The sequence below is a fragment of the Pseudomonas migulae genome (assembly GCF_024169315.1).
Lineage (GTDB): Bacteria > Pseudomonadota > Gammaproteobacteria > Pseudomonadales > Pseudomonadaceae > Aquipseudomonas > Aquipseudomonas migulae_B.
The window spans coordinates 6,446,208-6,535,528 of the sequence record NZ_JALJWR010000001.1 but is presented as its reverse complement, the minus strand read 5'-3'; the positions used below and the strand labels follow the sequence as shown (position 1 = coordinate 6,535,528).

79 protein-coding genes and 1 pseudogene (1 of these 80 only partly in view) are annotated in these 89,321 nt (G+C 58.5%); 32 read left to right on the top strand and 48 right to left on the bottom strand.

Annotation, left to right across the window (positions count from 1 at the left end; genetic code table 11):
- Positions 1-62: 62 nt before the first annotated feature.
- Both J2Y86_RS30135 and J2Y86_RS30130 read right to left on the bottom strand, forming a co-directional pair.
- The gene (locus tag J2Y86_RS30135; protein ID WP_253440034.1) at positions 63-1,028 is read right to left on the bottom strand and encodes an ABC transporter substrate-binding protein; all 966 of its coding nucleotides are present in this window, start codon (positions 1,026-1,028) and stop codon (positions 63-65) included.
- A 79-nt stretch (positions 1,029-1,107) separates the two neighbouring features.
- Positions 1,108-2,541 (bottom strand): amino acid permease, encoded by a 1,434-nt coding sequence (locus tag J2Y86_RS30130; RefSeq protein ID WP_253440031.1) that lies wholly within the window; start codon positions 2,539-2,541, stop codon positions 1,108-1,110.
- A 348-nt stretch (positions 2,542-2,889) separates the two neighbouring features.
- On the opposite strand from J2Y86_RS30130, the gene J2Y86_RS30125 reads away from it, so the two are divergent.
- From J2Y86_RS30125 to J2Y86_RS30110, 4 genes are all read left to right on the top strand, one after another.
- Complete coding sequence (locus J2Y86_RS30125; RefSeq protein ID WP_253440028.1) at positions 2,890-4,308, top strand: PLP-dependent aminotransferase family protein; 1,419 nt, start codon at positions 2,890-2,892, stop codon at positions 4,306-4,308.
- Between the two features lie 4 nt (positions 4,309-4,312).
- On the top strand, positions 4,313-5,557 hold the full coding sequence (locus J2Y86_RS30120) for an NAD(P)/FAD-dependent oxidoreductase (protein WP_253440025.1): 1,245 nt from the start codon (positions 4,313-4,315) through the stop codon (positions 5,555-5,557).
- Positions 5,558-5,585: 28 nt separating this feature from the next.
- Positions 5,586-5,939 carry a RidA family protein gene (locus J2Y86_RS30115; RefSeq protein WP_253440022.1) on the top strand — a complete coding sequence of 118 codons (354 nt, stop codon included), beginning with the start codon at positions 5,586-5,588 and terminating at the stop codon, positions 5,937-5,939.
- 66 nt (positions 5,940-6,005) lie between these two features.
- Positions 6,006-6,323 carry a DUF2388 domain-containing protein gene (locus J2Y86_RS30110; RefSeq protein ID WP_253440019.1) on the top strand — a complete coding sequence of 106 codons (318 nt, stop codon included), beginning with the start codon at positions 6,006-6,008 and terminating at the stop codon, positions 6,321-6,323.
- A 69-nt stretch (positions 6,324-6,392) separates the two neighbouring features.
- Here the strand turns inward: J2Y86_RS30110 and J2Y86_RS30105 are convergent, their stop codons facing one another.
- Both J2Y86_RS30105 and J2Y86_RS30100 read right to left on the bottom strand, forming a co-directional pair.
- The gene (locus J2Y86_RS30105) at positions 6,393-7,322 is read right to left on the bottom strand and encodes a pyridoxal-phosphate dependent enzyme (protein ID WP_253440016.1); all 930 of its coding nucleotides are present in this window, start codon (positions 7,320-7,322) and stop codon (positions 6,393-6,395) included.
- 102 nt (positions 7,323-7,424) lie between these two features.
- Entirely contained in the window at positions 7,425-8,216 is a 792-nt protein-coding gene (locus tag J2Y86_RS30100) for an SDR family NAD(P)-dependent oxidoreductase (RefSeq protein WP_253440013.1), read from the bottom strand.
- Between the two features lie 123 nt (positions 8,217-8,339).
- On the opposite strand from J2Y86_RS30100, the gene J2Y86_RS30095 reads away from it, so the two are divergent.
- Together J2Y86_RS30095 and J2Y86_RS30090 are read left to right on the top strand one after the other, a co-directional pair.
- Positions 8,340-9,278 (top strand): GlxA family transcriptional regulator, encoded by a 939-nt coding sequence (locus J2Y86_RS30095; RefSeq protein ID WP_253440010.1) that lies wholly within the window; start codon positions 8,340-8,342, stop codon positions 9,276-9,278.
- A 49-nt stretch (positions 9,279-9,327) separates the two neighbouring features.
- Positions 9,328-9,987, top strand: coding sequence for a methyltransferase family protein (locus tag J2Y86_RS30090; RefSeq protein ID WP_253440007.1), 660 nt, complete (start codon positions 9,328-9,330; stop codon positions 9,985-9,987).
- A gap of 179 nt (positions 9,988-10,166) precedes the next feature.
- Here J2Y86_RS30090 and J2Y86_RS30085 read toward each other — a convergent pair whose 3' ends face one another.
- The 5 genes from J2Y86_RS30085 to J2Y86_RS30065 form a co-directional block, all read right to left on the bottom strand.
- Entirely contained in the window at positions 10,167-10,835 is a 669-nt protein-coding gene (locus J2Y86_RS30085; RefSeq protein WP_253440003.1) for an HAD-IA family hydrolase, read from the bottom strand.
- Positions 10,836-10,965: 130 nt separating this feature from the next.
- Positions 10,966-11,373, bottom strand: a complete 408-nt coding sequence (locus J2Y86_RS30080) for a response regulator (RefSeq protein ID WP_253439999.1) — start codon at positions 11,371-11,373, stop codon at positions 10,966-10,968.
- Between the two features lie 255 nt (positions 11,374-11,628).
- A complete protein-coding gene (locus tag J2Y86_RS30075) occupies positions 11,629-11,889 on the bottom strand; it encodes a pentapeptide MXKDX repeat protein (RefSeq protein WP_253439996.1) in 261 nt (86 codons plus the stop codon).
- A gap of 52 nt (positions 11,890-11,941) precedes the next feature.
- The gene (locus J2Y86_RS30070; RefSeq protein WP_253439994.1) at positions 11,942-12,721 is read right to left on the bottom strand and encodes a molybdopterin-dependent oxidoreductase; all 780 of its coding nucleotides are present in this window, start codon (positions 12,719-12,721) and stop codon (positions 11,942-11,944) included.
- Positions 12,718-13,326: a cytochrome b/b6 domain-containing protein gene (locus J2Y86_RS30065; protein ID WP_253439991.1), complete on the bottom strand. Its 609-nt coding sequence runs from the start codon at positions 13,324-13,326 to the stop codon at positions 12,718-12,720. Before J2Y86_RS30065 ends, J2Y86_RS30070 begins: the two co-directional genes overlap by 4 nt.
- Positions 13,327-13,520: 194 nt before the next feature.
- Here J2Y86_RS30065 and J2Y86_RS30060 point away from each other — a divergent pair, with 194 nt between their 5' ends.
- Positions 13,521-14,462 (top strand): class I SAM-dependent methyltransferase, encoded by a 942-nt coding sequence (locus J2Y86_RS30060; RefSeq protein WP_253439988.1) that lies wholly within the window; start codon positions 13,521-13,523, stop codon positions 14,460-14,462.
- Positions 14,463-14,678: 216 nt separating this feature from the next.
- On the opposite strand, the gene J2Y86_RS30055 is transcribed toward J2Y86_RS30060, so the two are convergent.
- A complete protein-coding gene (locus tag J2Y86_RS30055) occupies positions 14,679-15,452 on the bottom strand; it encodes a helix-turn-helix transcriptional regulator (protein WP_253439985.1) in 774 nt (257 codons plus the stop codon).
- A 111-nt stretch (positions 15,453-15,563) separates the two neighbouring features.
- On the opposite strand from J2Y86_RS30055, the gene J2Y86_RS30050 reads away from it, so the two are divergent.
- Together J2Y86_RS30050 and J2Y86_RS30045 are read left to right on the top strand one after the other, a co-directional pair.
- A complete protein-coding gene (locus J2Y86_RS30050; protein ID WP_253439983.1) occupies positions 15,564-16,667 on the top strand; it encodes a polyamine ABC transporter substrate-binding protein in 1,104 nt (367 codons plus the stop codon).
- A gap of 164 nt (positions 16,668-16,831) precedes the next feature.
- A complete protein-coding gene (locus tag J2Y86_RS30045; protein WP_253439981.1) occupies positions 16,832-17,950 on the top strand; it encodes a DmpA family aminopeptidase in 1,119 nt (372 codons plus the stop codon).
- On the opposite strand, the gene J2Y86_RS30040 is transcribed toward J2Y86_RS30045, so the two are convergent.
- Positions 17,907-18,554: an NAD(P)H-dependent oxidoreductase gene (locus J2Y86_RS30040; protein WP_253439978.1), complete on the bottom strand. Its 648-nt coding sequence runs from the start codon at positions 18,552-18,554 to the stop codon at positions 17,907-17,909. The two genes, J2Y86_RS30045 and J2Y86_RS30040, sit on opposite strands and share 44 nt — an antisense overlap.
- An 86-nt stretch (positions 18,555-18,640) precedes the next feature.
- Between J2Y86_RS30040 and J2Y86_RS30035 the strand changes: the two genes are divergently transcribed.
- Positions 18,641-19,282, top strand: coding sequence for a TetR/AcrR family transcriptional regulator (locus tag J2Y86_RS30035; RefSeq protein WP_253439975.1), 642 nt, complete (start codon positions 18,641-18,643; stop codon positions 19,280-19,282).
- Between the two features lie 232 nt (positions 19,283-19,514).
- Here the strand turns inward: J2Y86_RS30035 and J2Y86_RS30030 are convergent, their stop codons facing one another.
- The gene (locus tag J2Y86_RS30030; RefSeq protein ID WP_253439972.1) at positions 19,515-20,132 is read right to left on the bottom strand and encodes a TetR/AcrR family transcriptional regulator; all 618 of its coding nucleotides are present in this window, start codon (positions 20,130-20,132) and stop codon (positions 19,515-19,517) included.
- A 164-nt stretch (positions 20,133-20,296) separates the two neighbouring features.
- On the opposite strand from J2Y86_RS30030, the gene J2Y86_RS30025 reads away from it, so the two are divergent.
- Positions 20,297-20,737, top strand: coding sequence for a hotdog fold domain-containing protein (locus J2Y86_RS30025; RefSeq protein WP_253439969.1), 441 nt, complete (start codon positions 20,297-20,299; stop codon positions 20,735-20,737).
- 134 nt (positions 20,738-20,871) lie between these two features.
- Here the strand turns inward: J2Y86_RS30025 and J2Y86_RS30020 are convergent, their stop codons facing one another.
- Positions 20,872-21,555 carry a GNAT family N-acetyltransferase gene (locus tag J2Y86_RS30020; RefSeq protein ID WP_253439967.1) on the bottom strand — a complete coding sequence of 228 codons (684 nt, stop codon included), beginning with the start codon at positions 21,553-21,555 and terminating at the stop codon, positions 20,872-20,874.
- Between the two features lie 440 nt (positions 21,556-21,995).
- Here J2Y86_RS30020 and paoA point away from each other — a divergent pair, with 440 nt between their 5' ends.
- The 4 genes from paoA to J2Y86_RS30000 all read left to right on the top strand — a co-directional run bounded on the left by paoA (position 21,996) and on the right by J2Y86_RS30000 (position 26,882).
- Positions 21,996-22,637, top strand: coding sequence for an aldehyde dehydrogenase iron-sulfur subunit PaoA (paoA, locus tag J2Y86_RS30015; protein WP_253439964.1), 642 nt, complete (start codon positions 21,996-21,998; stop codon positions 22,635-22,637).
- The gene (locus J2Y86_RS30010) at positions 22,634-23,590 is read left to right on the top strand and encodes an FAD binding domain-containing protein (RefSeq protein ID WP_253439961.1); all 957 of its coding nucleotides are present in this window, start codon (positions 22,634-22,636) and stop codon (positions 23,588-23,590) included. The genes paoA and J2Y86_RS30010 overlap by 4 nt, the downstream gene beginning before the upstream one ends.
- Entirely contained in the window at positions 23,587-25,785 is a 2,199-nt protein-coding gene (gene paoC / locus J2Y86_RS30005) for an aldehyde oxidoreductase molybdenum-binding subunit PaoC (RefSeq protein WP_253439958.1), read from the top strand. The genes J2Y86_RS30010 and paoC overlap by 4 nt, the downstream gene beginning before the upstream one ends.
- 203 nt (positions 25,786-25,988) lie before the next feature.
- Entirely contained in the window at positions 25,989-26,882 is an 894-nt protein-coding gene (locus J2Y86_RS30000) for a LysR family transcriptional regulator (RefSeq protein WP_253439955.1), read from the top strand.
- Positions 26,883-27,038: 156 nt separating this feature from the next.
- On the opposite strand, the gene J2Y86_RS29995 is transcribed toward J2Y86_RS30000, so the two are convergent.
- From J2Y86_RS29995 to J2Y86_RS29955, 9 genes are all read right to left on the bottom strand, one after another.
- Positions 27,039-29,525 (bottom strand): TonB-dependent siderophore receptor, encoded by a 2,487-nt coding sequence (locus J2Y86_RS29995; RefSeq protein ID WP_253439952.1) that lies wholly within the window; start codon positions 29,523-29,525, stop codon positions 27,039-27,041.
- A 116-nt stretch (positions 29,526-29,641) separates the two neighbouring features.
- Positions 29,642-30,595 carry a FecR domain-containing protein gene (locus tag J2Y86_RS29990; RefSeq protein WP_253439950.1) on the bottom strand — a complete coding sequence of 318 codons (954 nt, stop codon included), beginning with the start codon at positions 30,593-30,595 and terminating at the stop codon, positions 29,642-29,644.
- 4 nt (positions 30,596-30,599) lie between these two features.
- Complete coding sequence (locus J2Y86_RS29985) at positions 30,600-31,109, bottom strand: sigma-70 family RNA polymerase sigma factor (protein ID WP_253439947.1); 510 nt, start codon at positions 31,107-31,109, stop codon at positions 30,600-30,602.
- A 146-nt stretch (positions 31,110-31,255) separates the two neighbouring features.
- Positions 31,256-33,751 (bottom strand): TonB-dependent siderophore receptor, encoded by a 2,496-nt coding sequence (locus J2Y86_RS29980; RefSeq protein ID WP_253439944.1) that lies wholly within the window; start codon positions 33,749-33,751, stop codon positions 31,256-31,258.
- 218 nt (positions 33,752-33,969) lie between these two features.
- Positions 33,970-34,929, bottom strand: a complete 960-nt coding sequence (locus tag J2Y86_RS29975; protein WP_437180673.1) for a FecR family protein — start codon at positions 34,927-34,929, stop codon at positions 33,970-33,972.
- The gene (locus J2Y86_RS29970; protein ID WP_253439941.1) at positions 34,926-35,471 is read right to left on the bottom strand and encodes a sigma-70 family RNA polymerase sigma factor; all 546 of its coding nucleotides are present in this window, start codon (positions 35,469-35,471) and stop codon (positions 34,926-34,928) included. Before J2Y86_RS29970 ends, J2Y86_RS29975 begins: the two co-directional genes overlap by 4 nt.
- 119 nt (positions 35,472-35,590) lie before the next feature.
- Entirely contained in the window at positions 35,591-36,160 is a 570-nt protein-coding gene (locus J2Y86_RS29965) for a YceI family protein (RefSeq protein ID WP_253439938.1), read from the bottom strand.
- Positions 36,161-36,283: 123 nt separating this feature from the next.
- A complete protein-coding gene (locus J2Y86_RS29960) occupies positions 36,284-36,736 on the bottom strand; it encodes an Ohr family peroxiredoxin (RefSeq protein ID WP_253439935.1) in 453 nt (150 codons plus the stop codon).
- A gap of 71 nt (positions 36,737-36,807) precedes the next feature.
- Entirely contained in the window at positions 36,808-37,260 is a 453-nt protein-coding gene (locus J2Y86_RS29955; protein WP_253439932.1) for an Ohr family peroxiredoxin, read from the bottom strand.
- 299 nt (positions 37,261-37,559) lie between these two features.
- Here J2Y86_RS29955 and J2Y86_RS29950 point away from each other — a divergent pair, with 299 nt between their 5' ends.
- Genes J2Y86_RS29950 through phnE form a run of 4 tightly spaced genes read left to right on the top strand, consistent with a single transcriptional unit; the run spans position 37,560 to position 40,790 of the window.
- Complete coding sequence (locus tag J2Y86_RS29950) at positions 37,560-38,411, top strand: putative selenate ABC transporter substrate-binding protein (RefSeq protein ID WP_253439930.1); 852 nt, start codon at positions 37,560-37,562, stop codon at positions 38,409-38,411.
- Positions 38,408-39,205, top strand: coding sequence for a phosphonate ABC transporter ATP-binding protein (locus J2Y86_RS29945; RefSeq protein WP_253439928.1), 798 nt, complete (start codon positions 38,408-38,410; stop codon positions 39,203-39,205). The genes J2Y86_RS29950 and J2Y86_RS29945 overlap by 4 nt, the downstream gene beginning before the upstream one ends.
- Positions 39,199-40,026 carry a PhnE/PtxC family ABC transporter permease gene (locus J2Y86_RS29940; RefSeq protein WP_253439925.1) on the top strand — a complete coding sequence of 276 codons (828 nt, stop codon included), beginning with the start codon at positions 39,199-39,201 and terminating at the stop codon, positions 40,024-40,026. The genes J2Y86_RS29945 and J2Y86_RS29940 overlap by 7 nt, the downstream gene beginning before the upstream one ends.
- Entirely contained in the window at positions 40,023-40,790 is a 768-nt protein-coding gene (gene phnE, locus J2Y86_RS29935; RefSeq protein WP_253439922.1) for a phosphonate ABC transporter, permease protein PhnE, read from the top strand. The genes J2Y86_RS29940 and phnE overlap by 4 nt, the downstream gene beginning before the upstream one ends.
- A 3-nt stretch (positions 40,791-40,793) precedes the next feature.
- Here phnE and cydB read toward each other — a convergent pair whose 3' ends face one another.
- The 5 genes from cydB to J2Y86_RS29910 form a co-directional block, all read right to left on the bottom strand.
- The gene (gene cydB, locus J2Y86_RS29930; RefSeq protein ID WP_253439919.1) at positions 40,794-41,792 is read right to left on the bottom strand and encodes a cytochrome d ubiquinol oxidase subunit II; all 999 of its coding nucleotides are present in this window, start codon (positions 41,790-41,792) and stop codon (positions 40,794-40,796) included.
- Entirely contained in the window at positions 41,792-43,168 is a 1,377-nt protein-coding gene (locus tag J2Y86_RS29925) for a cytochrome ubiquinol oxidase subunit I (RefSeq protein ID WP_253439916.1), read from the bottom strand. Before J2Y86_RS29925 ends, cydB begins: the two co-directional genes overlap by 1 nt.
- 121 nt (positions 43,169-43,289) lie before the next feature.
- The gene (locus tag J2Y86_RS29920; protein WP_253439913.1) at positions 43,290-43,985 is read right to left on the bottom strand and encodes a phosphoribosyltransferase; all 696 of its coding nucleotides are present in this window, start codon (positions 43,983-43,985) and stop codon (positions 43,290-43,292) included.
- A 199-nt stretch (positions 43,986-44,184) separates the two neighbouring features.
- Positions 44,185-44,832 carry a hypothetical protein gene (locus J2Y86_RS29915; RefSeq protein WP_253439910.1) on the bottom strand — a complete coding sequence of 216 codons (648 nt, stop codon included), beginning with the start codon at positions 44,830-44,832 and terminating at the stop codon, positions 44,185-44,187.
- 693 nt (positions 44,833-45,525) lie between these two features.
- On the bottom strand, positions 45,526-46,884 hold the full coding sequence (locus J2Y86_RS29910; protein WP_253439907.1) for an MATE family efflux transporter: 1,359 nt from the start codon (positions 46,882-46,884) through the stop codon (positions 45,526-45,528).
- Between the two features lie 447 nt (positions 46,885-47,331).
- Between J2Y86_RS29910 and J2Y86_RS29905 the strand changes: the two genes are divergently transcribed.
- From J2Y86_RS29905 to J2Y86_RS29895, 3 genes are all read left to right on the top strand, one after another.
- Entirely contained in the window at positions 47,332-48,096 is a 765-nt protein-coding gene (locus J2Y86_RS29905) for a hypothetical protein (RefSeq protein WP_253439904.1), read from the top strand.
- A 32-nt stretch (positions 48,097-48,128) separates the two neighbouring features.
- Entirely contained in the window at positions 48,129-49,100 is a 972-nt protein-coding gene (locus tag J2Y86_RS29900; RefSeq protein WP_253439901.1) for a hypothetical protein, read from the top strand.
- 529 nt (positions 49,101-49,629) lie between these two features.
- Positions 49,630-49,902 (top strand): hypothetical protein, encoded by a 273-nt coding sequence (locus tag J2Y86_RS29895; RefSeq protein ID WP_253439898.1) that lies wholly within the window; start codon positions 49,630-49,632, stop codon positions 49,900-49,902.
- Between the two features lie 477 nt (positions 49,903-50,379).
- On the opposite strand, the gene J2Y86_RS29890 is transcribed toward J2Y86_RS29895, so the two are convergent.
- From J2Y86_RS29890 to J2Y86_RS29880, 3 genes are all read right to left on the bottom strand, one after another.
- Positions 50,380-53,874 (bottom strand): NACHT domain-containing protein, encoded by a 3,495-nt coding sequence (locus J2Y86_RS29890; RefSeq protein ID WP_253439895.1) that lies wholly within the window; start codon positions 53,872-53,874, stop codon positions 50,380-50,382.
- 415 nt (positions 53,875-54,289) lie between these two features.
- Positions 54,290-54,976: a hypothetical protein gene (locus tag J2Y86_RS29885; protein ID WP_253439892.1), complete on the bottom strand. Its 687-nt coding sequence runs from the start codon at positions 54,974-54,976 to the stop codon at positions 54,290-54,292.
- Positions 54,977-56,429: 1,453 nt separating this feature from the next.
- The gene (locus tag J2Y86_RS29880; protein ID WP_253439889.1) at positions 56,430-57,023 is read right to left on the bottom strand and encodes an Sbal_3080 family lipoprotein; all 594 of its coding nucleotides are present in this window, start codon (positions 57,021-57,023) and stop codon (positions 56,430-56,432) included.
- Positions 57,024-58,060: 1,037 nt separating this feature from the next.
- Here J2Y86_RS29880 and J2Y86_RS29875 point away from each other — a divergent pair.
- Complete coding sequence (locus tag J2Y86_RS29875; protein ID WP_253439885.1) at positions 58,061-59,314, top strand: reverse transcriptase domain-containing protein; 1,254 nt, start codon at positions 58,061-58,063, stop codon at positions 59,312-59,314.
- A gap of 93 nt (positions 59,315-59,407) precedes the next feature.
- Here the strand turns inward: J2Y86_RS29875 and J2Y86_RS29870 are convergent, their stop codons facing one another.
- On the bottom strand, positions 59,408-59,821 hold the full coding sequence (locus tag J2Y86_RS29870; protein ID WP_253440507.1) for a winged helix-turn-helix transcriptional regulator: 414 nt from the start codon (positions 59,819-59,821) through the stop codon (positions 59,408-59,410).
- Between the two features lie 99 nt (positions 59,822-59,920).
- On the opposite strand from J2Y86_RS29870, the gene J2Y86_RS29865 reads away from it, so the two are divergent.
- The gene (locus J2Y86_RS29865) at positions 59,921-60,841 is read left to right on the top strand and encodes an aromatic alcohol reductase (protein ID WP_253439882.1); all 921 of its coding nucleotides are present in this window, start codon (positions 59,921-59,923) and stop codon (positions 60,839-60,841) included.
- Positions 60,842-61,223: 382 nt separating this feature from the next.
- Here the strand turns inward: J2Y86_RS29865 and J2Y86_RS29860 are convergent, their stop codons facing one another.
- A complete protein-coding gene (locus J2Y86_RS29860; protein WP_253439879.1) occupies positions 61,224-61,718 on the bottom strand; it encodes a cupin domain-containing protein in 495 nt (164 codons plus the stop codon).
- 330 nt (positions 61,719-62,048) lie between these two features.
- Between J2Y86_RS29860 and J2Y86_RS29855 the strand changes: the two genes are divergently transcribed.
- Positions 62,049-62,411: a hypothetical protein gene (locus J2Y86_RS29855; protein WP_253439876.1), complete on the top strand. Its 363-nt coding sequence runs from the start codon at positions 62,049-62,051 to the stop codon at positions 62,409-62,411.
- Positions 62,412-62,497: 86 nt separating this feature from the next.
- Here the strand turns inward: J2Y86_RS29855 and J2Y86_RS29850 are convergent, their stop codons facing one another.
- Entirely contained in the window at positions 62,498-62,842 is a 345-nt protein-coding gene (locus J2Y86_RS29850) for a cupin domain-containing protein (protein ID WP_253439874.1), read from the bottom strand.
- Between the two features lie 231 nt (positions 62,843-63,073).
- Here J2Y86_RS29850 and J2Y86_RS29845 point away from each other — a divergent pair, with 231 nt between their 5' ends.
- Entirely contained in the window at positions 63,074-63,436 is a 363-nt protein-coding gene (locus tag J2Y86_RS29845; RefSeq protein WP_253439872.1) for a DUF6463 family protein, read from the top strand.
- Here the strand turns inward: J2Y86_RS29845 and J2Y86_RS29840 are convergent, their stop codons facing one another.
- On the bottom strand, positions 63,437-64,507 hold the full coding sequence (locus J2Y86_RS29840) for an alpha/beta hydrolase family protein (protein WP_253439869.1): 1,071 nt from the start codon (positions 64,505-64,507) through the stop codon (positions 63,437-63,439).
- A 279-nt stretch (positions 64,508-64,786) separates the two neighbouring features.
- On the opposite strand from J2Y86_RS29840, the pseudogene J2Y86_RS29835 reads away from it, so the two are divergent.
- A pseudogene (locus J2Y86_RS29835) lies at positions 64,787-65,037 on the top strand (hypothetical protein); the annotation flags it as partial.
- A 403-nt stretch (positions 65,038-65,440) separates the two neighbouring features.
- The gene (locus J2Y86_RS29830) at positions 65,441-66,277 is read left to right on the top strand and encodes a nucleoside 2-deoxyribosyltransferase (RefSeq protein ID WP_253439866.1); all 837 of its coding nucleotides are present in this window, start codon (positions 65,441-65,443) and stop codon (positions 66,275-66,277) included.
- Between the two features lie 205 nt (positions 66,278-66,482).
- Here the strand turns inward: J2Y86_RS29830 and J2Y86_RS29825 are convergent, their stop codons facing one another.
- The 5 genes from J2Y86_RS29825 to J2Y86_RS29800 form a co-directional block, all read right to left on the bottom strand.
- Complete coding sequence (locus J2Y86_RS29825; protein ID WP_253439863.1) at positions 66,483-67,436, bottom strand: DUF2971 domain-containing protein; 954 nt, start codon at positions 67,434-67,436, stop codon at positions 66,483-66,485.
- A 65-nt stretch (positions 67,437-67,501) separates the two neighbouring features.
- A complete protein-coding gene (locus tag J2Y86_RS29820; RefSeq protein ID WP_253439859.1) occupies positions 67,502-68,521 on the bottom strand; it encodes a DUF86 domain-containing protein in 1,020 nt (339 codons plus the stop codon).
- Positions 68,522-68,606: 85 nt separating this feature from the next.
- A complete protein-coding gene (locus J2Y86_RS29815) occupies positions 68,607-69,020 on the bottom strand; it encodes a hypothetical protein (RefSeq protein ID WP_253439856.1) in 414 nt (137 codons plus the stop codon).
- Positions 69,021-69,387: 367 nt separating this feature from the next.
- Entirely contained in the window at positions 69,388-69,714 is a 327-nt protein-coding gene (locus tag J2Y86_RS29805; protein ID WP_253439853.1) for a low molecular weight protein tyrosine phosphatase family protein, read from the bottom strand.
- A 44-nt stretch (positions 69,715-69,758) separates the two neighbouring features.
- Positions 69,759-70,448, bottom strand: coding sequence for a winged helix-turn-helix transcriptional regulator (locus J2Y86_RS29800; RefSeq protein ID WP_253439850.1), 690 nt, complete (start codon positions 70,446-70,448; stop codon positions 69,759-69,761).
- Positions 70,449-70,777: 329 nt separating this feature from the next.
- Here J2Y86_RS29800 and J2Y86_RS29795 point away from each other — a divergent pair, with 329 nt between their 5' ends.
- Complete coding sequence (locus tag J2Y86_RS29795; RefSeq protein ID WP_253439847.1) at positions 70,778-71,719, top strand: carbon-nitrogen hydrolase family protein; 942 nt, start codon at positions 70,778-70,780, stop codon at positions 71,717-71,719.
- 29 nt (positions 71,720-71,748) lie between these two features.
- Positions 71,749-72,183 (top strand): GFA family protein, encoded by a 435-nt coding sequence (locus J2Y86_RS29790; protein WP_253439844.1) that lies wholly within the window; start codon positions 71,749-71,751, stop codon positions 72,181-72,183.
- Between the two features lie 234 nt (positions 72,184-72,417).
- Here the strand turns inward: J2Y86_RS29790 and J2Y86_RS29785 are convergent, their stop codons facing one another.
- From J2Y86_RS29785 to ppk2, 5 genes are all read right to left on the bottom strand, one after another.
- Positions 72,418-72,915 (bottom strand): hypothetical protein, encoded by a 498-nt coding sequence (locus tag J2Y86_RS29785; protein ID WP_253439841.1) that lies wholly within the window; start codon positions 72,913-72,915, stop codon positions 72,418-72,420.
- Between the two features lie 127 nt (positions 72,916-73,042).
- Positions 73,043-73,507, bottom strand: a complete 465-nt coding sequence (locus tag J2Y86_RS29780; protein WP_253439837.1) for an anti-virulence regulator CigR family protein — start codon at positions 73,505-73,507, stop codon at positions 73,043-73,045.
- A 143-nt stretch (positions 73,508-73,650) separates the two neighbouring features.
- Complete coding sequence (locus tag J2Y86_RS29775; protein WP_253439834.1) at positions 73,651-75,552, bottom strand: potassium transporter Kup; 1,902 nt, start codon at positions 75,550-75,552, stop codon at positions 73,651-73,653.
- Positions 75,553-75,798: 246 nt separating this feature from the next.
- Positions 75,799-77,583: a SulP family inorganic anion transporter gene (locus J2Y86_RS29770; RefSeq protein ID WP_253439831.1), complete on the bottom strand. Its 1,785-nt coding sequence runs from the start codon at positions 77,581-77,583 to the stop codon at positions 75,799-75,801.
- Positions 77,584-77,632: 49 nt separating this feature from the next.
- Positions 77,633-78,454 carry a polyphosphate kinase 2 gene (gene ppk2, locus J2Y86_RS29765; protein ID WP_253439829.1) on the bottom strand — a complete coding sequence of 274 codons (822 nt, stop codon included), beginning with the start codon at positions 78,452-78,454 and terminating at the stop codon, positions 77,633-77,635.
- Positions 78,455-78,638: 184 nt separating this feature from the next.
- On the opposite strand from ppk2, the gene J2Y86_RS29760 reads away from it, so the two are divergent.
- Both J2Y86_RS29760 and J2Y86_RS29755 read left to right on the top strand, forming a co-directional pair.
- Positions 78,639-79,913 carry a flavohemoglobin expression-modulating QEGLA motif protein gene (locus J2Y86_RS29760; RefSeq protein ID WP_253439826.1) on the top strand — a complete coding sequence of 425 codons (1,275 nt, stop codon included), beginning with the start codon at positions 78,639-78,641 and terminating at the stop codon, positions 79,911-79,913.
- A gap of 80 nt (positions 79,914-79,993) precedes the next feature.
- Positions 79,994-80,449, top strand: a complete 456-nt coding sequence (locus J2Y86_RS29755) for a VOC family protein (RefSeq protein WP_253439822.1) — start codon at positions 79,994-79,996, stop codon at positions 80,447-80,449.
- 97 nt (positions 80,450-80,546) lie between these two features.
- Here J2Y86_RS29755 and J2Y86_RS29750 read toward each other — a convergent pair whose 3' ends face one another.
- The 4 genes from J2Y86_RS29750 to J2Y86_RS29735 all read right to left on the bottom strand — a co-directional run.
- A complete protein-coding gene (locus tag J2Y86_RS29750; RefSeq protein WP_253439819.1) occupies positions 80,547-80,912 on the bottom strand; it encodes a hypothetical protein in 366 nt (121 codons plus the stop codon).
- 55 nt (positions 80,913-80,967) lie between these two features.
- Positions 80,968-81,441: a GNAT family N-acetyltransferase gene (locus J2Y86_RS29745; RefSeq protein WP_253440504.1), complete on the bottom strand. Its 474-nt coding sequence runs from the start codon at positions 81,439-81,441 to the stop codon at positions 80,968-80,970.
- 559 nt (positions 81,442-82,000) lie between these two features.
- Positions 82,001-82,150, bottom strand: coding sequence for a hypothetical protein (locus J2Y86_RS29740; RefSeq protein WP_253439816.1), 150 nt, complete (start codon positions 82,148-82,150; stop codon positions 82,001-82,003).
- A 155-nt stretch (positions 82,151-82,305) separates the two neighbouring features.
- Positions 82,306-89,321, bottom strand: the 3' portion of a protein-coding gene (locus tag J2Y86_RS29735; RefSeq protein ID WP_253439813.1) for a peroxidase family protein. 3,817 nt of this gene lie beyond the right edge of the window; 7,016 of the gene's 10,833 nt are visible here — the last part of the coding sequence; its start codon lies beyond the right edge, outside the window; its stop codon occupies positions 82,306-82,308.

The window sequence follows — 89,321 nt, the reverse complement described above, 5'->3', positions numbered from 1 at the left end:
ACTTGTACAGTCCTTCGATCCGCACCAGTGGAGTCGATTCAGCCATGAGTCAGGTCCTCGTTTCAGGCAAAGGCCTGACTGAAATCACGGGCTGGATGTTCGAACGGCCCGATGAGGTTGCCCTTTTCGTCGCGGTCCACACCGATGCGCGGGTCCTTGGACGGCGGCACCAGGTAGTCGGGGTTCTTGATCCCGTACTTGGCGAGGACCGGTTTGATCTGGTCGGTGGATTTCAACCAGCGCAGGCCCTGATTGATGCCATCGAACAAGTCCTGATGCTGCGGATGAACGCCCCAGATCGCCTCGAACTTGGCGGTCAGGCTGGGGAATTTTTCATCGTAGGCCATGGGGATCTGTTTGAGCTTGAGGCTCGGGTCCTGAAGGATCATGTAGTCGATGGTCGGCGCATCCAGGACGGCAAAATCCAGGCGTCCGGCGCGCACGTCGCGCAGGCAGGAGTCGGTGTTGTCGTAGAGCTTGACCTCCTTGACGCCCTGGATTTTCTTCATGTCCGGGATAGTGAAATAACCGGTGATGGCGCCGATGGTGCGGCCCTTCACGTCGTTCACGGTGATGGAGTCGGTGAACGGCTCACTTTCACGCATGATCACGTAGGCACCGGTGTAGAACACCGGGTCGGTCAACAGCAGGATCTTCGAGCGCATCGGGTTCCAGGCGAAGTTGCCGCCGAACCAGTCGGCGCGGCCCGACCTCACCGCTTCGACCACCGCCGGGAAACCCATGGTCAGCACATCGAGCTTGAGTTCGAGGCGGTCGGCGATGAGCTTCAGCAATTCCAGATCGGTGCCGATGGGCACACCGTCACGCATTGCGCCCAGGGGCATGTCGCCCAGGCACGCAGCGGTCAGATAGCCGGGGCGCACGGTCTTGATCGGTTCTCCGGCCGCGAAGGCGAAGGACATCGGCCCCATCGCGCTACCCACCAAAGCGGCCAACGAACCGTAGCCAGTGGCTTTGAGCAGGCCACGTCGAGAGAAACCCTGGGTATCAAACTTGAAATCGGACATAGATCACCTATTGGGCAAATTATTGTTGTTGACCGGTACAAGCCTTGCCGCCGTCCGTGGCCCGAGTTCCCTGAACGTTTCACGACCGCGTCGGCAAGCCCGCCAGGATGTCGCTGGCATTGACGTGGGGTTTGTGGGCTGACTGGCGACGGCGCTTGAGCAACAGGTAAGCGGCGGACACCACACCAAGGCTGACGAGGCTGGCCAGGAACTGTGTGCGCAAGGATTCCTGGAAGGCCATGGCGACCAAAACACCCGCAATCACGGCTACCACAGCATAGGACAGCCACGGAAACAGCCACATCTTGAGGGTCAGTCGGGACGGTGCCGTGGCTTCGACCTGACGGCGAACCTTGATCTGCGCCAGCGCCACGGCGAGGTACACAAACAGCATGACCGCACCGGAAGCGTTGACCAGAAACAGGAACACGCCTTCGGGAGAAATGATCGCGGCCATGATCGCGATGTAGCCGATCACGCTGCTGAGCAGCACGGCGGCCCGCGGCACTTTGCGCCCGGTGAGGGTCGACAGTTTCGCTGGTGCGTCGCCGCGTTGACTGAGGCCGAACAGAATTCGCGAGGACACGTACAGCCCGGAATTCAGCGCCGACAGCACGGCCACCAGCACCACCGCCTGCATGATCATCGCCGCGCCGGGAATGCGCATGACCTCCAGCGCCGCCACGAACGGCGAATGCCCGGCCACGATCTGACCCCACGGCACCACGCAGACAATCAGGAAAATCGTGCCGACATAAAAGGTGATGACGCGGAAGATCACCGAACGGGTCATGTTCGCCACGTTCTTCGAAGGATCGTCGGATTCAGCGGCCGCGATGGTCGCGATCTCGGCACCACCCACGGCGAAAATCACCGTCGGCACACCGGCCAGAATCGCGCTGACGCCGTAAGGCATGAAGCCGCGGTCGTTCACCAGATTACCCAGCAGATCGTTGGTACTCGGTGCGAAACCGAAGAGGTAGGCGCCGACCACAAAGATGAAGACGATGATCGCGAACACTTTCAATGAAGCGAACCAGTACTCGAATTCGCCATAGGACTTCACCGACAGGCAATTGATGGCGGTCATGATTGCCAACAGGCTCAGGCCGATCATCCACGCCGGCAACGGAATCCATTGCTCAAGAATGTTGGCGCCGACCACCGCTTCCACCGCCACCACGATCACCCAGAAATACCAGTACAACCAGCCGCTGGTGAAACCGACCCAATTGCCCAGGCCGATCCGGGCGTACTCGGTAAAAGAGCCGACGCCGGGCAATGCCACGGCCATTTCGCCGAGCATGCGCATGACCAGCATTACCACGATGCCGGCCGCGAGATAACTGAGGAAGGCTGCAGGGCCAATCGCCTGAATCGTTGCGCTACTGCCGACAAACAGGCCGGCGCCAATGATCCCGCCGAGGGAAATCATGGTGATGTGGCGCTGACGCAAAGCGCCGCTCAGGCGTTGCTGGCCGGGTTTTGTCTCGGTTGGGTGGGCATTGCTCATTGGATGACCTCCGCGTGCTGGGGTGGGGTCGCTCGACCGGATAATTTCATCGAAGAATGTGTGCGAGGGGGACAACACACCGGATATCCTGTGCCGCCCGCTGGCAGGCAGAAATGTCGGTGGTGTCGGTGCGCCAAGGGCGAACCCGGCTGGAAGGTGTTGATAGTCATGTGCGTACCCGTTGGGCTGAGCATGGCAGCCATTTTCTTATTGTGTTGCATGACAAGCATTACAACTCACACACTAATCACGGTTTTTTAGCTTGTCAATGGGCCTTGTATCGGATAAAAAGCAATACAAATTTGCTTATTGTCTTGCCGCAAGCATGACAAGCAGGGATAAAGCACCATGAGTCAATTCGAACAACTGCTGGACGAGCTCAAGGCCAGTGCGGCCTTGCAGCGTGATAAAGCGGAAACCCTTTACGCCCAATTGGCGGATTCACTGGCCGAGGCGATCGGCAACGGCAAGCTGAAACCGGGCGAGCGTTTGCCGCCCCACCGTGAGTTCGCCAGCGCATTGGGGGTGAACATCACCACCGTGACCAAAGCCATGGCCGTGCTGCAACAGAAAGGCCTGGTGGAAAGCCGCCCCGGGCGCGGCACTCAAGTCGCGCAGCTTCGACATCCGGCGGCGCAGTTCCAGTCGGCACCGAGCAACGACCCGGGCACGGTCGACCTGAGCGTCAACCGCCCCGCCACCGATGGTTTCAATCGGGTGCTGGCGCAGTTGCTGCCGCGTCTTTCCAGTGATCCGCGTTTTGGCGACATGAAGGACTATCACCCGTCCGAAGGCCCGCTGTGGGCCCGCGAAGCCGCCGCGCAATGGTTGCGCCACACCGGCGTGCAGGCCGAAGCCTCGCAGATGCTGATCGTCGAAGGCGCCCAGCACGGCATCGCCAGCACGTTGCGCAGCCTGACCAACAGTGGCGACACCGTGCTGGCCGACAGCGTCACCTATCAAGGCATCAATGCCCTCTGCCGCTCGCTGGGCCTGATCCTGGTCGGCGTCGATGCGGATGCCCGTGGCATGTCGCCCGAAGCGTTACGCCAGGCCTGCGCTGAACATCAGCCACGGCTGCTGTTCCTGGTGCCGTCGATTCACAACCCGACCGCCCTCACCCTGGACACCGAACGCCGCGAAGCGCTGGCGGCGGTGATCCGGGAGACCAACCTGCTGGTGATCGAAGACGATGTGTATCGACCGCTGCTCGATCAATCGCCTCCACCCTTCGCGGCATTGATGCCGGAGCGGACGATCTACATTTCCGCCCTGTCCAAATGCATCGCGCCGGGGTTGCGCATGGGGTTTGTCATGGCACCGCAGCCGTTGGTGCAAGACATCGCCGCCATGCAGCGCATCGATTGCTGGAGCACCTCGCCGCTGACCGCGCTGATTGCCACCCGGCTGATCGAGGACGGTCACGCCGATCAACTGGTGGCGGAACAGCGCGAAGAATTGCGCATCCGCCAGGCATTGCTCGCCACTCACCTTGAAGGCCTGGAATTCCAGCACAGCGCCACCGGCACCCACGCCTGGCTGATGCTGCCGGAACCCTGGACCGGGTCGCGTTTTGCCCGTCTGTGCCAGGACCGTGGCGTGGTGTTGCTGGCCGGTGGTGCCTTCACCTTGCGCCCGGAACTCTCGCCGCAAGCGGTGCGCATCAACATCTCGGCTGCTCTGTCACGCGAGCATCTGATCAAAGCCCTGGGCGTTATCAGCCAACTGGCACGCCAGGGTCACCTCTACATGCACAACCGGATCTGAGGACATGACACAACCCGTTCATTGCGAAATTGCCGTTATCGGCGCCGGCGTTGTCGGCGTTGCCACTGCCCTGTGGCTGCGTCGCCAGGGTTACCAGGTGTTGTTGCTGGAGCGCGAGGCGATTGCCGCCGGTGCGTCCTATGGCAATGCCGGCACGCTCGCGCCTTATGGCGTGATGCCGATTGCCCAGCCATCGTTGCTGGGGGCGATTCCGTCGCTGCTGTTTTCGAAAGAGTCGCCCTTCGTCATCAACTGGGCGCGCCTGCCCCGGTTGATGCCCTGGCTGTTGCGGTTTCTCAATGAATGCCGGGCCTCGCGTTGCGAAGCCAACACCCTGGCGCTGAGCAACATCCTCCAGCACACCTACAGCGGTTATGCGCCGTTGCTGGCGGACTGTCCGCAGGCCGATCAGCATTTGCGCCACAACGGTTGCATCTACGCCTACGGAACGGAGCAAGGGTTTGCTGGCGCCCAGGCATCCATCGAGTTGCGCCGTTCCCTGGGCATTGCGCAGCAAGTGTTGAACGCCGCGGATGTCGAACAGCTTGAGCCCGCGCTGGCCGGCAAAGCCGTGGCCGGGATTCTGTTTCCCGAGTCGTCGCACATGGATGACCCGCGAGCCTTCATCGAGGCGTTGGCGGCACCACTGATTGCCGAAGGCGCCTTGCATCAGGCTACGATCACCGGCGTGCAACGCCAGCCCGACGGCCTGCAGCTGCTGAGCGCCGAAGGCCAGATCTATCGCGCGGATCGCGTCGTGTTGTGTGGCGGCGCCTGGTCGGCGGCGCTGGCGCGGCAGGTCGGGGATCACATTCCACTGGATACCGAGCGCGGCTACCACATCGAATTCGACCTGCAAGACACCCTGCTCAACCGCCCCTGCTGCCCGGTGGAAAGCGCGTTCTACATGACGCCCATGGCCGGACGCCTGAGGGTGGCGGGCACGGTGGAACTGGGCTCGATCAACGACCCGGCCAATCCGCAGCGTTTTGATTATCTGGAGCGCCACGTGCGCCGGGTCATGGGCCTGACCGCTCCGGTCGCGCGCAAGTGGCTCGGGTTCCGTCCGTCATTGCCTGACTCATTGCCGGTCATCGGCCCGTCGCCGAACGAGCCGCGAATGATCTACGCCTTCGGCCATCAGCACCTGGGCCTGACGCTGGCCGGGGCCACCGGCCAGTTGGTCGCCGACTGCATCGCCGGCAAGGCACCGTCATGGCTGGACAGTTTTTCCGTGCAACGCTTCTGAGCGACGTCATTCCACAGGAGAACCCTTGATGCAAACCATCGCGCGCAAACACACCAATCAACGCATGAGCCAGATTGTCATCCACGGCGACACGGTGTACCTCGCCGGCCAGGTGGGCGACCCCCGCCATTCGGTCGCCGACCAGACCCGCGACGCGCTGGCGCGGGTGGATGCCTTGCTGGTCGAGGCCGGTTCGAGCCGGGAACACCTGCTGCAAACCACCATCTGGCTGGCCGACATGGCGGATTTCGAAGCGATGAACGCCGTGTGGGATGCCTGGATTCCGGCTGGGCACGCACCGGCCCGCGCGTGTGGCGAGGCACGACTGGCGGATCCGCGGCTGCTGGTCGAAGTGATAGTTTGTGCCGCAAGGAACTCCTGACGGTCGCCGCATATCCTAAACTGTGTGGTACTTCCTTTACGCTTCATGCTTTCGGAGGACACCGTCATGCGCCGCCTGATCATTATCTCTTCCCTTGTGTTGTGCTTACCCTTCGGCTCGGCTTTCGCGAAAGTGGATGCGGGCGATGTGGCCACGTCGGCCGGGGTTTCCGCTTCGCTGTACTCGACCTTCAAGGACGACAAACTCATGATTCCCGCCCGGGATGACGCCTCCAGCTTCGTGGCCAGTGGCGGTGCGATTCGTGGCGTGTACCTGGAGTCGGTCATGAAGCAGATCCGCCAGGACAATCCCGGACTGAACGCCAGCGACGAAGACCTGGCCAGAGCCATTCTCGTCCAGGAAGGCGCCGCTGCCGGACAATGACGGCGGAAACAGTCGCGGTGGGGCTTGTGACACCTGGACAGGCGTTCGCAGCCCTGCTTCGCTTTTCGTCTACTTCGCGCCTGGCGCGGATGCACGCGCCCATCCGGCAACGAGTTGTGCACTGATGCTGACGCCACCGCACACCACGATCACCACGTCATGGGCCTCGGCAATCGCCGGGTGGTCCAGATAACCGACGGCCAACGAAACACCGCACGCCGGTTCAACCAGCTGCCGCAAATCGCTGGCGTAACGCACCACGCCCATGATCGCTTCGTCATCGCCGAGCACCACGCACTCGTGAGGAAAATCGAGGATGTGCGCGACTGGCCAGGCGGCCACTTGAGCTGCGCCAAGCGAGGTGGCCACGGTGTCGATGCGCGGAAGCCTGACGGGATGCCCGGCCTTGATCGCGGCCGCAAATGACGCCGCGCCTTCGGTTTCGCAGGCGACGATGCGGCAATCCATGCGGCCATGCCGGATCAATCCGGTGAGAAGGCCTGCCAGCAAACCACCGCCCCCCACCGACGTCACGAGCGTATCGACTTGAGGACAGTCCTCGAGAATCTCATCGATCATCGTGCTGTGGCCCTCCCACAACACCGGATGGTCGAAGGCCGGCACGTATTCGGTGTCCGCCCCTTGTGAAAGCTCCTTCGCCCGCTGATTGGCGTCGTCCCAGACCTTGCCGTGAACGATCACGTCGGCGCCGGTTTTGCGAATCCTCGCGCGCGTGCTTTCCGGGGTGGTGTGCGGCACCACGATGCAGGCTTGCAACCCCAGGCTGGCCGCCGCGACAGCGGTGGCAAAACCGGCGTTGCCCCCCGAAGGACAGACCACCTTGCGCTTGCCCTCGGCCTTTGCCTGGGTGCACAACAATCCCATGCCACGCAGTTTGAACGAGCCGCTGGGTTGCAGGTTTTCCAGCTTGAGCCAGATCCGCCGCGTGGCGGTCGACAAGCCCGGGTGCAGGATCAGGGGGGTTCTGATGTGAAGCATGGTGGACTCCTCGGACGCACACCGACCTGTTGGGTTCTTCAACAAGTCGGTGTTGAACGGTCCTTATCCAAGCTTAGATCACCCAGGCCCGAGCTTGCCGTTTCAGCGATAACGCGGTGCCGCCGCCGAGTTGCCGAACAAGCCTGACAGGGTCTTGCGCTGCGCTTCGTAACGGTCCCACTGCGAGCCGTCGTGCAGGCCCGGAATCGTCACCACTTCTCCATTCGCCAGCCCGGCCAGTGCGGCATCGACCATGTCCTCGGCGCTCATGACGATTTCCTGCGGCAGGTTTTCCACCGGGTTGCCGGCCTCACTCCAGAAATCGGTGGCGGTGGCGCCCGGCAATACGGCCTGAATGCGAAGGCCTTTGTCGGCCAGTTCATGGTGCATGGATTGGCTCAGCCCCAGAACGAACGCCTTGGTCCCGCCGTACACGCCATTGAGGATTTCCGGGGCGATCGCCACGATCGAGGAGATGTTGATCACGGTGCCGTTACCCCGGGCGACGAAGCCGGGCGCCACCGCATAGGCCAAACGCGTGAGTGCGGTGACGTTGAGGGTGATCATGTCTTCCATGTCATCCACCGGGCTGCCCAGCAGCGGCATGACCGCACCGACCCCGGCGTTGTTGACCAGCAAGGTGATGCTGGCGTCGGTGCGCAGAATCCCTTCGACCCGGCGCAGATCGGCCTTGTCTTTCAGATCGGCAGCGACGACTTCCACGGCACGACCGGTCTCGTTGCTCAGGTGATTGGCCAGGGCGTTCAGTTTGGCCTGGCTGCGGGCGACCAGAATCAGGTCGTAACCCTGACGCGCGAGACGATCGGCATAGACCGCGCCGATGCCGGATGAGGCGCCCGTGATCAGGGCGGTGCCTTTGGATGAGAGAGCCATGTTCAGTGTCCTTCACAGTGAGGCGAGGTGTTCGCCGGGTGTGACTGTTATAAATGGACTGACGCTCGTCTCAAATGACGTTTAAAGTACGCTTTTAGGACATGTCCTTTTGAGGGCCTTTCGATGACTTCCGTGGCGTTTGTGGTGTTTGAGGGTTTCCAGTCCATGGCGCTGGCGGCCATGCCGGTGTTCGAGTACGCCAACTTCAGCGCCGGCGAAGCGCTTTACGACGTCAGCGTACTGTCCGAGGACGGCCGCACCTTGCGTGCTTCCGGGGGGTTGAGTGTCGGCACCCAGGCGTTCGATGAGCGGGTGTTCGATACGGTGATCGTGGTCGGCGGCGATGCCATTCTCGAACAGGCGCCCGAGGGTGTGCTGGATTACGTGCGCGCCAGCGTTAAAACCGCGCGGCGCACGGCGTCGATTTGCTCCGGGGCGTTCGTCCTGGCCCAGGCCGGTTTGCTCGAGGGACGGCGGGCGACCACACACTGGGCTTATGCACGGGAACTGCAAGCGCGGTTTCCTGCGATCAAGGTGGAAGAGGACCGCATTTACGTGATTGACGGATCGATCTGGACTTCCGCCGGGATGACCGCTGGTATCGACCTGGCGCTGGCGATGGTCGAAAAGGATCACGGCCCCGAACTCGCCCGCTCCGTGGCGCAAAAACTGGTGATGTATCACCGGCGTGCGGGCGGCCAGTCCCAGCATTCGGCACTGCTGGAACTGGAGCCGAAATCCGACCGCATCCAGACCGTGCTCGGCTATGCCCGGGAGCATCTCGCCGAGGCGTTGTCGGTGGAACAACTGGCGGGAGTGGCGCGCCTCAGCCCGCGTCAGTTCAGCCGGGCGTTTAGAGCCGAAACCGGCCAGTCGCCGGCCAAGGCCGTTGAAAACCTGCGCCTGGAAGCGGCACGACAGATGCTGGAACGCGGACGATTGAACCTCGATCAGATCGCCACCGAAGCCGGCTTCAGTGATCGCCGGCGTATGCGTGAAGCGTTTCTTCGGGCGTTCGGGCAGCCGCCGCAGGTGATTCGGCGCAATGCGCGTTCTGCCTGACGCGCAGCTCCTACAATGAGGGGTGTCAGATTCACGTTTGGAGTTATGGATGAAAATCTCGGCCAGACTGGCGTTTTTCGCCATCGTGAGCACCCTCGCCTACCTTGGGCTCGCTGTGTGGGGGTTAGGCGGGTTTGCCGCGTTTTTCTCCCATGCCGCGCTGGTGGTCGTTGCCCTGGCGACCCTGGTGATGGCGATCGCGTCGCTGTTCACCGAAGTCAATCTCAGCTCGGGCGAACGGGAAGACCGGGCCAATCGCTGGGTGCTGCCGGCCTTCGGGGTGATCGGGACAGTGAGCGGTTTTTTACCGGCCTACACCGACCGGATCGATGTCTGGACCTTCGGTGGCGAAGGCGTGCGCTGGCTCGGGGCGTTGCTGTTCATCGTCGGCGGCGTATTGCGCCTGTGGCCGGTGTTTGTGCTGGGCAAGCGTTTCAGCGGTCTGGTGGCCATTCAACCGGGGCACCGACTGGTCACCGACGGGATTTATCGAACGTTGCGCAACCCCAGTTATCTGGGGATGTTGGTCATTGCCCTGGGTTGGGCGCTGGCTTTTCGTTCCGGCGTCGGCCTGTTGCTGGCAGCACTGACGGTGATCCCGCTGATCGCCCGCATTCACGCCGAAGAAGCGCTGCTGCGTGCGCAGTTTGGTGGTGAATATGAGGCGTATTGCAGCCGCAGCTGGCGGTTGATTCCCGGTGTGTACTGAAGAAACCCATTCCAAATGTGGGAGCGAACCTTTGTGGCGAGGGGATTTATCCCCGTTGGGCTGCGAAGCGGCCCCAAACCAACAGTCATATTGAATCAGGCACACCGCAGCAACTCTTTTACGACTGCTTCGCAGCCGAACGGGGATAAATCCCCTCGCCACAAAGGCTCGCTCCTACATTAGATCGTGACCAAGCGGATTTGGCCGGTGGAGTCCACTTGGACGGCAACCGAGTCATAACTAACCATCGTCGCATGCGGTGTTTCGATCGGATGTTCATGGGTCGAGGTGATGATCACAAGGTCAGCCCCCGCCGCCTCCGCCGCGAGAATGCCCACCGTGGCATCTTCGAAAATCAGGCAATCGGTCACTTCGACGCCTAACCGTCTGGCCGCCAATCGATAACCCGCCGGATCAGGTTTCCCGGCGCTGACATCTTCCGCCGTGACCATCACCGCCGGTTCGGGAATCCCCGCCGCCACCATCCGTCGCAGCGCCAGCGCCCTGGGCGCAGACGTCACGATGGCCCACTGACTGGCCGGCAGCGACGCCAGGAAGTCCGCCGCCCTGCCTACCTCGACAATCCCCTCGACGTCCTCGATTTCCGCTTGGGTAATCCATGCCGCTTCAGCCTCGGCATCGACACCCGGCAAGCCCTGGCGGTTAACAGTGTCGATGGCCCGGGCGCCATGAATGGTTGGCAGGAAGGACTCGACATCCACCCCGTGACGCAACGCCCAGGTGGTCCAGATGCGCTCGGCGGCGGCGATGGAATTGAGGACGGTGCCGTCCATATCAAACAGAAAGGCGCGATAAGGTTTGTTGAAAACCGAATGTTGAGCTGACAAGGATGAGCTTCCTCTCGCAAGAGCCGGGCAGATTTGTCAGCAATGTACACGACCCGCGCAGGAGCTGCCGCAGGCTGCGATCTTTTGATCTTCGCTTTGAAGGTCAAAAGATCGCAGCCTGCGGCAGCGCCTACAAGGTGCGGCGCGACTTCAGTGCACCTTCCACGCAATCGAGCAATTGCCCCAGCGCCCAGGGTTTCTTGATGAAGGACACTTCATGCCTCACCCCGGAACTCTCCGGCGTTTCGAAGCCGGACATGATCATGATCGGCTTGTCCGGCCAGCGGTCGCCGAACAGATTGGCCAGGTCTGCGCCATTGAGTTTGCCGGGCATGGTGATGTCCGTGAGCAGTAGCCGTACCTCATTGGCGTGCTGCTCCAGGTAATCTGCCGCCGCATCCGCGCTGACCTGCGGTTCAACGACAAAACCCTCCTCCTGAAGAATTTCGCAGAGAAACTCCAGGATCAGCGGGTCATCCTCAACCACAAGAATCAACCCGCCAGGAAGGTGCTCGCCCGCCATCGATTCTGGACACATGACTTTGCCACTCCCTGATTGCCTAATGATTTCGCGGGCTCAAATCCGCTGCTTACAGGTATGAGCAGCGGGCTCGGCGGAAATTCATTTTTGATACACGGCGTCGACGAAATCAGGTGGCTCATACCCTGGAATGCCCCCCCTGCAGGAGCAGAGCTTGCTCGCGAAAGCGGAGTGTCAGGCAACAAAAATGTCGGCTGGCACACCGCTTTCGCGAGCAAGCTCTGCTCCTGCAGGGGAACGCGCTCTATTGGATTACTGCGACATGTTGTCCTTTTTCATGGCGTCCTTCTTCATCTCGTCCTTCTTCATCGAATCCTTGGACATGGCATCTTTCTTCATCGTGTCCTTGCTCATGGTGTCCTTTTTCATCGTGTCTTTTTTCATGGCGTCCTTGGACATTGAGTCTTTGCTCATGCTGTCATTGCTCATGCCGTTGGTTGCTTCGGCGGCGAACACACTGGCAGCGCCCATGGCGAGGCACATGGACAGAACGACGGTGGTCAACTTTTTCATGATGAAACTCCTTGAAGCACAGGTTGTGGGTGGGTGAATTTGTCGGGTGCCGTCAGCTGCCACCGAACCAGTTGTAGCCCTGGTCTTCCCAGTAGCCGCCGCTGTAGGTGTTGCTGACGAAAATCGCCTGGATATGTTTGGGATTTTTGTAGCCGAGCTTGGTAGGCATGCGCAGCTTCATCGGGAAGCCGTATTCACGCGGCAGCACCGCGCCGTCATAAGTCAGCGCCAGCAGGGTTTGTGAGTGCAGCGCAGTGGCCATGTCGATGCTGGTGTAGTAGTCGTCGGCGCATTTGAAGCCAACATACTTCGCGTCGGTATCAGCACCGACCCGTTTCAGGAAATCGCTGAACCGCACACCGCCCCAACGGCCGATCGCGCTCCAGCCTTCGACGCAGATATGCCGGGTGATCTGCTCTTTCTGTGCCATCGCGCGCAACTCTTCGAGACGCCAGCTGCGCTTGTCGGCGACCAGTCCGGTGACTTCCAGTCGATAGCTTTCTTCCTCTACGGTAGGTGCCTCGTCGATGCCGTAAAAGGCATTGAACGGAAACGGCCGGGTGATCATCGACGCCGGATAGGTCGGCGCCAGTGCATTGGGGTTAAACAGCCAGCCCTGCACCCGATCGTTGAACCGCGACATCGACGACAACGCAGTCTCGACGCTGTCGTTGTCGGTGATGTTGCAACCGGACAACATGGCCACGCCGCCGAGGGTCAACCCACGCATCAGGAATGAGCGGCGTGAACGGTCCTCGATCTGTGGCGCAATGATTTTCCGGGCGTCTTTCAGGATGGACGACTCGTCCAGTCCCTCGGTGCGCTTTTTCATACGGACTCCTTGCGACCGACAATCATGGCCAACAGCGTTTTGGGAACGAGCGCGACCATCACCAGATGCACCGCCACAAAGGCCACCAACAGCGCCATCGCGATGAAATGCACATGCCGCGCCGCTTCGTAGCCGCCGAGCAATTCACGCAACAGCGGAAACTGGACGGACTTCCACAACACCAGCCCGGAGATCACCAGCAGCGTGATATCGACCATCACGAACAGGTACGCCAGCCGTTGCACCTGGTTGTAATGATTCAAGTCGGCATGCCCCAGGCGTCCGCGCAACGCGGCCCACAGGTCATGCAAGACACCTTTGGGCGACACCGGGAAAAAGCGCCGTGACAGTCGGCCGCTGGCGAGGTTGATGACCAGGTAGACGAGGCCGTTGATGGCGAGGAACCACATCGCCGCGAAATGCCATTGCAACGCACCGCCGAGCCAGCCGCCCAGCGTGATGCCCTTGGGAAAACTGAAGTCGTAAAGCGGGGAAGCGTTATAGATGCGCCAACCGCTGGTGACCATGACCAGCACGGCGAGTGCGTTCAGCCAATGGGTGAGCCGGAGCCAACGCGGATGGGATGAAGCAGGTATCGGCGACATGATGGGCTCCCGGCGTTTGTTGTTATTCGTTGGAGCCGAGTATGGAAGCCGACAGATCGCCAAATCCTCACGTAAAGTTAAATTAACCGTGATAACTAACCCCCCAATAACCACAGGCTCGCTCCCACAGGGTTTCCGCGTCGCTTGCCAATTGTGGTTAAAATGCCGCCCCCTCAAATCGCCGACCCGACCCGATGAATTCAGAAGCGCTGACCACCCTCCACGACCATCTGCTGACCGCCCTGGCAACGGCCCCCGCAGAAACCCGTCGACTGTTCCACGGTCGCGGTCGCTGCTGGCCGGGGCTGGAGCAACTGACCGTCGACTGGCTGCAGGGCGTGGTGCTGGTGTCGCTGTTCAAGGAGCCTGAAGCGGCGCAACTCGATGAGTTGAAACAGCGGCTGATGGAGATCACCCGTTCACCCGAGTGGACGCAATCCGGCGCGCATACCCTGGCGCTGCAGCATCGTTATCTGCTGCAAAGCACCACCGAATGGCTGGTCGGGGAAGTGATCGAGGACATGACCATCACCGAGGGCGGCCTGCGCTATCGTGTGGACCTGGGTCGCAAGCAGAACACCGGGCTGTTCCTCGACATGCGCTACGGCCGCGATTGGGTGCGCGCCAATGCCCAGGGCAAGCGCGTGTTGAACCTGTTCGCCTACACCTGCGGTTTTTCGGTAGCGGCCATCGAGGGTGGCGCCGAACACGTGGTCAACCTGGACATGTCGAGCCCGGCCCTGAGCCGTGGCCGCGACAATCACCGGCTCAACGGGCATGACCTCGGCAAGGTGACTTTTCTCGGCCACGACCTGTTCAAGTCCTGGGGCAAGGTGATCGGCAAAGGCCCGTATGACTTGGTGATCATCGACCCGCCGTCCTTTCAGAAAGGCAGCTTTTTGCTGACCAAGGATTACCAGCGCGTGCTGCGGCGGTTGCCGGAATTGCTCACGGCGCAGGGCACGGTATTGGCATGCATGAATGACCCGGCGTTCGGTGCGGATTTCCTTATCGAGGGCGTCATGCGTGAAGCGCCGAGCCTGCGGTTTGAGCAGCGGCTGGAGAATCCGCCGGAGTTTCCGGATGCGGATGTCGAGTGCGGGTTGAAGGCGTTGGTGTTCCAGCTCGGGGATTGAGCCCCGTTTTCTGTGAGAGCAAGCTTCTGTGGCGAGGGGATTTGGCGAGACGTCGCACCGCCCCGTTGGGTTGCGAAGCGGCCTTAAACCAGTGACTACGGTGTCTCAGATAAACCGCATTCACCTAATTTGCGACTGCTGCGCAGTCGAACGGGGATAAATCCCCTCGCCACAAAAGCTCGCTCCTACCGGGATCTATAGTTGATCACCCTCGGTTCAACGCGGCTGCAACACCAACGCAAACAACTCCCCATGTCCGTTCACATTGAGCTTGTGATAGACATTGCGCCGATGCACCTTCACCGTTTCCGGCGAGATGCCCAGTTGCTGGGCAATCGCCTTGCTTGAGAAACCCTGAAGAATCAGGCGCGCCGTTTCGATTTCCCTCACCGTCAGACGCGCATCAAAGCGATCCAGCAGGGTCGCCAGATCCCCGGTCACGGCTTCGGCGGCCGGGCCTTCCGGCGGCATCAGTTGCAGGTGACGGCGCATCGCGGCCAACACCCAGTCACGCATACACAGCAGACGACCCTGCTCTTCTAGGGTAAAGCGCGTCGAGCGACCCAGGGACAATCCCAGCACGGCACCGTCGGCATTGATCATGAACTGCAACTCGTCGCCGCCCACCACCGAGCGGAAGTAGCTCAGGTAGTACTCGCTCTGCTGGAACTGGTCGGGGGCCACCGATTCGAGGCTGTGCAAACCGTCGGCGATGCCGGCGCAGGCCGCCTGATAAAACGGATCGAGCAAGTACATGCCGGCGCTGTAACTCGCCAGTTCTTCAGGTTCGTCACCGCTACCCTTGGTGTCGAAATCAATCAGCAGGCGCGGCACTCGCCCAGGCTGCATCACCGCGACCAAGGCGTTGTCCAGCGACACCAGCAGTCGCAGCGTATCGACCAGCGCCCGCCAGAAACCGTCCTGCCCCAACGCGCCAAATACCCGCGCCAGGCTCTGGTGCACCGGCAACTCTTTCAGCAACGCGTCCACGCTCTACCCCTTTCGAGTAACCCATGATGGGAATGGGTGAGTCCCCGGCCCGCCGATACGCTGCAAGCACCTGTTCATCACCGGCCTGCAGCAGGCCAGGAGTGCCGCATCATGAGTCGTCCCCGTCAACAGATCAATCTTGGGCTGAGCGCCTGCCTGTGCGTTTCGCTGTCGGCGGTGGCTGCCGAGGGCCCGACGGTTCACGTCTACAACTGGTATGACTACATCGGCCCCACCACCCTGCACGACTTCAAGCGCGACACCGGAATCGAGCCGGTCTACGACACGTTCGACAGCGCCGAAGTGCTGGAAGGAAAACTGCTCACCAGCCGCAGCGGCTATGACGTGGTGGTGGCCAGCAACTTCAGCCTGCCGACCCTGATCAAGGCGGGCGCCCTCGCGCCCCTGCCCCACGCGCAGATGCCGGATTTCAAAAACATGGACGCTGATCTGTTGGCGAAACTGGCCCACAACGATCCGGGTAATCAGTACGCCGTGCCGTACCTGTGGGGCACCAACGGCATCGGCTACAACATCGACAAAGTTCGCGCCGCGCTGGGCGACAAGGCGCCGGTGGATTCCTGGGAGCTGGTGTTCGACGAAGCCAACCTGGCCAAGCTCGGCCAGTGCGGCGTGGCCATGCTCGACTCGCCGTCCGAGATGCTGCCGGTCGCCCTGCACTACCTTGGCCTGCCACCCAACAGCACCAACCCCGAGGACTACAAGAAGGCTGAAGCGCTGCTGCTGAAACTGCGTCCGCACATCGCCTACTTCAACTCGTCGAAGTTCATCAGCGACCTGGCCAACGGCAACATTTGCGTCGCGGTGGGCTGGTCGGGCGCGATGCTCGAAGCCAAGACCAACGCCGAGCAAGCCAACAACGGCGTGAAGATCGCCTACAGCTTGCCGAAGGAAGGCGCGCCGGTGTGGTTCGACACGCTCGTGTTGCTCAAGGATGCACCGCACCCGCAGCAGGGGCTGGCGTTCATCGATTACTTGATGCGCGCTGATGTGATTGCCCCGGTCAGCGATCACCTCAACTACCCCAACGGCAACCGCAGTGCGACGCCGCTGGTGGCCGAAGCGACCCGCAACAATCCGGCGGTGTACCCGTCCGCGCAAGCCTTGGCCACGTTGTTCACCCTTCAGCCGCTACCGCCGGCCACCGAGCGGGTGCGGACGCGGATCTGGAGCAAAGTCAAAAACGGTCAGTGAACCCACCGCAATACCTGTGGGAGCGGGCTTGCCCGCGAAAGCGGTGTATCAGGCAAAGAGGATGTCGACTGACACGCCGCCTTCGCGAGCAAGCCCGCTCCCACCAGGGTCCGCGTCTAGCCCTGCGATTTTTTTTCTGCCACGAATTGAAGATGAGAGAACCGATGAAACCACGTGCCCGTGACCTGAACCTCCAGTTCGGCCAACTGCAACCTGGCCCGCTCAATGCCATCACCGATGTACCCGGCGTCCGGGTCGGCCACAGCAATGTGCGCGGCCGCAGCGCGAAGGGTCGCGACATCCTGACCGGCATCACCGTGATCGAGCCGCGCGCCGGTTCCACCAGTCAGCACCCGTGCTTCGCCGGCGTGCATGTCCTCAACGGCAACGGTGATGCGACCGGCCTTGAGTGGATTCGCGAAGCCGGCCTGTTGACCAGCCCGATCGCCTTCACCAACACCCACAGCCTGGGCGTAGTGCGCGATGCGTTGATTGTCCTGGACCGTGAACAGCAACCCGACGACGGACGCCTTTACTGGAACATGCCGGTGGTGCTGGAAACCTTCGACGGTTTGCTCAACGACATCAACGGCTTTCACGTGAAGCCCGACCATGTGGCCGAAGCGCTGCGTACGGCAACGGACGGACCGGTGACCGAAGGATCGGTCGGTGGCGGCAGCGGCATGATCTGTCACGAATTCAAGGGCGGCATCGGCACCGCGTCACGCCGTCTGAGCGCTGTTCAGGGCGGCTGGACCGTTGGCGCCATCGTCCAGGCCAACCACGGTATCCGCAACGAATTGCGCGTCGACGGTTATCCGGTCGGGCGCTACATGGAACAGGCTGACTCGCCGTTTCTCAAGGCCTCGTTGCCGCATCCCGGCATGGGTTCGATTGTCGTGTGCCTGGCCACCGATGCGCCGCTGTTGCCGCATCAATGCACCCGCCTCGCCCAGCGCGCCAGCCTCGGCCTCGCGCGCACCGGCGGCGGTAACGAAGACCACAGCGGCGACATCTTCATCGCGTTCGCCACCGGCAACGACGTTCCGCCCGCAGCTTATGAAACCAAGAAAGCGCCGACAACAGACAACCTGAGCATGGTCAACAACGACCACATCAGCGAGTTGTTCCTGGCCGCCACCGAAGCGGTGGAAGAAGCCATCATCAACGCCCTGCTGGCCTCCGACACCGCCGAAAGCAATGGTCATGCGGTGCCGGGACTGGACGCCGAAACGCTGCTCAAAGCCTTGCGTCGGGCCGGTTGGCCGGGCGAACAGGCGTAACGGGATCGGGGTGTCCGGACGCCGTCAGGAGCTTGAGACCCAAGGCTCGTGCGGCGTCCAGATGCACCGCCGGGTCCTGGCTTTCCGACTCGAGGAACAGCTCGGACGTCAGCACCTGAGCACCGCAGTAATCGAAAATGCCGTGGTCGATCTGCGTTCTCATCGCCTCAGTAAAACCGTGTCGATCAAACGTGCCCGCATCGGCACCACCGACACCGATCAGATGCACCCGCATATGCCCGAGTTTTTTCTCCAGGCTGTCCGCCGTGAAATCGAACGCCCAGCCGTTGGTGAACACCCGATCGATCCAGCCTTTGAGAATCGCCGGCATCGACCACCAGTAGACCGGATAGACCAGCACCAAATGGTCGGCGCGGTCGATTCGTGCCTGTTCGGCGATCACATCGGCGGGCGGTGACGCTTCCCGGTGATGCACCGCAAAATCCGCAGCGCCGAACCTCGGTTCGAATCCTTCCGCGAACAGATCGGCAAATTCCACGGTGTTGGCGGGATCGCTGGCGGTCAGGCCTTCAGTGATCCGGCCCGCGAGGCTGTGGGTCAGCGAATCGGGACTGTGATGAGCAACAACGATGAGGGTATGCATGATGGAAACTCCTGATTGAGAGCACAAGGCGAACCTTATATACTCTTGGTAAGTTACAATCAGTAAGTTACTTTTGGTACATAGCCATGTCAACCACCAAAACAATCGCGCCAGATTCCGCCCCACCACCACGTCGACGCCTGTCCCGGGAGGACCGTCTGCGCCAGTTGCTGGACGTCGCCTGGCAACTCGTTCGGGAAGAAGGCACCGACGCGCTGACCCTGGGGCGGCTCGCCGAACAGGCCGGGATCACCAAACCCGTTGTCTACGACCATTTCGCGACACGCCCCGGATTGTTGGCGGCGCTCTATCAAGACTTCGATGCGCGGCAGACTGCGGTCATGGATGCGGCCCTGGAGCGCAGCGAACCGACGCTGGTCGGCACCGCGAAGGTGATCGCCTCGTCATACGTGGACTGCGTTTTGCTGCAAGGCAACGAAATCCCGGGCGTGATCGCTGCGTTAGCCAGTTCGCCCGAACTGGAGAAGATCAAGCGCGAGTATGAAGCGATCTTCCTCGATAAATGCCGATCCGCCCTCGCCCCCTTCGCGGGCTCGGGCGAGATCACGGCAGCGGGTTTGCGGGCGATGCTCGGTGCGGCGGAAGCCTTGTCCCACGCTGCCGCGACGGGCGAAATCAGCGCCGGGCAGGCGCAGGACGAGCTGTTCGAAACCATCGTCGCCATGGTTGAAAGAAGCGCGCGTGGCAAGGCGACTAGCGGTACTTGAGCGCCAAACCCCATCTTCCTACGATGATTATGCGCAGCTGTTTGTTTGCTCAACTCAAGCGGCTGCGCAGTGGTGAGTGATCTGAACCCCTACCAAGCTCACCGCTTGTTTCACGTGCATCTTGAGCCTCAAGGGCTCTACTTCCTCCCCATCAAAGAGCGTTGAGGCTCTTTTTTAGGTGCACGAATGACAGACAACAAAAAGCCCGGCATCTGACCGGGCTTTGTGCTGTTCAGTCGTCGGAAATCGATCGCCACGCCGCTTGTGCAAGCTTGTCCCTGTACACCTTCGGACTGGCTTTTACCCGGCCCGATAACCAGGTCCTGCAATAGTTGTCTGCCTGGCCAATGATCAGCGACAGCATCAATTCCGCGGGAGCACCTTTCAATTCATCGCCTCTGGCCGACGCCGACAGCCATTCCAGCAGTTGCTTGTTGCGCACCTTGTTGCGGGTCGCCAGTTCGTCCTTGAAAGGCCCTTTGGTGACGGCAAATCGCGCGTGGTACTGGAAGCGCGCCCATTCGGGTTGGCTGTCGACCCAATCCACATAACTGTGCACCAGCGCATACACCCCTTCTTGCGTGGTTGTCGCGTCGCTCAAATAGCGGTCGCGCAACCTGGCCTGATCGTCCAGGGCGGTGAAAAACAGCGCGGCCACCAAACCTTCCTTGTTCCCGAAGTGGTGATAAATCGCGCCCACGCTGGTGTCGCATTCGGCGCGAATCATTTCAATGGTCGTGGCCTCGATCCCCTGCTCGTTGAACAGTGCGAGGGCCTTTCGAAAAATATCGCGCTTGAGTTCGGCGCGTCTTCCCGGGTAGCAGCGCTCGAGTAAATCTGACGTTTCCATGCTCAATACAGTCCCAAAAAATCAATGGTGAAGGCAGGTGACGGCCATCGGACAAGTGGGACTAGGTTGACAGATTTCCCGTCGACAGAATACTGTTCCGTTACAGAACATTATTCTGTAACGGAACAATATTCTGCCAACCCGATCATCAGTGAGGTTTCAAAATGAGTCAGTTCCTCAGCATGTTTAACAGCGCGGGTCCGCAAGCCTTCAGCAAAATGGCCTGCCAGGTGGCGCCCTACTTCAGCACCATCAACCCGCTGGTCACGGAGTTGCGTAAAGGCTCGGCGACCGTGCAGGTGCCGTTTGCCAAGGAAATCACCAACCACCTGGGCACCGTGCATGCCATTGCGATGTGCAATGCGGCTGAACTGGCGGCGGGGATGATGACCGACGTGTCGATTCCCGAAGGGGCACGCTGGATTCCAAAAGGCATGACGGTCGAGTACCTGGCGAAGGCAAAAACCGACGTCACGGCAGTGGCCGATGGCGGCGACGTAGACTGGACCACGGAAGGCGACAAGCTCGTGCCGGTGGACATTCTCGACGTTGAAGGCAGGAAGGTGTTCACGGCGCGGATCACCATGAATGTGAAGCTTTCCTAACGCAGACCGGGTCCAATGTGGGAGCGGGCTTGCTCGCGAAGGCGGTGCTTCAGTCAACATAAATGCTGAATGTAATACCGCCTTCGCGAGCAAGCCCGCTCCCACAGTTGATCGAGTTGGTTGGGCGAGCGCGGTTACTCGCCCAACCGCTCGCGCACAAACTCACCGGCCTTGTACGTCAGCTGATCCAGATGTCGGTCACGCTGTTTTTCCGCATCGAGCATCGCCCGCTTGCCGTGTTTTTGCAGCAGGTAAGTATGAATCTGCCGCACCTCCAGCGAGCTGTAGATCGACGCCACATCCAGCAATCCCATCAAGCCGTCAGAGCGATGATCGCGGGTGTTCATCAGCACCTGAGTACCGCGCGCACCCACCACCTGAAAGCCCATCGACTCAAACCACGGCACCTTGGCCACCGCGCAGGTCAGCTCGGCATGCGGGTAGCGACCGACCATTTCCCGCAGCATCTTGCGCGCCACGCCCTGACGCCGATGACCGGCCTGCACCGCCATGTACGCCACGCCGCACGCCTCGGGATCGTCCTGGACCGGCAGGTACAGCAAGAAACCGATCACCGTTTCCGGATCGTCCACGTCCGTGGCGACGATCAACTCCACCGCAATCCCTTTCGCCCCGTTCAACGCCTCCAGATAAAGGTGAACCTCATAGCCGATCGCGTACTGGTACACGTTGTACAACAGGTTGCTCGGCGGGATGGCGACCATGCTGATGTCGGTCAGGTTGTCGACGACCATCTGCAGGATCTGGCTGGAGAGGTGCTCGGGGCACGGGGTTTTGAAGTGGGTGATCTGGGGCATTGAGGCTCTGGACTCTGGGGGCGGACGGGCGTGCGTATCATAACGTGCTGGCGGGACCGCGGGGGGGTGTCCGTTGGCAGTTGCGCTGAATGTACCGGCCTCTTCGCGAGCAAGCCCGCTCCCACAGTGGATCTTCAGTGAACATGAAATATGTGTACGTCGAAGATCCACTGTGGGAGCGGGCTTGCTCGCGAAGGGGCCATAAGCAACAACCCATCATCCCGCCATTAATGAATCCGGTTCATGACTTCATGCGGCTTGATGCCCTTATTCGATCGATCAAACCTTTCTAGTATTCCCACAGTGCGTCCCGGCCAAAAAGGATTCATGAGCCACACGCATGACTCTATAGCCGAAATCGGCAAAAACCTTCCGCTGACACAGGGGTCTCTCTTTCTGATAAGCACCGGCGATGCCGACTACGCACAGGAATCGAACCAATGGATGACCGTGACCCGACAGCCATATCCCGACGCCACTTCCTGATTGTCGGCGCCGTCACCGCGACGGCGCTGGCGCTTCCGCCGTTCATCTGCGCGCAGGCGTCTGCCGCCAATGCCGCCCGGCCGATCACTTCAACACTCTCGATCACGGTCAACGGTGAACCCCGTGACCTCGACGTCGATACTCGCACCACGCTGCTCGACGCGCTGCGCGAAAACCTGCAACTGACCGGCACCAAAAAAGGCTGCGACCACGGTCAGTGCGGCGCGTGCACAGTGATTGTCGATGGCCGGCGCCTCAATTCCTGCCTGACCCTGGCGGTGATGCACGAAGGCTCGAAGGTCACCACCATCGAAGGGCTCGGCACACCGGACAAACTGCACCCGATGCAGGCGGCGTTCATCAAGCACGACGGTTATCAATGCGGGTATTGCACGCCGGGGCAGATCTGTTCGGCAGTGGCGGTGCTGGGCGAGATTCGTGATGGCATTCCCAGCCATGCCAGCGCCAGCCTCACCGATCAGCCGCAACTGATCGCCAGCGAATTCCAGGAGCGCATGAGCGGCAACATCTGCCGCTGCGGCGCGTACTCCAACATCATCGAGGCGATCACCGAAGTCGCGGAGGCCAGCGCATGAGGCCCTTTACTTACTTACGCGCCAAGTCGCCCGCCGAAGCCGCGGCGCTGGCCGCTCAAGTCAACGGATCACGGTTCATCGCCGGCGGTACCAATCTGCTCGATCTGATGAAGCTGGAAATCGAGACGCCGACGCATCTGATCGACGTCAACGGCCTCGCCCTCGACCGAATCGAAGCGACGCCTGAAGGCGGCTTGCGCATCGGCGCGCTGGTCAGGAACACCGATCTCGCCGCCGACGCCCGCGTCCGCAAGGATTACGCACTGCTGTCCCGCGCCCTCCTCGCCGGCGCCTCCGGCCAGTTGCGCAACCGCGCGACCACCGCGGGCAATCTGCTGCAACGCACCCGCTGCCCGTATTTCTATGACACCCATCAACCGTGCAACAAGCGCGACCCCGGCAGCGGCTGTTCGGCCATCAATGGCTTCAGTCGCTCGCTCGGCATCATCGGCGTCAGCGACGCCTGCATCGCTATCCATCCCAGCGACATGGCCGTGGCAATGCGCGCCCTCGATGCACAGGTTGAAACCGTCCGACCCGATGGCACCACGCGGGTCATTGCGATGACGGACTTCCATCGACTGCCGGGCAACACGCCGAACATCGAAACCACGTTGGCCGCGCACGAGCTGATCACCGCGGTCACACTGCCGGCGCCGCTCGGTGGCACGCATATCTATCAAAAAGTGCGTGACCGCGCTTCGTATGCCTTCGCCCTGATCTCGGTCGGTGCAGTGATTCACAAGGACGGCTCGGGCCGCGTCGCACTCGGCGGTGTCGCGCACAAGCCGTGGCGTCTGGAGGCGGCCGAGTCGGCGATGTCGCAAGGTGCCAAAGCGCTGACCGAACAGTTGCTCGCCGGCGCTACCCCCCCCCATGAAAACGCCTTCAAACTGACGCTGGTCGAGCGCACGCTCGCCTCGGTGATGGCGCAAGCGAGGGCTCAGGCATGAAATTCGACACCCCCGCGACGACCAACCCTATCGACCAGATGAAAGTGGTCGGCAAACCCACGAGCCGTATCGAAGGGCCATTGAAAACCTGCGGCCTCGCGCCCTACGCCTATGAACACCACGATGCCGTGAAGAACCAGGCGTATGGCGTGGTGGTCGGTTCGTCCATTGCCAAGGGGCGCATTGCCTCGATGGATCTGGAACAGGCGCAGTCAGCACCCGGCGTGATCGCTATCGTCACCGCCGCCAACGCCGGCAAGCTCGGCCTCGGCAAATACAACACCGCGAAACTGCTCGGCGGTCCCGAGATTCAGCATTACCACCAGGCCGTTGCGTTGGTGGTCGCAGACACCTTCGAACAGGCGCGAACCGCTGCTCAACTGGTCAACGTGAATTACGTCAGCGCGCCGGGCGCGTTCGATCTCGCCAGCACGCGCGAATCGGCGGTGGAAGCCAAGGACCAGATGGCAGACGTCAGCCATGGCGATTTTGCCGGCGCATTCGCCGCAGCGCCGGTGCAACTGGACGAGACCTACACCACGCCCGATCAGGCCCACGCGATGATGGAACCCTTCGCTTCGATGGCGTCCTGGCAAGGTGACCAACTGACGCTGTGGACTTCCAACCAGATGATCGACTGGTCCGTCACCGATCTGGCGACCACCCTCGGCGTGCCGAAGCAAAACGTGCGGCTGATTTCGCCTTACATCGGCGGTGGTTTCGGTGGGAAGTTGTTCATTCGTTCCGATGCGGTCCTCGCCGCCCTGGGTGCGCGCCTGGCTGGCAGGCCGGTCAAAGTCGCGCTGGCCCGGCCGATGATGTTCAACAATTCCACGCACCGCCCGGCGACCATTCAACGCATCCGCATCGGTGCCACGAGCGACGGCAAGATCACCGCCATGGGTCACGAAGGCTGGTCCGGCGATTTGCCCGGCGGCAAAGTCGAACGCGCCGCGCAACCAAGCAAATTGCTGTATGCCAGTGCCAATCGCCTGGTGACGATGCGGCTGTCGACGCTCGACTTGCCGGAAGGCAACGCCATGCGCGCACCGGGCGAAACCCCTGGCCTGATGGCACTGGAAATTGCCATGGACGAGATGGCGGAGAAGCTCAACCTCGACCCCATCGAGTTCCGCATCCTCAATGACACTCAAGTCGATCCGACCAACCCTGCCCGGCCTTTTTCCACGCGGCTGCTGGTCGAATGCCTGCGCACCGGGGCCAACCGGTTTGGCTGGAGCAAGCGACATGCGCAACCGGGTACGCAACGCAATGGGCGCTGGCTGATCGGCATGGGCGTCGGGGTGGCGTTTCGCAACAACATTCTGGTGAAGTCCGGCGCCCGGGTTCGACTGAACGATCAGGGCATCGTCACGGTGGAAACCGACATGACCGATATCGGCACCGGCAGTTACACGATCATCGGCCAGACCGCAGCGGAAATGCTGGGTGTGACGCTGGATAAAGTCGTCGTGCGCCTGGGCGACTCAAGCTTTCCGGTGTCGGCCGGTTCGGGTGGGCAGTTCGGTGCCAACTGCTCGACGGCAGGCGTGTACGCCGCGTGCGTGAAACTGCGCGAAGCGGTCGCGCAACGTTTGGGCGTGAGCGCGGATGAGGCGGTATTCGTCGACGGTGCGGTGCGGGTCGGCAGCAAAGTCGTGCCGTTGGGCGAGGCTGCGCAAAGCGGTGAAATCGTCGCCGAGGACACGATCGAGTTCGCTGAACTGAGCAAGAAGTACCAGCAATCGACCTTCGGCGCGCACTTTGTCGAAGTCGGCGTCGACGTCGCCACAGGGGAAACCCGCGTGCGGCGCATGCTTGCGGTATGCGCCGCCGGGCGCATCCTCAACCCGACGTCGGCCCGCAGCCAGGTGATCGGCGCCATGACCATGGGCGTCGGTGCGGCGTTGATGGAAGAACTGGTGGTGGACAAGCGCCGGGGCTTTTTCGTCAATCACGACCTGGCCGGATACGAAGTGCCGGTGCACGCGGACATTCCACATCAGGAAGTGATTTTTCTCGACGAAACCGACCCGATGTCATCACCGATGAAAGCCAAGGGTGTTGGCGAACTGGGCCTCTGCGGCGTCAGCGCGGCGATTGCCAACGCGATCTACAACGCCACCGGCGCACGGGTTCGCGAGTACCCGATCACGCTGGACAAGATTCTGGAAAAACTGCCACCGATGATCTGATCACGCCACGATCCCTGTGGGAGCGTGGCTTGCCCGCGAAGAACGATAACGCGGTTCATCAGGCAGTCCGCGTCATCGTTCTTCGCGGGCAAGCCTCGCTCCTACAGGTCATTTTTGAAGTCGACCTCCCCCTTGATTTACCCGCAGCGCACTCTCCTGATTAGTCGCTAGAATCCATTAAGACCTATGAAGGACACTCATCAATGCTTCGGGAAAATGCCAACGATCTGCTTGCCTTCCTCGCGGTGGCGCGGGAGCGGAGTTTCACCAAGGCGGCCGGTAAACTCGGTGTTTCCCAGTCGGCCCTGAGCCATACGATTCGCGGTCTGGAAGCCCGATTGGGCTTGCGCCTGTTGACCCGCACGACCCGCAGCGTATCGCCCACCGAGGCCGGCCGGCGCCTGATGGAAACGGTCGGCCCGCATTTTGAAGAAATCGAAATCGAACTGGCCGCGCTGAGTGATTTGCGCGACAGACCGGCAGGCAACATCCGCATCAATGCGATGGACCATGCGCTGGAATTCATTTTATGGCCGGTGCTGAAACCGTTCCTGGCGAAGTACCCGGACATCTCGGTGGAGGTGTGCTGCGACTACAGCTTCGTCGACATCGCTGCGCAGGGTTTCGATGCCGGTGTGCGCTTGGGCGAAGACGTGGCGCAAGGCATGATCGCGACCCGTATCGGCCCGGACATGCGCATGCTGGTGGTGGGCTCGCCGGCGTATTTTGTCGGGCGCTCAAAACCCGTTTCGCCGCGCGATCTGACGGAGCATCAATGCAACAACCTGCGACTGCCCACCCAAGGCGGGTTGTACACGTGGGAATTCAACAAGGACCAGGAAAGCCTGAATGTTCGCGTGTCGGGTCAGGTGACCTTCAACGGTGTGTACCAACTCCTGAACGCAGCGCTCGACGGTTTTGGCTTGAGCTACATCCCGGAAGACCTCGTTGCCCCGCACATTGCGGCCGGTCGATTGGTTCCGGTGCTTGAAGACTGGTGCGCACCGTTTGCCGGGTTTCACCTTTACTACCCGAGCCGTCGTCAGGCTTCGCCAGCGTTTGCGTTGTTGCTGGAGGCGTTGCGGTATCGGGGCTGACACCGAGGGGTGTCAGTGGGTCGCTGTACTGGATTTCATGGCCCCATCGCGGGCAAGCCCGCTCCCACAGTGATCCAGGCTGTTGCACAAAGAGCGTGAACAGCACAAAACCCTGTGGGAGCGGGCTTGCCCGCGATGGGGCCCTTGGCAACGCCGTTACCAGTCGTAAGACATTTCAACCGACGCCACGCGCTCCTGCCCGTAGTAGCAGCCAAACGAATAGTTGCAGTCTGAAACGTACTCACGGTCAAAGACGTTTTGCACATTCAGGCGCGTCTGCAAACCACGCAGGCTCGGGTCCAGTTTGCCCATGTCATAGCTGATCGTGGTGTCGTAGACGACAAAGGACGGCACTTCGAACGAGTGGGACGAATCACCCGGCTTGCGACCGGTGTATCGCGCGCCCGCGCCGAAGGTCAGGCCGTTGAGGGTCGCCTGGGTGAAGTGATAGTCCGCCCACAACGAGGCCGATACCGGCGCCTGGGCTTCGTTGCGGTTACCCTGATCGCCGTAACTGCTCTTGGTGTAGAACGAATCGATGTAGGTCGCCGCAGCCAGCACGTCGATGTTGTCGAGGCTGGATTTGACTTCCAGTTCGACGCCGCGCGAACGCACTTCGCCGTCCTGGGATTGATACTGCGGATAATCGTCGTCGCCGGTCAGCACGTTTTTCTGTTTGATCTGATAGACCGACGCGGTGATCAGCGTCTTCTCGAACGGCTGGTACTTCACCCCCACTTCGTATTGCTCGCCCTCGGTCGGTTCGAACGCCTTGCCGCCCCGCTCCGGTGCCGCCGTGCCAATGGTCGGCAGGAACGATTCGGAGTAGCTGATGTACGGCGCCAGGCCGAATTCGGTGACGTAGGTCAGGCCCACGCGGCCGGTGAATTTATGGTCACGCTGTGAAGCGACAGACCGGGCAAGGATGTCCTTGTTGTCGATCTCTGCCCAGTCCTCGCGGCCACCGATGGTCAGGATCCACTGGTCCAGTTTGATCTGGTCCTGCAGGTACACACCCGTCTGGCGCAGGGTGTTGTCCCACTTCGTATCCAGCACCGGAACCGCGTCGCTGGTGTCGAAGTTGTTCTTGCCGTAGAGGTTGACCGGGGTCACGTTGTAAGCGTTGAGGCCATCGTACTTGCGGTTGAAGTGACGGTAATCCACGCCCGCCAGAGTGGTGTGTTCCAGGGCGCCGGTGTTGAATTTGTATTCCAGGTTGTTATCGATTGTGTAGGCGATGTTGTGCTGGCGCCAATCGACTTTGGTACGGCTGACGCGGGTGTAATCGGTGTCGCCCGCCGCATCGGTGGCGAAGGCGCGCAGGTAGAGGCCTTTGTAACGGTCGCGCACGTCGGTGTAACGCGCGGTGGAACGGTATTTCAGGTCGTCGGTGAAGTTGTGGGTGAAGTCGTAGCCGAAGACATACTGATTACGTTTGTAGTCGTTGAAGCGAGTGTCGCCGGAGAAAAAATCCCGGTCGATTTTCTGCCCGGTGGGGCCGCGATCGAGCGAACCGATTCTTGGCAGCGACTGATAATCCTCCAGGCCGTCATCGCGCTGGATCTGCGCCAACAGCGTCAGCGAAGTGTCGTCGTTGGGCGTCCAGATCAGGCTCGGCGCCAGCAGCATGCGTTCGCTGTGGGTGTGGTCGACCTGCTCGTTGCCTTTGTTCGCGACGCCGATGAGGCGATAGGTGAACGCCTTTTGCTCGTCGAGCGGGCCGCTGGTATCAAAGGCACCGTTCACCCGGTTGTAACTGCCCGCGCCGAGTTTGACCTGACTGCGCTGTTCGGTGGTCGGACGCTTGGAGACCATGTTGATCAGGCCGCCCGGTTGGTTTTGCCCATACAGCACCGACGACGGCCCCTTCAGCACTTCGATGCGCTCCAGGGTGTACGGGTCGATTTGCGGCGCGCCACCGAGGCTGCCGGCGTATGGAATGTAGGCACCGTCGAGGTACAGCGGCGTGGGCGCGAAACCCCGGCTGGTGATTTCGTCGGCAATCGAGTTGCGGTCGGTGAAACCGCCGGTGTTCAGCCCGGGCGTGTAGCGCAGGGCTTGGGTCAGGTTGCGCGCGCCCTGGGTTTCGACCTGGGCGGCGGTCACCACGTTGATGGCCTGGGGAATTTCCAGGATCGGCGTATCGGTCTTGGTGCCGGTGGCGCTGCGGGTGGCGACGTATCCGTCCACCGGGCCGTAGGCCGACTCGATCATCTGTCCGGAAATACTGGTCGCGCCCAGTTGCAGCGCCGAGCCTTCCACGATGGGCAACAGCGAATAGCTGCCGTTGTCATGCTGCACCGCTTGCAATTTGCTGCCGGCGAGCAGTTGTCGCAAACCGGCGTCCACCGTGTAGCGGCCGCGCAGCCCTGCGGTTTTCTGGCCGCCGGCCGAGGCGGGTTCGAACGAAACCGTCACGCCTGCCGCGGCGGCAAACTGGGTCAGCGCCGACGCCAGCGAACCGGCCGGGATATTGAATTCTGTCTCGGCATTGGTTTGTGCCCACGCGGGTGTTGCTACCACCGCAAAACCCACAGGGACCGCCAGCGCCATGCCCAGCAACGCAGCATGCACAGCGCGGTTCAAGGGTTTGGTGGACAACTTGACAGCAGAAAAACGGATAGAGGGATTGCGAGGGGTCATGCAGTTTCCTTTCGCCCGGTGGCAGTGATTGGCGGCGTCTGTTGCGCCTCTACCTACAAAGTCGAACGAGAATCAGAATCAACAACCCCTCACTGAAGATTTTTCCCGGGACATCATCAAACCGCTTCCACACTCGCCCAATACCGGCTGAAACGACGGATGCGCACCGGCAGCGTCGAGCTCAGGTTATCCAGAATCGTGTCGGTACTGCCGAGGTGGAATGCACCGGAAATTCTCAGCGCTGCAATCGAGCGGTCACACCCCAGATGACCCGGGCGATAGCGCTGCAACTCCTGGATAAAATCGCCCAGCCGCCAGTCATCCACCACCAGCATGTCGCGGGTCCAGGCATCGGCCTGAGGGTTGGCCCGCTGCACGGGGCCAACGCTGTCGCTGGCGAAACTCAATTGCTGACCGGCATCCACGCGCACGGCCGGGCCAGGCGCGTTGGCGGAGCGCACCTCGACCGCATGTTCCTGCACACAGACCTGCGTATGGCCTGCTTCGCAGCGCACAGTGAAACGAGTGCCCAGGGCGCGAATGCTGCCTTCGGCCGTGTGCACAATGAAGGGCCGCGCCAGATCGTCGCGCGCCGTTTCGATCTGAATCTCACCGCTGAGCAAACGCACTTCGCGCACAGTGCCGCTGTAGCGAATGTCCACCGCCGTGGCGGTGTTGAGTTGCAGTTGACTGCCATCGTCCAGGCGCACGCGGCGGCGTTCGCCGGTGCCGGTGCGCTGATCCGCCATCAACGTCGGCAGTGGCGTGGTGTTCCAGGCCAGCGTGCCCGCCCCGCCCGCGGCCAGCAGGATCGACAAGACCTTGAGCACGTCACGCCGTTTGGCGCGAGCGTTGGTCAACGTCGGGCGAGCGATGCCGGGCGCGACCTGGCCGAGTTTGTCCTGCAAACGCGCGAGGCGCTCCCATGCTTGCGCGTGCCGAGGATCGCGCTCCAGCCAGCGCCGATGCGCCTCGCGAGTCGCCTCGTCCGGCACCTCACTTCGTAAATCGACATACCAGCGAGCGGCGGCTTCGAGGGTCGCATGATCCAGGACTTGAGAACGTGCCACCGCCTCAATCCTCGACCAGCAACAGGCAATGCGTCAGGGCGCGCACCGCGTGTTTTTTCACGGTATTCACCGAGACACTCAAGCGCCGGCCGATCTCCACGTAGCTCAGGCCATCGAGCTGCGCCATCAGGAAAATCTCGCGGGTGCGACCACCGAGGCCGTCGAGCAAGCGATCGATTTCCATCAGGGTTTCGATAATCAGCGTGCGGGTTTCCGGTGAGAACGCCACGGGTTCCGGGATGAGCGCGAGGGTTTCCAGGTAGGCCTGCTCCAGCGCTCGACGGCGGAACATGTCGATCATCAGGCTGCGCGCGACCGTGCTCAGATAGGCACGAGGCTCACGCAGTTCCGGCGCCTTGCGCTGGGTCAGCACGCGAATGAACGTGTCCTGCGCCAGGTCCGCCGCGTTGTCGACGCAACCGATTCGCTTGCGCAGCCAGCCACAGAGCCATGAATGATGGTCCTCGTAAAGCGTATGCACGGCGTGTTGCAGCGAGAGGTCGGCGGAGGACATGGAAAAGGCCCGGGGAAGATTATTTGATAATGAATCTCATTTTCTTCCAAGGCACTGCATTTTTGCAAGACCGATCCTGCAATGCCTCCTGCGATGGCGTGAACACGCCCCGCATCCGTAGGGATGACGGGGCATGGATTGGCGTTTTACCACTGATACGTCGCACTCGCCTGGACCGTGCGCTGTGCGCCATACCAGCACCACGAGTAGGAGTAGCAGGACGCGACGTACTCTTTGTTGGCGAGGTTGCTGGCGTTCAGCGCCAGGCGCAGGTTGTCCTTGAGGCTGTTGATGTGCGGGATGTCGTAGTGGATCGCCGCATCCAGCAACGTATAGCCCGGCACCTTCAGCGTGTTGGCCGTGTCGCCCCAGGACGAGCCGACATAACGCGCCCCGCCACCGACACCGAAGCCTTTGGCGACGCCGTCATGGAAGGTGTAATCGGCCCAGACCGATGCGGTGTGGCGAGGAACGCCATAGTTGGTGGTGCCTTTCGCAGACACCGCCGGGCCGACGGCGATATCGGTCAGTGGCGCGTAGTTGACGGTGCTGTTGGACTTGGTAATGCGGTTGTCCAGATAGGCGTACGCAGCGGTGATGTCCAGGTTGTCGTTGAGGCTGGCCTTGCCTTCCAGTTCAAAGCCACGGGAACGCACTTCACCCGTCTGCTCCTGGCAACGCCCGGTGCCGCAAAGGTGCGTCGGATCCGGATCAAGGGTCGGCACGTTGCTCTGGCGCAAATCGAAGATCGACGCGGTGATAAAGCTGTTGCTGCCTGGCGGTTGGTACTTGATCCCCACTTCGTATTGCTGGCCCTCGGTCGGCTTGAACACCGAGCCGCCGTAGCCGGTGCCCGATTGCGGTTCGAACGATTCCGAGTAGCTGACGTACGGCGACAGACCGTTATCAAACAGATAAACCAGCCCCACGCGGCCGGTGAACGCCTCGCTGTCCAGAGAGGTTTTGGTCTTGACGTTGTTGCGCAGATTCAGCGAGCTGTTGTTGTTGGTCGCCCAGTCGTAGCGGCCACCCAGCAGCAACACCCATTTGTCCCACTTGATCTGATCTTGCAGGTACAGGCCCTTCTGCTGGTTACGCTGCGTCGCGTCGCTGGTGAACGCCGGCGTGACGACCGGAACACCGTAGACCGGGTCAAAGATATTCAGGGTCGGCCCCGTGCCGAAACCGGATTTGGTATCGGTGCTGGTGTTCTGATAATCACCACCGAACAGCACCGTGTGTTGCACCGGTCCGGTGTCGAATTTGGCCTGCACCTGGTTATCCAGGGTGTAGGCATCCAGGTCGACGTCGGTGGCAATGGTCGACCGGTTGGCGGTGCGGTAATCGGCGCGCAGGTTGCTGTTGTAGAGGCTGCGATAAACGCCTTCGCTGCGCAGGTAACGCGCGTTCTGACGCACGGTCCAGACATCGTTGATGTGGTGTTCGAACAGATAACCGAGGGAGAAATACTCGCGGTCGCTCTTCTCGAAATCCTTGTCGCCGTCATAGAAATCGACGTCGATGTCACGCCCGGTCGGGCTGTCCAGCACCGAGCCCCACGCCGGTGTCGAGCCGTACGAGGCCGCCTTCGGGTCCTTCTGGAAATGCCCCAGCAGCGTCAGTGACGTGTCATCGCTTGGGCGCCAGGTGAAGGCCGATGAAATGGACTGACGCTGGGTTTCGGTGTGTTCGAGTTGGCCATCGGCCTCATCGTACAGACCGGCCAGGCGATAGGAGTAAACGCCTTGATCATCGAGCGGGCCGCTCAAGTCGAAGGTTGTGCGCTTCTTGTTGAAGGTGCCGTACTCGACGCCTATTTCATGGAACGGCGTATCCAGCGGCCGCTTGCTGACCATGTTCACCACACCGCTGGGGCTGGCCTGCCCGTACAGCACCGACGATGGCCCGCGCAAAACGTCCACGCGCTCCAGGTCAAACGAGTCTTTTTGCGGCGAGGCGTCGCGACTGCCCGGCATGCGCAAGCCGTCCAGATAGACCGCCGGGGAAAAACCACGGATGGTCATCTGATCCAGTCGCGAGGCGGTAGAGCCACGGGTTTCGGGAATCACTCCGGCGGTGTAACGCAAGATCTGGTTGAGATTTTCCGCGCCCTGGGCACGCATCTGGTCCTTGGTGACCACGGATATCGATTGCGGCGTTTCGTTCAGCGCGGTATCGGTCTTGGTCGCCGACAACGCACGCGTCGCGACGTAACCCGCCACCGGGCCGGTCGGACTCTCGCTTTGATACGCGCCGTTGATGTTGGTGGCCTGCAACTCCAGCGAACCTTCGACCGCCTCGGGCGCCGGCTCGATGCGATAGCGCGTCGCCGACAGCGCCACGGCACTCAGACCGCTGCCCCGCAGCAATTGCGCGAGTGCGTCGCCCGTGCTGAATGGCCCGTTCAGGCCAGTGCTGCGTTTGCCCCGCGTCAACGCCGGGTCGAAGGCCAACACCAGCCCCGCCTGCTCTGCCAGGCTGTTCAGCGCCTGACTCAAATCCCCGGCCGGAATTGAAAAACTGCGTACAGCACTGGTTTGTGCACCAGCGACCGGCGATTCGGCCGCCAGCAGCGGCACCGCGACAAAAGCCATCGCCACTGAAAGCGCCAGTGGATGCAACGGACGAGCAAAGCGTGACATGGGAAATCCTGCGAAATGGAAGGCGTTACTAACCATGACGGCCATGTCGAAAAAACAGACAACGAATGCGAGCGATTTGCATTAATATTTTTTTGTAGGGCCAAACCTGTAGGAGCGAGGCTTGCCCGCGATGGACTCAAGAACGCCTCGTTCATTCAGAAAGTACGCGTCTTCGTTAACGTCCATCGCGAGCAAGCTCGCTCCTACAGGTTGGGGTGTCAGAGGGGTTTGATCACCACCAGCAAATCGGTGAAGTGCTCGACGGTGATCGGCAGGTTGTCGGCCAGTGTCGCGAGCGCTGCGTCTGTGTCGTCAAGGCGGAATACCCCGGAAACACGCAACCCTTGCAACGCCTGTTCGTCGAAACGCACCAGACCGTGGCGATAGCTGGCGAGGGCCTGAAGCACTTCGCTCAGGGGTTGGTCATCGACCTTGAGCAGGCCTCGGGTCCAGGCATCCGGGTCGGTGTTACCGATGGGCTGAGGGGTTTGCACCCGGCCATCCTTGAGCGTGGTTTTCTCTCCAGCCTTGAGTTTCACCGCTGCGGCACCGTTCGGTTGAGCGGCAACGACAGACTCGAGCACGCTGACCACGGTGGAACCATCGGCTGCGCGCTGCACCAGATAACGCGTGCCCAGCGCCGTCGCGGTGCCTTGATCGGTGCGCACCACGAACGGTCGCTTGGCGTCCTTGGCGACTTCCACCCACAACTCCCCGGCCAGCAACTCGATCACGCGCTGCTGCCCGTCAAACTTCACGTCCACCGCCGAGTTGCTGTTGAGCTGGATATGGCTGCCGTCCGAGAGCGCCACCTCGCGCCGCTCACCCACGCTGGTGCGCTGATCGGCAAACCACACCGGCATGTTGTCCAGTCCGATCCAGCCACAGACCAACACACCCAGCAACGCAATGGCCTGAACCCCACGACTCGACGCCGTCGAGCCCCGACGGGCAAAGGCATGCTTGAGGGCAACACGTGCGGGGGCGGCCGGTAGCTCATCGAAACTGCCCCACAGCGAACGCATGCGCTCCAGGGCAACCGCGTGTCGCGGGTCGGCATCGCGCCAGGCATCGAAGGCCTCGCGGTCCGCGTCAGTGGCCAGATCGTCGTGCAACAGCGTCAACCAGTACGCCGCCTCGTTGATCATCTGTTCGGAAGGTGGATGAATGCTCGTCACGACGGCTGATCCGCCCCGTACAAGGTGTTGTAGCAGTGGACGAGTGCACTCGCGACGTAGTTCTTGACCGTACTCGCCGACACCTTCAATTCAATCGCGATCTCGCTGTACGTGAGGCCGTCGAGTCGGCTGAGCAGGAAGGCTTCGCGGGATTTCGCCGGCAACCCGGCGAGCATCACGGCGATTTTTTCCAGTGCTTCAAGCGCGACATGGATCGCTTCGGGGTCGGGCATTCCAGCGTCATGGGCCTGAATCGCCAGCGCCTCGAGGTACGCCTGCTCGATGCGCCGACGGCGGGCGCCATCGATCAGCAAGCGCCCCGCCATCGTCGCCAGGAAGGCACGCGGTTCCTTGATGGTGTGAGGTTCAGCGAGAGTCAGCACACGAATGAACGCGTCATGGGCCAGATCGGCCGCGCGGTGCGAGCACCCGAGTTTTTTCCGTAGCCAGCCATGCAACCAGGAATGGTGATTGCTGTAGAGGTCGGTGAATGTCCGCTGACGACGGGCGAAATCGTCATCAGCCACGGAAAAATCGCGCATACGAAAAAATTTCTCAAATAAGAAAGATTACCAGTCGCGTAAACGATGACAGTAAAACCATGGCAGGGCAAGCGACGAAAAGCCGCGACAGATCAGAAACTTCAGACGCCGCTCAACGACTACCGCTGCGGCGCAACCATGCGAAACCGGATGTTGATATCGTCGGAAACCACGGTGTCCGCCCACTCGCCCTCGCCTATTTTGAAATCGCTGCGTTTCAGCGTCAGCTGGCCATCGAAGATGCCGATGGCGTTCTCGGCTTTCAGCTGCACAGGCACTTCCACCACGCGGGTGATGCCCCTGAGCGTGAGTTTGCCGCTGATCGAAAAGCGGTTGTTGCCCAGTGATTTCACAGCGGTCGACTCAAACGTCGCCACTGGCGAATTCGCGGTGTCGAACCAGGCGGGCTTTTTCAGTTCTTCGTTGGCGTCACTGCTGCCGGCATCGATGCTGTCGAGCTGGATCGTCAGCGCGGCGTGGGCTGCTGCGGGGTTTGTTGTGTCGAAATCCAGCGTGCCCTCGAATTGGCTGAACGTGCCATAGACCCGCGAACTGAATTGGTTGTAAGTGAACGAAAGGGTGCTGGCGGTCGAATTGACCTGCGTGTATTCGACGGCATCGGCGCAAGACAAGGCGCCGAAGGTGAGCGCGACAACCCATGCGGCGAAAGGTGGCAATCGAGGATTCATGGGATTCTCCGAACGGGGCTCCCACTGATTTGATCAGGTTGTTGCACCCTTTCACCACCGTTTTTTTGCAATGGCGTGAACTCGTCCGGCGCCAGCCACGTGGCGCCGTCGAGTCCTGTCGCATCACTCGGTGATGACGTTCAGTGCCACGTCGATGTTGCCGCGGGTGGCTTTCGAGTACGGGCAGATCTGGTCGGCCGTGTGCGCCAGCTTCGTTGCGATCTCGTTCGACAGACCGGGCACACGCAGGGTCAATCGAGCCTGCAGGAAATACGCCTGGCCGGTCTGGCCCAGATCGACTTCGATCTCCACGGACGTGTCCGCCGGCAGTGTCACGTTCAGGTCCTTGGCCACCAGCCCGACCGCTGCGGTGTAGCACGCAGACCAGGCGCCGGCGAACAGTTGCTCGGCAGTCGGGTGCGGCTGGGTGTTCGAGAACACATGGGCCGGTGTGGCGCTGCCGGGCGACGACAGCACGATGTCGAGGCTGCCGCTATGGCCGCGCGAGGTCTTGCCAGCGGCGCTGACGGTGGTGTGGGTTTTGCCGGTGACCAGTACTTTTTCGATCTTGCTCATGATGATTTCCTCAAGATTTGTTTTCGTATGCGCTTTTATCGCACGCGATATATGTGAGATTAAAAAAAGGCTTAAACGGTAAGGACATTCAGTGCCACGTCGATGTTGCCGCGGGTCGCTTTCGAGTACGGACAGATCTGGTCGGCGGTGTGCGCCAGGGTCGTCGCGATCTCGTGGGACAGGCCAGGTACACGCAGTGTCAGTCGGGCTTGAAGGAAGTATTCCGCACCGCCCTGCCCCAGATCGACTTCGATGTCGACCGACAGATCCGCCGGCAGCACCACGTTCAAGTCATTGGCCACCAGACCGACCGCTGCGGTGTAGCAAGCCGACCATGCACCGGCGAACAATTGCTCGGCCGTCGGGTGCGGCTGGGTCGCGGCGAATACGTGGGCTGGCTTGGCAGTGCCCGGCGTCGACAGGGTGATGTCGAGGCTGCCATTGTGACCGCGCGAGGTGTTGCCGGCAGCGCTGGCGGTGGTGTGAGTTTTGCCGGTGGCCAGGACTTTTTCGATCTTGCTCATGGGGTGAATCCTCTACGGTGCAATGGGGTTTGATTTCTTGTCGCGTTCGATTGTGTCGTGTGCGATGGATTAATATTCACGCAAACACGCACGGGTGTCAACAGGTGATAACGCACCTCACCGACGAACGGTATTTACCGCCTCGGCTTCCCCCTGGCTGACATCCACGTCACACTTGCACCAAGGCCTGAAGCAATCTGCCCCGCTACGCTCGTCTAACCTCACAAAAGCGCCTTGCCGTCACCTGCGTGTGCCCGGCGCACCTCTATAGTGTTCCGTAAATGCACCGGAGAATTTCCATGCTCAAACGTACCCTGGCATTGACTGCCGGCCTGGCCCTGTCTTTTTGCACCCTGCTGTCGCAGGCCGCCGAGACCCTGAAAGTCAGCGCGATTCCCGATGAAGCGCCCACTGAACTGCTGCGTAAATTCAAGCCGCTGGGCGCCTATCTGGAGCAGCAATTGGGCATGAAGGTCGAGTTCGTGCCCGTCAGTGACTACCCGGCCGTGGTCGAGGCGCTGGCCACTGACCGGATCGATATGGCCTGGCTCGGCGGTTTCACGTTCGTGCAGGCACGCCTGAAAACCGGCAACGCGATTCCACTGGTACAACGCGAGCAGGATGCGCAGTTCACCAGCAAGTTCATCACCGCCGATCCCGCCGTCAAATCCCTCGCCGACCTCAAGGGCAAGACCTTTGCCTTCGGCTCGGTGTCTTCCACGTCGGGCAGTCTGATGCCGCGTTACTTCATGCTGAAGGACGGCATCAAGCCGGAAACCTACTTCAGCCGCGTCGGCTATTCCGGTGCGCATGACGCCACGGTCGCCTGGGTCCAGGCCGGCAAGGTCGACGCCGGGGTGCTGAACGCCAGCGTCTGGGAAAAACTGGTCGCGGCCGGCAAGGTCGACACCAACAAGGTCAAGGTGTTTGCGACCACCCCGGCTTACTTCGACTACAACTGGACGGTGCGCGGGACCCTCGACCCGGCGCTGGCGGCCAAGATCAAAGCCGCGTTCCTCGCACTTGATCCGGCGAAGCCGAAGGACAAGGAAATTCTCGATTTGCAGGCCGCCAGCCGTTTCATCGAAACCAGCCCGGAAAACTACAAGGGCATCGAGGAAGCCGCACGCGCCGCCGAACTACTCAAATGACATTGCACCTGACCCAGGTCAGCCTCACCCACGCCAACGGCGTTCAGGCGCTGCGTGGCGTGGATTTGCACATCGGCGCCCGCGAACAGGTCGCCATTATCGGCCCGTCCGGCGCGGGCAAATCGAGCCTGCTCAACCTGCTGGCCACCGCGCTGAAACCGGGCGACGGCGAGCTGCAAGTGCTCGGCGAACGTGCCTGGCAGCTGTCGGCCGGTCAGCGTCAGCGCCTGCGCGCACGCATCGGTTTGATCCATCAAGCGCCGCCGTTGCCACCGCGCCAGCGTGTGGTCACGGCGGTTCTGGCCGGCAAGCTGGGGCAATGGGGGTTGGGCAAGAGCCTGCTGAATTTGCTCTATCCGCTGGATATTCCGGGGGCGCGTGCCGCCCTCGCCCGGCTGGACCTGAGCGACAAACTGTTCACGCAATGCCAGCAGTTGTCCGGCGGACAGTTGCAGCGCGTGGGCATTGCCCGGGTGTTGTATCAAGCGCCCGAGGTGTTGCTGGCCGATGAGCCGGTCTCGGCGATGGACCCGGTGCTGGCCGAGCACACGCTGTCGGTGCTCTGCCGCCATGCCCGGGAGCACAACGTCACGCTGGTCGCCAGCCTGCACGCGGTGGAGCTGGCCCTGGCGCACTTCTCGCGGATCATCGGCCTGCGTGACGGGCAGATTCTGTTCGACCTGCCGGCCAGCGCCGTCGACCGCGAGCAGCTCGACGCGCTCTACGCCAACGAGCAGCTGGAGCGCTCGCCAGTGCCGCCCGCTCACTTGAGTGTGCAGATTCCCCGATGCTGACGTCCGACACCCGCGATCCCGCGGCCCTGCCGCGTCTACTGCTCAGCCTTTTGGCCATCGCCTTGCTCTGGCCCGGCATCCACTACAGCGAGCTGGACCTCGGCGTGCTGGTCGCGAGTGACAGCCAGAGTGAAATCGGCCGGTTCGTGTCCGCCTTCTGGCCCCCGGCACATGACGCGGCGTTCATCGAGTTGTTGCTGCAAGCCACCCTGCAAACCCTGGCCATCGCCACGGCTGGCATGGCCCTGGCGTTGCTGTTGGCGATTCCCGCCAGCCTGTTGGCCAGTCGTGCGCTGTCGTTGTCGGCGGCGTCGCGCGCGGGGCGCCCGAGTTACTGGGGTCAACTGCTGCGCTGGCCGGTGCGCGGTCTGCTGATTTTCCTGCGCAGCGTGCCGGAAATCGTCTGGGCCCTGCTGTTCGTGCGTGCCGTCGGCCTTGGCCCGACCGCCGGGGTGCTGGCGATCGCGATTACCTACAGCGGCATGCTGGGCAAGGTCTACGCGGAAATTTTCGAGTCGGTGGATCAACGCCCGGCCCATGCGTTGTTGCAGTCCGGCAGTGGTCGGCTGGCGGCGTTTTTCTACGGGATCCTGCCCAATGTCTCGGCGGAGCTGCTGTCGTACACGGTGTATCGCTGGGAATGCGCGATCCGTGCCTCGGTGGTGATGGGGTTTGTCGGCGCCGGCGGGTTGGGTCAGCAGATGGACCTGTCGTTGCGCATGTTCGCCGGCGGCGAAGTGGCCAGTCTGTTGCTGACGTTCCTCGTCCTGGTGCTGCTCGCCGATCAACTCAGCCGCCTGCTGCGCTGGAGGCTGACATGAATCGCCTGTTCAACCTGGCCCTGCTGCTCGGCATCGGCGCCGCCGTCATCGCCTCGTTCATCTACCTCGGCATCGACCTCGGCGAACTCGGCAACACCGGCAACCTGCACCAGATGGGCGCTTATGCGCAGCGCTTTTTCAGCCCGGACCTGAGCCCGAATCACCTGCAGGCCATCGCCCAAGGCGCCCTCGAAACCATCGCCATGTCCGCCCTCGGCACCCTGCTCGCGGCGGTGTTTGGTTTGCTGTTGGCATTGCCCGCGGCCGGGCGTTTCGGCTGGCCGTTGCAGAGCGCATCGCGGCTGCTGCTCAACGCGTTGCGCGCCGTGCCGGAACTGGTGTGGGCCGCGTTGATGGTGCTCGCCGCCGGCCTCGGCCCCAACGCCGGCACGCTGGCACTGGCGCTGCACACCACCGGCGTGCTCGGTCGGCTGTTCGCCGAAGCGCTGGAAAACACCCCGTCGGAACCGGCCGACGCCATCCGTTTGCAGGGCGGCAACGCCGTGTCGGCCTTCTGTTACGGCACCCTGCCCAACCTGTTCCCGCAGCTGCTGGCCTACATCCTGTACCGCTGGGAAAACAACATCCGCATGGCCAGTGTGCTCGGCTTCGTCGGCGCCGGTGGCCTGGGGCAAATGCTCTATGTCAGCCTCAGCCTGTTTCAGGAAGCGCAAGCCAGCACGGTGATTCTGGCGATGCTGATCCTGGTTTTCGCCGTCGATAGCTTGAGCAGTTGGAGTCGGCAACGCTGGGTTCAGGCCTGAGGTTCAATCCCGCACCGCACGCACCTTGCCGCTGAAGACGCGGAAGCCGTAGGTGTTGTAGATCAGCGTCACCGGAATCAGCACGGCAAAACCGATCAGCATGAATTTCTGGCTGGTCGGGCTGGACGCAGCCGCTTGCAAGGTCAGGTACGGCGGAACGATCAGCGGAAAGAGCGCCACGATCATCAAGGCAAACGCCAACACGAAAACGCCCAATGCCGCGAACAGTGGCAGCGCATGAAGGCGACTGCGAAACCCCAGCACAAAGCCGATCAGCAGCGCGATGAGCAACGTCACTGCCGGCATCCACACCCGCCAATCGGCAAGCCGCTGCCTATAGCGCGTGTCCAGTGTCGCGGTCCAGGCCACCAACACGATCAACAACAGCACGGTGACCAAGGCCAACACCTTCGCCTGAAACGCCGAGCGCCGCTGGAGTTCGTCTTCAGTGCGCCAATAGAGCCAACTGGCCCCCAACCACGTGTAGCCCACCACAAGCACGGCACCACAAAACAGCGGAAACACACCCCGCCACTCCGAGCCGTCACCGCTGTACTGCCCGGCCTGTTCAGGGATGCCTTGAACCAGCGTGCCCAGCACCACCCCCTGAGTTGCACCGGCCAGCACTGAACCGCACATCAGCAAGCCATCGACCCCACGTTTGATCGCGGCATTGGGCGAGTAGTCGCGAAACTCCAATGCCACCACGCGCAGAATCAACGCCAAAAACATCAGGATAAAAGGCAAATAAAGTGCCGGCAGCAGGATGGCGTAAGCCAGCGGAAACAGCGCCAGCAGGCCGCCGCCTCCGAGCACCAGCCACGTTTCGTTGGCGTCCCAGATCGGCAGGATCGTCACCGCCATCGTGCGGCGATGCCGGCTGCCTCGCGTAACGCCCATCAACACGCCGACGCCGAGGTCAGTGCCATCGAGCAGCACATAGTTCATGACCGAGAACCCCAGGGCCGCCGCCGACAGCAGTGTGATCCAGTCAGTGTCCATCAAGGTTCACCCGTCTCGTCCGCCAGGGTCGGCTGCGGCCCTGGCTCGTCCTCATGCGGTGGCTTGCGCAGTATCCGCAGCAACACCCACAGCCCGATGCCGAAGATCAGCAGGTAAAACAGCAGAATCAACCAGGTCGAGCCGACCACCTGCTGGCGAGACACCGACGACACACTGTCTGCCGTGCGCAGCAATCCATAGAGGGTGAAGGGTTGCCGCCCCACTTCGGTCACGACCCAGCCACTGAGCATCGCGAGAAATCCCGCCGGAGCCATCAGCACACACACCCGCAGCATCCAGCGCGCCGCGTACAACCGCCCTCGCCAGCGCAACACCAGACTGACCAACCCCTGCCCCAGCATCAACAGGCCCAGACCGACCATCAAGCGAAACGCAAAAAACACCGGCGGCACCGGCGGAATGTCCTCAGGCGGGAACTCATCCAGCGCAGCGATGGTGCCGCTCAGGTCATGCGTCAGGTACAGCGAACCGATGCGCGGGATCGCCACTTCCCAGTGATTGCGCCGCTCGGCCATGTCCGGAATCGCAAACAAACGCAGCGGTTCGCCCGCGCCCTCAGGCGGTCGCGTCCACGAACCTTCGATGGCCGCGACCTTCTGTGGCTGCACCTTGAGGCTGTGCTGACCATGCAGGTCACCCACCACAATTTGCAGCGGTGTCAGCACGACAATCGTCCACAGCGCCATGGAAAATTGCAGACGCGCACGCGGGTTGTGCGGCGCCTTCAACAGTTGCCAGGCACTGGCACCCGCCACCAGAGTCGCCGTCCCGAGCAGCGCGGCCAAGGTCATGTGCGCCAGCCGATAAGGAAACGACGGATTGAAAATGATCGCCCACCAGTTATCGGCCATGAAGCGACCATCGGCACCAATGACGTAACCGGCGGGCGTCTGCATCCAGGAATTGGCCGACAGGATCCAGAACGCGCTGATCAACGAGCCGACCGCGACTGCGCAGGTGGCGAAAAAATGCAGCCGAGGGCCAACCTTTTTCAGGCCGAACAGCATGATGCCGAGAAAACCCGCCTCCAGAAAAAACGCCGCCAGCACTTCGTAGAACATCAACGGGCCGAGGATATCGCCGGCCTGAACCGAGAGCCGCGACCAATTGAGCCCGAACTGGTATTCCAGAATCAGCCCCGACGCCGTGCCCACCGCCACGGTGAGCGCGAATATTTTCAGCCAGTAAAGGTAAACATCCAGATAGATTTGTCGGCCACGCCACAGCCAAAGCGCTTCAAGCACCATCAGAAAATTGGCCAGACCGATCGTGAGCGCGGCCAGCACAATATGAAAACTGATGGTGATCGCGAACTGCGCGCGTGCCGCCATCAGCGCCGATTCAGCCGCGTCCATGCGGGTCCTGATTTTCGTGCGCCTTGGTCGAAATGCGGCAGTGGCTAGGCATGGCGATTGTCCGTGGGTGGCCTTACTGGTTGACCCCTTCGGTACGGGTTCATTCCGTGAGTGTGCAGCGTCACTCCTGACCGGAGCGCTGCCCGGCGTCGCTCGCCTCTTTCTGCCACGCCCGCTGCAACAGCCTGATGACCTCGGCATCCGGCGTCTGGGAAAAATCCATGTACCAATGCCCGATCGACATGAACCATTCCGCGGTCACCGGGCACACCAACTCATCCACCTCACGGCGCAGCGCCTCCGCCGTCTCGACCGGCGCCACCGGCACCGCAACGACAATCCGCGCCGGCCTCTGCACCCGCGCCGCCTGAATCGCCGCCTTCATCGAAGCGCCCGTCGCCAGGCCATCGTCGATCAGAATCACCACCTGATCCTTCAGCGCTACCTGCGCACGCGTTCCCCGGTAAGCCTGCTCACGCCGCAACAACTCCCGGGTTTCCCGAGCGACCACCGCATCGAATGTCGCCTGATCAATCGGGTGCGCCCGCAACGCGTGTTCATTGAGAATCTGAATACCGCCGCTGGCGATCGCGCCCATCGCCAACTCCTGATGAGTCGGAACGCCGAGTTTGCGCACCAGCATCAGGTCGAGACGAACATCCAGCGCCGACGCCACTTCATAAGCCACCGGCACACCGCCACGGGGCAACGCGAGGACAATCACATCAGCGCGATGCGCGTACTTGAGCAACGGCGCCACCAGCCGTCGACCGGCATCGGCGCGATCTTGCAGAACGGTGGGCGATGAAGGATTCATGTTGAAAACCTCCCCAGGCGATCACGCCTGTCGGTTTGCATCACCTTCGATTGTCAGTCTGAAGGTGGGTGACAGCAAGCACGCCCGATCGCGAAGGCAACTCGAAGACTGCCGCAACTTTTGGCGCAAATAAAAAGAGCCACCCTGTTACAGGTGGCCCTTTTTTAAAACCGGCGATACCCGGGAAGTTCAGCCAAGGCTAGCAAGCACTCGCAACGGTCCGCTGCGGCACTACAGCGTAGTGCTGTTGTTTCACTCGTTGAGTCAATGCCAGCATCGTCAGGAAACCCAGCGCAATCAACAGCGGATACGCCATCAACAATTCGGCAAGTGAATACTTCCAGGCCAACGGGCGTCCGACGCCCAGCAGGGCGGCATACATCCAGGACACTGCCGACAGCGAACCGCAAAACAGCGCCAGCATCCGTGCGCTGAACCCGAGCTTGAGCAGCGAACCCGCCTTTTGCATGGCCGGCAACACCAGGCGATGCAACAAGATGCCGTTGTAAGTCAGCAACATGACAATGATCACTTTGGCCTGAAGCTTTGGATTCTTGAAGTAATCGATTCCTTTTTCCAGGTAATCAATACCCACAATGGCAATACCGGTGAACCACAAAGCAATCAATGCAAAGACGACAGACGTTTGAAGACTTTCCAGATGAGCATTATCGTGCTCCGACAATACTTTGCCCTTCAACAAATTCTTGACCATGGCAATATCACTGGTCAACACCAGACCAATGGCAACACAACAAGCGACCAAGTGGGCATAAATAACACCCAGTCGCACAAACTCCATGCATTCTTTATTTTCGACCAGACTCATGATTGTATTTATTGTCACGGTGGTATCTCCAACTGTTTCTACAGTTCAGATCATTAGTTTGACGGGGTATTAATCAAGTTAAATACCCTGTGCGATCCGACTGATACAAGACAAGCCAAATCATAGACCTGGCACGGCTGAACCGATTGATTTGCCTGGCAAATAAGCAACCGGTTATGTGTTGGCTCCTGAATTTCAGGTAAAAAAATCCTCATTTGCAGTCAATGCATATGAGGTTGGGTGTCCACTTGTTTTCTGCGGTTGCAGGAGCAGGTCATGGTGACGTGCTGGAGTATCTGAGGGCCTCGAAGCTCAAATGTTCATTTTTTGAGCAGACTACCGACAAACGGTTAGTTCAGATGATGCAACTCGCCTCGATGAAGAACCTCCAACTTTCCTGAAAGCCGCGCACTAACTGGCTTGGTAAATTAGATGAGGCTTGAGATTCTTCCATTGGATCCATTAGTTGTTATCTCACTAACGATAAGTGCAATAGAGATCCACTCGTATCCACAACTAATAAAGTCATACTTATTATGTTTCATGATTGAGACAGGGATCCAATCTACACCACACAAGTTGCCCATACACCAACCGCAACACCTGCATCCCATTGTGGCGAGCGAGCTTGCTCCGGGCGGCGTTCCGACGCTGGGCTGCGAAGCAGCCCCAAAAACACAACAACAAACGCAGATCCCCGTGAGCGCTACGCTACACCAATCGCTCAATCTTCTGATGCTTCCACACCAGCTTGTAATACAGCGTCTGCAACACCAGCATCCCCAAATAAGCCACCGGAAACGCCATCCACACCCCCTGCAACCCAAACCGCCCGTCCAGCACATACGCCACCGGCAACTGCACACCCACCACGCATACAATCGAAATCGCCATCGGCACCAACACCGTGCCGCTCGCGCGCATGATCCCGCCGATGATCGCCTGAAAGCCAAATAACAACAGGCTCCACAGCATGATGTGCAACAGATGCTCAGCCTTCGCCCGCGTCGAATCGTCCGTCAGAAACAACCCCAGCAACCAGTGCGACAACACGTAACCCAACAGCACCAACCCACCGGTCAGGCACACGTTAATCAAAAGCCCCGTACGCAGAATCGGCCCGATCCGCTCGATGCGCCCTGCCCCAATCGCCTGCGCCCCAAGAATCGACGCCGTGATCGCAATGGACAACGCCGGAAACTGCACGTAATTGACGATCTGCGTCACCGCCCCATACGCCGCCGTCGCCTGCGAACCGTGCTGATTCACCAGCGCCAGAATCACCAGCTCCGACACCGACAACACCACCATCTGCAACCCGGTCGGCAACCCGATGCGCAACACCTTGCCAAGAATCACCCGATCCAGCCGCATCGCCGCAAACATCTCCCGATCCGGCGCCAACGGATGCCCCTTGCTGATCAACCGCCACGCCAGCCACCCCATCGCCGACAGGTTACCCACCAACCCCGCATACGCCGCACTCTGAATCCCCAACATCGGCAAGCCGAACCAACCGCGAATCAACGCCGGTGTGAGCGCCAACCCGATGCAGGTCGACACCACCAACGCAATCAGCGGCGACACCGTATCGCTCACCCCGCGCAGCAGTTGGGTGAAGAGCACGTAGACCAGCAGCGACGGCATGATCCACATCATCACGTGGGCGTAGGACACGGCGTCGTCGAGAACGTCGGCTGGGGTGCCCAAACCCTGCAAGGCTGGGCGGGCGAACACGCTGCCGAGGATTGCTGCCGTTAAGCCGATCATTGCGCCCAACAGCAGAGTTGTGCCGGCGATGGTTTTCACCAGATGCGGCTCACGTGCGCCCCAGGCTTGGCCAATGAGCACGCCCGCCCCGGCGCCGAGGCCGATGACCAGGGCAATGAAGAAGAAGACGATGGGGAACATGCCCGAGACGGCGGCCAGGGCTTGGGTGCCGAGCATTTGGCCGATGTAGATGCTGTTGACGGTGCCCGACATGGATTGGAGGAAATTGGAGAGGACCATGGGGGCGAGGAAAAGGAGGTAGGTTTTCCAGAGGGGGTGTTGGGTGGTTGGGGTTTGCATTGAGGATCCGTCTCGGGGTGGGACAAGTTTTGGGGATTCTACGCTAGAGAAACCGAGAGCAGAGACTCTTGATTTTTTGGTTTAGGTAGATTGGTTTTTGCCAAAAACAACCAACCGATATGAGGAAAGTACGACCAAAACAGGACAATTTTGAGCGCTCGCCTTGAAACATCCAAATAAGCAACTCGTCACTATTCAGGCGCCGGAAAAAAGGCGTAAAGAAGAACACTCACAATATCGTGATCACACCGCAAACGTATGCACTCTTAAACCAGCCGACTGTTTCATTAAGTTTACAAATAATAATTTTTTGCAGCAATATCAAACTGCCTCTACACTCAAATCAGCTCGCTAATCCAAGCAGTATTAGCAACTAAGCTGTTAATAAAATTGGACTAAAGGATAAACCATTGAAATAACACTTAAACAACTCATGAGCAGACAATCATGAAAAAATACACTCTGCTTTACCTCGCCATACATTTGACATTGACTTCCTGCGCATCCACCACGGGCAGCGGCAGTAGCCAAACCGGTTCTGACGACGGTACCTTTGAGATGGTAGGTGCGGCCGTCAGTGTGTTGCTGGGTCTCGTCGCAACACAGCAGTCTGGGGACGCCGCCCAAGGCCAACAAATTATGCAGCAGTCGCTAAACATCTTTAGCTCAAACAGTAACTCAGACTCATCTGACTCGTCAGCGAATTTGCTGGCCTCAAATTCATCGGCCGGTATTGCAGAAACGCCTACGGCTGATACCAGTTCCTTCAATGATGCCAAATATATGCCCGGTAGAGGTTGCGAAAAAAACCTCTCTTACCTGGGCAGTCGGCTAAAGAAATTTCGCCCAACTGAAGTCAACAGCATAAGAAGCGAAATTATGTCAACTGACATGCATACAACCATGTTGAAAATCAACCAGATGGGCCTTTCTCCTCAAACAGCCATACAACAATCACTCCAGCAAGCGGTTGAGCACGATAGGACTGCGCGTGAAGCGGTGAGTACCGCGGAGCAGGTAGATGCTCTCGGCACTACCGATGAGGAGTTCGAAAGGAATATAAAATCGGGAAAACTATCCATATCGGATTGTTCGGGCATTCGCGACTCCTCACTGTGCGTGGCGGTAATCAACAAATACGGCGCGATTGCGAACAGAGCCGTTGCTGCAAATTTGATGTGCTACAAAAGAACCAATCAATGGCCAATGTGATTAATCTCACAAAATACTGATGGTCGATGAAAATGAAAATTACCTTCTGGAATACACGTTTTGACAGAACAGTGAAAAACCGCCAACTGGTAATAAGCGGCTTGTTTCTGGCTTGCGCCGCTGTCATTTCTCCAAACATTAGTATGGCCGCGAACAAGCCCGTTCCGAGTCGCCCATTCGTCGAAACAATTGAAAACTGCAAGGAGTACAAGGACGAGGCCTACCACGCTTTGCATGCGCAATTTGAAAAGGAACTAAGTTGCATTTCGTCAACCAGCGCAAACATATCAAAGGGCATGGAATGTGACGATTTAACCGGGCGTGTATACAAAGGAATTTTGGCGTGGCCACACTGCCAGGATGCTGAATATCATTGCGCACTAGTTAGAGCCTCGGATGATGCCTATCAATGCATGAAGGACGCGCGTGCACAAAAAAGCCTGGAATCTCCAAGCACTGACAAGATATTTTCAGACGTCATCAAGTCAGACAAACTTGTTTCAGAAATAAAAGACAAATACCAGCTAATTAAAGACCCTAAAGAATACTTGAAGTCTGCTGTTATAAATAAACTGAGCGATGAGTCGAGGGAGCTAATCACAAAGGCAGTTTTTAATGAAGAAGGCCAAATCAGTCCTTATGGCGCAAAGGTAACCAATCAGTTTTATGCCTGGGGGTTTAAGAAAACGGCTTTGAACCCAAAGCTTCTGAGTCAAAACCCAATTATTCAAGCGATCCAGAAAGAAAGCTTCGGCGCACTTGGTAATATGCAGCAGCAGATGTTGGGGGAAATACTAAACCTAAGGCAGTCAATCAAGAGTATGGATGATTCTTATGCTGGATCAGCCAAACACTCCAGCGTCCCCATCAAGGCATCCATCTCAAACGGAGCACCATCGTCATCACCTGACTGTGCCATCCTAAGTGATGGCATTAAGGCGTCCAATATGTCCATCGATCATCCGGAGTCGTATGCAACATTGATCGAGAAATGCGGTGGTTAGGTTCTCCATGAAAAGTAGCCTGCGCAGGCCAGGTTTAGACTGGCGATTCTATTGCGCGATGGCTGTGAACTTGATGGGTGTAATCGGCCGTCGCTTGCGGGCGCAGGCGGTGGAGTAAATGAAAACGGGCGCCTTGTCAGGCGCCCGTTTCATTTTCGGCAGTGTGCCGCGGTTTTAGCTTGCCATCACATTCCCTGGCGTAAGCGTCCTAGGACGACCATAAAATTTCCTACACAAACCTCGGAATCCCTCACCTTCCCCGCCTTTCTTATGAAGCTTATAGTCCGACCCGTCGCCCAATATGGCGATTCGGGTTTGGCGACCTGATCGGATCGGATGCAAAAGCACTGTGCTTTAATGCAGTCGCTTTTGCATGCCCGCAAAGTTGTCTTTATGGCAGCTGTGCGCGGGAGACCTTCGGGTCTGCCGGTATCCCGATCCCGGTTCGCCAACCTGCGTACAGCTGTCACCCATTCGTTTGGCGACGATTGAGGGACAGTCAACCTTTGCCTTGATCGGAGTTTCATCTATGGAAAGATACATGCCCCTCACCGGAATCGACCTGATCCCGGCCTCCCTGCTCATCGACACTCAAGCACCACTCGACGTTCTGCAAGCCGCGGCTGACTACCGAATTCGGACGGTAACTCAGGTGCTGGAAAACATCGCCTACCGCGCCGAGCTTGGTTGCGACACGGTTGTGTTGAAGGACTTTTCTCAGCTGCTGGCCATTCCGTTGCGGGATGGCTGTGACTTGATGGATGTGATCGGTCGGCGATTGCGGGCGCAGACGAAAGAGTGAATGAAAACGGGCGCTGAAGGCGCCCGTTTTTTGTTCAACCATAAAAAAAATCTGACTTCGTCATTCTGCGGCATATTTTTTTTCCGCTTTCGGCCAGAAGCGGACTGTAGACTGCTCGCCATTCGGCACCTTACCGTGCCTAGCGTGACTTCAAGTCACTGAAGGGATCATGATGCTGGCCATTGCCATTGATAGAGACATGGTCCATGCAGGAGACGATCTGAGCAGCCAAGGCGATTAACGCGAATGGCAAGAGGTGTGCGGACTCTATTGTTGTGCGCAGAGAGCTGCTGAGGATTGCTTTTGAATCCGATCTGAGCATTGGGCGGGCTATAAAACAAGGCGCCTCGGGGCGCTCTGTTTTGCGAAAGATCACACGGCAAAACGAGCGTGGTGCAACAGGCAATGCCCTAATCGTGTCCCCCAGGCATTCGCCTCCCCTGATCATTCCCTCACCCGAAGACAACGCTGCTTCCGTTACTGAGAGAATGACGCGATCAACTGCCGATCTGAGCGTGTAATCTTGATTCCCAGATGTCCACAAAGCGGTTCCAGAACCCCAAGGATGGCCAACCTCAGGTGCCCGTCCGCCGAGGCTTCATACACGCGGATCAGACATTCAACCTCATTGTTCGTACCACCTTTTGCAATGATGGTTATAACGGCCGACGCCAGGTTGTATGCTGCGGTGCTGGCAATGCGCTCAAGCTCCTCAAGCGCAGGGGCTTCTCCAACAGCGTGAAGCAATTCCAGTACGAGACCTGCTACTGAATCGTCTCCATACTCATCGTGACGCGGAGCATTCATGGCCGCATAAAAAGTGGGGCGAAGACTCTCAAGTGCCCTTGGTGCACCCAAACGAGCAGCTTCTAAAGCCATCCGCAGTCGTTGCCGTGGATCATAGTCTTCACGCGTTAACCACTCATCCAGCAGCGCCGAAGCAGCGGTTCGTCCGGGGTGCGGCGGGATGAACTCCATTAGACCCGCCCCCCTCCCCACTCTCTTGACGCGATAAAGCAACCCTGCCGCAAATGCACCAGCCAAACCCAACCGTGCTTCAGTGTCCCACCCTCTAGCTGCTATCGCAGATACGGCTCTTTCCACAGCAGCCCTGTCGAGATAGTGACCAAACATGGAAACCGTGGAATTTACCATCTCGTACGTCATAGTGGGAAGGCGATCAAGAAGCAATTCAAGGACGCCGGGAGTGCGCTGACCCAGCAAGTAAAGTAATGCCAAATCCCGGAATTCTTCTGGCAAATTATTTGCGTTAGCGATCTCGTGGATATTTTGCTCGAGCCCATTAGCCTCCCAGTCGGTAATGAGATACTCCATTACGTCTAAGGCGTTTTTCTGCGGAACCCGAGGCGAGGTCAGAATTCGAATTACGGAGGTAGTGCCAACCTCCGTTGTCGACAAAGCCAGCGCCGCACTTGCTTGAGGGTGATAGCCGTCCCCACAAATCCCATCGATGATCAGGGCTTCAATCTCCGGAGACAGCGGACTCATGGATTTACTCCAAACAGCGAGCCTAACCGCTATCGGAAGTGAGTTATCAAGAGCGATGGAACGGGCCATATCAGGTTCGACTGAGCCGATCTTCATATGTCCGATCAGGCAGCTGAGCGCTTCTCGCTCTTCATCTGATGTGGCAAGAAGGCGACACCTTGAAAGGTAGAGATTCAACGCTGAGTCACCTAAACGATCGACTTCTTTTTGAAGCTCTCCGATATTCAACATATGCTCGATGTCGCCTTCAAGGAGTTGGCTCAGCACTTCAAGCGTCAGATTGTTATCTTGCAATCTCGCAACAATGGTGTCGGCCCCGTGGTAAATCAGCGCCCGATCGCCAAGCCGGGCTCGGATCGCAGAGTGCAACGGACGCGTCAGCGCATCCACTATGATTCCGTCAATCAGCCGAGCGGATCGCCATGACGTCCTCCCCCAGACTCTCGCGAAACGCTCCCCCACCACCTGCAGTTGAGCTTCTGAAACTTTCATTCCATTCGCAAGGCAGCGCCCTACCAATCTCAAACCGGTGTGAAAGACATCGTCTTCGGCCTCAAGAATTTCGGTGACCAACCCTGCCGGGTTTGGATGCCGCTCCAAGGCAAACTGCATCGCCTGAGCCCATGGTCGACGTACAATCATCGATAACCGCGTGGGAAGATCTTCGCTATGATTCTCAAGCAGTTCTGACGATGCCAGGTACTCCTGGATGATCGGAAATGGGAATCTCAGTCCGACAAGCCCGTCCTTGCGAAGCACTCCACGTTTGAGTAGCGCATCTCGCATCTGGTCCGGATTTAGAGCCGAATCAACGCCCCTGGTGCAGCGCTCAAAATCCCGTAATTTCAAACCGATGGTGTCGTTCTCAAGAGCCTCAAACGCAGCTATTTCAGCGATCCTTCGCAAGACGCTGGTATTGATCTCATCAGGCTGGAAAACCTTGATTGGCCTGAGCAACATTTCAACATACGAGTCCAGCAGATCGCTGCGACGAAGGTCCTGGCCTTCCTGTTTCATTACTAGCATGAGCGCCAAAAAAATCGGGATTCGGGCAAGGTGCGCAAGATCTGGTCGCGCAGCCATTCTGCTCAATAGAATCTCTGCGACTCCAGTTTCACCGGTTCTGTAGAAATCGACGTACCGCCGTATATCCTCGTCCTGCAGCGGTGCTAGTTCCAGAACGGTCGCCCCGTCAGGCGGAGCAAGCGCTGCGGCATCCCTCACGGTCATCAGCCAGCGCACGCCGGGATAGCGGGCGCGGTAGAAATCCAGCCGTTCTAGAATCACTCTTCGCCGCTCATTCGACACCTCATCCAAACCATCGATCAGCAGGACAAGTAATCCGGCAGTCGCGGCAAGACGCCAATCGATCTTTACGTCGAAGTCATTGTTCAAGACCCCAGATAGGTAGTCAGCGATACCCAGATCGGAGTCGGAAAGCTTCGTGACCGAAACGACCGCAGGTAGAAGACTTGAGCTTGCACACCGATGGGCGATCGCGTGAACAAGCGTGGTCTTGCCAAATCCAGGGCCGGCGACTAGTACAACGCCCTTGAGGTCCGCACTTGGAAAAGTTTGTAGATCCACACTGTCCATGGAAATCAGATTTCGGAAGCCCCGTAGATCGTCATCGAAGTCCGCAACGCGATTACGATCGTATCGCAGGCACTGAGGCCACAAATAGGAGCCATCAACTGATCGTCTGAAGTCAGTACCGGGCACGTCAATAACTGAAATTCTGCTTACTGCCTCGCGGTACTCAGCGCTCCCCCAGTTTGGGGAGTCCTGAATAATGATTTCCGACTCCCCCCGCAGCCGTTCATAAAGCGTCGGCCCATCAAATTGCATGCGGACATCGGCTCCCTCCCACACCATGTATGCCAGGATTTTGAAAAGCCTATCCGATGTCACCGAAGACGGCGGAATCCACAGCGGTACATGATCGCGGACAAGCGCATCAGCGGGCCATACCTGCACGTACAGGTGCTTTAGAATTCCCCAGACATATTCAATTTCAGCCTCAAGCAGTTGCTGAATTGATCGTACTAAGCGCTGCTGTCCGGAAGTCAGTCGGGCAAACCACTCGGGCAGATCAGAGCTCTCCAACCGTCTTGTGATTTCTATCAGCTCTGACGCGAGCTGTGAGGGTTTTCCCAAAACGAGCTCGATACGATCCTCTGGTTCAAAGTCAGAGCGAATCTGTCGACCAAACGAATGCCAGAGTGAATTCCAGGCGTGCCCATTGGCTTCAAGAGAAATTTTGACTTGGAAAAAACGTCGGGAGCCGTCGGCAAATCGGACGACAAAATCGTCGACGGCGCCAGGGGCTTCGACCCTCAGCTGCACCGGCTGGTCATATTTTGGACGCTCTCGTGGATCAAGCATCCTTCCCAGATAAAGCGCCGCAACCTCATCCTGATACCTGATGCCCGCCTGCGTTGCCGGGCCGCCTGCTTCCGCCAAAATAAACCTCTACAGTTAACGCCATTTGGCCGAGGGCTGTGCCCGCCCCGCACCACTACCCATTTGGATTGAGCAAGAGTATATCTGCAACTTGGGTCCCGTCTGGCAAGATCAAAACGCAACGAAGCGTGAAGAGGTCGCTATAGGAGAAGTGGGATGGATAGAGGCTCAATTGTGCGGCGGTGTAGATCTAATGCTCTCATGGCAGCTTTCACCGGAAAACGGCGATTATTGGCTGAAACATCACAACTGTCTGCTTTGGGTTGTTTTCTGCCTCTCGTGACAGGCAGAAATAGGCCAAAAGCAGGCGCTCAGCCGAGATCTGGCTGCCGGCCAATAGCTGCCCTTCCAGAGGGCAGCTAACGGTTAAGGGATGCCAGCCTGAGCATGTAGGAAATCAGGGGCGACTCAAAACTCAGCTGATGCCCTTGAAAGTGAACATTCCATCTTCCTCTGAATATAGCAAGCTCTGTAATTCGTTTCTTTTTTCTATAGAGTGAAGACCGCTCTCAATAAACTCATTAATATCACCTCCATGAGGCAATCTAAAACCACCTTTCACATGGTGCGGATAGTTATGTTTTCTCTCAAACTCAATAGAGCTTTGAAATTCTAGATACTCGCTAGCGCTAACAACCAGGCTATTTGTCTCGGTATACAGAAAAAGCTGAACTCCAAAATTGAAAATGCACGGATATATATCTACATAGCACTTGTAATAAATACATGATTTTTCAATAGCCCTTCTCCCTTCATGACTTGTATTGTCACAAATCGCCTCAATTACATCCTGAGGTATCAAGCAAAGTATGCCAAGGTCAGCCTCTACAGGGACGTTGGATGCCAGTGGCAAGGCTCTAGCGCTGTTATATATTTCGGCTTGGTGGATTGCGTAATTTCGAATGGCTTTAATAGCTAGGAATTCATCGCTATCAAAAAAATCGGGGTACCCAGCCTTCCTCAATTTATCATTGATACTGTAAGTAGATGCTAGGACCTCTCTCACGGCGTCCGGGTCGGGGCTTTGACAGTAGGCCATATAGTATTTAAAGAATCTTTTTATCTCTGCCAAGCAATCATCTTTTGTCACTACTCTTGCCATGCGCGGGAAATCCTCAAAACACTTAACTATATATTGGCGACGCGGAAGGCGAAAAAGATAACGCCGATTGTATCGCAAAATGCTTCTTGTTCATGCATCTCCCCTTGAACCACTTGACGCCCGTACGAAAAATCGCGACATATGGGGAATGGGGAAAAAGCGATATCACCTCCATGGAGGCTACAAACTCTTTGCGAGTGTGTCCATGGTTGGCTTTGGACTAAGCGCACGCGCCCTTGAAATCTCCGCCTCTGGCCGAAAGAGGTCCCGGAGGTTGGGCCTTACGGGACTTCTGCACACGCTCTGTTGACACTGATGCGAATTTGATCCTGGTACTGACTTAACCCGGCCCCAAGATCAATCGATTTATAGCCAGCACCGACAACGGTCCACGTAGCAATGAGCTTGGTTCTGCGAAATTTCGGCGGGAGGGTCAATTACCTGTCAGCGGTGACACACAAGCCTTACTAACTTCACGCGAGCCGGTATAGAATACGATTGATCCGATAGCATTTATGCCGACGATGGAACTGCTCGACAACTCGGAGACGCATCGCGCAAGGCGGAAAATGAAGACATAGCCCTGCTAAAACATCTAATATGACCTGAACCTTTCCAAGTCTACCAGCCTGACATTGCTGGGAAGTCGCCACTCCAGCAACCGACTCAATCGATTACCTGGAAAGACTTCGAGATTTACACATAAGGCGTAAATACATGACGCCATGTCTCTCTGCCATCTTGCAAGCATTTGGGGATACGACGGATTGTTTTGATCCTCCTCAAGCTCAGACAAAAACCTGTTACAGCTGCTAACGACAATATTCATAACATCAACAGCAGGTCGAGATAAGGACATTGTTTGAATAGACTGTGTAACTTGATCTCTTAGTTGCATCACTGACATTGACAACCAAGCCGGCCTAATAACTGGGCCATGGCTGAGTAGTCCGAACTCGTCAATGCCGAGCGACCTCTTGCCCTCAAAATATATGAGTAGCTTTTTGACCACCTCGCCTTCAGGAGCAGAAGGCTGCCATGAAACGCCGAAAAATGATGTGGAAATTCCCGTCAACTTCGATACCACAACGTTTAGCCGTTTTTTCATCCCGTTGCTCCCTGCTCTGCAGTCCTTAAGCATACATTTTACATAATTCAGCCATTCAGTCGTCTTTGCATACGAATCCAACGAGCGTAGACACTTTGAGCACGGCCGCAGAACGAACCATAGCGTTATGCCGAGGTTCGCCAGCGTGACATGAAGATCTTTGGCGCTCAAGCTTCACTTGACGGTTAGGCGCGTTTACCGTCCGTTTACGAACATCCTACAGATAGGAGCTTTTGTATAGCCTGCGATTATCTAGACGTTTATGACAGTCAATTTTTGGCCGATTTCTGCCTGTGGTGACCGGATGAAACGACCCTCATCTGTCTGTCAGGACCGGCACGGAGCCTACTCAGCCATGATCAGCTTGTAGCGCTTCTGGTACTCATCATAGGGAAGGCCCTGTTGTTCAAGCTGTTTGAGCTGTCGCTGTTGGTACGCATCTTTTGTCATAAATGCGGCATCGGTCCCAGAGTTTGACTCCTTAACTCCCCTCAAGCCTGCGGCACCGTTTGGAAACAGCTGATTGGTCAGCTCTGTGATTTTTTTCTCAGCATTAATGAATTTATCAATGACCCGACCGCCACCCCAACGCGAGTCATATTCAGCTTGGCCCACCTGCTGGCCATACTGATAAACGCGAATATCTGCATGGCTCATGTAAATTGCTAAGTCCCACGACCAGGTACCAATATAAGTCGTTGAAAGAGGACAGCTGGACGGGCTACTGCCTGGCGGAAGCTGACGCGTATGGAATCCTTTGTTTTTGAGCAGGTTTTGATAGGCAGTGTTGAATCCCTCTCGCAGTCCTTCGGCGGGGATCAGACAGATCTCTGGCGTCATCTCGGAAGACAGCTCAGCAGGCGTCACGGTTTGCTTGATACTGCAGCCAGATGCCAAAAAAGTTGCCGCCAAGATGATAGGGATATAAAGAGTGCGCATGGCGACCTCCGTGTCATGAATGAACCTCGGAAGGTATCACGGGCCTTCCCGGTCAAGCTGAGTTGTTTCTGGTTGTGCGTTCACGACCCATAGCGGCCCTTCGTGAAGGGCAGCTGACGGCCAAAAGCAGACAATCGATGTTCGCGGGTCTGGTTTCGACCGATCCGTAGGGCATTGGAGCTTGCGCTTTAGACGACTATCGTCAGCGTTGGAGTCTGGCGCCTATTTTAGTGCACTCACTTTCGCGATATTTTACGCGACCAGTCTTGTGACCCCGATCCTCATCCTATCGCTTTCTGATAAAGAGCCGCCAAATAGATGGCTTTTGGCCGGATGGCTGATTAACATCGGGATGCCTCGCCTGCTTGCTGGTGCAGCCGCCTCACCGCACTGAACCAAGTTTGACAGACGCCAGCCATCTCTCTTCGGAGGTTGCTGTCCGGGTCGCGACCAAGATCGCCGTTAAGGCTTCGCGGTCTCCCGAAGGTAAAGGGCACCGCTCGACTGCTGCGTCAATAATCGTAACTCTGTCTGTACGTTGGGGTCACCAGACGGTTAGCAGCTTTATTTTCAGCGCGGTGTTCGATGTTCAGCTGCACGGCGTGCGCTTGACCGCGAAACCCAAAAAGGTACGATTTGCACCTTGGCGGGGCCTTCGGAGGACAATGTGCGATCGTGCAAAAACGTGCCAACCTGGCGCATTGCGCGAGCTTAACCGCGAGGCCCAAAAAGCTACGATTTATCGTGTTTTGACGGAATCTTTGGGGGTAATCATGCGTTTATGCAAAAACGTGCCAGCTTGGCGCTCGCCGCATCACGGAGTTTCGTGACTGCGATCAGCCTCGCCTGCTTGCTGGTGCAGCCGCCTCACCGCACTGAACCAAGTTTGACAGACGCCAGCCATCTCTCTTCGGAGGTTGCTGTCCGGGTCGCGACCAAGATCGCCGTTAAGGCTTCGCGGTCTCCCGAAGGTTGAAGGTCCCCTGTAGCAGTTGGGTGAGAGTTTACTGGTGTCTCCCAACAAACAAGGAGTTTTTGTGACCTCGTCGCTTTACCGTAGAATCTATAGCGGGGATTCGTTGTATTCGGCTTGGAGGAAGGTCAAAGAAAGCGCCTTTTCTTCATCATCCGAAACTATCCGAAACGAAGCCAAGGATTTCGAGAGCCAACTCCCTCGGTCGCTTTCCGACATCCAGCGCGCGCTATCCAAGAAGACCTTTGCCTTCCAAAAGCAGACCGGCGTGGCAAAAACCAAAGCCAACGGAAATTCTCGCCCGATTGTGCTTTCACCTATACCCAACCGGATCGTCCAGCGGGCTTTACTTGAGGCCTTATGCCGTATTAAGTTCGTGAAAGAAGCGCTGGCTACCCCTACGAGCTACGGAGGCATAAAAAACAAACGAGTTTCGATGGCGATAGCCGATACCAAATCAGCCATTGCAAAAGGAGCCACCTTCCATATCAGGTCAGATATCGCCGAGTTCTTCACTAAAATTGACAAGACCCGTGTGATGACACTCGTAGCCCCTCACATCACCTGCCCTGACACGATTGCATTATTCCGAGCTGCGATCACTACTGACCTTGCGAACATTGACTTGCTTCGACGTCAGCGTCTTGCTGAGATTTTCCCCATCGGGGTGGAGGGTATAGCTCAAGGATCTCCCCTATCCCCACTCATAGCCAATTTGTACCTGCAAGACTTTGACAGGACCATGAACGATGGTGACGTCACCTGTTTGCGGTACATCGATGACTTCCTAATCCTCGGGAAGGACATGGGCTGCGTGGATCGTGCTTTTAACAAAGCACAGGCTGAGCTCAAAAAACTATCACTTGAAGCATACCGGCCCTCAGCAACAAGCGATAAAGCTTCAAGGGGCCTTACAGCTAAAGGATTCGATTTCTTAGGCTGCTTCGTTTCGGCAGGACTGGTCCAGCCATCTACAGCTACCAGGGAGCGATTCAAGGAGCGGATCAAATCCGATTTAGACGCATCGATACGCATGATGAAATTCAGTGTCGAAGCTGGAGATATATCCCCAAAGGGGTCCTACTCTGGCGCGTTACAGAATCTCGACCGAGTAATCCTAGGTTGGGGAAAAGCCTTTTCCTTTTGCAGCAATGGCCAGTGGATAAAAAGCTTGGATGACTACATCACAAGTGCATTGGCGCAGTATGAGATGGAGAAAGCGAATCTCTTCCAAAAAGCAAATGGCACGGCCCAGCGTACGATGTTGGGGGTAAGGCTGCTTGCAGCGGTCCACTCGGAGACTAGAGAAACGGAGTGACCGCTTTTGGCCGATAGCAGCCGCCCGCCATCTCGCACCCTTTTCTCCAAATGCAAACCTACAGCGAACTCTCCCGTCACTCAGCCTTCCCTTCTATGCCTCGCCAGATTCGTTTTCAGCATCAAACCGCACCCGCGCAGCCCGAAACCCATCCGCATTCTCCAGCAACCAACTCCACAACGGCACCATCCGCGCCAAAAAGCTGCGCCCCAGCGGCGTCAACTCATAATCCACCCTCGGCGGCACCTCGCCGTGATCAAAACGCACAATCAATCCATCACGCTCCAGTTGCCTCAAGCTGCGAGTGAGCATGCGTTGCGTAACCCCCTCCAAGCGCCTTCCAAGTTCGGCGTGGCGCAATTTCCCCGCGCTACCCAGGGTATGGACGATACCCAACGACCAGCGATTGCCCGCATGGGTCAGCACTTCGCGCTTGAGTCCGTCGTCCTCGGCGCTGAGCGCATCGCACGCGGCTTGGGACTGGCGGATCACTTCTTCTTCACTCATTTCGTCATGCGGTATCACGCGTGTGCCTTCTTCTGAACGTTCGCCAAGGGTGACAGGATAGAAAAACAATCGTTGCTGATCATTCATTGGGAGTTGTCGATGCACCCGCTCAATCCTGCAAAAACCGAAAACATTCTGGTACTCGGTGCCGGCGAGCTTGGCATGGCCGTACTGCGCGAGCTGGCCGCTCGGCCGGAGGCTCGCGTCGCGGTGATGCTGCGACCGTCGGCCATCGATACCATGTCCGCGCACAAACGCCAAACGCTCGAAGAACTGGACACGCTGGGTATCGAGGTGCTGCCGGGCGATGTGGTGAACGATTCCATAGCGCAGCTGGCCGCGCGGTTTAGCGGTTTCGATACGCTGATCAGTTGCCTCGGCTTCGTCGCCGGTAGCGGGACGCAAGTCAAACTCGCCCGCGCCGCGTTGCAGTCGGATGTGAAGCGGTATGTGCCGTGGCAGTTCGGTGCGGATTACGACGTGATTGGTCGGGGCAGCCCGCAGGATCTGTTTGACGAGCAACTGGATGTGCGCCAATTACTGCGCGCTCAATCGCGGCTGCAATGGCTGATCATTTCGACCGGGATGTTCACCAGTTTTCTGTTCGAGCCCGCGTTCGGCGTGGTCGATCTGGCGCAGAACACCGTACGCGCCCTGGGCAGTTGGAACGCCGCCGTGACGGTCACCACGCCGGAGGACATTGGCCGGCTGACCGCCGTTATCCTGTTCGATCCGAAGCGGGTGAATCAGGTTGTCTACGTCACCGGTGACACCCTCACCTACGGGCAATTGGCCGACACTGTCGACCGCTTGCTGAACCGCACGGTCGAGCGGATCGAATGGACAGTGCCCAAGCTCATGGCCGATCTGGCTGATGCACCCGATGATCCGACGCGTAAGTACCGGGCGGTGTTTGCTGAGGGCAAAGGTGTCGCCTGGGACAAGGCGCAGAGTTACAACGCTGAACGGCAAATCAAAACGACCACCGTCGCAGAGTGGATCGAACAGCATTTGCTTTGATCGCGGAGCGCTGCGGATGTGAGTCCGCAAGGAGCGCAAAGAAGACGACTGCAAGGGGGTTGTGATCGGCGGATGCTTGCGGGCCATTTCACAAAAAATATGTGAAATAAAATGTGAATATAATTTCCGTCAGGAAGCCTCGAAAACCCCTGCAGCCCAGTAAATCAGCGCTTCTCCATCAAATCAATATGTGAAATTAAATGTGAAGCCTTTCATACGGTAAAAACCGCTATGTCCTCCCTAACGCGCAAATCCCGGATCACCACATCCGGCCTTCCCGGCTGGTTTGCTCAAGCTACTTTCCGGGCTTTGCATCAACGGTTTCAGTAATAGGAATGACTGAAAACGGGTGCCGATGGCACCCGCTTTTTACAGATGTTTCCTACTTCGACGCATTACGAGGATCATCATGGCTATCAACATACTCAAGGCCTAGCGGACCCGTTCCGTAAACCTGTGAGATGTACTCTCCTGATCTGGCCCAGTGAAAATGTGGCGTATTGGCCGGAAGTATCACCACGCTGCCCGGACCATAGGCAACCAGTTTGGCCGGATCGAAAACAGTACCGAAGCCGATGTAGAAAACACCGGACATGACGGTGTAGATACGATCCTCAGGATGGGCATGGGGCATCAATTTTGTGCCATTCGGCACTTTGACTCTCACCACATAGGGTGCTGGCTTGCTCGGGTCGCCGGCCAACACAGCCAGTTTCACTTCTTTCGGGAAAGCCGGAAAGCTGCGCCACTCCACGTCTTCATTGTGTAAAGCACCGACTTTATCGAGTGGCAATGATTGTGCCTGGGCGAACGGCATTGCTGCGGTGGTGGCAAGAAGTGCAGCCAGACAAGCAGTTTTCATCATGTGCTGAATCATGAAAGGCACCTTAATTACGCAGTACACAAATTGAGATCGTCACCTGCACCGCGAGTACATCCGGTGAGTAAATCGTGGCGAGTCACTGTATTTGTCACTGGCGGCAATGAGAATGGCGTTGCCGCGCATTACTGTTGATACGCAATGTAATCAATGCGCTGTCACATTCCGGTTGCCAGGGCTGCACCCCATCATCACGCTCACCAAAGGTGGGCCGTTCGCCCTATCAATGCCGTCGATGGTCAACATCACGTCAATGAAGTTCTCTTAAAAAATCCGCGGCGTAACATCAGCTCCATACCAACCAACAACACCCCGGAGCACACGATCATGAAACGCCAAACCATCCTCAGCATCGCTTTCTCGGTTTTTGCAGTTAACGCTTTCGCCGCTACCTCGACTCACCCGGTTGTCGCTGAAGGCGGCTCGGATCGCCTGATTGAAAGTCGTGTGACTGAAGGTGGTTCGGATCGTTTGATCGAAAGTCGTGTAGCTGAAGGTGGTTCGGATCGTCTGATCGAAAACCGCGTTGCTGAAGGTGGCTCCGACCGCCTGATCGAAAACCGCGTTGCTGAAGGTGGCTCCGACCGCCTGATCGAAAACCGCGTCGCTGAAGGTGGTTCCGACCGTCTGATCGAAAACCGCGTCGCTGAAGGTGGTTCCGACCGCCTGATCGAAAGCCGCGCTGTATAAACAAATCGCATCACCGCAATACCCAAAAAGCCCGGCCTGATCAGCCGGGCTTTTTCGTGTTCATTGTCTCGATACAGTCAGCGAACTTACCCTTGCCTGACAATATCAACCGAGATCTCCACCGCCGCGATGGTGCCTCTGTTCTCCAGCCAGTGCGTGGTGTTCCTGTCCTCGGGCCAGCCCATTCCCGGCCCATAGTCCGTGGCGACTCCGTCGCGGTGGTCAGTGATCGTTCCTTGCAGGATGTAGACGGTGCCGGGTCTGTCTTTATGGTTGTGAACCGGCCCGAAGACGCCTCCAGGATCGATGGTCACCAGACGCATTCTAAGTTGGCGCCCTGCCATGCCCTCGATCTCGGGGCCGAGGTCGACCGTTGCCAGTAACTTCACCGCCACCCCTTTCGTTTCAGGGGCCACCTGTTCATTGCTCATGGCGCTCTTCTCTGTACAGACAGGGTCTGACTAGAAGTAAACACCCTTAGAGGTGTGATCAGTTGGGAGGCGACAAAGGGTCAGCTCGGACTCATGTGGCTATGCCGGTCAGTCAAGTGACCGCAGCGCGCGGGTTACTCAGTTCAAGTGAAGTAAATAGCGAGCGTCCGCACCGGTCTTTGAGGTACAACACACCCGATGAAATACTGACCGTCACGGAGCATGGAAGATATGTCAAACATCGTCGCATGGACCCTGTTCGCCCTGGGCGTCTTACACATCCCATTCGGTCTCATCAAGTTCAAGACAGCATTCGCCGCTGCTGTAGGCGGCGGCTTCGTTGACCAGTTCAGAGCGCACGAAGATCGGCGTGCTGCGCTCTGGTTTACCATGCTGGGGCCGCTTTTCATGCTCGCAGGGCAGTCAGCGGTTCACGCCGTGGCCGTGGGCGATCTCGCGCTACTTAAAATGATTGGCATCTATGTGCTTTTGATCTCGATCATTTGCGTCATCGCGGTTCCAAAATCGGGGTTCTGGGCAACGCTGCTGGTTTCTCCGCTGATCATTGCAGCGGGGTATGGCTTGTACGCCTGACTAACGGTTGACGCTGTTCGCTTCGTTACTCAGCGCCAAGACAGACGACTGAAGAAACTCCGCGATCAGCGATACAACTTGCTGTTGAATCACCTCACGCGGCCGACCGTTTTCGCCATCCAGGCAAATGATGCCATCGCCCGGTACGTCTTCTTCGAGCATGGCCTGCGCGCCCGGTTTGCACATCGACAAGAAGCTGAAGTGGCTTGCATCGCTGATTTCGACGTAACGGCTTGACGCCGCAGGCAAGCGTTTGGCCAGGTTGGCAGACTCCAGCTCAGCGGGAAGATCGTGCGATGGTACGCCGGCGGCGATCACCAGCGTGGGTACCGACAGCGCGGCCAGGCTTTCATCGGTCAGGCCCCGTGAAAGGCCCAGGTCCAATGTCACCACGGCAGTGACGCGTTTATCGCGCAAATCAGCGGCCAGCGCGGCCTTTGACTCTGCGGTGCTGGCGGGGTTTATCTTTCCATAGACGGTGCAACTGGCTAACTGCGGGTGGGCTTTGCATTCCTGGGCGAAGCGGCCTGCATCGGAACGAGCACCGGCGATCTCCAGGGCGGTCCAGCCGCCGAGTGAATGGCCCGCTACTGCAATTTGGCCATTGGCGACCACGCCGAATTTTTCCGGTTGAGCCGTGACGCTATCAATGGCTCGGCGCACATCAACCGGCCGCTGCCATAACTGCGCCGCGGCTTGAGGGCTACGGTCATGAGTGGTGGTGCCGGGGTGATTGATGGCGGCGACGATGTAACCCCTGTGAGCCAGAGCACTGGCCAGCCAGATCTGGTTGCTCCAGTTCCCCCTGTACCCGTGGGAGAGCACCAACAAGGGATGCTTGCCAGCAGCGGGCGGCGCGTCACGAACGGCAGGAGCCCCGACGAACACCACATCATCGCCGATCAATTGCGTGGCGGCGGTCGTTGCACTGGGGTACCAGACGACCATCTCCAGTGAGCGGCCGTTTTGCGAGTCCGGCAGTGTGGCGGAGCGGAAGCCAACAGGGTTGTCGTCCGCGAGTGCGATAGTCGTCAGGCAGGTTAATAACAGCGCGCAGAAAGCTATTTTCAATGTCGTTTCTTCCTTGATGAGACCAGTGCTTGGCAACCTGAACACGCTGATAGGCGCATCCGTGGCCGCATAGTAAGCACGACATTAAAGCCCACATTTGAACTACCCGCTGAACGACTTAGTCAATCTGTGCGCCGACCGATTGAATCCTGCGCAGGAGACCTTCGGATCTGCCGGTGTTCTCTGTGCCGCTTCGCCAACCTGCGCACAGCTGCCACCCAACCGTTCCTGGCGACGACCGAGAGACGGCCTTTGAGCCAATCAAACAGAGATCTTCAAATGACTAGGTACATGCCGCTCACCAGAATCGACCTGATTCCGGCTTCCCTGCTCACCGACATCGAAGCGCCGCTCGACGTACTGCAAGTTGCCGCTGATTACTGAACTCGCACGGTCCCTCAGGTTCTGGAAAACATCGCCTTGTTTGCGCCGAGCGTGGTTGCAACACGGTGGCGCTGAGGGGCTTTTCTCAGCTTCTGGCTATCCCGTTGCGCGACGGCTGTGACTTGATGGATGTGATTGGTCGGCGAGCGAGCTTGCTCGCGATGAACTTCAGTACGACGCGTGTATCCAGAAAATATGCGCTTTCGTTGACGTCCATCGCGAGCAAGATCGCTCTTACACGAATCAACTTTCGCTTACCTGATCAGCATTACGCCACGCCTCCCTTTTTGTTCGTCGATAAGATCCATACCTTATTTTAATGCGATAAATCATGCCTGTTATCGGCGTGAAGTTGCCTCTTGTATATCAGTTTTGCTCGCTTGCTCGCAAGCAAACGCAGGTGCACGCAATCACCCCGAAATCGCGAAATACTTGCAGCGACATCGGTACAGCTGCATGCTGTTGGGGCGTTAGACCTGAGTCACCAAAACAATTTTTTATCATTGTGACCAATCACCCAGCCTATTGTGGATAGAATGATCACAAGGCGTGACCTTTTTGACAGGTTTGCCACCCTCGCTTCGCTTGACGAGTAACAAGGAGAAAATTATGCCGCATTGCTTTGTTATGCAGCCTTTTGACGGTGGTGATTTTGATCATCGGTATGAAGATGTCTTTGCTCCGGCAATCAGGGCTGGAGGTCTAGAGCCGTACCGTGTTGATCAAGATCCAAAAGTTAGTATCCCTATCCAAGATATTGAAAAGGGAATCCGAGATGCACGTATATGCCTTGCAGATATTAGCTTGGATAATCCAAACGTCTGGTTCGAGCTAGGATATGCAATTGCGTCAGAAAAAGAGGTGGTACTTGTATGTTCCGACCAGCGCACAACCAGATTCCCATTTGATGTTCAACATCGAACAATAATTAAGTATCAAACTGGTGCCCCGCGAAATTTCGAAACATTAAAACAAAACATAACATCCAAAATTCAAGCCCTTCTTCAAAAGACTGAAGCTCTCCAGACCGCTGCGGCCCCTTCTATGCTAAAACAGATAGAAGGCCTTGACCAGAATGAAATTGTGGCCCTCGCTGCAATTGGTGAAAACATAATAGCTCCAAGCGACAATGTTTCCGTCTATCAGCTCAGAAGGGATATGGAGAAAGCAGGCTTTACAAATCTAGCAGCCAGCATTGCGCTTCATACTTTGATTAAACGAGGTTTGGTAACCTCAGAACCCTGCACTGACTACCAGGGAGATGAATATACTGGCTGTTCGTTTACGCCCGCTGGCTGGGACTGGTTGCTAGAAAACAAACAGCTTTTTGAACTTAGAAAACAACCTAAGCCTCCGATCAATTTTGACGACAACATTCCTTTTTGACAGGTGATTTTTCATTATTTCAAGAAACACACTTCAAATTTCAAGCGACCTCACGGTCGCTTTTTGAAACTGTTACGATATCTAATATAAATCTCGTAGCCAAACTATTTTCAGCCACAAACGGACGTTAAGAACAAAAATTCCACACACTACTTCCTGCTCAGGCACAGGCACATGCACATGCACATGCACATGCACATGCACACTATGGGGAGTGAGGAACAGACTCCATGCGAAATTCGTGAGAAACCAAGCGCATTTTGAATACTGGAACCCCAGCTATGAAAGCCTCTCGGAGAACCGCGCACTCATCCTCTTCACTAATTTTAGAACCGAGATAAACCGCCTTTAGAGGCGCAAGTAAATTTCTTGGTGGTTCCTGCGGGCTGTCTATCAAAACCAGCCGCCACTCTTCCTCGTATGTCCAATCGGGTGATTTGTGAAGTGCAGCGATCAAACCAAACAAATTATTGAATGGTTGACCTGGCCTTACCCCTCGTAGTAAATCCGAGGCATTGAACACACCACGGTATCTGACAGGCCATAACGATAGCCCAACCAAGTTCTCTAAAGGCAAAAAACGGAAGTCGTACTCCATCGCGAAACCGGTGTGATTTCTGGCGTAATGGGCCCAAATAGGCAAGGAATCCAGCCGCTCAGTGAGTGAGCAGATTTTGTAAGAGTTCTGGAGCTGCTTATTCATTTCAGTGACAATTTTAGCGAGGTGGCCTGCATGACTTTCCTTTATCAGATTAGCGATGTTTACTAACACCTCCTCGCCAACCTGACCTGCTGCATCCGTTTGAGTGTGTTGATACCTCACCACCTCCAACACCGGATCTTCTGCGCTCAAAATCGCCAGCCGACTCTCCTCAGAAACCCCCTCAGTTCGCTCCAACAACAACTCAGCATGCGTAGTTCCGAAATGAGGATCAAAGTCCACAGCGGAGTCGTAGGGGTCGTTAAATGTGCTCGCGAAAGTCAAGTGAAGCGTGGCATCTCTTAAATTGTTCAAGGAGAATTCATTGACCTCGCGAAATTTGTACAGCGAGGCTGGAAAATGACGACGCTTCAGCTGTTGAGCAGCACTGATGTTTTCCAGCGGAAGATCCCGAACACACATTAATTGCATTAGCTCTTCGACCCAGACTTTAATCATATCGCCTCCCTGCTCCTCGGCTAAGCTACAGACTATTTGCATCATTTTTTTTAGTCATCCAATACTCAATAACTATCTATTTTGTGCATAATACGCTCTAGCTCATCTGCAGCTTTTTGCACCCGATCAAGGATGTCGACAGAAACAGAAAAATCTCGACCGTGAACCAAAGCATTTCTATAGCGAATTAGTTCACTCAAATTATTCGCAAACTCCGAACTAATGAGCTTCTGGCTTAGCATTGCTTTAACGATCCTGGATTTTGTCCATTTGGAACGAGGTGAACTCTTGTTCTCCTGAAAAACAGGGTAACGCGAAAGATCATGAATCGAAAGTGTCGTACGATCTAGATAAATACTCGCAAAGACATCTAGTGAACGCTCAATCCTATTATAGCTGGAAAGAAATTGTTCAAACCCACTGATCTTAAAAGAGCTGGATGCCGAAAAATTTGCATCCCCTGCTTGTCTTTCACCAACAAAATCCTCTAACCCAACCGGAGTCGGTTCCAAAAACGGAGGTTCTTCAACTGGTACCGAAACTTGATCACCCGGCATACTAGAAGCCGCATCATTATCACTTTTTGACCTAGTCTCCACCTCTTTTTTAATTCTATCACTAGCCTCTTCAATCTTATTCGGCTTCATTGCATCCCGAACAAAGTACCCTGTACACACGAGAGCAATAAAAAAGAATGCTGCAGCAGAATTTTGAGTTACAACCTTCAAAGTGGAATATGGAGACTCTCGAAAAATAATGGCAAATAGAGCGCAAAAAATTGCCGCTAAAGAAACCAACGTAAGAAATGTAATAAATGAGTGCTGAAATATTTTAATTTCGTCAAGGGCATCTGCAACCGTTTCATCCTTATCAGCCAACCGATCTTGCTGATTATGCAGAAATATGTATCCAGTGATTGTTAACCCGTAAACAGCCGCAACCACTTGAGCCTGCGATGAAAATGTATACAACGCTTGATTTTCACTAAGATTAATAATAGGAATATTCCATCCCAGCAACACCCACCCCAAAACAATCATACAGGAAATAAAATACCTAAGAAAAACAATAGAATTCCGCTTCATTTACCCACCTTGAAAAAATAAAACTGCAAATTACTACACGACACCAAAAAATTTAACCAACCACAACAAACACAAACATATCTACTTAAGAAAGTTTGCCCCGCAAATAATTAACAAACCCATCCCAGTTATGCATTTCATATTTTTCCAAGAGAACTTTATTTAGTTTTATCTGAGGAATTTTCCATCCGATTGACTCACTCCACTCAACCTCTTCCAATATCTGCCGAGCGGTAAAAAACCTAACCTCCTCAATGGCATAATTGAAAATCAGAAAAATCCTATCAGGATTAACGGACAACGAAGCAGTACCAACTCCCCGCTGATTGGCCCAATTCATTCCACTTTTAATTTGCACTTCGAAATATCTTCCATTACATCCTACAAGGCCATCGATGCCTTTATCGTCAACAAGAGATGGATATACATCGAATCCTTCGTCAATTAGCCAAGCCCAAATGCGAAACTCATTGCGTTTTCCAATAGCCATTTTGTGCACAAATTGATTCCTTATCAAACGTGGGATTGCAGATGATGCCTGACTCATCGATCAAACGGCTACCACATAAAGTTCGTTAGTGCATTCAACACCCAACATGGCCGGCTAGCGCATCCACACAGTCACGCAGGTTCTGGAAAACATCGCCTTTCGCGCCGAGCGTGCTTGCGACACAGTGGTGTTGAAGGGCTTTTCTCAGCTGTTAGCCATTCCGTTGCGCGACGACTGTGACTTGATGGTCGTGATCGGCCGACGCTTGCGAGCGATAGCGAAGGAGTAAATAAAAACGGGCGTCATGAAGACGCCCGTTTTTTGTGTCCATGATGAAAGTGGTGCACCAACACCAAACGGACGGTTAACCCTCACTTCAAGAAGGCAAATACCGCGAAACCCTCGCCTCCAACACCTTGATCAGCGCCGGCTCCATGTACTGATAAACATCCGGTATGTCCAAACAAACAACACGTTTGTCCACCAGCTCCGCACCAAATCGAGCCATCAGCCTATTGCGGTGAATCGGCTCCATGACACATACCAGATCAGCCCACTGCAGCAGCTCCAGGCTGACTGGAACCTCTGCATCATTGCTGATCCCCGCCGACGCAGTTTCCACCCCCGGCCAGTCAGCAAAATGTTGTTCGGCCGTGGGGCTTCGCAGTCGGTTCTGGCTGCAGATGAAAAGCACGTTCAACATCGGATTCACTCCAAACAGTTAACGTGGCTCGGGTTTGGGCGAGATCACCGATTTACTGCCGCGCTCCGCGTCCCCGCAAATGCACTCGTGCCAAGCCAGCGCCACAGGCTTTCCGCATCCTTCACCGCGCCATCCACCCGCAGTTCTCGCGACTGAAGCACCTCACGCGGTGTGCGGTCGCCCGCCCACACTTCGGTCAATGCGCGCACGCTGGAGTCGACGACGAGGGTCAGTTCGCGGCCGGGGTCGTCGCGGCACAGGTCGGCCACGCCCTCCTCGACTACGAGCCACCACGCTTGCTCGCCGGGTCGGGCGTCGCGGAATTTGAAGTGGATGACCACCGGCCGGGGCGGGAACGTTTCGATGCGCACGAAGCGGCGCACGTCCCACATCAGCAGGCCGGCGTCGAGTTGGTCATCGCGCAGGCGACTGCCGATCCAGCGCGCGCCCCAATGACCCAGCGCCATGATGATGGGGCGCAATTCCTCGCCCGCCTCGGTCAGGCTGTACTCCCAGACTTTGCCGGTGGCCGTGCGGTGCACGACGCCGATTTCTTCCAGATGGCGCAGCCGTTGGGCCAGCAGGTTGGTGGACATTCGGGGGACGCCGCGGTGCAGTTCGTTGAAGCGCTTGCTGCCGCACAACAGCTCGCGCACGACCAAGGGTGTCCAGCGTTCGCACAGTGCCTCGGCACCGCGTGCGACCGTGCAGAACTGACCGTAGCTTTCGTCCATTGCCTGGGCTCCGCGACTGAAACGCTTCAGATTGTGAACTAGCCCCGCCACTTCGCCACGCGCACGCTGAAACCTCGAAAAGCCATCCACCTAAGGTAATGCTGTTCACTTAAGCGCGGGTACCTACATTTGTGGCGAGGGGATTTAGCGAAACCTCGCACCGCCCCGTTCGGCTGCGAAGCAGTCGCTAATCCGGACAATTCAGGCTGTCTGGCCGGACGCTGGGGGCCGCTTCGCGACCCAACGGGGATAAATCCCCTCGCCACAGGCTTCTTTCCCGCCTGAAGATTTTCTTCAGTGAACAGCGTTATCCATCCAAGGAGTACGCCATGACCAAGGTAGCCATCATTCAGCGCCCGCCCGTGCTGCTCGATCGCAGCGCGACGATCGCCCGGGCCGTGCAATCGGTCGCCGAGGCTGCGGCGGCGGGAGCCTCGCTGATCGTTTTGCCCGAATCGTTCATTCCCGGTTACCCGTCGTGGATCTGGCGGCTGGCGGCGGGAAAGGACGGGGCTGTCGTGGGCCAGTTGCATACGCGGCTGCTGGCCAATGCCGTCGATATCGCGAACGGTGACCTGAGCGATTTGTGCGACGCCGCCAGGGTTCACGCCGTGACGATCGTCTGCGGCATCAATGAATGCGAGCGGCGCAACGGCGGCGGCACGCTCTATAACAGCGTAGTCGTTATCGGCACGGACGGCGCAGTGCTCAACCGACATCGCAAGCTGATGCCCACCAATCCCGAGCGCATGGTGCATGGCTTCGGTGACGCCTCCGGCTTGCGCACGGTGGATACACCGGTCGGTCGCATTGGTGCGCTGATCTGCTGGGAAAACTACATGCCGCTGGCACGCTATTCACTGTATGCCCAAGGGGTGGAAATCTACGTCGCGCCCACGTACGACACGGGCGAGGGCTGGATCAGCACGATGCGTCACATTGCGCTCGAAGGCCGCTGTTGGGTGCTCGGCAGCGGCACCGCGTTGCGCGGCAGTGACATCCCCGAGGACTTCCCGGCGCGTGCGCAACTGTTTGCCGATCCGGACGAATGGATCAACGACGGCGACTCGGTGGTGGTCAATCCGCAAGGCCGGATCGTCGCCGGGCCACTGCACCGCGAGGCCGGTATTTTGTACGCGGACATCGACGTCGCACTGGTGGCGCCGGCGCGGCGAGCGCTCGACGTCACCGGGCATTACGCGCGCCCTGACATTTTCGAATTGCAGGTGCGGCGCACGCCGGCGACAGCGGTGCGCTACATCGACGAGTGAAGGCAACCCATTGATCGAGGAGTCATGCCATGAGCATTGAACGGTCTTACAAGGGCAGTTGTTTTTGCGGTGCGGTCGAATTCATCGTCAGCGGCGAGCCGGTCGGGATGGGTTATTGCCATTGCGAGTCGTGTCGGCATTGGTCCGCAGGGCCGGTGAATGCTTTCACGCTGTGGGAACCCGAGGCGGTGCAAGTGACCCGGGGCGCTGACAACATCGGCACCTACAACAAGACACCGCGCAGTGACCGCAAGTGGTGCAAGACCTGTGGCGGGCACATTTTCACTGAGCATCCGGGGATGGGGCTCATCGATGTGTATGCCGCGGTGATCCCGGATCTTGCGTACTCGCCAGGGGTTCATGTGCACTATCAGGAGACCGTGCTGCGCATCAAGGATGGATTGCCCAAGTTGAAGGATGTGCCTGAGGAGCTGGGAGGATCGGGGATTAGCGTGGATGAATAGGCCTTCATCAGGAGGCTACTTCGATTGGAGTCACTGGCCCTGCAAGGTCGATCCAGAGATAGCCCAAGCAACAAATAACCTGTGGCGAGGGGATTTATCCCCGTTGGGCTGCGAAGCGGCCCCAAAAGAGGGATTGCTGTTCAATCCAGCGGGAGCAAGCTCCCTCGCCACAGAAAACGGGCGCCTTGTCGGGCGCCCGTTTTGTTCAGGGTTGCATGCTGCGAGTGAAGCTGATCAGTTCGATTTCTTTGAAACCGACGTTCCGGCTTTACTCAACCCTTTCGCGTTGTGATCCCCAGGAGTCGAGGTCGAAATGGCAGAGGCCTTGGTCACGCCGCGCGTATCTTTGGAATGGGCGATGCCGGAAGTCGTTGTGCCGTGACCGCGTTCACCATTGCGGTCATTGCCGTAGTGGTTTCCGCTTTCGCCGTGGTCGCGAACAGACTTCCCGGCATGATCGCTGCTCAGCCCATTGCCGCGCCCGTTACTGTTGGCGCTGCCGTGATCGGAGCCGCTGTGACCGCCACCTGTACCGCCGCCATGGCCACCGCCATTGCCGCCACCGTTTCCGCCTCCGTTACCACCGCCGCCACCGCCTCCGTTACCACCGCCACCGCCGTCCTTCGCATAGGCGGCGTTCATGACAGAGAGACCCGCAGGGAGTAATGGGGCGGCTGCAAGCATCATGGCGCATGACATGACAGCAACGAGAGTCTTGTTCTTAAAAAGCATGATTGCTTCCATAGGGTTGATATCGCGTACGTTAAGACGCGTTTGCCCCCCGTCAGTTCAAGTCCTGCGACGGACGGAATGCAATCAGCTCACCGCCAGAAAAATCACCGCTGTCGCCATTCAGGCATTAATCAAACGCACCGTTGAGCACTTCGTAAATGAGCCCGGTTGCCAACGCGACCAGTATCAAATCGGTACCCGCTTGCTGCCATTCGTATCCATCGTAATGCGGCAGCCGGCCGATCAACCGACCGTCGAGTTTTTTCGCAATGCCGGGTGGAAGCGGTTTGCCTCGGGCGAGGTTCTTCTGAATGCCGGGTGGCAAGGCCGGGCCGGGGCTCCAGTAGTCCCTGTAACCGCCAAGGATCCCGAGAATGCTTCCCCGATCGATGCTTGGGCCATGATTCCAATCGCCGCCGCCGGAGTTTTTGCCTCCCTGGCCTCCCTGTTTGCCATGGACCTGGCTGTTCTGCGGGTTGCCTTTGCCGTTTCCCTGGCCCTTTCCATTACCGGGGTCGGCCAACGCGGTCGCTGTGCCGCTGACCAGCGCAAGGCATGTAACAGCGGCAATCAATGTCCGAGATCTGTGCATGAGTCGTTCCTTCAGAGTGGCGGGATAGCTCTCTGAACTTTAGACGTTACTGACGATGTTGGTTCCAGATCCTCGAACTTCGGAATGTCTGGACACAGCCGACCCGCCTGAACCAGGGCTATCTAGCAAGCAGCCGGTTACCGCTACATCTCGACCTGCGTGCCCAGCTCAATCACCCGATTCAGCGGCAAATTGAAGTATTTCAAGTTGCTATTGGCGTTCTTGAGCAAGAACGCGAACAAGCTTTCTCGCCAACGGGCCATCCCTATGCGTTTGGTCGGGATCACCGTCTCTCGGCTGAGGAAATAGGTCGTGCGCATCGGACTGAAATCCAGCTCTGGCAAGTGACAGTGGCTCAAGGCCAAGGGGACATCGGGCTCTTCGATAAATCCAAAATGCAGACTGACCCGGAAGAAGCCTTCACCATAGGCTTCAACCTCGAACCGCCGTTCAGCACTCACGCGAGGGCTGTCTTCAGATACCACGGTGAGCAATACCACTTGCTCATGCAAAACCTGGTTATGCAGCAGATTGTGCAGCAGCGCATGGGGAACAGCATCGGCCCTGGCCGTAAGAAACACCGCCGTGCCTTGTACGCGATGGGGGGGTTGAGTACGGATGCTGGCGATGAATAGCGGTAGAGGAAGCGCGGTTTCATCCAGCCGCTCAACAATAATCTTCCTGCCCCGCTTCCAGGTCGTCATCAAAATGAACAGGCCGATGCCGGCAATCACCGGGAACGCACCGCCCTGAAAAATCTTCGGCGCATTGGCCGCGAAGTACAGGCTGTCGACCAGCAAAAATCCGAGCAACATGGGAATGGCTAACCAACGTGGAGTTTTCCATAGCAGCAGGACGACCGCCGAGGACAGGATTGTTGTGATCAACATGGTTCCCGTCACTGCGACGCCATAGGCTGCGGCCAATGCACTGGACGACTCGAAACCGATGACCAGCAGCACAACCCCGACCATCAATGCCCAGTTAACCGTGCCGATGTAGATCTGCCCCTGCTCCTGGCTAGAGGTGTGCTGAATAAACATGCGAGGGACGTAACCCAGCTGGATGGCCTGGCGAGTCAGGGAGAAAGCCCCAGAGATCACGGCTTGAGAAGCGATGATGGTGGCCAGCGTGGAGAGCGCGACCATCGGTAACAGTGCCCATTCGGGCGCGAGCAGATAGAACGGGTTGCGCACGGTCTCGGGGTTTCCCAGGATCAAGGCACCTTGACCAAAGTAATTGAGCACCAGACCGGGCAGCACGAGAAGAAACCAGGCACGAGAGATCGGCTTGCGCCCAAAGTGCCCCATATCGGCATACAGTGCTTCGGCACCGGTCAAAGCCAATACGACAGCACCCAGAATCGCGACACCTATTCCTGGATGAGCGATAAAAAAATGCGCTCCCCAGTATGGATTGAGCGCTTGCAGCACTTCGGGACGCTGCAAAATCCCATGGATTCCCAGCGCACCCAGCACCACAAACCACAGCACCATCACCGGGCCAAACAGGATGCCGATGCGAGCCGTGCCATGTTTTTGTATCAGGAACAGCGCCACCAGCACGATCACTGACAGGGGCACAACCCAGTGCTCGATTCCGTCAAAGGCCAGCTGTAGCCCTTCAACAGCAGAGAGCACCGAAATAGCCGGGGTGATCATGCTGTCGCCGTAAAAAAGTGCGGCACCGAACAGGCCGAGCAGTACCAGTACCCTGCTCATGTGCGGATAGGGTGCTGCTGCGCGGCGAGCTAAAGCCGTCAACGCCATGATGCCGCCTTCACCCTGGTTGTTGGCACGCAGGATGAACAGCACGTACTTGATCGAGACGACCCAGATCAGTGACCAAAAGATCAACGACAGAATGCCCAGCACTCCATCGTGATTGACCTGAACGCCGTAGTGGCCGGAAAAGACTTCTTTCAGCGTATAGAGGGGGCTGGTGCCAATGTCCCCATACACCACGCCGACAGCAGCGACGAGCAAGCCCACTCCTGACGTTCTGGATTGGGAATCTGCATGTGTACTGGTCACTGTTTCACTCAAGGGGCGCTTCTCTCAAATTGCGGGGAAGAAGTACATGCCGTCCTTGCGCAATACATTGCCAGCGTCATTGGAAATGCAGGCGCATGACGATCTAAAAAATCGCGGCCAGTATCGTTGCGGACAAAACCGCCTACCGTAAAGAAAGCGTAAAAATAGACGGGATCCGACCCTGCCCCATTCAAGCGTCAGACCTTGGAGAACGTCTTGTTCGCCGGCCGACTGAACAGCGAGTATCGGCGATGCCGCTCAGCAATCCTCATCCTCCAGCCCCGCCCAACCCACCGGATAAATCGCGAGATAGTTGTCGACGGCATCGCCGATGGTTGGAAAGAACGATTTTTCGCCCAGCCGCGCGAACAGCCCGAATCGCTTCAGCTTGTCCTTGACCGGGTCTTTCATCTCGGCCACGCACAACTTGATGCCCGCCGCGTGCAAGGTGTCGTCCAGTTCGGCCAGCATGTCAGCGGAGGTCACATCCACACTGGTAACAGGCTCCGCCGCAACGACCAGCCAGCGCACGGGCGTCGGCGATGTCGCTACTGCGTCGAGCACACGGTCATTGAACAGCTCGGCGTTGGCGAAGAACAACGGCGCATCCCAGCGAAACAGCACCAGGCCGGGTATCAGCCGCGCATTCGGGTAACGCTGGATGTCGTGATAGCCCTTGACGCCATCGGCTCGGCCCAGGACCGCGGAATACGGCCGCCAGCCATCCCACAGGAACTCGATCACGGCAATCAAAATGGCCAGGCCAATGCCCTCAATCGCACCGAACACGGCCACGCCAACGGTGCAGGCGATCGACAGCCAGAACTCCCAGCGCTGGATGCGATAAATTCGCCGCAGGTCGGCGACTTCAATCAGGCCGATGGCCGACGCGATCACGACCGCGGCCAGTGCGCTGCTGGGCAAGCTCTGCAACAGGTTCGGCGCCACCATCAGCAACAGGGCAACGGCCAGCGCGCCGACAACGCCGGTCAACTGGGTCCTGGCGCCTGCGGCTTCGGCGACGGGGGTACGTGAAGAACTGCTACTGATAGGAAAGCCCTGGAAAAATCCGGCCGCCAGATTGGCAAAACCGAGCCCGGCCATCTCCTGGTTCGGATCGACATAGGTCTGGGTCCGTGCCGCATAGACACGCGAGAGCACGCTGGTGTCGGCGAACGACACCAGGGCGACGGCGCAACCGCCAATCAGCACCGGGACAATATCGGCGCGGGTGATCCAGGGGATGGCGAACGCCGGCAGCCCCTGCGGAAGTGAACCGAGGACCGACACGCCCGCCCGCGCGCCAAGGTCCAGCACACCGACGACAACGGTCGCGCCTGCCACTGCGAGCAGGATGCTCGGCACGCGCTTGTAGTTCTTGAGCAGCAGGATCACGACCAGGGTGGCGGCGCCGATCATGAATGCTGTCCAGTTGGTCTTGCCCTCCATCACCGCGGTGACGATGGCCCAGATGTTTCTCAGCGGGCCGTCGGACTCGATCGAAAAACCAAAAAGCTTGGGTAACTGGCTGATCAATACGGTCAACGCGATGCCGTTCATGTAGCCGTAGCGGATCGGTTTGGACAGCAACTCGGTAATGAAGCCCAAACGCAGGATGCCCGCCAGGATGCACACGGTTCCCGAAACGATCGCCATCGCTCCCGCCAGGGCCACCGCGCGCTGCGGGTCACCGCCGGACAGGGGCAGGACAACGGCAAGGATGACAGCCGCCAGCGAAGAATCCGGACCCAGCACCAGAATCCGGCTAGGTCCGAACAACGCATAAGCGAGCAGCGGAACGATGGTCGCGTAGAGGCCATAGATGCCGGGGACACCCGATGCCACGGCATAAGCGATGCCCACCGGAACCAGCATCGTGGTGAGCACCAGCCCGGCCATGATGTCGTGACGCAACCAGGCCACCTGATACCCGCGCAGCGTGCGAAGCCCGGGAAACCAGCGGCCCCAGCCATCGTCGCCGGTACTGCGGCGGGCAATCCGACCCGGTTCCGGGACGGGAGGCGAAGTATCCGAATCGCTCATGGAGCTGTGGCCTCGAGGTGTACAGCGCAGTTTCGCTCAGACGCGCCCGTCAGAATTTTTCGGGAACCCGCCGGTGCGGATAATCCGGATCGCGATAGCCGCCTGGTTTTTGTCGTTTGGGCAATACCACCTCCTCGCGGGGCACTTCCTTGTACGGGATACGGCCGAGTAAATCGGTGATGATGTTCAGGCGGGCTTTTCGCTTGTCGTTCGAGTTGGCGACCAGCCATGGAGCATGTTCAGTGTCAGTGGCCTTGAACATGTCATCACGGGCGCGTGAATAGTCATACCAGCGGCTGTAGGACTTGAGGTCCATCGAGGTCAGCTTCCAGATTTTGCGTCCGTCCTTGATGCGTGCTTCTAGCCGGCGGGTCTGCTCCTCTTCGCTGACTTCCAGCCAGTATTTGAGCAGGATCACGCCCGAGTCGACGATTGCACGCTCCACGAGCGGCGTCGTCTTCAGGAACGCGGCAACCTGCTCTTTGGTGCAGAAGCCCATCACCCGCTCGACGCCCGCCCGGTTGTACCAACTGCGATCGAAGATCACCACTTCGCCGGCCGCCGGCATGTAGGGCAGATAACGTTGCAGGTACATCTGACTTTTTTCTCGTTCACTCGGCGCCGTCAGCGCCACCACCCGAAAGACACGGGGGCTGACGCGTTCGGTGAGCGCCTTGATCGTCCCGCCCTTGCCGGCGCCATCGCGCCCTTCGAAGACGATACAAACCTTGATGCCCTTGGCTTTTACCCACTCCTGCAACTTGACCAGCTCGACATGCAGGTCGCGCAGTTGATCCAGGTATTCCTTGTTTTTGAGTTTCGGGCGTTCAGCAGGTTGACTCTTAAGGTCTTTCTTCTTGTCCTTTGCCATGACCAATACCTGTCGCTGATGGGTAGACACCCGGACGGCAAGAGCCGGCGCGTCGCGTGCGGTGACGTGTGCGCTCGATCAGGGTTCGCAGAGAAAAGCTTAGTTCAGACTAGACCGCTTACAGCGCAATGCATTGGCGACGACTAAGCTTTTGGGTTGAACCTTGCCGTCCAAGGAGAGTGCTGTGATCAGCGCACCTTTGTCCGAACTCGATGCCGCCCTACCCGGCCTGACCCGCAAGATCCGCGTACTGGATGCCCTGGCCTGGCCGGATGGGGTCGAGGAAGCATTTCTCACCCGTTGGCGCGCCGGGCATGCCGAACTGCCCCGGGTCGAACTGCGCCCGCGCGACCACAGCGCCGACATTGCCGCCCTGGAAGCCTATTCCGACCGCTGCGATGAGGGCCATCCGGCCGGGAACCATCTCGCCATGACCGCCCGCAGCTATGCCACGGCCGGGCGCATGCTGGGCGCCATTGGCACAGCGGACTTCACTCGGTATTCGTCAGCGCTTTACCGGCGCCCGGACTTCTTTTACCCCAGCCAGAATCTGAGCATGCTGGACGCGGCCCGATTTTTCCTCGCGACCACCGATGCGCTTCTGGGCGGCGCCCGCATTCCACCGAGCCCGGCGGAGATCCCGGCCGAGGCCTTCGCTGCCTGGATGCAGCCGGAACTCGACCGTTTCTTCGGCGACGGCCGGATCACGGTGGTGCTCGATCCGACCCTGGCCGCCAAGGCTATCGCCGGGGCCAGTCGCATTCGCCTGCGTGCCAGCGCGCTGTTCTCGGAACTCGATAAAAACCAGCTGTTGCAGCACGAAGCCTTCGTGCATGTCGCCACCGCGCAAAACGGCGCACTCCAGCCCAATCTGAAAAGTCTGGGCCTGGGCGCGCCCCGCACGACTCAGACTCAGGAAGGCATCGCCACCCTGGCCGAACTGTTCACCGGCAGCATGGACATCAACCGCCTGCGCCGCCTCGCCTTGCGCGTGCTCGCGGTCCAACAGGCGCTGGATGGCGCCGATTTCATTCAGGTGTTCGAAGGTTTTCTCGCGGCCGGTCAGTCGCAAGAGGAATCCTTCCGCTCGACCCAGCGAATTTTTCGTGGTGCGGACCTGCGTGGCGGTTCGGCGTTCACCAAGGATGCCGCCTACCTGACCGGTTTGCTCGGCGTGCATACCCTGCTGCGCATCGCGATCCGCGACAATCGGCCGGAACTGGTGGGCCATCTGTTCGCCGGGCGCCTCAGCCTGGGCGATACCGTTCGCCTGGCCCCGCTCTTCGAGTCCGGCTGGCTCCAGGGACCGACACATGTCCCGGCCTGGGCCTCCGACCTGCGCCTGCTCGCCGCCAACCTGGCTTTCTCTGCGTTTATTTCCCGGATCAAGCTGGATGTACTCGATCTGGAAGTGCTCATGGCCTTCGCCGACGAGCATGAAGCCGATGCCAGTGCTTAGTCTGTTTTTGAAACGGTGATGCCATCGAATTCCGAGAGTGCGTTAGTTACCATGGACGCCGGTCAGGAAGGAGGCATGCAATGGAGTTGAAGTTCAGTCACGTCGATGTGCTGGTCGAGAATCTCGAAGAAGCCTGTGATTACTATGCGCAGATACTGAACGCCAGAATCTCGAAGACGCTCGTCTGGGAGCGAGGTGGCCTGCACGTGCGCTACGCGATCGCGTTGATCGGTCAAGAGCGTTTCATGTTGGTACAGCCGTTGGCGGGGAACCTGAGAGAGCTGTTGGACTCTTCGGGCGAAGGAATGATTTACCGCCACTGCTACTCGACGCCGGACATCGAAAAGGCCTATGACGAATTGATAGCCTCCGGTGTTCAGCCAGAAGATGAAAACGGAAAACCTTTGGCCCGCGCGAACCTGCAATCCCCGTCCGGGGCACGCATCATCTGGCTGCCCAAGCGCTTCGGGCACTTCTCTATCGAGATCCTCGAAGCCGAGGCGCTGGAGGCATTTATCGAGGCTGCGTTTGCCTGAGCACGTTCACGCTCGTTTCAGTGCTCATAAAACAAAAAGGGACGGATTATTATTCAGCAATAAATCTGTCCCTTCTCTCCGAAAAGATCCTGAACCGCTACGGGACAAGCTCGACGTAGCTCGACTCCCCACCTCCAGTCGCGCCCGACAACCAGCCCCATACGAAGGTCAGAGTGGTACGCCCTGCGTGATCAACGCCTACCGTGCCACGAGACCAACCGGCAAGCATCTCACCCTCCGTCGTCAGGCATTGAAATAGAAGCTCAATGGTATCGGGGCCCGTCACGCGCCCGACTTGCTGACCGATGCGAATCCGGCCCCCCTGGTAAGTGCCCGAAATGGCATTTTCCTCGACGTGGTAATGAAATACGGTGCCTGCACCGGATAATCCGTGGGTGTTATCAGCTACCGTAAATCGGCGATTGTTCAAACGCTCGTTGATTTGAGAAAACGGGATATCCATAAATGTCGCGTCCTTTTAGTCGAGGTGTTCCATTCCAGTCTCCGATTATCCCAAGTCATTTCGACAGGAAATCACCGGCAAAAACTGACTTCGCATGAGTAGCAAAATCATCGTGTATCGGCTGGAAACCGCAGCGAAGATAAAATGCGGCTCCCTCTGGTGTATCCGTAGACAGACGCACGACACGGAATCGTTGAGCCGCCTGTTCCAAAAGATGCTGCACCAGGGTTTTCCCCACATTCTGCCCCCTTGATGCACGCGCGACGTATACCCTTCGTAGCCTGCCGATGTCCGGCCCGGCATGGGGATCATATGAAAGACCACCGATGGCAATCAGTTGCCCGTCGCGGAAGGCTCCAAAAAGACATTCGCCTGGTTGATCGAATCGATTGGTCCCGCTTTTCCAATCGGCAACCAGACGCGTGAGAAACCTGAAACCTTCTGCAACTCCCTCCGCTTCCAGTACCTGGATCTCCGGAGGAAGCGCTGAGATCTGACGTATCGTCAGATCGCCCGTAGACGTAACCACTCGATATCCCCGTGCTTGTTTTGGCACGCTGCCTGACTCATCCGCGCGCCCCTCAATGCAATGCTATCCAAACCACCAAGACCATCGTGGCGCTGGACCGTGTGAAGGTCGGGCTTGAGGTACCGAGCGTATCGGGGTAAGTACTGGATCAAGAGCATCTTTCCAGAACCATACCAACTTAAAGCGCCTGCGATATCTCCCCCACGATCAGAAAAAATCCCCATTAACGGGCTGTATTACCCGCATCCCGTGTCAACTTTCATTCGCCAGGAAATCATATTGCACCGCCAGCGAGGCGTTATAGGCTGTTGAACTTTTTGGCATAGAGAATGCTGTGCATTCAATAGCGTATTACTTGAAAGCGGGCAAAACAGCTTTCCCGGGGCACTCCCGATGGATGCGACCGCTGCCTTGCTAAAACACCTGCGCCGCAGTTCAGCCGCGCATTGCCAGCCCTTCCGAGGAGTGACCTTCATGCGAACTCAGCCGCTAGTCCTCACATTGCTACTTATGCTTCTTATCTTTTGGCTAGGGGTAGCCTGGAGTCTTTTCATCTTCTTCAGTAATTAAGCGTTGTTTCTGTTGCGCACAGGATGAAGTCCAGGTCGAAGACCGGAATAACCCCGGAAGCAGTGGCGCGAGCGAAACAAACAGGCTGCTCATGACTCAGGTAGCCGAAGTCTTCAAGACTGAGTTCCCCCTTTTCCATTCCCCTTCCCGCGCCCCGACATACCGACTTGCACGGTTGTTTCACGCCTTGTCATCCGAACTTACAGCCCGGCTCTTTTTTTAAATAAAAAGAAAGGGAGGGCATTCCTGCCCTCCCCTGTTTCCACGCTTTTTTTGACAGTACTGATCAGGACCTCAAGTGGCGAGAATGAAGTCTGTCGCCGTGACGGTTGTTGCATCGGCTACACCGACCAGGCGGATGGAGTCAGCTCCAGCGAAGCTGACCAGGGTATCCGCACCGACATCGGCGATGGTGACGTTGCCGGCAAAGGTCGCAGCCGTGATGTTGAACGCGGAGATATCGAGCCGGTCCTGGCCTCCTCCCGCGATGGCATCGAAGCCGATGATCTGATCGGCCCCGAAGCCCGCTGCGAACATGAAGATATCGTTGCCACTGCTGGCAACCATCATGTCGTCGCCGGCACCGCCCGTGACCGTATCGTTGCCGTTACCGCCATCGATGAAGTCATTACCGATGCCACCGAGCAAGGTGTCGTTAGCGTCACCACCGAGCAACGTGTCGTTGCCATCGCCGCCCTGGAGCAGATCGCTGCCGGTACCGCCATCCAGGCTGTCATTACCCAGCCCGCCGAGCAGCGTGTCGTTGCCTGCCCCGCCATTCAGTGCATCCGCCCCGTCACCGCCGTCGAGGCTATCATCGCCATTGCCGCCATTGAGGGTATCTGTACCAATGCCACCGAACAGTTGGTCGTTACCGGCGTCGCCATTCAGTGTGTCGTTGCCGCCGTTGCCGGTGAGGATGTCGTTGCCGCCGCCACCATTGAGGGTGTCATTCCCCACCCCGACGGTGATGACGTTGTTCAGCCCGTTGCCGTTGCCGGCGAAGTTGCCGACGCCGGTGTAGGTCAGGTTCTCGACATTACCGCCCAGCGTGTAGCCGGCCAGCGAAGTCTGCACGGTGTCCGTACCGCCACCTGCCACCTCGACCACCACGTCTGCGGCTGCATCGACAATGTAGGTATCGTTGCCGGCGCCCCCCACCATCCGGTCAACACCCGCACCACCATCGAGGAGGTCGTTACCCACCCCGCCGGTGAGGGTGTTGGCCAGTGCGTTGCCGTTACCGGTGAAGTTACCGGCGCCGGTGTAGGTCAGGTTCTCGACGTTGGCACCGAGCTGGTAGCTCGTGAGGCTGGTTTGCACCAGATCGGTACCGCCGCCCAGCGCCTCGGTGACAAGGTCACCGACGTTGTCGACCACGAACGTGTCGTTGCCGGCCCCGCCGTTCATGGCATCCGCGCCGAGCCCGCCGTTAAGGGTGTCGTTGCCGTCCTCGCCATTGAGGACGTCGTTGTCGTCTCCGCCGTTGAGGATGTCGTTGCCTGTGCCACCAAACAACTGGTCGAGACCGGCCAGGCCATTCAGCGTATCGGCACCACCCAGGCCAAGCAGCACATCGTTACCGCCGCCACCGGTGAGGGTGTTCGCCTGTGCGTTACCCTGCAGCACCACGCCACTCAGTACCGCAACCGCCGCGGTCGCCGCCGAGGTCAATGACTCCAGGGTGCCGAAGCCATCGGTGTAGCGCACGATCACCCGCAATTGCAGGTTGCCCTGCGCCGCACCAGGGGTGAAGGTCGCGGCCGTCGCGCCGTTGATGTCGGTGAAGGAAGTACCGACACCTTGCTGCCATTGGTAGCTGAAAGTACCCAGCCCGTCCGCATCGACAATCCCGCCGGTCAGCGCCGTCAGTACCTGCCCTTGATCCGGTGTCGTATCGCTGATCAGCAACGCGCCTGTCGGTGCGTCGTTGACGTTTTCCACCGGCCCCAGGATGTTGGACGAAACGCTTTCGGCCACACCGAAGTTATCCACGTAACCGATCACCACGCGCACTTCCTTGTCGACCTGAGCCTGACCAAGTGCGAACGTGCTGCCGGTAGCGCCGGCGATGTTGACGAAGCCAAGCCCGTCGTTCGCCTGCCACTGGTAGGTGAACTGCGGATTGCTGCTCAGGCCATCGGCGTCGATGATGCTCGACGGGTCAGCGGTCAACACCTGGTTCTGCACGGCAAGCCCGGTAACGGTCGCACCTTCGGTCGGTGTACTGTTCCCGGACGACTCGACGATCTCCAGCGTGCCCTTGGCATCCTGGTACACCGCCCGGACGCGGATGTTCAGACCCGCCTCATCGGGCCCCACCAGGAAGGTGGGGCCAGTCGCCCGCATTGCCTCGCCAGCGGCGATTAAGGTGATGTCGTCATAGACCCCCGTACCGGGAATGGTTTCGACCTGCCAGTAGTAAGCCATCCCGCCGGTCACCGCACCGGTCGGATTGGCCGCGCTCTGGTTGTCCGCGTCATGTACTGCCGAACCACTGACGCGCAGCAACTGGCCGGCGACAGGCGTCTCTTCACGCTCGCCGGTGGCCGCATCGAGGATGGCCAGGTGACCCGATGGGTCGTTGTTTTGCGCGGTGCCCACTCCGGACGATACCGCCACGTCAGCGAACTGCAGACGCTCGATGCCCGTCAGGCGATCGACGCCATCACGACCTGCCACCGAGTCGGTCACAATGACCGTGTCGCCATCGATTTCGATGCCGTATTCCCCCAACGTACCGGAGAACAGCGCCGTGTCGAAGCTGTCATTGCCGGTCAGGATCTCCCGCACAATGACCAACTGGCCCGGGTTGTAAGTACCGTTCAGCATGAACGGCACCAGTGGCTCCATGCTGTCGAACGTGGCGATTTCCGCGCCAGTGCCATCAGCGTTCGCCCGTACGCTGATGCGTACGTTCAGCCACTTGTCACCGTCGATGATGTCGTCACCACCGCGACCTTCGATCAGGTCGCTGCCGCTACCGCCAAGGATGATGTTGCCGCCATCGAAGAACGTCGCGCCGTCGGGCAGTAGATCCGCCAGGCCGTCGATCAGGTCAATGTTGGTCAGCACACTGCCGGTTGCACCCGCACCGGGCAGTGACGTGGCATCTTCGTTGTCACCGCGCAGGAAGTCACCGTGGGACGAACCCGACAGACCTTCCATGATGTCGAAGCGCACCAGCGCCGAAGCCCCCGAACCCGGTACCGGCGGAACATCGAAAAAGCGGTCCGTGAAATCGATGCTCACGCCCTGGGCGAGGCCCTTGAAGGTTGCCCAGTCAAAGCCGGAGCCGCCGATATAACGGTCGCCCAGGCCGAGACTGCCGACCATGATGTCGTCGCCGCCTTCGCCGTTGAACTTATCGTTCTCGTTACCGCCGATGAACACATCGTGGCCGATGACAGGGTCGTTGCCGAGCGGGTCGAAGTTGTCGCCAGGTGCACCGTCCGAAGTGCCCTTTTCGATCCAGTCGTTGCCTTCGTTACCCATGTCCTGTTCGTTGGCCTTGCTGCCCAGGATGAAGTCGTTGCCCTGGCCACCAATGGCTTCGGACGCATCCTCCCCGGTCACGATGAAGTCATTGCCGAACCCGCCGATGATCAGGTTGACGCCGTTGCCACCGTGCAGCACGTCGTTGCCGTCGCCACCCTGGATGTTATCGTCGCCGCCCTTGTCGGTGATGATGTCGTCGCCGGCGCCACCGCGCAGTTGGTCGTTGCCGTCACCGCCTTCGATGCGATCGTTGCCACCGTCGCCCCAGACCGTGTCATCACCTTCACTCGCAATGAGGATGTCTGCGCCGTTGGTACCGCCCAGCACGATGTGCTGATCACCTGTGTACCGGATGTAGTTCGTGTCCGGCCCGGCGGTCAGCGGGTTGTCGCGGAACACCACCTGCTCGCCGTTCTCGCCAAGCGGATCGGCGCTGCCCAGGCCATCGTTGTACTGCTTGGTCTGGTCCCTTTCCAGATAGAACCCTGGGTCCGAGAACACCAGGCCCGGCAAGTGCGTTGCCGAGGTGTTGGCCATGATCAGCTTGGCGAACGAGTTGCTTTCCAGCTCGGCATTCATCGACAGGCCGGCGGTACGTTCCAGGTAGTAGAAGCGGTCGCCGTCCTGCAGTTTTTCCAGCTGGTTCTCGAACACGAAGTTGAAGGTTGAGCCGAGCATGCCGCCGAACGGCGTTTTCGCTTCCGCCAGGCCGCCAATCCACAGGTCAATGGCATCGACCCCCGTGATCGTCACACCCTTCAGATCGTCGGCAGTTCCCAGCACTCCATCCTTGCCGGCACGCGTGACGTTGGTCCAGTCACCGGTGCCGTTAAGGAAGTCCAGGCGATCAGCCGGCGCCCCTGTCCCACCAAATACCAGGGCCATGGCTGCAGCGCGTTTGTCTTCCAGGGTGGTCGCCGCCGTGATCGACTCATGGGTGCCATAGGCCGCGATGAAGTTGATCAACGACTCCGGATGTTTCAGGTGCTGCACCAGGTCGACCCAGCTGGTGTAAGGCTTGAGTTGGGTATCGCCGGTCTGGCTGTAGATGTCGCGGCGGATCGCGTTGAGTGAGGGAATCCCCACGTCGCGGCCACGGGCGATGTTGATCGCCGGCAGGTCGAGCGGCAGGCCGAGCAGGTTGTTGCGCAGCGCCTCGGTGACGAACTCGTCGATTTCGTTACCGGCTTGCCGAGTGATCCCCCGCACGATCGCACTGGTTGCATCCTCGGGTGTCACGCCACTGGCGGCATACGCCAACGGGTTGAGGAACGCCGCGATCAGGCCGAGTTGCTGATCAGGATCAGCACTGTTCGGATCGCCGACCACGTTGAAATCGACGTCGAAGCGATCGACGGTCTCGGTCAGCATCGAGTGGCCAAACCGGTACACGGTGTGGGCGAACTCGGCGACGATCGAGGCATCGAGGTCAACGTCATAGACCTGGGTCGGTGCGAAGAACAGGTCGACGTTAGGCTGGATGGTCCGGGCAAACTCCTCGAACACCAGATGCTGATACTGCATCTCGGTGCCGAACTTGGCAGCCTGGAACAGGCGCTCGCCATTCCACACCAGCGCATCGATCTCCGCCTGGTTGGCTGGCAACGCGCTCACTGGAGTGAGCAGCCACTCGTTCAGGAAAGCCACGTCACCCGAATCGAGCACGGTGTCTTTGGTTTGCGCGACCAGCCGATTGTGCTCGGAGTGGAAGATCGCATGCACCGCGGTCAGGCCAATGTTCTCGTTGACCCGGCCGTCGCCAGCGATGTAGTGCGCATCCAGCAACTCGTTGTCGTAGGCCAGGTTGGCCCCGGTCTGCGGATTGAACGGCACGGCGTTGCCAACATCGGAATCCGCGTCAGGTACGAGCACACCACCACTGAACACCGGCGCTGCATTGTGGGCAATGTCGGCGAGGAACTGGTGACCGGTGCGCACAGCATTGGTCAGGCTGATGGGGGAAAGCGGATTGCCTTCGACAAGCACGTCATCCGCCGTGCCGCCAAGACCGTCGGCGCCCTTCATCACGACCATCGGGAAGCCGTTCGGCCCCTTGATGAAATTGCCATAGGCATCGGTCGCCAACAGCGGCGCGTTATCGACGTCGGCATCGGTCAGGTGGATCCCCAGAATGTCGTTGGCTTGCGCCTTGACCACTTTCCAGGTCGCCATGCCACCGATTTCGCTGTCGTCTCCGGTACCAAACTTGCCGTCCGCCCCCAGGTCACGGTTAGTGATCAGCCTGCCCGTCGCGATGGGGCCATCGTCGGTCAGCAGATAACTGCGCAGGAACACCTGGTGCGAGGGGTGCGAGCTGTAGGTCTGGTTCTGGTCCACGAACGGCGAGGTGGTGTTGGTGTGTTCATGGATATCGTCGGCCGTGCCGAGAACGCCATCCGCTCCTGGCAGGTTGGTCGCGCGGGTGAGCACCATGAAGTTGGAGTGACCGCCAGGCACATACAGCGGATCATCCGGTTGCAGCGGGATGTAGATGGTGCCTGAACCGCCTTTGGTCACCAGGTCCAGACCGTGATCGAAGAACTGTCCGAAGAAAGTCATCCAGGAGTTGAACGGCGCGGACAACCCCGCATCGGGCGCGGTGTTCTCGAACAGATACACATCGTGGTCGTCGGCAGTACCGAACTGACCATCCATGCCGGGGCTGGCAACTATCCGTACGCCATCCTTGAGCACGTCGTCGTTACCGCTACCCACTACGCCATAGTTGAGCACACCGTCCGCGCCCGCGTCGTAAGCCGTGGCATAAGCCGCCGGGTTGTTCGACGTCTGGTCGACGATCAGATTACTGATGGTGCGCGGCTGCGAGTCAAACACGTTGCCGCTGGTCTGCTGATAAGACGATCCCGGGGTGGCCGGCGAACCGGGGCCAAAGAACCCCGCAGGCGCACCTTCCGCCGGATTGAAGACCGGATCGGACACGCGCGGGAAGACGTTATCGGCGGCACCAAACTCGGTGTTGTTGATGCCATTGAGGTTCATCAGGTTGTTGTTTGAGCCATCGACCGCACGCAGGCCCAACGGCGCGCGGATATTCGGGATCAGCGAGAGAATGTCCTGACCGGCCGCGTCAGCTTCGGCAATCTTGATCTGATCAAGGATGAAGTTGAGGTCGGTGCGGACCATGTGCAGGCCCTCGCCGCCCTCGGTGGCATCGACTATCGGTGTCTGCGCCGTCGGCACAACCGGCACGCCGGGTTCCACCACGGCAGTCGGCTGCGAGTAGAGCACTTCAGTCGTGCCGTGACCATCCTGGTAGATCGCCTTGACCCGCAGTGCCAGCCCGGCCAGATCCGGGGAGACCTTGAAGGTGGTGCCGTCGGCGCTCTGGAATGCCAGGTCACCGGCAGGCAGCAGGATGATGTCTTCGAACACGCCGGTGCCGGGGTCGGCTTCGAACTGCCAATAGTAGGACACCGAGGCGTTATTGATAAAACCTTGCAGATTACCCACCGCGATGTTGTTCGCATCGCGCACCCCGGCCACGCTCACCGTCAGCGTGTCGCCCACAGTGATTGCGCCGCCGTTTCCATCCGTGACGGTCGGCCTGCCCGTCGGTTGTGCATTCCCCGTCACCAGCACTTGCTGGGCATCGGAGAACTGCAGTCGTTCGATATGCAGCAAGGTATCGGTACCGTCACGACCCACTTCGGTATCGGTCACGGTCCAGACATCGTCCGTCACATCGGTCGTGCCACGGGTGTCACGCGTCACCACATACTCGGACTGGAGCCCGGAGAAAATCGCGGTGTCAAAAGCCGCCCCACCCGTCGAGGTGCCGGGCAGGATTTCCC

Coding starts and splice junctions, on each gene's coding strand:
- J2Y86_RS30135 (WP_253440034.1), bottom strand. CDS start 1,028: ATGTCCGATTTCAAGTTTGATACCCAGGGTTTCTCTCGACGTGGCCTG.
- J2Y86_RS30130 (WP_253440031.1), bottom strand. CDS start 2,541: ATGAGCAATGCCCACCCAACCGAGACAAAACCCGGCCAGCAACGCCTG.
- J2Y86_RS30125 (WP_253440028.1), top strand. CDS start 2,890: ATGAGTCAATTCGAACAACTGCTGGACGAGCTCAAGGCCAGTGCGGCC.
- J2Y86_RS30120 (WP_253440025.1), top strand. CDS start 4,313: ATGACACAACCCGTTCATTGCGAAATTGCCGTTATCGGCGCCGGCGTT.
- J2Y86_RS30115 (WP_253440022.1), top strand. CDS start 5,586: ATGCAAACCATCGCGCGCAAACACACCAATCAACGCATGAGCCAGATT.
- J2Y86_RS30110 (WP_253440019.1), top strand. CDS start 6,006: ATGCGCCGCCTGATCATTATCTCTTCCCTTGTGTTGTGCTTACCCTTC.
- J2Y86_RS30105 (WP_253440016.1), bottom strand. CDS start 7,322: ATGCTTCACATCAGAACCCCCCTGATCCTGCACCCGGGCTTGTCGACC.
- J2Y86_RS30100 (WP_253440013.1), bottom strand. CDS start 8,216: ATGGCTCTCTCATCCAAAGGCACCGCCCTGATCACGGGCGCCTCATCC.
- J2Y86_RS30095 (WP_253440010.1), top strand. CDS start 8,340: ATGACTTCCGTGGCGTTTGTGGTGTTTGAGGGTTTCCAGTCCATGGCG.
- J2Y86_RS30090 (WP_253440007.1), top strand. CDS start 9,328: ATGAAAATCTCGGCCAGACTGGCGTTTTTCGCCATCGTGAGCACCCTC.
- J2Y86_RS30080 (WP_253439999.1), bottom strand. CDS start 11,373: ATGTGTCCAGAATCGATGGCGGGCGAGCACCTTCCTGGCGGGTTGATT.
- J2Y86_RS30075 (WP_253439996.1), bottom strand. CDS start 11,889: ATGAAAAAGTTGACCACCGTCGTTCTGTCCATGTGCCTCGCCATGGGC.
- J2Y86_RS30070 (WP_253439994.1), bottom strand. CDS start 12,721: ATGAAAAAGCGCACCGAGGGACTGGACGAGTCGTCCATCCTGAAAGAC.
- J2Y86_RS30065 (WP_253439991.1), bottom strand. CDS start 13,326: ATGTCGCCGATACCTGCTTCATCCCATCCGCGTTGGCTCCGGCTCACC.
- J2Y86_RS30060 (WP_253439988.1), top strand. CDS start 13,521: ATGAATTCAGAAGCGCTGACCACCCTCCACGACCATCTGCTGACCGCC.
- J2Y86_RS30050 (WP_253439983.1), top strand. CDS start 15,564: ATGAGTCGTCCCCGTCAACAGATCAATCTTGGGCTGAGCGCCTGCCTG.
- J2Y86_RS30045 (WP_253439981.1), top strand. CDS start 16,832: ATGAAACCACGTGCCCGTGACCTGAACCTCCAGTTCGGCCAACTGCAA.
- J2Y86_RS30040 (WP_253439978.1), bottom strand. CDS start 18,554: ATGCATACCCTCATCGTTGTTGCTCATCACAGTCCCGATTCGCTGACC.
- J2Y86_RS30035 (WP_253439975.1), top strand. CDS start 18,641: ATGTCAACCACCAAAACAATCGCGCCAGATTCCGCCCCACCACCACGT.
- J2Y86_RS30030 (WP_253439972.1), bottom strand. CDS start 20,132: ATGGAAACGTCAGATTTACTCGAGCGCTGCTACCCGGGAAGACGCGCC.
- J2Y86_RS30025 (WP_253439969.1), top strand. CDS start 20,297: ATGAGTCAGTTCCTCAGCATGTTTAACAGCGCGGGTCCGCAAGCCTTC.
- J2Y86_RS30020 (WP_253439967.1), bottom strand. CDS start 21,555: ATGCCCCAGATCACCCACTTCAAAACCCCGTGCCCCGAGCACCTCTCC.
- paoA (WP_253439964.1), top strand. CDS start 21,996: ATGGATGACCGTGACCCGACAGCCATATCCCGACGCCACTTCCTGATT.
- J2Y86_RS30010 (WP_253439961.1), top strand. CDS start 22,634: ATGAGGCCCTTTACTTACTTACGCGCCAAGTCGCCCGCCGAAGCCGCG.
- paoC (WP_253439958.1), top strand. CDS start 23,587: ATGAAATTCGACACCCCCGCGACGACCAACCCTATCGACCAGATGAAA.
- J2Y86_RS30000 (WP_253439955.1), top strand. CDS start 25,989: ATGCTTCGGGAAAATGCCAACGATCTGCTTGCCTTCCTCGCGGTGGCG.
- J2Y86_RS29995 (WP_253439952.1), bottom strand. CDS start 29,525: ATGACCCCTCGCAATCCCTCTATCCGTTTTTCTGCTGTCAAGTTGTCC.
- J2Y86_RS29985 (WP_253439947.1), bottom strand. CDS start 31,109: ATGTCCTCCGCCGACCTCTCGCTGCAACACGCCGTGCATACGCTTTAC.
- J2Y86_RS29980 (WP_253439944.1), bottom strand. CDS start 33,751: ATGTCACGCTTTGCTCGTCCGTTGCATCCACTGGCGCTTTCAGTGGCG.
- J2Y86_RS29970 (WP_253439941.1), bottom strand. CDS start 35,471: ATGCGCGATTTTTCCGTGGCTGATGACGATTTCGCCCGTCGTCAGCGG.
- J2Y86_RS29965 (WP_253439938.1), bottom strand. CDS start 36,160: ATGAATCCTCGATTGCCACCTTTCGCCGCATGGGTTGTCGCGCTCACC.
- J2Y86_RS29960 (WP_253439935.1), bottom strand. CDS start 36,736: ATGAGCAAGATCGAAAAAGTACTGGTCACCGGCAAAACCCACACCACC.
- J2Y86_RS29955 (WP_253439932.1), bottom strand. CDS start 37,260: ATGAGCAAGATCGAAAAAGTCCTGGCCACCGGCAAAACTCACACCACC.
- J2Y86_RS29950 (WP_253439930.1), top strand. CDS start 37,560: ATGCTCAAACGTACCCTGGCATTGACTGCCGGCCTGGCCCTGTCTTTT.
- J2Y86_RS29945 (WP_253439928.1), top strand. CDS start 38,408: ATGACATTGCACCTGACCCAGGTCAGCCTCACCCACGCCAACGGCGTT.
- J2Y86_RS29940 (WP_253439925.1), top strand. CDS start 39,199: ATGCTGACGTCCGACACCCGCGATCCCGCGGCCCTGCCGCGTCTACTG.
- phnE (WP_253439922.1), top strand. CDS start 40,023: ATGAATCGCCTGTTCAACCTGGCCCTGCTGCTCGGCATCGGCGCCGCC.
- cydB (WP_253439919.1), bottom strand. CDS start 41,792: ATGGACACTGACTGGATCACACTGCTGTCGGCGGCGGCCCTGGGGTTC.
- J2Y86_RS29925 (WP_253439916.1), bottom strand. CDS start 43,168: ATGGACGCGGCTGAATCGGCGCTGATGGCGGCACGCGCGCAGTTCGCG.
- J2Y86_RS29920 (WP_253439913.1), bottom strand. CDS start 43,985: ATGAATCCTTCATCGCCCACCGTTCTGCAAGATCGCGCCGATGCCGGT.
- J2Y86_RS29910 (WP_253439907.1), bottom strand. CDS start 46,884: ATGCAAACCCCAACCACCCAACACCCCCTCTGGAAAACCTACCTCCTT.
- J2Y86_RS29905 (WP_253439904.1), top strand. CDS start 47,332: ATGAAAAAATACACTCTGCTTTACCTCGCCATACATTTGACATTGACT.
- J2Y86_RS29900 (WP_253439901.1), top strand. CDS start 48,129: ATGAAAATTACCTTCTGGAATACACGTTTTGACAGAACAGTGAAAAAC.
- J2Y86_RS29895 (WP_253439898.1), top strand. CDS start 49,630: ATGGAAAGATACATGCCCCTCACCGGAATCGACCTGATCCCGGCCTCC.
- J2Y86_RS29885 (WP_253439892.1), bottom strand. CDS start 54,976: ATGGCAAGAGTAGTGACAAAAGATGATTGCTTGGCAGAGATAAAAAGA.
- J2Y86_RS29880 (WP_253439889.1), bottom strand. CDS start 57,023: ATGCGCACTCTTTATATCCCTATCATCTTGGCGGCAACTTTTTTGGCA.
- J2Y86_RS29870 (WP_253440507.1), bottom strand. CDS start 59,821: ATGAGTGAAGAAGAAGTGATCCGCCAGTCCCAAGCCGCGTGCGATGCG.
- J2Y86_RS29865 (WP_253439882.1), top strand. CDS start 59,921: ATGCACCCGCTCAATCCTGCAAAAACCGAAAACATTCTGGTACTCGGT.
- J2Y86_RS29860 (WP_253439879.1), bottom strand. CDS start 61,718: ATGATTCAGCACATGATGAAAACTGCTTGTCTGGCTGCACTTCTTGCC.
- J2Y86_RS29855 (WP_253439876.1), top strand. CDS start 62,049: ATGAAACGCCAAACCATCCTCAGCATCGCTTTCTCGGTTTTTGCAGTT.
- J2Y86_RS29850 (WP_253439874.1), bottom strand. CDS start 62,842: ATGAGCAATGAACAGGTGGCCCCTGAAACGAAAGGGGTGGCGGTGAAG.
- J2Y86_RS29845 (WP_253439872.1), top strand. CDS start 63,074: ATGTCAAACATCGTCGCATGGACCCTGTTCGCCCTGGGCGTCTTACAC.
- J2Y86_RS29825 (WP_253439863.1), bottom strand. CDS start 67,436: ATGATTAAAGTCTGGGTCGAAGAGCTAATGCAATTAATGTGTGTTCGG.
- J2Y86_RS29820 (WP_253439859.1), bottom strand. CDS start 68,521: ATGAAGCGGAATTCTATTGTTTTTCTTAGGTATTTTATTTCCTGTATG.
- J2Y86_RS29805 (WP_253439853.1), bottom strand. CDS start 69,714: ATGTTGAACGTGCTTTTCATCTGCAGCCAGAACCGACTGCGAAGCCCC.
- J2Y86_RS29800 (WP_253439850.1), bottom strand. CDS start 70,448: ATGGACGAAAGCTACGGTCAGTTCTGCACGGTCGCACGCGGTGCCGAG.
- J2Y86_RS29795 (WP_253439847.1), top strand. CDS start 70,778: ATGACCAAGGTAGCCATCATTCAGCGCCCGCCCGTGCTGCTCGATCGC.
- J2Y86_RS29790 (WP_253439844.1), top strand. CDS start 71,749: ATGAGCATTGAACGGTCTTACAAGGGCAGTTGTTTTTGCGGTGCGGTC.
- J2Y86_RS29785 (WP_253439841.1), bottom strand. CDS start 72,915: ATGCTTTTTAAGAACAAGACTCTCGTTGCTGTCATGTCATGCGCCATG.
- J2Y86_RS29780 (WP_253439837.1), bottom strand. CDS start 73,507: ATGCACAGATCTCGGACATTGATTGCCGCTGTTACATGCCTTGCGCTG.
- J2Y86_RS29770 (WP_253439831.1), bottom strand. CDS start 77,583: ATGAGCGATTCGGATACTTCGCCTCCCGTCCCGGAACCGGGTCGGATT.
- ppk2 (WP_253439829.1), bottom strand. CDS start 78,454: ATGGCAAAGGACAAGAAGAAAGACCTTAAGAGTCAACCTGCTGAACGC.
- J2Y86_RS29755 (WP_253439822.1), top strand. CDS start 79,994: ATGGAGTTGAAGTTCAGTCACGTCGATGTGCTGGTCGAGAATCTCGAA.
- J2Y86_RS29750 (WP_253439819.1), bottom strand. CDS start 80,912: ATGGATATCCCGTTTTCTCAAATCAACGAGCGTTTGAACAATCGCCGA.
- J2Y86_RS29740 (WP_253439816.1), bottom strand. CDS start 82,150: ATGGAAAAGGGGGAACTCAGTCTTGAAGACTTCGGCTACCTGAGTCAT.